Annotated in this window: 121 protein-coding genes, 2 tRNA genes and 1 pseudogene (2 of these 124 running past the window's edge); 73 read left to right on the top strand and 51 right to left on the bottom strand. The window is 67.5% G+C overall.

Annotation, left to right across the window (positions count from 1 at the left end; all coding sequences use genetic code 11):
• On the bottom strand, positions 1-159 hold the 5' portion of the coding sequence (locus RYH79_RS00310; protein WP_370895165.1) for a bacteriorhodopsin. 588 nt of this gene lie to the left of the window's left edge; the window shows 159 of its 747 coding nt (coding positions 1-159); it begins with the start codon at positions 157-159; the stop codon falls past the left edge of the window.
• Positions 160-275: 116 nt separating this feature from the next.
• On the bottom strand, positions 276-659 hold the full coding sequence (locus RYH79_RS00315; protein WP_370895166.1) for a NifU family protein: 384 nt from the start codon (positions 657-659) through the stop codon (positions 276-278).
• Positions 660-773: 114 nt separating this feature from the next.
• Here RYH79_RS00315 and RYH79_RS00320 point away from each other — a divergent pair, with 114 nt between their 5' ends.
• The gene (locus RYH79_RS00320; RefSeq protein ID WP_370895167.1) at positions 774-1,508 is read left to right on the top strand and encodes an SDR family NAD(P)-dependent oxidoreductase; all 735 of its coding nucleotides are present in this window, start codon (positions 774-776) and stop codon (positions 1,506-1,508) included.
• 11 nt (positions 1,509-1,519) lie between these two features.
• Here RYH79_RS00320 and RYH79_RS00325 read toward each other — a convergent pair whose 3' ends face one another.
• The 7 genes from RYH79_RS00325 to RYH79_RS00355 all read right to left on the bottom strand — a co-directional run bounded on the left by RYH79_RS00325 (position 1,520) and on the right by RYH79_RS00355 (position 6,590).
• On the bottom strand, positions 1,520-2,050 hold the full coding sequence (locus tag RYH79_RS00325) for a 50S ribosomal protein L16 (RefSeq protein ID WP_370895168.1): 531 nt from the start codon (positions 2,048-2,050) through the stop codon (positions 1,520-1,522).
• Positions 2,051-2,111: 61 nt separating this feature from the next.
• Positions 2,112-2,906, bottom strand: a complete 795-nt coding sequence (nucS, locus tag RYH79_RS00330) for an endonuclease NucS (RefSeq protein WP_370895169.1) — start codon at positions 2,904-2,906, stop codon at positions 2,112-2,114.
• Positions 2,903-4,270 (bottom strand): phosphoglucosamine mutase, encoded by a 1,368-nt coding sequence (gene glmM, locus RYH79_RS00335; protein ID WP_370895170.1) that lies wholly within the window; start codon positions 4,268-4,270, stop codon positions 2,903-2,905. The genes nucS and glmM overlap by 4 nt, the downstream gene beginning before the upstream one ends.
• Before the next feature lie 420 nt (positions 4,271-4,690).
• A complete protein-coding gene (gene hisH / locus RYH79_RS00340) occupies positions 4,691-5,356 on the bottom strand; it encodes an imidazole glycerol phosphate synthase subunit HisH (protein WP_370895171.1) in 666 nt (221 codons plus the stop codon).
• 61 nt (positions 5,357-5,417) lie between these two features.
• On the bottom strand, positions 5,418-5,753 hold the full coding sequence (hisE, locus tag RYH79_RS00345) for a phosphoribosyl-ATP diphosphatase (RefSeq protein WP_370895172.1): 336 nt from the start codon (positions 5,751-5,753) through the stop codon (positions 5,418-5,420).
• On the bottom strand, positions 5,750-6,379 hold the full coding sequence (pdxT, locus tag RYH79_RS00350) for a pyridoxal 5'-phosphate synthase glutaminase subunit PdxT (protein WP_370895173.1): 630 nt from the start codon (positions 6,377-6,379) through the stop codon (positions 5,750-5,752). Before pdxT ends, hisE begins: the two co-directional genes overlap by 4 nt.
• A 49-nt stretch (positions 6,380-6,428) precedes the next feature.
• Complete coding sequence (locus tag RYH79_RS00355; protein WP_370895174.1) at positions 6,429-6,590, bottom strand: preprotein translocase subunit Sec61beta; 162 nt, start codon at positions 6,588-6,590, stop codon at positions 6,429-6,431.
• Positions 6,591-6,685: 95 nt separating this feature from the next.
• Between RYH79_RS00355 and RYH79_RS00360 the strand changes: the two genes are divergently transcribed.
• Both RYH79_RS00360 and RYH79_RS00365 read left to right on the top strand, forming a co-directional pair.
• On the top strand, positions 6,686-6,952 hold the full coding sequence (locus RYH79_RS00360) for a thioredoxin family protein (RefSeq protein WP_370895175.1): 267 nt from the start codon (positions 6,686-6,688) through the stop codon (positions 6,950-6,952).
• 58 nt (positions 6,953-7,010) lie between these two features.
• Positions 7,011-7,160, top strand: coding sequence for a 50S ribosomal protein L40e (locus RYH79_RS00365; protein ID WP_370895176.1), 150 nt, complete (start codon positions 7,011-7,013; stop codon positions 7,158-7,160).
• Between the two features lie 49 nt (positions 7,161-7,209).
• Here the strand turns inward: RYH79_RS00365 and RYH79_RS00370 are convergent, their stop codons facing one another.
• On the bottom strand, positions 7,210-7,836 hold the full coding sequence (locus RYH79_RS00370; RefSeq protein ID WP_370895177.1) for an MBL fold metallo-hydrolase: 627 nt from the start codon (positions 7,834-7,836) through the stop codon (positions 7,210-7,212).
• A 291-nt stretch (positions 7,837-8,127) separates the two neighbouring features.
• Here RYH79_RS00370 and RYH79_RS00375 point away from each other — a divergent pair, with 291 nt between their 5' ends.
• Together RYH79_RS00375 and RYH79_RS00380 are read left to right on the top strand one after the other, a co-directional pair.
• A complete protein-coding gene (locus RYH79_RS00375; protein WP_370895178.1) occupies positions 8,128-9,918 on the top strand; it encodes a methyl-accepting chemotaxis protein in 1,791 nt (596 codons plus the stop codon).
• A gap of 38 nt (positions 9,919-9,956) precedes the next feature.
• Positions 9,957-10,205: a DUF7967 family protein gene (locus tag RYH79_RS00380; protein WP_370895179.1), complete on the top strand. Its 249-nt coding sequence runs from the start codon at positions 9,957-9,959 to the stop codon at positions 10,203-10,205.
• Here RYH79_RS00380 and RYH79_RS00385 read toward each other — a convergent pair.
• Together RYH79_RS00385 and RYH79_RS00390 are read right to left on the bottom strand one after the other, a co-directional pair.
• Positions 10,202-10,354 (bottom strand): DUF7556 family protein, encoded by a 153-nt coding sequence (locus tag RYH79_RS00385; protein ID WP_370895180.1) that lies wholly within the window; start codon positions 10,352-10,354, stop codon positions 10,202-10,204. The genes RYH79_RS00380 and RYH79_RS00385 overlap by 4 nt on opposite strands.
• A gap of 52 nt (positions 10,355-10,406) precedes the next feature.
• Positions 10,407-10,826: a UPF0146 family protein gene (locus RYH79_RS00390; RefSeq protein WP_370895181.1), complete on the bottom strand. Its 420-nt coding sequence runs from the start codon at positions 10,824-10,826 to the stop codon at positions 10,407-10,409.
• Positions 10,827-10,866: 40 nt separating this feature from the next.
• Between RYH79_RS00390 and RYH79_RS00395 the strand changes: the two genes are divergently transcribed.
• Positions 10,867-11,388 carry an archaemetzincin family Zn-dependent metalloprotease gene (locus RYH79_RS00395; protein WP_370895182.1) on the top strand — a complete coding sequence of 174 codons (522 nt, stop codon included), beginning with the start codon at positions 10,867-10,869 and terminating at the stop codon, positions 11,386-11,388.
• Positions 11,389-11,482: 94 nt separating this feature from the next.
• Positions 11,483-11,854, top strand: a complete 372-nt coding sequence (locus tag RYH79_RS00400; RefSeq protein WP_370895183.1) for a hypothetical protein — start codon at positions 11,483-11,485, stop codon at positions 11,852-11,854.
• Between the two features lie 6 nt (positions 11,855-11,860).
• On the opposite strand, the gene RYH79_RS00405 is transcribed toward RYH79_RS00400, so the two are convergent.
• The 4 genes from RYH79_RS00405 to RYH79_RS00420 form a co-directional block, all read right to left on the bottom strand.
• Positions 11,861-12,631 carry a hypothetical protein gene (locus RYH79_RS00405; RefSeq protein WP_370895184.1) on the bottom strand — a complete coding sequence of 257 codons (771 nt, stop codon included), beginning with the start codon at positions 12,629-12,631 and terminating at the stop codon, positions 11,861-11,863.
• A gap of 5 nt (positions 12,632-12,636) precedes the next feature.
• Positions 12,637-13,137: a sigma factor-like helix-turn-helix DNA-binding protein gene (locus RYH79_RS00410; RefSeq protein ID WP_370895185.1), complete on the bottom strand. Its 501-nt coding sequence runs from the start codon at positions 13,135-13,137 to the stop codon at positions 12,637-12,639.
• 233 nt (positions 13,138-13,370) lie between these two features.
• Positions 13,371-15,200: a ribosome biogenesis/translation initiation ATPase RLI gene (locus tag RYH79_RS00415; protein WP_370895186.1), complete on the bottom strand. Its 1,830-nt coding sequence runs from the start codon at positions 15,198-15,200 to the stop codon at positions 13,371-13,373.
• A 3-nt stretch (positions 15,201-15,203) separates the two neighbouring features.
• Complete coding sequence (locus tag RYH79_RS00420; RefSeq protein ID WP_370895187.1) at positions 15,204-15,512, bottom strand: EMC6-like membrane protein; 309 nt, start codon at positions 15,510-15,512, stop codon at positions 15,204-15,206.
• Between the two features lie 126 nt (positions 15,513-15,638).
• Here RYH79_RS00420 and RYH79_RS00425 point away from each other — a divergent pair, with 126 nt between their 5' ends.
• Positions 15,639-15,932: a winged helix-turn-helix transcriptional regulator gene (locus RYH79_RS00425; protein WP_370895188.1), complete on the top strand. Its 294-nt coding sequence runs from the start codon at positions 15,639-15,641 to the stop codon at positions 15,930-15,932.
• 54 nt (positions 15,933-15,986) lie between these two features.
• On the opposite strand, the gene RYH79_RS00430 is transcribed toward RYH79_RS00425, so the two are convergent.
• Positions 15,987-17,447 (bottom strand): ribonuclease FAU-1 family protein, encoded by a 1,461-nt coding sequence (locus RYH79_RS00430; RefSeq protein WP_370895189.1) that lies wholly within the window; start codon positions 17,445-17,447, stop codon positions 15,987-15,989.
• Positions 17,448-17,624: 177 nt separating this feature from the next.
• Here RYH79_RS00430 and RYH79_RS00435 point away from each other — a divergent pair, with 177 nt between their 5' ends.
• The 5 genes from RYH79_RS00435 (at position 17,625) to RYH79_RS00455 (ending at position 22,364) form a co-directional block, all read left to right on the top strand.
• A complete protein-coding gene (locus RYH79_RS00435) occupies positions 17,625-18,728 on the top strand; it encodes an archaeosine biosynthesis radical SAM protein RaSEA (RefSeq protein ID WP_370895190.1) in 1,104 nt (367 codons plus the stop codon).
• A gap of 56 nt (positions 18,729-18,784) precedes the next feature.
• Positions 18,785-19,195 carry a DUF6978 family protein gene (locus RYH79_RS00440; protein ID WP_370895191.1) on the top strand — a complete coding sequence of 137 codons (411 nt, stop codon included), beginning with the start codon at positions 18,785-18,787 and terminating at the stop codon, positions 19,193-19,195.
• Positions 19,192-19,971 (top strand): DUF1828 domain-containing protein, encoded by a 780-nt coding sequence (locus RYH79_RS00445; protein WP_370895192.1) that lies wholly within the window; start codon positions 19,192-19,194, stop codon positions 19,969-19,971. The genes RYH79_RS00440 and RYH79_RS00445 overlap by 4 nt, the downstream gene beginning before the upstream one ends.
• Positions 19,972-20,030: 59 nt before the next feature.
• A complete protein-coding gene (locus tag RYH79_RS00450; RefSeq protein WP_370900702.1) occupies positions 20,031-21,134 on the top strand; it encodes an aminotransferase class I/II-fold pyridoxal phosphate-dependent enzyme in 1,104 nt (367 codons plus the stop codon).
• A 693-nt stretch (positions 21,135-21,827) separates the two neighbouring features.
• Complete coding sequence (locus tag RYH79_RS00455) at positions 21,828-22,364, top strand: hypothetical protein (protein WP_370895193.1); 537 nt, start codon at positions 21,828-21,830, stop codon at positions 22,362-22,364.
• Positions 22,365-22,702: 338 nt separating this feature from the next.
• Here the strand turns inward: RYH79_RS00455 and RYH79_RS00460 are convergent.
• Positions 22,703-22,775, bottom strand: a tRNA-Asp gene (locus tag RYH79_RS00460).
• A 261-nt stretch (positions 22,776-23,036) separates the two neighbouring features.
• Between RYH79_RS00460 and RYH79_RS00465 the strand changes: the two genes are divergently transcribed.
• The 7 genes and pseudogenes from RYH79_RS00465 (at position 23,037) to RYH79_RS00495 (ending at position 31,956) form a co-directional block, all read left to right on the top strand.
• On the top strand, positions 23,037-23,267 hold the full coding sequence (locus RYH79_RS00465) for a DNA-directed RNA polymerase subunit H (RefSeq protein WP_370895194.1): 231 nt from the start codon (positions 23,037-23,039) through the stop codon (positions 23,265-23,267).
• Positions 23,268-23,278: 11 nt separating this feature from the next.
• Positions 23,279-24,847: a DNA-directed RNA polymerase subunit B'' gene (locus tag RYH79_RS00470; protein WP_370900704.1), complete on the top strand. Its 1,569-nt coding sequence runs from the start codon at positions 23,279-23,281 to the stop codon at positions 24,845-24,847.
• Positions 24,848-24,853: 6 nt separating this feature from the next.
• Positions 24,854-26,680, top strand: a complete 1,827-nt coding sequence (gene rpoB, locus RYH79_RS00475) for a DNA-directed RNA polymerase subunit B (protein ID WP_370895195.1) — start codon at positions 24,854-24,856, stop codon at positions 26,678-26,680.
• Between the two features lie 3 nt (positions 26,681-26,683).
• Complete coding sequence (locus tag RYH79_RS00480; RefSeq protein ID WP_370895196.1) at positions 26,684-29,611, top strand: DNA-directed RNA polymerase subunit A'; 2,928 nt, start codon at positions 26,684-26,686, stop codon at positions 29,609-29,611.
• A pseudogene (locus RYH79_RS00485) lies at positions 29,604-29,864 on the top strand (DNA-directed RNA polymerase subunit A''); the annotation flags it as partial. The gene RYH79_RS00480 and the pseudogene RYH79_RS00485, both read left to right, overlap by 8 nt.
• Positions 29,856-31,436 carry a DNA-directed RNA polymerase subunit A'' gene (gene rpoA2 / locus RYH79_RS00490; protein WP_370900706.1) on the top strand — a complete coding sequence of 527 codons (1,581 nt, stop codon included), beginning with the start codon at positions 29,856-29,858 and terminating at the stop codon, positions 31,434-31,436. The pseudogene RYH79_RS00485 and the gene rpoA2, both read left to right, overlap by 9 nt.
• Positions 31,437-31,536: 100 nt before the next feature.
• Positions 31,537-31,956: a NusA-like transcription termination signal-binding factor gene (locus RYH79_RS00495; protein ID WP_370895197.1), complete on the top strand. Its 420-nt coding sequence runs from the start codon at positions 31,537-31,539 to the stop codon at positions 31,954-31,956.
• Between the two features lie 14 nt (positions 31,957-31,970).
• On the opposite strand, the gene RYH79_RS00500 is transcribed toward RYH79_RS00495, so the two are convergent.
• Complete coding sequence (locus RYH79_RS00500; protein ID WP_370895198.1) at positions 31,971-32,393, bottom strand: DUF4149 domain-containing protein; 423 nt, start codon at positions 32,391-32,393, stop codon at positions 31,971-31,973.
• Between the two features lie 81 nt (positions 32,394-32,474).
• Positions 32,475-32,669 (bottom strand): hypothetical protein, encoded by a 195-nt coding sequence (locus RYH79_RS00505; RefSeq protein ID WP_370895199.1) that lies wholly within the window; start codon positions 32,667-32,669, stop codon positions 32,475-32,477.
• Between the two features lie 235 nt (positions 32,670-32,904).
• On the opposite strand from RYH79_RS00505, the gene RYH79_RS00510 reads away from it, so the two are divergent.
• Together RYH79_RS00510 and RYH79_RS00515 are read left to right on the top strand one after the other, a co-directional pair.
• On the top strand, positions 32,905-33,618 hold the full coding sequence (locus RYH79_RS00510; RefSeq protein ID WP_370895200.1) for an AbrB/MazE/SpoVT family DNA-binding domain-containing protein: 714 nt from the start codon (positions 32,905-32,907) through the stop codon (positions 33,616-33,618).
• Positions 33,615-33,851 carry a hypothetical protein gene (locus RYH79_RS00515; protein ID WP_370895201.1) on the top strand — a complete coding sequence of 79 codons (237 nt, stop codon included), beginning with the start codon at positions 33,615-33,617 and terminating at the stop codon, positions 33,849-33,851. Before RYH79_RS00510 ends, RYH79_RS00515 begins: the two co-directional genes overlap by 4 nt.
• A gap of 27 nt (positions 33,852-33,878) precedes the next feature.
• Here the strand turns inward: RYH79_RS00515 and RYH79_RS00520 are convergent, their stop codons facing one another.
• A complete protein-coding gene (locus RYH79_RS00520; protein ID WP_370895202.1) occupies positions 33,879-35,993 on the bottom strand; it encodes a heterodisulfide reductase-related iron-sulfur binding cluster in 2,115 nt (704 codons plus the stop codon).
• Positions 35,994-36,078: 85 nt separating this feature from the next.
• On the opposite strand from RYH79_RS00520, the gene RYH79_RS00525 reads away from it, so the two are divergent.
• A complete protein-coding gene (locus RYH79_RS00525) occupies positions 36,079-36,672 on the top strand; it encodes a conditioned medium-induced protein 4 (protein WP_370895203.1) in 594 nt (197 codons plus the stop codon).
• 1 nt (position 36,673) lies between these two features.
• Here the strand turns inward: RYH79_RS00525 and RYH79_RS00530 are convergent, their stop codons facing one another.
• The 5 genes from RYH79_RS00530 to RYH79_RS00550 all read right to left on the bottom strand — a co-directional run bounded on the left by RYH79_RS00530 (position 36,674) and on the right by RYH79_RS00550 (position 41,216).
• Positions 36,674-37,117, bottom strand: a complete 444-nt coding sequence (locus RYH79_RS00530) for a universal stress protein (RefSeq protein WP_370895204.1) — start codon at positions 37,115-37,117, stop codon at positions 36,674-36,676.
• A 251-nt stretch (positions 37,118-37,368) separates the two neighbouring features.
• The gene (locus RYH79_RS00535) at positions 37,369-38,172 is read right to left on the bottom strand and encodes a 2-amino-3,7-dideoxy-D-threo-hept-6-ulosonate synthase (RefSeq protein WP_370895205.1); all 804 of its coding nucleotides are present in this window, start codon (positions 38,170-38,172) and stop codon (positions 37,369-37,371) included.
• A 49-nt stretch (positions 38,173-38,221) separates the two neighbouring features.
• Entirely contained in the window at positions 38,222-39,073 is an 852-nt protein-coding gene (gene trpA, locus RYH79_RS00540; RefSeq protein WP_370895206.1) for a tryptophan synthase subunit alpha, read from the bottom strand.
• Positions 39,070-40,353, bottom strand: a complete 1,284-nt coding sequence (gene trpB / locus RYH79_RS00545; protein WP_370895207.1) for a tryptophan synthase subunit beta — start codon at positions 40,351-40,353, stop codon at positions 39,070-39,072. Before trpB ends, trpA begins: the two co-directional genes overlap by 4 nt.
• Positions 40,350-41,216 carry an indole-3-glycerol-phosphate synthase gene (locus tag RYH79_RS00550; protein ID WP_370895208.1) on the bottom strand — a complete coding sequence of 289 codons (867 nt, stop codon included), beginning with the start codon at positions 41,214-41,216 and terminating at the stop codon, positions 40,350-40,352. Before RYH79_RS00550 ends, trpB begins: the two co-directional genes overlap by 4 nt.
• A gap of 93 nt (positions 41,217-41,309) precedes the next feature.
• Here RYH79_RS00550 and RYH79_RS00555 point away from each other — a divergent pair, with 93 nt between their 5' ends.
• Positions 41,310-41,636 carry a DUF5783 family protein gene (locus RYH79_RS00555; RefSeq protein WP_370895209.1) on the top strand — a complete coding sequence of 109 codons (327 nt, stop codon included), beginning with the start codon at positions 41,310-41,312 and terminating at the stop codon, positions 41,634-41,636.
• A 21-nt stretch (positions 41,637-41,657) separates the two neighbouring features.
• On the opposite strand, the gene RYH79_RS00560 is transcribed toward RYH79_RS00555, so the two are convergent.
• Positions 41,658-42,473 carry a transcriptional regulator TbsP domain-containing protein gene (locus RYH79_RS00560; protein ID WP_370895210.1) on the bottom strand — a complete coding sequence of 272 codons (816 nt, stop codon included), beginning with the start codon at positions 42,471-42,473 and terminating at the stop codon, positions 41,658-41,660.
• Positions 42,474-42,622: 149 nt separating this feature from the next.
• Here RYH79_RS00560 and RYH79_RS00565 point away from each other — a divergent pair, with 149 nt between their 5' ends.
• Complete coding sequence (locus RYH79_RS00565) at positions 42,623-42,829, top strand: hypothetical protein (protein ID WP_370895211.1); 207 nt, start codon at positions 42,623-42,625, stop codon at positions 42,827-42,829.
• Between the two features lie 3 nt (positions 42,830-42,832).
• On the opposite strand, the gene RYH79_RS00570 is transcribed toward RYH79_RS00565, so the two are convergent.
• Complete coding sequence (locus tag RYH79_RS00570; protein WP_370895212.1) at positions 42,833-45,070, bottom strand: hypothetical protein; 2,238 nt, start codon at positions 45,068-45,070, stop codon at positions 42,833-42,835.
• A gap of 137 nt (positions 45,071-45,207) precedes the next feature.
• Here RYH79_RS00570 and truA point away from each other — a divergent pair, with 137 nt between their 5' ends.
• Positions 45,208-46,023 carry a tRNA pseudouridine(38-40) synthase TruA gene (truA, locus tag RYH79_RS00575; RefSeq protein ID WP_370895213.1) on the top strand — a complete coding sequence of 272 codons (816 nt, stop codon included), beginning with the start codon at positions 45,208-45,210 and terminating at the stop codon, positions 46,021-46,023.
• Positions 46,024-46,044: 21 nt separating this feature from the next.
• Here the strand turns inward: truA and RYH79_RS00580 are convergent, their stop codons facing one another.
• On the bottom strand, positions 46,045-46,881 hold the full coding sequence (locus RYH79_RS00580) for a substrate-binding domain-containing protein (protein WP_370895214.1): 837 nt from the start codon (positions 46,879-46,881) through the stop codon (positions 46,045-46,047).
• A gap of 163 nt (positions 46,882-47,044) precedes the next feature.
• On the opposite strand from RYH79_RS00580, the gene RYH79_RS00585 reads away from it, so the two are divergent.
• Positions 47,045-47,641, top strand: a complete 597-nt coding sequence (locus RYH79_RS00585) for a Yip1 family protein (protein ID WP_370895215.1) — start codon at positions 47,045-47,047, stop codon at positions 47,639-47,641.
• Positions 47,642-47,653: 12 nt separating this feature from the next.
• Here the strand turns inward: RYH79_RS00585 and RYH79_RS00590 are convergent, their stop codons facing one another.
• Together RYH79_RS00590 and RYH79_RS00595 are read right to left on the bottom strand one after the other, a co-directional pair.
• Entirely contained in the window at positions 47,654-48,562 is a 909-nt protein-coding gene (locus tag RYH79_RS00590) for a PfkB family carbohydrate kinase (RefSeq protein WP_370895216.1), read from the bottom strand.
• A complete protein-coding gene (locus RYH79_RS00595; RefSeq protein WP_370895217.1) occupies positions 48,559-48,960 on the bottom strand; it encodes an acyl-CoA thioesterase in 402 nt (133 codons plus the stop codon). Before RYH79_RS00595 ends, RYH79_RS00590 begins: the two co-directional genes overlap by 4 nt.
• An 86-nt stretch (positions 48,961-49,046) precedes the next feature.
• Here RYH79_RS00595 and RYH79_RS00600 point away from each other — a divergent pair, with 86 nt between their 5' ends.
• Positions 49,047-49,628 (top strand): DUF7090 family protein, encoded by a 582-nt coding sequence (locus RYH79_RS00600; RefSeq protein ID WP_370895218.1) that lies wholly within the window; start codon positions 49,047-49,049, stop codon positions 49,626-49,628.
• Positions 49,629-49,667: 39 nt separating this feature from the next.
• On the opposite strand, the gene RYH79_RS00605 is transcribed toward RYH79_RS00600, so the two are convergent.
• Positions 49,668-50,720: an ABC transporter ATP-binding protein gene (locus tag RYH79_RS00605; protein ID WP_370895219.1), complete on the bottom strand. Its 1,053-nt coding sequence runs from the start codon at positions 50,718-50,720 to the stop codon at positions 49,668-49,670.
• 123 nt (positions 50,721-50,843) lie between these two features.
• Between RYH79_RS00605 and RYH79_RS00610 the strand changes: the two genes are divergently transcribed.
• The 3 genes from RYH79_RS00610 (at position 50,844) to RYH79_RS00620 (ending at position 53,923) form a co-directional block, all read left to right on the top strand.
• Positions 50,844-51,962 carry an ABC transporter substrate-binding protein gene (locus tag RYH79_RS00610; protein WP_370895220.1) on the top strand — a complete coding sequence of 373 codons (1,119 nt, stop codon included), beginning with the start codon at positions 50,844-50,846 and terminating at the stop codon, positions 51,960-51,962.
• A gap of 250 nt (positions 51,963-52,212) precedes the next feature.
• Complete coding sequence (locus tag RYH79_RS00615; RefSeq protein ID WP_370900708.1) at positions 52,213-53,001, top strand: ABC transporter permease; 789 nt, start codon at positions 52,213-52,215, stop codon at positions 52,999-53,001.
• Position 53,002: 1 nt separating this feature from the next.
• Complete coding sequence (locus RYH79_RS00620) at positions 53,003-53,923, top strand: ABC transporter permease (protein ID WP_370895221.1); 921 nt, start codon at positions 53,003-53,005, stop codon at positions 53,921-53,923.
• Between the two features lie 3 nt (positions 53,924-53,926).
• Here RYH79_RS00620 and RYH79_RS00625 read toward each other — a convergent pair whose 3' ends face one another.
• Positions 53,927-54,778, bottom strand: a complete 852-nt coding sequence (locus RYH79_RS00625; protein WP_370895222.1) for a DUF7089 family protein — start codon at positions 54,776-54,778, stop codon at positions 53,927-53,929.
• A gap of 50 nt (positions 54,779-54,828) precedes the next feature.
• Positions 54,829-54,918 carry a hypothetical protein gene (locus RYH79_RS18055; protein ID WP_489753343.1) on the bottom strand — a complete coding sequence of 30 codons (90 nt, stop codon included), beginning with the start codon at positions 54,916-54,918 and terminating at the stop codon, positions 54,829-54,831.
• Between the two features lie 112 nt (positions 54,919-55,030).
• Here RYH79_RS18055 and RYH79_RS00630 point away from each other — a divergent pair, with 112 nt between their 5' ends.
• Positions 55,031-55,585 carry a KH domain-containing protein gene (locus tag RYH79_RS00630; protein ID WP_370895223.1) on the top strand — a complete coding sequence of 185 codons (555 nt, stop codon included), beginning with the start codon at positions 55,031-55,033 and terminating at the stop codon, positions 55,583-55,585.
• Between the two features lie 5 nt (positions 55,586-55,590).
• Here the strand turns inward: RYH79_RS00630 and RYH79_RS00635 are convergent, their stop codons facing one another.
• Positions 55,591-55,839, bottom strand: a complete 249-nt coding sequence (locus RYH79_RS00635) for a hypothetical protein (RefSeq protein WP_370895224.1) — start codon at positions 55,837-55,839, stop codon at positions 55,591-55,593.
• A gap of 98 nt (positions 55,840-55,937) precedes the next feature.
• On the opposite strand from RYH79_RS00635, the gene RYH79_RS00640 reads away from it, so the two are divergent.
• Positions 55,938-56,798, top strand: a complete 861-nt coding sequence (locus RYH79_RS00640; protein WP_370895225.1) for a hypothetical protein — start codon at positions 55,938-55,940, stop codon at positions 56,796-56,798.
• 9 nt (positions 56,799-56,807) lie between these two features.
• On the opposite strand, the gene RYH79_RS00645 is transcribed toward RYH79_RS00640, so the two are convergent.
• The 3 genes from RYH79_RS00645 to RYH79_RS00655 form a co-directional block, all read right to left on the bottom strand.
• Positions 56,808-57,548, bottom strand: a complete 741-nt coding sequence (locus RYH79_RS00645) for a hypothetical protein (RefSeq protein ID WP_370895226.1) — start codon at positions 57,546-57,548, stop codon at positions 56,808-56,810.
• A 3-nt stretch (positions 57,549-57,551) separates the two neighbouring features.
• Positions 57,552-58,004: a winged helix-turn-helix domain-containing protein gene (locus tag RYH79_RS00650; RefSeq protein WP_370895227.1), complete on the bottom strand. Its 453-nt coding sequence runs from the start codon at positions 58,002-58,004 to the stop codon at positions 57,552-57,554.
• A 115-nt stretch (positions 58,005-58,119) separates the two neighbouring features.
• Positions 58,120-58,980 carry a DNA polymerase sliding clamp gene (locus RYH79_RS00655; protein ID WP_370895228.1) on the bottom strand — a complete coding sequence of 287 codons (861 nt, stop codon included), beginning with the start codon at positions 58,978-58,980 and terminating at the stop codon, positions 58,120-58,122.
• 113 nt (positions 58,981-59,093) lie between these two features.
• On the opposite strand from RYH79_RS00655, the gene RYH79_RS00660 reads away from it, so the two are divergent.
• The 3 genes from RYH79_RS00660 to RYH79_RS00670 all read left to right on the top strand — a co-directional run bounded on the left by RYH79_RS00660 (position 59,094) and on the right by RYH79_RS00670 (position 61,823).
• Complete coding sequence (locus RYH79_RS00660; protein WP_370895229.1) at positions 59,094-59,651, top strand: DUF8102 family protein; 558 nt, start codon at positions 59,094-59,096, stop codon at positions 59,649-59,651.
• A gap of 165 nt (positions 59,652-59,816) precedes the next feature.
• A complete protein-coding gene (gene thsA, locus RYH79_RS00665) occupies positions 59,817-61,478 on the top strand; it encodes a thermosome subunit alpha (RefSeq protein ID WP_370900710.1) in 1,662 nt (553 codons plus the stop codon).
• Between the two features lie 204 nt (positions 61,479-61,682).
• Positions 61,683-61,823, top strand: a complete 141-nt coding sequence (locus RYH79_RS00670; protein WP_370895230.1) for a hypothetical protein — start codon at positions 61,683-61,685, stop codon at positions 61,821-61,823.
• A gap of 18 nt (positions 61,824-61,841) precedes the next feature.
• Here RYH79_RS00670 and RYH79_RS00675 read toward each other — a convergent pair whose 3' ends face one another.
• The gene (locus RYH79_RS00675) at positions 61,842-62,213 is read right to left on the bottom strand and encodes a hypothetical protein (RefSeq protein ID WP_370895231.1); all 372 of its coding nucleotides are present in this window, start codon (positions 62,211-62,213) and stop codon (positions 61,842-61,844) included.
• A 105-nt stretch (positions 62,214-62,318) separates the two neighbouring features.
• Here RYH79_RS00675 and RYH79_RS00680 point away from each other — a divergent pair, with 105 nt between their 5' ends.
• The 7 genes from RYH79_RS00680 (at position 62,319) to arlJ (ending at position 70,443) form a co-directional block, all read left to right on the top strand.
• The gene (locus tag RYH79_RS00680) at positions 62,319-63,464 is read left to right on the top strand and encodes a PrsW family intramembrane metalloprotease (protein ID WP_370895232.1); all 1,146 of its coding nucleotides are present in this window, start codon (positions 62,319-62,321) and stop codon (positions 63,462-63,464) included.
• Positions 63,465-63,636: 172 nt separating this feature from the next.
• Positions 63,637-65,307, top strand: a complete 1,671-nt coding sequence (locus RYH79_RS00685) for a FlaD/FlaE family flagellar protein (RefSeq protein WP_370895233.1) — start codon at positions 63,637-63,639, stop codon at positions 65,305-65,307.
• Positions 65,291-65,746 (top strand): archaellum stator protein ArlF, encoded by a 456-nt coding sequence (gene arlF / locus RYH79_RS00690; protein ID WP_370895234.1) that lies wholly within the window; start codon positions 65,291-65,293, stop codon positions 65,744-65,746. The genes RYH79_RS00685 and arlF overlap by 17 nt, the downstream gene beginning before the upstream one ends.
• On the top strand, positions 65,746-66,198 hold the full coding sequence (gene arlG, locus RYH79_RS00695; RefSeq protein ID WP_370895235.1) for an archaellum stator protein ArlG: 453 nt from the start codon (positions 65,746-65,748) through the stop codon (positions 66,196-66,198). Before arlF ends, arlG begins: the two co-directional genes overlap by 1 nt.
• The gene (gene arlH, locus RYH79_RS00700) at positions 66,195-66,956 is read left to right on the top strand and encodes an archaellum protein ArlH (RefSeq protein WP_370895236.1); all 762 of its coding nucleotides are present in this window, start codon (positions 66,195-66,197) and stop codon (positions 66,954-66,956) included. The genes arlG and arlH overlap by 4 nt, the downstream gene beginning before the upstream one ends.
• A gap of 55 nt (positions 66,957-67,011) precedes the next feature.
• Positions 67,012-68,685 carry an archaellum flagellar ATPase motor FlaI gene (gene flaI / locus RYH79_RS00705; protein ID WP_370895237.1) on the top strand — a complete coding sequence of 558 codons (1,674 nt, stop codon included), beginning with the start codon at positions 67,012-67,014 and terminating at the stop codon, positions 68,683-68,685.
• Positions 68,686-68,688: 3 nt separating this feature from the next.
• On the top strand, positions 68,689-70,443 hold the full coding sequence (gene arlJ / locus RYH79_RS00710) for an archaellar assembly protein ArlJ/FlaJ (RefSeq protein WP_370895239.1): 1,755 nt from the start codon (positions 68,689-68,691) through the stop codon (positions 70,441-70,443).
• A gap of 6 nt (positions 70,444-70,449) precedes the next feature.
• Here the strand turns inward: arlJ and serA are convergent, their stop codons facing one another.
• On the bottom strand, positions 70,450-72,045 hold the full coding sequence (gene serA / locus RYH79_RS00715; protein WP_370895241.1) for a phosphoglycerate dehydrogenase: 1,596 nt from the start codon (positions 72,043-72,045) through the stop codon (positions 70,450-70,452).
• A gap of 288 nt (positions 72,046-72,333) precedes the next feature.
• Here serA and serB point away from each other — a divergent pair, with 288 nt between their 5' ends.
• Entirely contained in the window at positions 72,334-72,972 is a 639-nt protein-coding gene (serB, locus tag RYH79_RS00720; protein ID WP_370895243.1) for a phosphoserine phosphatase SerB, read from the top strand.
• An 87-nt stretch (positions 72,973-73,059) separates the two neighbouring features.
• On the opposite strand, the gene RYH79_RS00725 is transcribed toward serB, so the two are convergent.
• Together RYH79_RS00725 and RYH79_RS00730 are read right to left on the bottom strand one after the other, a co-directional pair.
• Entirely contained in the window at positions 73,060-73,341 is a 282-nt protein-coding gene (locus tag RYH79_RS00725) for a hypothetical protein (protein ID WP_370895245.1), read from the bottom strand.
• A gap of 51 nt (positions 73,342-73,392) precedes the next feature.
• Positions 73,393-75,429 (bottom strand): DEAD/DEAH box helicase, encoded by a 2,037-nt coding sequence (locus RYH79_RS00730; RefSeq protein ID WP_370895247.1) that lies wholly within the window; start codon positions 75,427-75,429, stop codon positions 73,393-73,395.
• Between the two features lie 176 nt (positions 75,430-75,605).
• On the opposite strand from RYH79_RS00730, the gene RYH79_RS00735 reads away from it, so the two are divergent.
• Together RYH79_RS00735 and RYH79_RS00740 are read left to right on the top strand one after the other, a co-directional pair.
• On the top strand, positions 75,606-76,175 hold the full coding sequence (locus RYH79_RS00735) for a response regulator (protein ID WP_370895249.1): 570 nt from the start codon (positions 75,606-75,608) through the stop codon (positions 76,173-76,175).
• A 79-nt stretch (positions 76,176-76,254) separates the two neighbouring features.
• Positions 76,255-77,076, top strand: coding sequence for a DUF6338 family protein (locus RYH79_RS00740; protein WP_370895251.1), 822 nt, complete (start codon positions 76,255-76,257; stop codon positions 77,074-77,076).
• On the opposite strand, the gene RYH79_RS00745 is transcribed toward RYH79_RS00740, so the two are convergent.
• The 3 genes from RYH79_RS00745 to RYH79_RS00755 all read right to left on the bottom strand — a co-directional run bounded on the left by RYH79_RS00745 (position 77,070) and on the right by RYH79_RS00755 (position 79,381).
• Positions 77,070-77,552: a hypothetical protein gene (locus RYH79_RS00745; protein WP_370895253.1), complete on the bottom strand. Its 483-nt coding sequence runs from the start codon at positions 77,550-77,552 to the stop codon at positions 77,070-77,072. The genes RYH79_RS00740 and RYH79_RS00745 overlap by 7 nt on opposite strands.
• Before the next feature lie 163 nt (positions 77,553-77,715).
• Positions 77,716-78,522 carry a 5'/3'-nucleotidase SurE gene (surE, locus tag RYH79_RS00750; RefSeq protein WP_370895255.1) on the bottom strand — a complete coding sequence of 269 codons (807 nt, stop codon included), beginning with the start codon at positions 78,520-78,522 and terminating at the stop codon, positions 77,716-77,718.
• Positions 78,523-79,084: 562 nt separating this feature from the next.
• A complete protein-coding gene (locus RYH79_RS00755) occupies positions 79,085-79,381 on the bottom strand; it encodes a DUF7091 family protein (protein WP_370900712.1) in 297 nt (98 codons plus the stop codon).
• A 336-nt stretch (positions 79,382-79,717) separates the two neighbouring features.
• On the opposite strand from RYH79_RS00755, the gene RYH79_RS00760 reads away from it, so the two are divergent.
• From RYH79_RS00760 to RYH79_RS00770, 3 genes are read left to right on the top strand one after another with little or no spacing between them, the layout of a single operon-like run.
• Positions 79,718-80,647: a replication factor A gene (locus RYH79_RS00760; RefSeq protein WP_370895257.1), complete on the top strand. Its 930-nt coding sequence runs from the start codon at positions 79,718-79,720 to the stop codon at positions 80,645-80,647.
• Between the two features lies 1 nt (position 80,648).
• On the top strand, positions 80,649-81,269 hold the full coding sequence (locus RYH79_RS00765; RefSeq protein WP_370895259.1) for an RPA family protein: 621 nt from the start codon (positions 80,649-80,651) through the stop codon (positions 81,267-81,269).
• Positions 81,270-81,323: 54 nt separating this feature from the next.
• On the top strand, positions 81,324-81,761 hold the full coding sequence (locus tag RYH79_RS00770; RefSeq protein ID WP_370895261.1) for a DUF8146 domain-containing protein: 438 nt from the start codon (positions 81,324-81,326) through the stop codon (positions 81,759-81,761).
• Here the strand turns inward: RYH79_RS00770 and RYH79_RS00775 are convergent.
• Positions 81,758-82,213, bottom strand: a complete 456-nt coding sequence (locus tag RYH79_RS00775) for a DUF5814 domain-containing protein (protein WP_370895263.1) — start codon at positions 82,211-82,213, stop codon at positions 81,758-81,760. The genes RYH79_RS00770 and RYH79_RS00775 overlap by 4 nt on opposite strands.
• A gap of 121 nt (positions 82,214-82,334) precedes the next feature.
• Between RYH79_RS00775 and RYH79_RS00780 the strand changes: the two genes are divergently transcribed.
• Both RYH79_RS00780 and RYH79_RS00785 read left to right on the top strand, forming a co-directional pair.
• Positions 82,335-82,405 (top strand) — tRNA-His (locus tag RYH79_RS00780).
• A gap of 91 nt (positions 82,406-82,496) precedes the next feature.
• Positions 82,497-85,979, top strand: a complete 3,483-nt coding sequence (locus RYH79_RS00785; protein WP_370895265.1) for an Eco57I restriction-modification methylase domain-containing protein — start codon at positions 82,497-82,499, stop codon at positions 85,977-85,979.
• On the opposite strand, the gene RYH79_RS00790 is transcribed toward RYH79_RS00785, so the two are convergent.
• Positions 85,961-87,145 carry a CBS domain-containing protein gene (locus tag RYH79_RS00790; RefSeq protein WP_370895267.1) on the bottom strand — a complete coding sequence of 395 codons (1,185 nt, stop codon included), beginning with the start codon at positions 87,143-87,145 and terminating at the stop codon, positions 85,961-85,963. The genes RYH79_RS00785 and RYH79_RS00790 overlap by 19 nt on opposite strands.
• Positions 87,146-87,291: 146 nt before the next feature.
• On the opposite strand from RYH79_RS00790, the gene RYH79_RS00795 reads away from it, so the two are divergent.
• Positions 87,292-87,627, top strand: coding sequence for a cupin domain-containing protein (locus RYH79_RS00795; RefSeq protein WP_370900714.1), 336 nt, complete (start codon positions 87,292-87,294; stop codon positions 87,625-87,627).
• On the opposite strand, the gene RYH79_RS00800 is transcribed toward RYH79_RS00795, so the two are convergent.
• Positions 87,624-88,682: a quinone-dependent dihydroorotate dehydrogenase gene (locus RYH79_RS00800; RefSeq protein ID WP_370895269.1), complete on the bottom strand. Its 1,059-nt coding sequence runs from the start codon at positions 88,680-88,682 to the stop codon at positions 87,624-87,626. The two genes, RYH79_RS00795 and RYH79_RS00800, sit on opposite strands and share 4 nt — an antisense overlap.
• An 8-nt stretch (positions 88,683-88,690) precedes the next feature.
• Positions 88,691-88,888 carry a hypothetical protein gene (locus tag RYH79_RS00805; protein ID WP_370895271.1) on the bottom strand — a complete coding sequence of 66 codons (198 nt, stop codon included), beginning with the start codon at positions 88,886-88,888 and terminating at the stop codon, positions 88,691-88,693.
• A gap of 96 nt (positions 88,889-88,984) precedes the next feature.
• Between RYH79_RS00805 and RYH79_RS00810 the strand changes: the two genes are divergently transcribed.
• Together RYH79_RS00810 and RYH79_RS00815 are read left to right on the top strand one after the other, a co-directional pair.
• Positions 88,985-89,923 (top strand): hypothetical protein, encoded by a 939-nt coding sequence (locus RYH79_RS00810; protein ID WP_370895273.1) that lies wholly within the window; start codon positions 88,985-88,987, stop codon positions 89,921-89,923.
• A 35-nt stretch (positions 89,924-89,958) separates the two neighbouring features.
• Positions 89,959-91,725: an acyl-CoA carboxylase subunit beta gene (locus tag RYH79_RS00815; protein WP_370895275.1), complete on the top strand. Its 1,767-nt coding sequence runs from the start codon at positions 89,959-89,961 to the stop codon at positions 91,723-91,725.
• A 9-nt stretch (positions 91,726-91,734) separates the two neighbouring features.
• Here the strand turns inward: RYH79_RS00815 and RYH79_RS00820 are convergent, their stop codons facing one another.
• Together RYH79_RS00820 and RYH79_RS00825 are read right to left on the bottom strand one after the other, a co-directional pair.
• Entirely contained in the window at positions 91,735-92,220 is a 486-nt protein-coding gene (locus tag RYH79_RS00820; protein ID WP_370895277.1) for a DoxX family membrane protein, read from the bottom strand.
• The gene (locus RYH79_RS00825; RefSeq protein ID WP_370895279.1) at positions 92,217-92,741 is read right to left on the bottom strand and encodes a MaoC family dehydratase; all 525 of its coding nucleotides are present in this window, start codon (positions 92,739-92,741) and stop codon (positions 92,217-92,219) included. Before RYH79_RS00825 ends, RYH79_RS00820 begins: the two co-directional genes overlap by 4 nt.
• Positions 92,742-92,823: 82 nt before the next feature.
• Here RYH79_RS00825 and RYH79_RS00830 point away from each other — a divergent pair, with 82 nt between their 5' ends.
• The 19 genes from RYH79_RS00830 to RYH79_RS00920 form a co-directional block, all read left to right on the top strand.
• Positions 92,824-93,675: an HpcH/HpaI aldolase/citrate lyase family protein gene (locus tag RYH79_RS00830; RefSeq protein ID WP_370895281.1), complete on the top strand. Its 852-nt coding sequence runs from the start codon at positions 92,824-92,826 to the stop codon at positions 93,673-93,675.
• 245 nt (positions 93,676-93,920) lie between these two features.
• Entirely contained in the window at positions 93,921-95,177 is a 1,257-nt protein-coding gene (locus RYH79_RS00835; protein ID WP_370895283.1) for a Glu/Leu/Phe/Val family dehydrogenase, read from the top strand.
• Positions 95,178-95,445: 268 nt separating this feature from the next.
• Positions 95,446-95,742 (top strand): NADH-quinone oxidoreductase subunit J, encoded by a 297-nt coding sequence (locus RYH79_RS00840; RefSeq protein WP_370895285.1) that lies wholly within the window; start codon positions 95,446-95,448, stop codon positions 95,740-95,742.
• On the top strand, positions 95,739-96,086 hold the full coding sequence (locus RYH79_RS00845) for a proton-conducting membrane transporter (RefSeq protein WP_370895287.1): 348 nt from the start codon (positions 95,739-95,741) through the stop codon (positions 96,084-96,086). The genes RYH79_RS00840 and RYH79_RS00845 overlap by 4 nt, the downstream gene beginning before the upstream one ends.
• Positions 96,086-96,391 (top strand): NADH-quinone oxidoreductase subunit NuoK, encoded by a 306-nt coding sequence (gene nuoK, locus RYH79_RS00850; protein ID WP_370895289.1) that lies wholly within the window; start codon positions 96,086-96,088, stop codon positions 96,389-96,391. Before RYH79_RS00845 ends, nuoK begins: the two co-directional genes overlap by 1 nt.
• Position 96,392: 1 nt before the next feature.
• Positions 96,393-98,462, top strand: coding sequence for an NADH-quinone oxidoreductase subunit L (gene nuoL / locus RYH79_RS00855; protein WP_370895291.1), 2,070 nt, complete (start codon positions 96,393-96,395; stop codon positions 98,460-98,462).
• Entirely contained in the window at positions 98,459-99,988 is a 1,530-nt protein-coding gene (locus tag RYH79_RS00860) for a complex I subunit 4 family protein (RefSeq protein WP_370895293.1), read from the top strand. The genes nuoL and RYH79_RS00860 overlap by 4 nt, the downstream gene beginning before the upstream one ends.
• Positions 99,988-101,514, top strand: a complete 1,527-nt coding sequence (locus RYH79_RS00865) for an NADH-quinone oxidoreductase subunit N (RefSeq protein ID WP_370895295.1) — start codon at positions 99,988-99,990, stop codon at positions 101,512-101,514. The genes RYH79_RS00860 and RYH79_RS00865 overlap by 1 nt, the downstream gene beginning before the upstream one ends.
• 274 nt (positions 101,515-101,788) lie before the next feature.
• A complete protein-coding gene (locus RYH79_RS00870; protein ID WP_370895297.1) occupies positions 101,789-102,034 on the top strand; it encodes a DUF7127 family protein in 246 nt (81 codons plus the stop codon).
• A complete protein-coding gene (locus RYH79_RS00875; RefSeq protein ID WP_370895299.1) occupies positions 102,031-104,304 on the top strand; it encodes a CDC48 family AAA ATPase in 2,274 nt (757 codons plus the stop codon). Before RYH79_RS00870 ends, RYH79_RS00875 begins: the two co-directional genes overlap by 4 nt.
• Before the next feature lie 99 nt (positions 104,305-104,403).
• Positions 104,404-105,360 carry a DUF4129 domain-containing protein gene (locus RYH79_RS00880; protein ID WP_370895301.1) on the top strand — a complete coding sequence of 319 codons (957 nt, stop codon included), beginning with the start codon at positions 104,404-104,406 and terminating at the stop codon, positions 105,358-105,360.
• On the top strand, positions 105,357-106,214 hold the full coding sequence (locus RYH79_RS00885) for a DUF7269 family protein (RefSeq protein WP_370895303.1): 858 nt from the start codon (positions 105,357-105,359) through the stop codon (positions 106,212-106,214). Before RYH79_RS00880 ends, RYH79_RS00885 begins: the two co-directional genes overlap by 4 nt.
• Complete coding sequence (locus RYH79_RS00890) at positions 106,211-107,482, top strand: DUF58 domain-containing protein (RefSeq protein WP_370895305.1); 1,272 nt, start codon at positions 106,211-106,213, stop codon at positions 107,480-107,482. Before RYH79_RS00885 ends, RYH79_RS00890 begins: the two co-directional genes overlap by 4 nt.
• Positions 107,479-107,970, top strand: a complete 492-nt coding sequence (locus RYH79_RS00895; protein WP_370895307.1) for a DUF7519 family protein — start codon at positions 107,479-107,481, stop codon at positions 107,968-107,970. Before RYH79_RS00890 ends, RYH79_RS00895 begins: the two co-directional genes overlap by 4 nt.
• A gap of 54 nt (positions 107,971-108,024) precedes the next feature.
• Entirely contained in the window at positions 108,025-109,407 is a 1,383-nt protein-coding gene (gene cofH, locus RYH79_RS00900) for a 7,8-didemethyl-8-hydroxy-5-deazariboflavin synthase subunit CofH (RefSeq protein ID WP_370895309.1), read from the top strand.
• A gap of 151 nt (positions 109,408-109,558) precedes the next feature.
• Positions 109,559-109,735 carry a DUF5786 family protein gene (locus RYH79_RS00905; RefSeq protein ID WP_370895311.1) on the top strand — a complete coding sequence of 59 codons (177 nt, stop codon included), beginning with the start codon at positions 109,559-109,561 and terminating at the stop codon, positions 109,733-109,735.
• A 4-nt stretch (positions 109,736-109,739) separates the two neighbouring features.
• A complete protein-coding gene (locus RYH79_RS00910; protein ID WP_370895313.1) occupies positions 109,740-110,300 on the top strand; it encodes an endonuclease dU in 561 nt (186 codons plus the stop codon).
• A 42-nt stretch (positions 110,301-110,342) separates the two neighbouring features.
• The gene (locus tag RYH79_RS00915; protein ID WP_370895315.1) at positions 110,343-110,933 is read left to right on the top strand and encodes a uracil-DNA glycosylase; all 591 of its coding nucleotides are present in this window, start codon (positions 110,343-110,345) and stop codon (positions 110,931-110,933) included.
• Positions 110,934-111,007: 74 nt separating this feature from the next.
• Positions 111,008-111,625 carry the 5' portion of a class I SAM-dependent methyltransferase gene (locus tag RYH79_RS00920; protein WP_370895317.1) on the top strand. It continues 27 nt past the right edge of the window, so 618 of the gene's 645 nt are visible here — the first part of the coding sequence; the start codon lies at positions 111,008-111,010; its stop codon lies off the right edge, out of view.

Raw genomic sequence — 111,625 nt, forward strand, 5'->3', positions numbered from 1 at the left:
GATCGCCGGCACGAAGATCGTGATGACGTAGTACTCCTGGGTCTCGGGATCCCTGACCGACCACCCGTCCCACAGGAACTTCAGCGCAGCCAACCCCATCGCCACGCTCCCGATCCACAGGCTCAACGACTGGAGCGACCCCGGTTCCGGTACGACCATACCTCGTCGTAACAACCTCTCCGACTTGATTCCTCCGTAGTTCGTCGAACCGCGACAGCGTCACGAGTCCGACGGCGTCGGGGTTCGGACGCCGTCGCGGCCTGGAGTGGGCCGCGTCAGAAGGGAGCCTGCGGCCCTTCGTCGTCCTCGCCGTCGTCGCCGCCGTCGCCCGGGAAGGAGGGCGACATCCCGTCGCCGGAAGAGCCCGTGCCGCCGAGGTCGCCGTCCGCGCCGCCGCCCATCCCCGTGTCGGCGTGCACTTCGGTGATCTCCGTGATCTCCTTGGTCATTCGGGACTTGATCGCCTGGATCGTCATCGGCGAGATGCCACAGCCGGAGCAGGCGCCGCCCAACTGGATGTGGACCTCACCGCTCTCGCGGTCGAGCTGTTGGATCGCCGCGCTTCCGCCGTGCATCTGGATCTGCGGGAAGTTCCGCCGCAGGAAGTTCGTGATCCGCTCGCGGAGGTCGTTGTCGCCCCCCTCGGAATCCACGCTCATACCTCCCGCTTGACCAGCGAGGCCTATAGCGCTTGCGACCGGTCGCCACCCTCACGCCGCCGGTGGGCCAGCGACTCCGTCGCGCTTATCGACGCCAGGCCTCTCACTCCGGGTGTGCAGCCCGACCTCTCCGACCGAACTGCGCTCGTCACCGGCAGTGCGACCGGCATCGGCCGCGGGTTCCTGTTGTCGTGTGCCCGCGCCGGTGCCGACGTAGCCGTCCACTACAACACGAGCGAGGCCGAGGCGGAGGCGACCGCCGCCGAGGCCCGCGACCTGGGCGTCGACGCGACGACCGTCCAGGGGGACGTGACCGACGCCGACGACGTCGACCGCCTGTTTGACGCCGTCGAGACCGACCTGGGAGCCGTCGACGTGCTCGTCAACAACGTCGGCTCGTTCGCACCGGACCACTGGGCGGAGCTGTCCGTCGAGACCTGGCGCGAGGTGCTGGAGACGAACGTCACCGCGACGTACCTCTGTTGTCGTCGTGCCGTGCCGGCGATGCGGGAGACCGGGTGGGGGCGCGTCGTCAACGTCGGCTACGCCGGCAGCGAGAAGGCGCTGGTCAACCCCAAGAACGCGCCGTACTTCATCGCCAAGACCGGCGTGCTGATGTTCACCCGGATGCTCGCCGCCGACACGACCGAAGACGGGATCACGGTCAACGCCGTCTCGCCGTACGTCGTCGAGACCTCCGACGCCTTCCCCGAGGACGCGCCGCGTGGCCGTTGGGCGACCGTGTCGGACCTGGTCGCGGTGCTGGAGTTCTTCCTGTCCGACGCCGCGAGCTACGTCTCCGGCGAGAACGTGGAGGTCGACGGCGGCTACCTCCCCGAGAAGGTGTGAGCTGTACCCGACTACCGGACGAGCAGCTCCTCGCCCTTCTCGACGACGATCCGGCACGGCGGCGACATCTTGTTGTACGCGCGGCGGAACGCCTCCTTCACCTCGTCGGCCTGGTCCACGTCACAGTAGGCGGTGAAGATGGTGGCGTTCTTGTCGACACGGGCCGCGGTGCCGACCGGCTTCCCGAACGCCTGCCGCATCCCGTCGGAGACACGGTCGGCGCCGGCACCGGTCGCCTGCTTGTTCTCCCGCAGCACCTGGTGGGGGAACTTCCGGAGCATCATCTTGTAGTTGCCCTCACCCAGCTCCTTGATCAGGTGGCGGTTGGCCGACAGCCGCGCGGACTCCAGCGAGTCGTGGCGGATCTGGAGCTCCTCTTCCACCTCCAGAGAGATGTGGACCGGGTAGTCGTCCGGGTCCGACTGGAGGTCGCCCATGTTGTGCTGTGCGATCTTCGAGCCGGGGATGCCCGTAATGTACTCCCGTCGTGTGTACGCGGGCTTGCTGATCTCCCGGTACATGGAGGCCGGCTTGTCCGACATAGTTGCTATCGCAAGGGACGCCGGTTCCGCCGATAAAGCCTTCGAACGCTGCCTGCCGGTATCACTCCGAGCGACGCTCGTCCGCTCCGTCGTCGCCGTCACCCCCCGCGTCTCGGGTCCCTCCCCCCGGGGGGTCGACGGCGACGTGTTCGAACCCCGCCCGGGCCAACAGCTCCGCCGCGCGGTCCGTCACGGACGGGGCGACGAGCACCCCTCGGACGGTCGGTTCGTCCGTCGCGGACGCCGCCAGTTCTCGCTCGACGGCGACCACGTACCGCCGGAGCTGCCCGACTGCGTCCGGCCCGACCCGGCGGCGCTTCAGCTCGACGACGGTCGGCCGGCCGTCCCCGTCGTGACCGAACACGTCGACGGCGCCGGCGTCCGTCTCACGCTCCGTCGCGGCGACGGTGAACCCGGGCGCGACCAGCGACGGCTCCGCCAACACTCGCTCCCGGAGGTCCGCCTCCGTCCCGTCGACCGCGACTGACCGCCGCCCGCTCACTGGGTACGCGACGAGGTGGTCCACCGTCGAGAACCACACGTCCAGCCGTTCGTCGGGACTGTCGCGTTCCGTCCGCACGCGGAGCCGCCCGTCGCGGACGGCGGCGCGGTGACGCGACCCCGGCGGCTGCCAGTTCACCGGCTCGTGGCCCTCGTCCGTGTGGACCAGGGCGGTGCCGTCCGGCTTCACCACGAGCAGCCGTCGGCCCTCACCCAGTGACGACGACGCCCGGCCGTCGTACTCGACGGTGCAGGCGCCGTAGACGGTGACGAGCGCCCCGCGGTCGAACGCGGCCTCCAACTCCCACAGCGCCGCCCGGTGGGAGGGGTCGTGGACGACGGTCGGGTCCGTCACGCCGACGCCCGCGCCTCCCGGAGCCGGTCGGCCGCCGTCGCCGCCAGCGTCCCCGCCCGGTCGCGGTCGTCGGACTCGGCGTACACCCGCAGCTTCGGCTCCGTTCCGGACTCCCGCACCAACACCCAGGCGTCGCCGTAGTCCAGCCGGTAGCCGTCCGTCGTCTGTGGCTCGGCGTCTGCCGCCTCGGCGAACGTCTCGGCGGCCGAGAGCATCGCCGTCCGCTCGTCTTCCCCGTCGTACGACAGACTGTCTCGAACGGTGTGGTAGTCGGTGTACGGCCGGATCACCTCGCTGACCGGCTCCTCGCGCTCGGCCAACAGCTCCAGGAACTTCGCGCCGACGAACGGTCCGTCCCGCGAGAGCCGGTAGCCCGGGAAGAACACGCCGCCGTTGCCCTCCCCCGCCACCGGAACAGACCGGTCGGCGTCCCACAGCTCCCTGATCCGCGTGACGATGTTCGTCGCGCCGATGGGTGTCAGCTCCAGGTCGGCACCGACCCGATCACACACGTCGACGAGCCGCTGTGAGACGTTGACCGCGGACACCGCGGTGTCGCCCGAGGACAACGCCCGCTCGGCCAGCGCCGCCAGCGAGGCGTCCCCGGAGACGACCGTCCCCGTCTCGTCGACGAACACCGCACGGTCGCCGTCGCCGTCGTGTGCGACCCCGACGTCCGCGTCGCCCGCCTGGACCAGCCGGCCGAGGTCGGTGAGAGTCTCCGGCGTCGGCTCCGACGGCCGCCCGGGGAAGTGTCCGTCCGGCTGGGCGTTCACCGTCACCACGTCACAACCCAGTCGCCGGAAGAAGGCGGGGGCGGCGTCGGCAGCGGCGCCGTGGCCAGGGTCGACGGCGACGGTGAGGTCCGCGGCCGCGATCGCCTCGCGGTCGACCGCCGTCAGCATCTCGTCCACGTACGGTTCGACGACCGCCGCCTGAGTCCGGTTGCCCACGTCGTCCCAGGCCGTCGCCGCGAACGACTCCGACAGCAACGCCTCCTCCACCCGTTCCAGTTCCCCGACCGGGAGCCCGCTGCCCTCCGGCCCGATCAGTTTGACGCCGTTGTACTCCGGCGGGTTGTGCGAGGCCGTGATCTGGATGCCCGGCACGGACGCCTCGCCGCAGTGACGCACTGTCGCGGGCGTCGGCGCGACGCCGAGCCGGACCACGTCCGTCCCGGTCGCCGCGACGCCGGCGGCGGCCGCGTCGGCGAACATCCCGCCGGTCGTCCGGGTGTCCCGTGCGAGCGCGACCCGGTCGGCGCCCCAGACGGTCGCCGCCGCGCGGGCGACCCGGAGGACGAACTCCGGCTCGAACGCCGCGCCGACCTCGCCGCGAGTGCCGCTGGACCCGAATATCTGCATTCGCTCGTCTCTGGTCGGGGCGACGACATAGTGGTTCCGAACCGCTACCGGAACGGGACGGAACGAAACGGGACCCCGAGAGACCGGGGCGGTGAGAGTGGGAGCGGGAGAGTCCCCGGCTGCGACACGCCGGATGGGCAACGGGCCGCCGACGCGTCGCCCCGCGGTCCCGGACAGCTGGCGGGGTCACCCCCGCGACCCGCGACCCGACGACGTCGACCGAGTGGTCGTGCAGTCACGCTGGGGGCCGTGACCGCGGGGTCGGCTGCTGGGGACAGCCGACGAGAGCCGTCTGGATCGCGGCGTATACACTGCGAGAGTGAGTACGTATCAAACGTTCGGTCGTGTTTTCAGAGTCGATAGCCCCGTCTCAGCCGCCACGACGCCGCGCACAGCGGAGCGAGACGGAACCCCACTCTCTCAGGGGTGGGTCGCCGACTCCACGCCGGCCTCACACAGTCCGACGAAGTTCTCCAGAATCCGGAGTCCAGTGTCCCCGCTCTTCTCCGGGTGGAACTGGGTTCCGAACACGTTGCCGGCCTCGTTGGCGACGACCGCGGCGAACGTCTCCCCGTCGTAGGTGGTCTCGGCGACGGTCGCGTCCGCCGACTCCGGCACCGCGTAGTAGGAGTGGACGAAGTAGGCGTACTCCCCGCCGACACCGTCGACCAGCGGGTGGTCGCGCGTCACCGACAGGTCGTTCCACCCCATCTGTGGCACCGGCTCCGCCTCGGTGAACCGGACGTTCCGGCCGGGGATCAGGTCCAACCCGTCGGCGTCACCCTCGCCGGCCCGCTCGGCCTCCTCGCTGCTGGACAACAGCATCTGCATCCCCAGACAGATCCCCAGCAACGGGCCGCCGTCGGCGGCGTACTCCGTCAGCGCCTCGCGGTACGGCGCCGCGTTCTCCATCCCCTCCCGGAACGCGCCCACGCCCGGCAACACCACGCCGTCGGCGTCGTGGATCGCGGACGGCTCCGTCGACACTGTCACCGACGCGCCGGCCCGTTCCAGCCCACGGGTGACGCTCCGGAGGTTGCCCAGCCCGTAGTCCACGACGACGACCGCGGGGTCGTTCTCGCTCATCGAGCGACGGTTGTGCCCCCGGCCTCAAGTAGCCGCCGGACGCCGGCTGGACGACGACGCTTCAGAAACGGTTCCGGAGCTCCGCCCGCAGATCCGACAGCTCCTGGCCCTCCATCGCCAGCAACACCAACAGGTGGTAGACCAGATCGGCACTCTCGTGGCGCAGTTCCGCCTCGTCACCGTTCTTCGCGGCCAAGACGAGCTCCGTCGTCTCCTCGCCCAGCTTCTCCAACACGGCGTCTTCCCCCTTCTCGTGGGTGAACAGGGAGGCCGTGTAGGAGTCTTCGGGCAGTGTCTCGCGTCGATCCTCGATGGTGGCGAACAGCTCCGCGAGGGTCTCGTCCGTGGTCGGCTCCCCGTCGGTGGTCGTCCCGCTGCCCGCCGCCTCGTCCGTCACGCCGCCACCTCGTCGTCCGACCCGTCTGCGTCGTCCGTCCCGTCTGCCCCGTCGGGGAAGAACGCTAGGTCGTGGACGCGGTGGTCGCCCGTCAGCTCCGGGTGGAACGCGGTGGCGACGACCGGGCCCTGTCGGACGGCCACGGGGTCGCCGTCCCACCGAGCCACCACCTCGACGTCGTCGCCGACCTCGTCGACGACGGGTGCGCGGATGAACACCGCCGGGAACGGCTCGTCGAGCCCGTCGACGTCGAGGGGTGCCTCGAACGAGTCCGCCTGGCGACCGAAGGCGTTGCGGTCGACCGTCACGTCCAACACGTCCAGCGTGTCCACGCGCTCGTCGTTCGCGTCCGTCGACGCGACGATCAGTCCCGCACACGTCGCCAGGATAGGCTTGTCGGCGGCGACGTGATCGACGATCTCTCGGTCGATTCCCTCGTCGCCGACGAGTCGAGAGATGGTCGTCGACTCCCCGCCGGGGACGAGCAACACGTCACACTCGGGGACGACACCGGACTCTCGGATCTCGACGACCTCGGCGTCGAGCCCGTGTGCGGCGGCCGCAGAACGGATCGCCGCCGCGTGCTCCGACACGTCGCCCTGGACCGCGATGACGCCAGCCTTCATACCGTCGGCTGGGTGGCGTACGGGCGAAAACCTTCCGTTCGACCCGGGTTCACACCGCGAACTGTGCGATCAACACGAGAACACCGAACGTGACACCGATCGCAACGACCGTCTTCGGGTCGAGTCTGATGGCGTTGCGGTCCTCGGCGTCGAAGTACCGAACGAGCCCGGCAGACGACATCAGTCCACCGCTGTTCTGGCCACTGCTCATACCCGACAACACTCGGGGGGTGTACCTCAAGCTTTCGGAGTCGCTACACGACGTGAGAAAGCCTTATCGGCGACGGGTGCCACCTCGCTGGTGCAATGACGGTTCGACTCCTCGACTTCTACGCCGACTGGTGTGGCCCCTGTAAGAACCAGGATCCGATCCTGGAGGAGCTGTCGGGCGACTACCCGGACGTGGACTTCGAGAAGGTGGACGTAGAGGCGGACCAGGAGACGGCAAACGAGTACTCCGTCCGCTCGCTGCCGACACTGGTCGTGGAGAACGACGACGGTGTCGTCCAACGGTTCGTCGGCGTCACCCAGCGCGACGACCTGGAGGAAGCGCTGGGCGACGCGGGCGCGTAGCCACAGTCGTCGCCCCGTTCTCGCAAGCGTTAACAGCCGGTAGCTCACTTCTTCCCGTATGGCAAAGTTCGAGGCCGCAGAAGAACGGACGCTAGACCGGATGATCTGTATGCGGTGTAACGCCCGGAACTCCCCGCGGGCCACCCGCTGCCGGAAGTGTGGCTACGACAACCTCCGCCCGAAGGCGAAGGAGACCCGAGCGGCGTAGTCCCGCACTCCTCTCCGGCCAATCGACCCCGTGTCCAGCCACGCGGCCGTCACTCGTCGGGGTACTTCGGTTCGCGCCGTTCTGCCCGACGCAGGGCTCGTTCGACGACGTCGCGGAGGCTGTCGTCCGACTCCTCGGCGTCGAACACGCTCCCGTGACCGGCGCACAGCCGGGTCGCGGACGCGGGCAGTCGATCCAGGAGCGCCCGGACGCTCTCGATCAACGTCTCTCTGGACTGGCCGGTCATGTCCGTCCGGCCGAAGGAGCCGTCGTCGAAGGCACCGTCGTCGTACACCACTAGGTCACCGGAGAAGACGGTGGTCTCGCCGACCAGCGAGACGTGGTCGTCGGCGTGGCCCGGCGTCCCCACGACCTCGTAGTCCGCGTCGCCGACGGTCACCTCGTCCCCGTCGGCCAACGGGACCGCCCGACGCGGGTGGTCGCCGGCAGCGTACAGGTCCGCGTCGAAGGCGTCCAACACGGCGTCCAACTCGGCGACGTGGTCGCCGTGTTGGTGGGTGAGGACCACCCGATCGACGTCGTCCGTGTAACGGGCGATCTCGTTCTCGACGCCGGGCATCGCCCCCGCGTCGATCAGCGTCGGGACGCGCCCGGTGACGAGGTAGGCGTTACAGGTGAACTCCGTCGCGCCGGCGGTGACGGTGTGGACATCCATGCCCCGTCTTCGCCCGCCCGACCGAAAAGCTTCGGGCACGCCCGCCGTCTACGCTCCGCTCTCTCGGCACCCCGCCTGCGCGCGCGACTCCACACACCGCCCGACTCTCCGTATCGGCAATCGTCGGCACACGGCCCGGCTCCCTGTATCGGCAATCGTCGCCCCTTCGGCGGATGGTCTCGTAGCCGGGGCGACGGAAGGATCCGGCGCGGTGCCGTCGGCCCCCGGGTAATTTATGCTGAATGATAGAGAGAGACAACATTCAAGACGACCGACGGTGTCGACCGGTGTATGCGGCTGTTCAGCCGGGTACGCGACTGGTTCACCGACTCCGACCGCGAGGACGGGCCACCGCCCCACGAGCCCGTCGGGAGCGGCCCAGCCGCTGCACCCGCCGACACGGAACGGGACGACGGCGCGGGTAGGCTCGCGGCCGACGGCGGCTCGTCCCCCTCCACGGACGACACGCCCGCCGTCACGGTCGAGAGCGGGGACACGACCGCCCACGACGACACGGCGTCGACGACGGACGACCCGCCGGCCACCGACGACGAGGAGACGGCGTCGACCGACGAGAGAGACGAGAGGAGTGAGAGAGACGAGGAGGCGGAAGACGAACTGAACGTCGACGACGACCTCCTGCTCGACAGCATCGGCTCCCCGGTGTTCATGCTCGACACGGACGGGGAGGTCGTCGCCTGGAACACGACGGTCGCCGACATGACCGGCGTCACCGACGAGACGGCGCTGGGTCGAGACGGCGTGGACGACCTGTTCTACGCCGACGGTCGCTCCGACCAGACGCTCGCACAGCAGGTGTTGGAGGCGCCGGAGTCGGCCGACGAGACGTTCGACGTGCAGCTGCGCGACCCGGAGCTGCTCGTGTACGCCACCGACGAGCGGGTGGTCGACCCGTCGGGGGAGACCCACCACTGCGAGGTGACCGCTCGGCCGTTGTTCGAGGACGGGGAGTTCGTCGCCGTCGTCCAGACGGTGATCGACAACACCACCGAGGTCCGTCGGCGCGAGTCCGTCGAGAGACTCGTCGACGAGGTTCAGGCCACGCTCCGGGAGCTGATGTCGGGCAACCTCGACGCCCGGGCCAGCTTCGTGGACGAACACGACTGTCTGGACGACGAGCTGATCGGTGTGGTCGACGAGCTCAACCAGACGGCCGAGACGTTCCAGGAGACGGCGACGGCCGTCGACAGCCAGGCCACGCGGCTCAAGCAGGCGGTCGACCGCGCGAACGAGGCCGCCCAGCGGATCGCCCAGAACGTCGGCGACCAGAACGAACTGCTGGAGGAGGGGGTCTCGGAGATGCAGACGTTCTCCGCGTCGATGGAGGAGGTCGCCGCCACGGCCGAACAGGTGGACCAGGCGGCAGAGCAGGCCCGAGAGGCCGCCCGTGACGGGCTGGAGACCTCCGAGAGCGCCCGCGAGGCGACCGACGAGGTGACGGAGATCGGCCAGGAGCTGGTGGACTCCGTCACGCAGTTGGGCGAGCGGATGGACGAGATCGAGGAGGTCGTCGAGGTGATCTCCGACGTGGCCGACCAGACGAACCTGCTGGCGTTGAACGCCAACATCGAGGCCGCCCGGGCGGGCGAGGAGGGCGACGGGTTCGCCGTCGTCGCCGAGGAGGTCAAGAGCCTGGCAGACGAGACCCGGAGCCACACGGAAGACATCACGGAGAACATCGAACAGCTCCAGGCGGAGACGGCCGACACCGTCACCGCCGCAGAGCAGTCTCACGACCAGATCACCCACGCCGCGGCCCAGATCGAGGACGTGCTCGCGGCCTTCGAGGAGATCGCCGACGCCATCGACGAGGCCGCCGACGGCATCGCGGAGGTGTCGCGCGCCACGGACGACCAGGCGGCGACGGTGGAGGAGCTCACGTCGACCATCGAGGACGTGCGCGAGCGCTCCGACCAGACGGAAGACGCCGCCTTAGAGATCGTGGAGGCGACGGAACAACAGGACGACGCGATCGACGACCTCTCCGACCGGGTTGCGGACCTGCGCGGTGACGCCGTCACCGACGGCGGCCACCGTGGCGCGACCGACCCGGCGGAGTGAGCGGTACTGTTTACTCCGACGCGCCGCCACGCGGCAGTATGCGACTGTGGCTCGTCGAACGCTCCTTCGACACGAGAAACAGCGTCACGCTCACGTACGCGACCACGGACGGTGGGCAGCGCTACCGAATCCAGGCGACCGTCGACAGACTGTCACGCGACCCCGCGACCGCGGCCGTCGCCCGCGACGAGGAGGCCGTGACGACCACGCCCGAGTCCGACCGGTCGCAGTACGCCGCCGAGGCGACCCGGATGGCCGAGCGTCACGACCCGGACGACACGGTCTAACACCAGTCACGGAGCGTCGGCGCCTCCCCCTCGCCGACGGCGAGCCAGGCGTCGTCACGCGCGATGTCGGCGATGACGAACTCGGCGCTCGCCTCGTCTAACGCCGCGACGACCTCCCCGTCGCTCACCTCCGTGGCAGGCTGTGACATGGTTGTGACTGCGACTCACAGCAACTTAAACACGTCGGAACGTCGCCGGCGTTCACGGCGATTGGACGGTGTACAGGGTCTCTCCGCCCGCGAGCGGGGTCCGGTCGACCGGGACGGTCGGGGGGTCGCCGCCGAGCGTGGTGAACTGGCAGTCGGCGTCGACGGCGTCCGCGACGGTCGCCAGCGGACGGTGTAGCTCCGGGGGACACGACAGCGCGTAGACGGCCGCGACGCGGTACGGTGCCCCCGGCCCTTCGCCACGGCGGGCGCGGCCGGCGGCCGCGACCACGTCGTCGCGGTAGAACGACACCTCGTCGGGAACGGACCGCGGGACTACGTCGGTAGCGGCGACGCTCACGCCGCGCTCGGCCAGCAGTCGCGCGACGCCGGGTCGGCGGCCGACCCCCACCTCACAGACGGAGTCGTAGTCGGACAGAGAGTCTGCGACGCGGCGACGACGGTCACTGCACACGGGCGAGAAACTTATGAGCCACCCTCACAAAAGTAGCTCTATGCTCGTCGACATCGTGCCCGTCGGGGAGGTCCCCCCGCAGGTCAAGCGGGAGGCGTCGTCTGCCCTCCGCAACATCTACGACTACGAGGTGACCGTACACGACGAGCAGCGTGTGCCCGAGGGTGCGTACGACCGGAGCCGCGATCAGTACCGCGCCGAGCAGTTCATCGAACTCGTCTCCCGGGTCGGTGGCGGCGAGAAGAACATCGGGGTGACTGCACAGGACCTCTACTACCGCCGCCGCAACTACGTGTTCGGGCTGGCGTACCTCAACGGCGACGGCTCCGTCATCTCCACCCACCGTCTCCAGACTCCGTCCGACGGCGGTATTTCCACCAAGCCCGCCAGCGAGGTGTTCACGGACCGCGTCCGCAAGGAGATCGTCCACGAGATCGGCCACACTCTCGGGCTGGAGCACTGCGACGACAACCGCTGTGTGATGAGCTTCTCCCCGACCGTGCGCGAGGTCGACCGGAAAGAAGAGACGTTCTGCGGGACGTGTTCGCGGGAAGTGCGGTGAGCGGAGGCGGACCACCTGCCGCCTCGTCTCCCGTGCGACTGATCTCCAGGAAGCAACAGGACTCTTTATGCTTGAAAGTTGAATATTGAAACGAATGACAGACGAGTACCACATCCTGTGGGCACCCGAGCAGCGTGTCTCGGAGAGCCATGCCGAGTCCGTTCTGGAGTCGATCGACCGCCAGATCGAGGCCCAGACGAACGAGACGGTGTCCGTCGAACGTGTCGAGAGCTTCGACATCGGCGTTGGCGCTGTCGTCGGACCGTTCCTGATCGGCGTCGGGGCGAGCCTCGCCGCCGAGGCGATCCTGACGGCGCTCAGGTCGTACCCCGACACGGAAGACACCGAAGTGTACATTCACGGTGAAATTGAGGGCGACACGGACGAGTCGATAGCCTTCGAAGTCGACGGCGCAGACGAGGTCGAGATCGAAGTAGACCTTGCCGTGGCCGACGAGGAAGAGTGACTCTCGTCACACCTCGACAATCGTTCTGAGACGAGGGCTCAGGTTCTCGTGTCCTAACAGTTTGTCTACTCGACTGACTGCTTCGGGGGCGATCCGGAGCGCTGCCTCGGGCTCGATACACATCGACTCGAACACGCAGGCGAACTGCTCTGACTCTCTCCGTTCGTTCCGCAGCCCCTCAACGTCGGCCTCTGGCGGATCGTACGGCCCTTCGAGACGCTCGGCGAGCCGGCGAGCACCGCGTGACTGCGGTGGCTCGTGAAACACATCGACACCCTGTTGTGTCCGATCCTCCGGTTGGAGACTATCGTACACTGCGTGTCCGACCTCGTGTGCGAGAACTGGCCCGCGGCGACAGGCGAGAAACGGCGCCTCGGTGTCTGCCAGTTTGACCCGATCAACCCCAGGGAGGTACCACCCGAACACCTGCTCGGGGAGGTCGGCAGCCCTGTCGACCGACGAGACGAGACCGACCGACGCCACGATTTCCACCGCCCGCTCGGCACGTTCCGCAAGCTCATCGTGTGGAATGGTGTCCACGTGCGGGAAGTCCAGGTCGCCTGCTCTCTCCCGCCACTCGTCGATATCGCGCGTCAGCGGTTCGTTGGACTGCTCGTCTCTTTGTCGACTCTCCCGGTCACGGCTCTGGTGGTATCTGGTCGCCTCCTTCCGGACCTCCTCCCCGCCCCGAAGGAGGAACGGTGAGTCTTCGGGGCCGAACCGCTCGGACCCGTCTCCGAGTTGCTCGATCTGTCCGTCCAACTCGAAACGACGCATCTCGATTACGGCTTGATTCGCCGTCGTGTCTCCACGAACTGTTCGGCGTCCTCGACACTGTCTCGTGCGGCGTACAGGTGACTGTCGACAGTGGACGGCTCGACTCCCAACACGGTCGCCGTCTCGCCGCGACTGAACTCGTGTACGTCGCGGAGCGCGTAGACGTGTGCCTGCTTCACGCCCAACACGTCTGTCTGTGACAGCTCCCAGGCGTCTCGCAGCGCCGTTCCGAGCGGCGAGAGTTCGTGTTCGAGCGATAACTGGTCGAAGGCGCGTGCGTTGTGAGCAATCACATGACTGTCACAGTCGACTGCCGTCTCCGGGACCACCATCGCACGCTGTTCGTCGTACGAACCGATCACGACATCTCTGGACGCGGTGGTGTAGTAGGCCGGCCGTCCGGTGAGTTGGCTGTCGCTGTCGGTGATTCGTCCGATCAGGAACGCCTCCTGATCGTCGTGGTACAGTCTGTATCCGTCGAAGGCCGTCTGATCTGTTAGAGACATGGTTGTGTGCTCGTCCTTGTGGGTCTCCCGTGTTTGCTACTAAATGGTGGCAATTACTTAGACCTTGTGCCCACTACGGCCACGCCCGGGCTGTAGAGGTGTCCGGGATCGAGTCGACGACAGACGATCGACAACGAGCGGTGTGTACGCCGCTGCCGGAGCCCCGTCACAGAAAGGGTCTCACCCCGACAGATCCTGACCCGACCGCGTGACCTCGGAGGGGCCGCCGCCGATCAGTCCGTGTAGTAGTACTCCCCGTCGCGCTTCTGTTGGCTGTCCAGCTGCGACCCGGGCTTGTTGATCCGGGGACGACCGGTGCGTTCGTCGCGCCGGAAGGTGATGTCCAAGTCCGCGAGGAACTCGTTCATGCCGTCGCGCATCCCCTGGGGTTCGCTGGCGTGACCGCGCTCGGCGGGCTCGCCGTCGAACACCATCAGCCGGTCGGCCAGGAGATCGACCATGTAGATGTCGTGGTCGATCACCATGACGGTCGCGTCGTTGTGTTCGGCGTACCGTCGGATCGCGGTCGTCGCCTGGACCCGTTGTTCCACGTCGAGGTGGGCCGACGGCTCGTCCAAGAGGTAGAGGTCGGCGTCCTCGGAGATGGTGGCGGCGATAGCGACGCGCTGCCGTTCCCCGCCCGAGAGGTCCGTCAGGCGTTGCTCCATGAGGCGGTTGAGTTGGAGCGGTCGGGCCACCTCCGTGTCCCAGTAGGAGGTGCCGAACTCGTCGGTGATCGACGAGAGGAACGTGTCCACCCGCATCTGGCGGTCGATGTCGATGTACTGTGGCTTGTAGGCGATCTCCAACTCCGTGTCGAGACTCCCCTCTGTGGGCTCCAACTGGCCGGCGAGCATCTTCGCCAGCGTCGACTTCCCGATTCCGTTGGGCCCGACGACCCCCAGCACCTCCCCCTCGTTGATCGTCCCAGGGTCGACGGACAGGGAGAAGGCGTCGTCGCCGTACGACTTCTCCAGGGCGGGGTACTCCAGGAGCGGTCGGCTGGTCGTCGACTCCTGGGGGGCGTGTTCTTCGAACTCGATGGCCTCCTGGCGGATCCGCATGTTCTCGTTGTCGAGGTAGCCGGAGAGGTACTCGTTGATCCCGTTCCGGACGGACTTGGGGTCCGTGACGACACCGTACGCTCCGGGCTCACCGTAGGTGACGTGGAGCGTGTCTGCCAGGAGGTCGAGGATGGCGAGATCGTGTTCGACGGCCATCACGGCGCGGTCCTCGTCGTCGGCCAGTTCCCGGACGAGCCGGGCGGCTGTCATCCGTTGGCCGACGTCCAGGTACGGCGTGATCTCGTCGAAGAAGTAGAACTCCGCGTCTCGACAGAGGGTGGCCGTCAGGGCGACCCGTTGGAGTTCGCCGCCGGAGATGTCGTCGATGTGACTGTCCATCACGGTCTCGATGTTCAGCCGTTCGACGGTCTCGTCCAACACGCCCCGTTCGTCGGTCGTCCGCAACAACTCCTGCACCTCGCCGTCGAACTGCTCGGGGATCTGGTCGACGTACTGCGGCTTGCGGGCCACCTCGATCTCGCCGTCGATGATCCGCTCGACGTACGTCTGGAGCTCCGTCCCGCGGACACGTTCCAACACGGCCTCCCAGGAGGCCTCCTCGTCGTGGACGCCACGGTTCGGGACGAGTTCCCCCGCGAGCATCCGAACTGCAGTCGACTTCCCGATCCCGTTGGGGCCCAGGATACCCGTGACGCCGCCGGACTCCGGCACCGGCAGCCCGTACAGTCCGAACGCGTTCTCCCCGTAGCGGTGGATCGGATCGTCTTCCAGCTCCGACGGGAGGTTGATGATCTCGATGGCGTCGAACGGACACTTGTCGACACAGATCCCACACGACTCACCCAGACAGATCTCCTCGGAGATCCAGATCTGGTCCGGTCCGCCCTTGTACGGTTCGTCCTGCCCGTACCGTTCCTCGCGGGTGGTGATACAGTCCTTTCCAGTTCGATTCGGCGGACAGTAGTTCGAACACTCGTAGTTACAACGGTCGGGCTGACACCGATCCAAGTCCACGACCGCGATGCTGTCGTCCGCCACGGCTCACACCCCAGTCGACAGCAGGATCGCGTAGGAGATGAACCAGAACGTGAACGTCATGAACCCGACGTAGAGGTTGTCCTTGATCCCGAACTCCCCGATGTCCACGCCGACGAGCTTCAGGACTGGGTACTGTGCGAACAACGCGACCGCCAACACCAGCAACGGCTGACGGCTCTGTGCCACGGACACCTCGACTCCGAACACCTGTGCGGAGACGAGCGCGGCGGCGATCCCGCCGACGCAGGCGAGGGTCGTCACCGTCACGCCCCGCATGTGATCGGAGAGTCCGGAGGCGTTCTCGGTAGCCATGCGTGAGGCTGCGTGAGCCGGCGACTAAAGCAGTTCGCTCCACCGACGCCGGCCCGTGCCCTCCGTGTGTCGGACACACACGCGAGTCGTCAAGCTTTAACACACTGGGTGTTTCGAATCGTAACGATGGCCGAATCCGACGAGGAGACACTCGACGACCTGCCGCCGAGTGCGAAGCTCGTGTTCAAGGTACTGGAGTACAACGGCTCGCTGACACAGAAAGGAATCGTCGAGGAGTCGATGCTGTCGGCGCGGACGGTGCGGTACGCGCTGGAACGGCTGGAGAACATCGGTGTCGTCGACGAGGACGTCTACTTCGCCGACGCTCGCCAGAACCTGTACCAGCTGACCGACGACGGCGTCGACAGCGTCCCGGGCGACTCCCACCCCCACGGGAAGGAGTCGGAACAGGAGGCGTAACCGACCACCCGTCACCGTCGCCCGCGACGACCGCCAGTGGCGACGCGGTGACAGTCACTCCAGTGCTCGTTCGACGCTCGCGGCGACCGCCCGTGCTCGGTCTGCGGTCTGTTCTCGGAGGTGTCCGGCGGCGACTGCCTCGTCTAACTCCGCGTCGTCGACCCGTCTGACGACGCCGTCCGAACCACGCACCACGTCGACGTGGAGGTCGACGTAACGCACCCCGTCCGGGAACACCTCGACGGGCGTACAGACGTTGACGTACGTCCCCTTCCGCTCGCCGTCCGCGCTCCGGTACACCGTCGGGTACCACCACCGTCCCTCGCGGAACTTCGTCACGGCCACGTCCCCCTGCTCGCGGGGCACGTCCAAGGCGTCGTACGTGCCGCCGGCGGACATCGCGCGTTCGAGCGCGACCGTCCCGTCCGACTCCTTGTCGGTCACCTCGCCGCGCCCCAGCGACACGAGCCGCCCGTCCGGCTTCCCGTGGTCGATCCCGATTCGGTCGCCGACCGTCGGACCGTACTGGTCGGTCACGACGGTGAACGGGAACTCGTCGTCGTCCGTCTCGTCGAACGAACACAACGCCTCCGCCAGGTCGACGCCGCCGCTGGCCGCCCGCGAGGCCGCCTTCGTCCGGTGGTGGCCCGGCATCGTGCTCGTCACCGCCCGGCGGTGGTCGTCCAGCGCGAACCGAGACGCCCGACCGAACCACACCCAGTCCGTCACGGTCGGAGTCGAGAGCGTCGCCGGCGCCGCCGGCGGTGTCTCCGTCGCCGTCTCGATCTCTCCCGCCGTCTCGCTCGCCCGGTCGAGACTCGCCTCCAGCGCGTCCAGCCCCGCCTCGGACGCGTCGCGGTTCCACTCGACCCCCCAGCCGTCCGGCGTCGACGTGTCGAGCAGGTCCGTCATCCCGGCGAGCTCCCTGGCGGCGGCCTCGTCGCCGCCGCGGACGCGGGTGTCCGACCGGCCGGCGACGAGTCGCCCCAGCCCGCCCGGCGCCGACAGCTGTGTCGTCAGCTCCGGGCGGTCGTCCCCCCACGGCGCGGTCGCCGCAGTCACCTGGACGATCAACGTGTCGTCGACGGTGACGTGGTCGTCCGTCTCGCCGTACGGGAGGTAGCCCGTCGCGTCGTGACCGCCGGGGGCGTCGACGCCGAGATCGACGACGGCGCCACCGCCCAGCGTCTCCGTCACCTGGCCGTGGTACACCGCGTGCTGCGGGACCGGGTCGCGCCAGGCCAACGTGTCGACGGCGACGGTCAGCGTCGATCGGAGTTCGTCGACGGCCGTCGGCGTCCCGTGGACGGCGACGCCCTGGCGGTCCGGCCCGGTCTCGATCAGGGCGTCGAACGGCGCGACCGGGAACTCCCGGTCGAACCGCCGCCGGATCGGCGGCGACGCCTGTGTCACGTCGTGACCCGCCTCGCCCAACAGCCGAGTGATCGCGGTCGTGTAGATGCCGCGAACCTTCACCCGGCGCGGCTCCGTCGCGTCACCGGCGGCTTCGGTCACGCTTCCCCCGTTCGGCCCCGTCTCGTCTGCCCGTGTGTGTCGTGGTCGCGCATTCGAGGCGTGGTTCGCCGGCGACGGGCTTGAACGGTTGCGGTTCGGGACGGCGGAAGCCGAGCGCTGCGCTCCCGGGAGGGCCGGACCCGACTCCTTTTGCCCACGCGCTGCCACCGTCCGACAATGAGTCAGTCGGAGCCGACACCCGAGGTGTACGAACAGGACCGCGGGATGGACGCCCACAACGAGGTGATGCGGGAGATTCGCGCCGAGAAGGACGCCAGCTACGACCCACACGAGCCCACCCGAGTGTGGCTCGACGAGGACAACACCCCGGACGGCGTGGTCCAGTCGCTGACGATCATCCTCAACACCGGCGGCTGTCGGTGGGCTCGCGCCGGCGGCTGTACGATGTGTGGCTACGTCGCCGAGAGCGTAGAGGGTGGATCGGTCACCCACGACGCGTTGATGGACCAGATCCAGGTCTGTCTCGACCACGAGCGCGAGGAGGCCGACGAGCCCGCGGAGCTGATCAAGATCTACACCTCCGGGTCGTTCTTGGACGAACGCGAGGTGAGCGCCGAGACCCGCCGCGCCATCGCCTCCGAGTTCGCCGACCGCGAACGGATCGTCGTGGAGTCGTTGCCGGACTTCGTCGCCGCCGACAAGCTCCGCGACTTCACCGACCGCGGAATCGCGACCGACGTGGCCGTCGGGCTGGAGACCGCCACCGACCGCGTCCGCCACGACTGTGTCAACAAGTACTTCGACTTCGCCGACTTCGAGACCGCCTGTACGACGGTCCGGACAGTCGACGCCGACCCCGACACCGCCGACGCCGGCGTGAAGGCGTACCTCCTCATGAAGCCGCCGTTCCTCTCGGAGGCGGAGGCCGTAGAGGACATGGTGTCGTCCGTCCGTCGGTGTGGCGCCGTCGACGGCTGTCACACGGTGTCGATGAACCCCTGTAACGTCCAGCGCTACACGATGGTCGACGAACTCCACTTCCGGGGGGGCTACCGCCCGCCGTGGCTCTGGTCGGTCGCGGCCGTTCTGGAGCGGACGACGGACACGGACGCCATCGTCGTCTCCGACCCCGTCGGCCACGGCTCCGACCGCGGCGCCCACAACTGCGGCGAGTGTGACGACCGCGTCCAGAAGGCGATCAAGGACTTCAACCTCCGCCAGGACCCGAGCGTGTTCGACCAGGTGTCGTGTGACTGCGAGCGCACCTGGGAGCTGGTGTGTGAGGAAGGGAGCAGCTACGCGCAGCCGATCGTGGACTGAGTGGGTCGTTCCCGCGTCAGGTATATGTGACTACGCGATTCGTTCTATGCGAGAAGATGGTCACGAAGTCTCGAATAGACGAAATATACGAGATGGAGAAGGTGATCGAGGAGGACTGGACCTGGGAGCGACGCGGCTCGAACCACGTCGGCGAGGCGACGGTGTACTGCATGAACGAGGATGTCACGCTCGTCCTGAAGGCGTGGAAGCGGGAGTCGTACGGGTTCTGTCTCCTCTACAAGAGCTCCAAGGTCGTCCGCCGCTGGGACAACTCCACACCACACACCAATCCCGACGGAAAGGTAATCAACGAGCCACACAAACACTACTGGGATGAGGAGTACGAGGACAAGTTCGCGTACGCCGTCGACGACGTTGCGACCGACAACGTCGATCAGGCGTTCTGGGACTTCCTCGACGAGTGCAACATCGAACTCAAAGGGTCGTACCAGGAGGAACTCGCATGAACTGTGACCGCCTGATCACGGCGCTCGCCGGGAGGCTCGAAGAGGCAACGATCGCACAGAGTGATGGGAACGAGTGCAAGCTCACCGTTCCATTCGAGCGAGTCGATCACGACGCTATCTCGCTGTGGGTCCGGTCGACCGATGGGGGATACCACATCACGGACCAAGGAGAGACGTACGGAATGCTCTACCTCTCTAACGTCACACTCGATCAAGAGCGGCGGAAACGCCGACTCAACAGCATCAGAGAGCGCTACGATCTGGAGAGTGCCAAGTACGAGATCAGTCTCTACGCAAACGACAACGACCTTGGACAACGGCTGTTGGACGCGATTCAGGCAGTACAGTCGATCTCACACCTCCTGTTCACTCGCCAGAAGTACACACAGTCGGACTTCCAGAGTGATGTCGGCGAGTACCTGTCGTCCGAAGGGTACAGCTACAACACGAACTCCAAAGTCACCGGTGCGAGCGACGACCACCGGGTCGACTTCGAGGTGACGGCCGAGCGTCGGGCACTCGTCGAGACGCTCCACGCCGAGAACGTCTCTACGGTCCGGAACATGGCCCAGCGGACTGCGTTCAAGTGGATCGACCTGCGCACGGCAGACCCACAGTTGACGCTCGTCTCCGTCGTTGACGACGAGTCCGGTGAGTACGACGCTCGTGCAGAGCGGATTCTCGACCAGTACTCCGACGAGCTCGTCACTTGGTCTGGACGTGCCCGGCTGTCGGACGTGCTCGGCAACCCCGACACCCAGGCAGGCGCAGACTGACTCCCCGTCTGTCTCCGGGGTCGGTACTGTTTCCAACGGTGGAGACGACTGGAGACACGATGGAAATCGAGCCGTTCGCCCTCGAACGCTGGTTCGACGAACACGAACACGACGCCGACATCATGCTCGCGGAGTCGGGCATCCGATCGCTGCCCGCCGACCGCTTCGATCTCGACCCGGGGAAGCTCGGGTACGTCATCCCGACGGACGGCGACCCGGAGTTCCGCGCCGAGATCGCGGCGCGCTACGGCCGCGGTCCCGACGAGATCGCGTTCACCGTCGGCACCCAGGAGGCGAACTTCCTGACGTTCCTCGCGACGCTGTCTTCGCCCGCGCCACCGGGGGGCGACGGCCCCGGGACCGGCACGGACGCCGTCGTCGTCACGCCGACGTACCAGGCGCTGTACAGCGTCCCGGACGCCATCGGCGACGCCATGAGCGTCCCCCTCGAACCGCCGACGTGGGAACTGTCTGTCGACCGCGTCGCCGAGGCCGTCGACGACGACACCGCGGTGATCGTCCTCAACAACCCCAACAACCCTACCGGTCGCTACCACGACGAGGGTCGGGTCCGGGCGCTGTACGACCTCGCGGCCGAACACGACGCCTACCTCCTGTGTGACGAGGTGTACCGCGGGCTCGCCGACGACCCGCTCCCGCCGGTTGCGAGCCTCGGCGACCACGGGATCTCGACCACCAGTCTGACGAAGGCGTACGGACTCGCCGGCGCCCGCTTCGGCTGGCTCGCCGGCTCGCCCGGAGTCGTCGACGCCGCCGTCCGGTGGAAAGACTACACCACGATCTCCCCGTCGTTGTTCGGCCAACACGTCGCCGAGCAGGCCCTCGGCGATCGAGAGGGCGACATCCTCTCGGAGAACCGTGCGTTGGCCCGCGAACACCACGACATCGTCGCCGACTGGATCGCAGACCACGACTTGGACTGGCACGACCCGGTCGGCGTCAACGCCTTCCTGACGGTTCCCGACGGGTTCGACGGCTCCCGCGCGTTCTGCCGGGCGGTCGTCGAAGAGGCGTCCGTCGTGCTCGCGCCCGGCGACGCCTTCGGCTGCGACGACTACTTCCGGCTCGGCTTCGGCCACGAGACCGAGCAGCTAGAGGAGGGGCTGGCGCGCGTGGGCGAGGTGATCGAGTCGCGGCGGTGAAGGGTGGGCCGCTGACTCTTCCCGACCGATGTCCAGTCTCTGGTCGAGTAGGCCGACCGGGTCGGCCGAGACGACCGCTGGCTGTGAGTACGAGAGTCGATACACTGTCTATCGTCGGGAGCAGTCCCCTCTCTGTCCGACTGACGAGGGGGTTCGTTCAGTTTCGAGAGTATCCCCGTGGGTTCGGGACTTGGCAGTGCAGTGGTCACCCCCGCCTCCGAGACGGAGGCCACACACCGACCGGCTCGGCCTCTCTGTCGAGCGACATCTCTACGGACTACCGACAGTCTGACTGCACCGACCTGTCGGGCACAGACAGTACACGACTCACCGAGAAAGTACTTGTACCACTGCTCGTCAACACCAGACGTGAGGCGTCGTCAGGTGCTCGCAGCGCTCGGCGCTGCCACCTTCGTACCCACGGCGGGTTGTGTTGCCGACACCAGTCGGACCGGTGACGAGAGCACACGTACTGACGAGAGTACACATACCGACGGGAACACACTCACTGACGAGACCGACACACCCACGCCGACAGACTCCGGACCACGACGACTCGCTCCGGGAGCGTCCACGACGGTCGCCGGTGGAGTGTCGCTCACGATTGCAGACCCGAGGGTGCGGCGTTCCGTCGTCACACGGCAGTCGTCGTTCTTCGCTGTTCGACGCGAGAGTGGAGTTCAGTTCGTCGTCGTGGACGTGGCGGGTGACACCAACTTCGAGCCGTCGTCGTTCGTCCTGGAACGCGATGGAACGATCCAGTCGCCGCCGCAAGTTCAACAGTCCGTCCGTAGCACCACACGAAGCTGTAGCGGGACGTGTATCGGGATTCCCGTCGACGCCGAGGCCGCAGCGTCTGCCGCCGTCGCGTACCGTCCGGACGGCGTCGTTCGCGGAGTCTGGGAACTCGACGACTCGACCGTCGCCGCGTTCCCGAGAGTCCCCGACGTACGCCTGCGGGACGCGGTCGTCACAGACGAGAGCGGTGACGTGGGGGTCGAACTCACGGTCGACAACGTCGGGGAGAGAGACGGCGTCTTCTCCGGTGTCGTCGCACCTGCGTGGCTGAACGATGCCGGCGAACCGGTCGGCTTCGGAGTTCCCCGAAACGAGACCGTGGTGGAGACGGTCGTTCCGAGCGGTATCCAGCAGCTCGATCCCGACAGTGCCGGGCTCTCCACGACTCCGGCCCCCGATACACGGTACTTCGAAATCGGACCGGACCCCTGACCAGTGTCGCCCCACCGGTATCCGGCGCGGAGAGTGTCTGAACGGGAGTCGAACTCTGGCCGTCGCGCCGCCTCGGCCCTCGACTCGAGCTCCGCACGTCGACAACCACACGCACCCGCGCTTCGTTCCTCGCGGTGAGACTCGCTTCGCTCGTCTCACACGCTCGTCACTCGCCGGCCAGGTCCGCGGAGAAGTACGCCCGAGGCGGGATTTGAACCTCGGTCGCTCGTTCGCTGGCGCTCACTCGCTCCCCGGTTCAAATCCCGCGTACCGCCTTTCTCGATTCCGTGACTCGCTCCTCGCTACGCTCGTCGCTCGTCACTTTGGAATCGAGAAAACGCCCGAGGCGGGATTTGAACCCGCGTCACGACCGTGACAGGGTCGTATGATGGGCCACTACACCACCCGGGCACTTCGCATCCCTCAGTACCGCCGGGTAACTGATAAGGCTTCTTATCCGTGACGACAGTGTGGACTTTCCACACACCGTGCCACAACCTACTTACGTCCCGACCGCCTCGGTTAGGTCGTATCGCTGCGGTTTCCCTAGCACCCCGTATCTACGGCGGTCCGCAAGCGTTAACTGCGACACCTCACAACGTCGCCGTAGCACCTCGTGCAGACTTCTCTCCACAATCCGACGGCCGACGGAGCAAACGACAGGACCGAGACATGGTAGACGTAAGCCAACACGACTTCGTGCCAGACCACACCATCCTCGACGACCCGGACGACGTCGAGGAGGTGTTAGAAGAGTACAACGTGAAGAAGACTGATCTCCCGAAGATCAAGCGGAAGGACCCGGCGCTCCCGCGCGACGCCGAGGCGGGCGACGTGGTCCGTATCGAACGAGACTCCCGAACGACCGACACAGCAGTCGTCTACAGGCTGGTGGTCGAGTGACAGACAGCAACATGGATCGAGAGACACGCCGAACGGTCTCGCGTGAGTACTTCACGCAGGAACGGCTCGCAGAACACCACTTCCGGTCGTTCAACTCCTTCCTCGGCCGGGGGATGCAGGAAGTGGTCGACGAGAAGGAGACCATCGACACGGACATCGGCGACAAGGAGGGCCAGGAGCCGGTGTACGTCGAGCTGGGGGACGTGCGTGTCACGACTCCACGCGTACGTGAAGCGGACGGCTCCGAGGAACTCCTGTTCCCCCAGGAGGCGCGCCTGCGGAACATCACCTACGCCGCTCCGGTGTTCATGGAGATGTCCATCGTCCGCGGCGGTGAGGAGGAACCGGAGACCGTCGTCAACGAGACGGAGACGAAGGTCGGCCGGATGCCGATCATGGTCGGCTCCCAGAACTGCAACATCGCGGACTTCGACGACGACGAGCTCGTCGAGATCGGCGAGGACCCGGTCGACCCCGGCGGCTACTTCATCGTCAACGGCTCCGAGCGCGTGCTGATGACGAGCGAGGACCTCGCGCCCAACAAGATCCTCGCGGAGTACGACTCGAAGTACGGCGACGAGATCCAGGTTGCCAAGACGTTCTCCCAGCGGCGTGGCTACCGCGCGCTCGTCCTCTGTGAGCGCAACCGAGAGGGGCTGCTGGAGGTGTCGTTCCCGTCCGTCTCCGGCTCGGTGAACTTCGTGACCCTCGTGCGGGCACTCGGCCTGGAGTCCGACGAGGAGATCGTCCACCGCGTCTCCGACGACCCGGAGATCGTGAAGTTCATGCTGGAGAACCTGGAGGAGGCCAGTGTCCAGACGGAACAGGAGGCCATCGAGACGCTGGGCGAACGCGTCGCCTCCGGCCAGGGGAAGAACTACCAGCTCAAGCGCGCCAACTACGTGATCGACCGGTACCTCCTGCCCCACCTCCACGAAGACGGGGTCGACGAGGAGGATGTCCGGATCAACAAGGCGTACTACCTCTGCCGGATGGCCGAGGCGTGTTTCGAACTCGCCTTGGACCGCCGGGAGGAGGACGACAAGGACCACTACGCCAACAAACGGCTGAAGGTCTCTGGCGACCTGATGAAGGACCTGTTCCGGACGGCGCTCAACAAGCTGGCTCGGGACGTGAAGTACCAGCTGGAGCGTGCGAACATGCGGAACCGACAGCTCACCGTGAACACGGTCGTCCGGTCGGACGTGCTGACCGAGCGGCTGGAGCACCCGATCGCCACCGGTAACTGGGTCGGCGGTCGCTCCGGCGTCTCCCAGCTCGTCGACCGGACGGACTACATGGGTGTGTTGTCACACCTCCGACGGCTCCGGTCGCCGTTGTCCCGCAGCCAGCCCCACTTCGAGGCGCGTGACCTCCACGCGACCCAGTGGGGTCGGATCTGTCCCTCCGAGACGCCGGAGGGGCCGAACTGTGGGCTCGTGAAGAACTTCGCGCAGGCGATGGAGCTGTCACAGAACGTCGAGGACGAACAGGGGCTGAAACGAGAACTGGCGTCGATGGGTGTCGAGGGGATCCCCGGCATCGAGGGCGTCGAGCGGGCTGGACCCGCAGACGACTGACAACACATGGCACAGGCACAAGACGCGAAAGTGTACGTCAACGGGAGTCTGGTCGGTACACACCCGGACCCCCACCAACTGGCAGAACAGATCCGCGAGGCGCGCCGGCGTGGCGACGTCTCGGACATGGTGAACGTCTCGGTGAAGGAACGCACCGGCGAGGTGATCGTCAACGCAGACGCCGGGCGGGCGCGGCGCCCGCTGATCGTCGTCCAGGACGGCGAGCCGTTGCTGGACGAGGAACACGTCCGGGCGCTGGAAGACCAGGAGATCGACTTCCAGGATCTCGTCCAGGCGGGTGTCGTGGAGTTCATCGACGCCGAGGAGGAGGAGGACATCCTCGTCGCCGTCGACGAGGAAGACGTGACACCCGACACGACCCACCTGGAGATCGACCCGCAGCTGATCTTCGGGATCGGCGCCGGGATGATCCCGTACCCGGAGCACAACGCCAGTCCACGGATCACGATGGGGGCGGGGATGATGAAGCAGTCGCTGGGGCTGCCGGCCGCCAACTACCGCATCCGGCCGGACACGCGCCAGCACCTCCTCCACTACCCCCAGCTGTCGATGGTGAAGACCCAGACGACCGAACAGATCGGCTTCGACGAGCGGCCGGCGGCCCAGAACTTCGTCGTCGCGGTCATGTCCTACGAGGGGTTCAACATCGAGGACGCCCTCGTGATGAACAAGGGGTCGGTCGACCGCGCGATGGCGCGGTCGCACTTCTTCCGGACGTACGAGGGTGAGGAACGACGCTACCCCGGCGGCCAGGAGGACCGGTTCGAACTGCCCTCCCAGGACGTACGCGGCGCTCGCGGCGAAGACGCCTACACCCACCTGGACGAGGACGGGCTCGTCAACCCGGAGACGAAGGTAGACGAGAACTCCGTCCTGCTCGGCAAGACCTCCCCGCCTCGGTTCCTCGAAGAGCCGGACGACATGGGCGGGCTCTCTCCGCAGAAGCGCCGGGAGACCAGCGTGACGATGCGGTCGGGCGAGTCCGGCGTCGTCGACACGGTCACCCTGATGGAGGGTGAAGACGGCTCCAAGCTGTCGAAGGTGTCCGTCCGCGACGAGCGGATCCCGGAGCTCGGCGACAAGTTCGCCTCCCGACACGGTCAGAAGGGGGTCGTCGGCCACCTCGCTCAGCAGGAGGACATGCCGTTCACGGAGGAGGGCGTGGTGCCGGACCTGATCCTCAACCCGCACGCGCTCCCGTCGCGGATGACGGTCGGTCACGTGCTGGAGATGCTGGGCGGCAAGGTCGGCTCGCTGCGCGGCTCGCGTGTCGACGGCACCCCGTTCCAGGGTGAGGAAGAAGAGGAACTCCGTGGCGCCTTGGAGGACCACGGGTTCGAGTCGTCCGGCAAGGAAGTGATGTACTCCGGCGTCACCGGGGAGAAGATCGAGGCGGACATCTTCGTCGGCACCATCTTCTACCACAAGCTGTACCACATGGTGTCGAACAAGCTCCACGCCCGGTCGCGGGGGCCGGTCCAAGTGCTCACCCGACAGCCGACCGAGGGGCGCGCCCGCGAGGGTGGGCTCCGTGTCGGGGAGATGGAACGCGAAGTGCTGATCGGTCACGGGGCGGCGATGGCGCTGAAAGAACGGCTGCTGGACTCCTCGGACAAGGAGACCGTCTACGTCAGCGAGGAGACGGGGATGGTCGCCGTGGAGGACGTCGAGCAACGCCGGATCTACGACCCGGTCAGCGGCAACGAAGACGACATCCACGAACTGGAGATCAGCTACGCCTTCAAGCTCCTCTTAGACGAGATGAAGGCGCTCGGCATCCGACCGAAGCTCGAACTCGAGGACGCAGTCTGACACATGGCAGGACAAACACCAAAGGAGATCGGCGGGATCAGTTTCGGGCTGATGGACCCGGAGACGTACCGGGACATGTCGGCGACGAAGGTGATCACCGCGGACACGTACGACGACGACGGCTACCCGATCGACATGGGGCTGATGGACCCCCGACTCGGGGTCATCGACCCCGGACTGGAGTGTCGCACCTGCGGCAAACACTCCGGCTCGTGTAACGGCCACTTCGGCCACATCGAGCTCGCGGCGCCGGTGATCCACGTCGGCTTCACGAAGCTCATCCGGCGGCTGCTCCGCGCGACCTGTCGGGAGTGTGGCCAGATCGCGCTGATGGACGACGACAAGGAGAAGTACCGCGACAAGCTCGACCGGACGGCTGATCTGGGCGGCGACACGATGGACGTGCTCAAGAGCGCCGTCCGAGAGGCTCGCAAGGCCGACCGGTGTCCCCACTGTGGCGAAGAACAGGCGGACATCAAACACGAGAAGCCGACGACCTACTACGAGGTCCAGGACGTGTTGTCGGGCGAGTACTCGGAGCTGATCGCCGAGGCGATGCAGCCCGGCGAGGACTCCGACGGCACCTCTCCGCACGACCTCGCAGAGGAGACTGGAATCGCCCTGGACCGGATCAACCAGATCATGTCCGGGGAGTTCCGCCCCCGGGAGGACGACCGGAAGGCCATCGAGAAGGCGTTGGACGTCGACCTCACGGAGGAGGACATGAACAAGCTGATGGCCTCGGACATCCGCGACTGGTTCGAGGACATCCCGGGCGAGGACATCGAGGCCATCGGCGTCGACCCCGACCAGGCCCGGCCCGAGTGGATGATCCTGACGGTGCTGCCGGTGCCGCCGGTGACGGCGCGACCGTCGATCACGCTGGACAACGGCCAGCGTTCCGAAGACGACCTCACCCACAAGCTGGTGGACATCATCCGGATCAACCAACGGTTCATGGAGAACCGTGAGGCCGGCGCTCCCCAGCTCATCATCGAGGACCTCTGGGAGCTGCTCCAGTACCACGTCACGACGTTCATCGACAACGAGATCAGTGGGACGCCGCCGGCGCGCCACCGCTCCGGCCGCCCGCTGAAGACGCTGTCCCAGCGGCTGAAGGGGAAGGAGGGTCGGTTCCGTGGCTCCCTGTCCGGCAAGCGGGTGAACTTCTCCGCCCGGACCGTCATCAGCCCGGACCCGACGCTGTCGCTGAACGAGGTCGGGGTGCCCGAACGGGTCGCCGAGGAGATGACCCAGACGATGAACGTCTCCGAGCGCAACCTGGATCAGGCACGACAGTACGTCTCCAACGGGCCCGAGGCACACCCCGGTGCCAACTACGTGAAGCGGCCGGACGGCCGGCGGCTGAAGGTGACGGAGAAGAACTGCGAGGAGCTGGCAGAGAAGGTCGAGGCCGGCTGGGAGGTGAACCGTCACCTCGTGGACGGTGACATCGTGATCTTCAACCGCCAGCCGTCGCTCCACCGGATGTCGATTATGGCCCACGAGGTCGTGGTGATGCCGTACAAGACGTTCCGGCTGAACACGACCGTCTGTCCGCCGTACAACGCGGACTTCGACGGCGACGAGATGAACATGCACGCGCTCCAGAACGAGGAGGCGCGTGCGGAAGCCCGTGTCCTGATGCGCGTCCAAGAACAGATGCTGTCGCCGCGGTTCGGCGAGAACATCATCGGCGCGATCCAGGACCACATCTCCGGGATGTACCTCCTCACCCACGACAACCCCCAGTTCAACGAGACACAGGCGTTGGACCTGCTCCGGCAGACCTCCATCGACGAGCTGCCGGCGCCGGACGGGGAAGACGAGGAGACCGGTCGGCCGTACTGGACCGGCCAGACGATCTTCTCACAGCTCCTCCCGGACGACCTGGACCTGGAGTTCGTCTCCGAGGCGGGCGACGATGTCGTCATCGAGGACGGCGAACTGAAGCAGGGGACCATCGACTCCGCGGGCGTGGGCGACTTCGGCAGCGACATCGTCGACACCCTGACCAAGGTGTACTCGAAGACCCGCGCTCGGGTGTTCGTCAACGAGGTCGCCGCGCTGGCGATGCGGACGATCATGCACTTCGGCTTCTCCATCGGGATCGACGACGAGTCGCTCCCGCCGGAGGCGGACGCCCAGATCGACGAGGCGATCCAGAACTCCCGCGACCGGGTGAACGAGCTGATCGAGACGTACGAGAACGACGAGATCGACTCGCTGCCCGGCCGGACAGTCGACGAGACGCTGGAGATGAAGGTGATGCAGACGCTGTCGCAGGCGCGTGACTCCGCCGGCGACATCGCCGAGGACTACCTCGACGAGGAGAACCCGGCGATCATCATGGCCGCCTCCGGCGCGCGTGGGTCGATGCTGAACCTCACGCAGATGGCCGGGCTGGTCGGCCAGCAGTCCGTCTCCGGCGAACGGATCAACCGTGGCTACGAGAACCGGACGCTGTCGCACTTCCCGGAACACGACCTGTCGGCGGACGCCCACGGGTTCGTGGAGAACTCCTACCGCTCGGGCCTGTCGCCCAAGGAGTTCTTCTTCCACGCGATGGGTGGCCGCGAGGGGCTGGTCGACACGGCCGTCCGGACCTCGAAGTCCGGCTACCTCCAGCGCCGGCTGATCAACGCGTTGTCGGAGCTGGAGGCGCAGTACGACGGCACCGTCCGGAACACCTCCGGGACGGTCGTCCAGTTCGAGTTCGGCGAGGACGGCACCTCGCCGGTGAAGGTGTCCTCCTCGGAGGAGGGTGACATCGACGTCGACCAGATCGCAGAGCGGATCGTCGACGCGGAGTTCGAGTCCGAGGCGGACAAAGAACGGTTCATCGGCAGCCGCGAACCGCCGACGAACCTCTCGGAGTACGCCGGCCCGGGCCTCGACAAGGCCGGCACGGGGGTGGGCTCGGATGACTGACCCCGCCGCCGACCGCTACGACCACGTCGACGAGGAGGTCGAACTCGTCGTCGAGGACACGGAGCTCCCCCGTCGCCTGAAGGATCAGGTGTACGAGACCATCGAGGACCGCGAGGGCGTCACCACGGAAGAGGCCGACGAGATCGCCCAGGCGACGGAGTCGCGGTACGTCGACACGCGTGTCGACCCGTTGGACCCCGTCGGCACCGTCAGCGCACAGAGCATCGGGGAACCCGGGACGCAGATGTCGATCCCGCACGACGAGCGTGTCGTCGTCCGTCGCGGCGGGCAGACCGACGTGACGGCAATCGGCCCGTTGGTCGACGAGGTCGTCGCGTCCAACGAGTCGCGCACGGTCGACGACCACGAGGTCGCGCTCGCGCCAGACTCGCTGGAAGTGCCGAGTCTCCGTCCTGACGGGACGCTGACTTGGAAGACGGTCGAAGAAGTAAGCCGCCACGACGCGCCGGCGGAACTGCTGGAGTTCGAACTGGCGTCCGGTCGGTCCGTCCGCGCGACGAAGGCGCACTCGTTCGTCGTCGAGCGTGACGACGAGATCGTCCCGATCCGCGGCGACGAACTCGAAGTCGGAGCCGAGCTTCCCGTCACAGGCGAGTTCGACTCCGAGACGGACTCTGTCGGTCTCGACGCCTTCGAGACGGTCGCCACAGATGGTGCGGGCGCGGTCGCGGTTTCCGAGACCGACGAGATCCGCGGCGATGTCGACTGGGACCGGATCACGAACATCCGCACGGTCGAGACGGAGTACGACTACGTCTACGACTTCTCCGTCGCCGGACTGGAGACGTTCACGACGGCCGAGGGTGTCGTGACCCACAACACGATGAACACGTTCCACTTCGCGGGCGTCGCGGAGATGGACGTGACCCAGGGGCTGCCCCGACTGATCGAGCTCGTGGACGCCCGGAAGGAGCCGGACACGCCGGTGATGGTGGTCCGGCTGGAGGGTGAGTACGCGGAAAACCGCGAGAAGGCCCACGAGGTCGTCTGGCAGATCGAGGCGACGAAGATCCTCGCACTGGGCGACGTGTCCACGAACGTCGCGGACATGCGGGTGTCCGTCGACCTGAACGAGGAGACGTTGTTGGAACGGTGGCCGACCCACGACGACGCGACGGAGGTCGCGGGGATGATCGCCGAGACGATCGAGTCGAACCTGGGCGTCGAGACGGTCCAGCGCGGCACGGTCGTCCAGTTCGGTCCGGACGAACCCAGCTACCGGGAACTGCTCCAGTTGGTCGAACAGCTCCGGGAGATCACGTTCAAGGGGATCGAAGAGGTCTCCCGCGTGGTCATCCGGAAGGAGGAGGCCGAAGACGGCGGCGACGAGGAGTTCGTCCTCTACACGGAGGGGTCGGCGTTCAGCGACGCGTTGGAGATCGAGGGCGTCGACGCCTCCCGGACGACGTGTAACAACATCCACGAGATCTACCGGACGCTGGGCGTGGAGGCTGCACGGGAGTCCATCATCGACGAGACGATGGACACCCTGGAAGAGCAGGGGCTGGGCGACGTGAACGTCCGCCACCTGATGCTCGTCGCGGACATCATGACGAACCAGGGGACGGTAGAGTCCATCGGTCGTCACGGGATCTCCGGGTCGAAGGAGTCCGTCCTCGCGCGGGCGGCGTTCGAGGTGACGGTCAACCACCTGCTCGACGCCGCGATCCAGGGCGAGGTGGACGACTTAGACGGCGTGATCGAGAACGTGATCGCCGGCAAGCCGGTCGCCATCGGCACCGGCGACGTCGACCTCCGGATGGGGTCGACCGGCGACGTAACACAGCCGTCGGCGGACGACTGACGCGGGTCGGGTCGGCCTCGCCCGGCCACTTCCGTGACGAACAGCCACACAGACACACGCGATTCCGTTCACTCACAGTTCACTCTCAGTCTCACCGACCATGCGCATCGAACTCACCGACGAGGCCCGACGGTACGCGAGCCGCTTCGCCGACGTGACCGGCGTGACGCCGAACGACTGTCTCGTCCGCGAGGACGGCGACCGACTGGTGGTAGTCGTCCCGGCCGGACAGAAGGGCGAGGCGGTCGGCCCGGCGGGTGCGACCGTCGCCCGGGCGGAGGAGCTGCTGTCGACGGAGATCGACGTGGTGGAAGACGCCGAGACGGCGGCGGCGTTCGTCGCCAACGCGCTGGCGCCCGCGGCAGTCCGGGGCGTCACCGTCTCCAGCCAGGGGGTGGCGTTCGCGGAGGTACGACCGGCAGACCGTGGCGTCGCCATCGGCGAGGACGGCCGGACCATCGAGATGGCCAGAGAGCTCGTCGCGCGTCACCACGACGTGGACGACGTGGAGTTGGCGTGAGACCACCTGCGCTGTCAGAAGTAGAGCCCGACGAACGCCACCCCGCCGCCCAGCAGCCCGAGCGCGTCGACGAGCACGGACTGGCGGTGGTGGCGTTCGTCGGCCGCTTCCTCGGCGAACGCCGGGGCGAGCCGGACGCTGGCGTAGCCGGCGGCGGCGACGGCGACGAGCCCCGCGAGGACGGAGACCACGACGAACGTGTCGAACCCGTCCAACAGACCGACGGTGACGACCGCGAGCGTGCCGACGGCGCTCGACGCGAAGCCGAACTGGTACTGTCGCGGAAACAGATCCGCTAGCACCTCTCGGGCGGACTCGCGGGCGAGGAGGTCGAACGACCGCGGCACCGCGAGAAACGAGAGAGCGAGCGTCGCGCCGAGCCAGAGCCCGAAGGCGAGCCCGGCGACCAGTCGCGCGAGCGAGGCCAGCGTCTCCATGTCCGCCCGTCCGGCCGGCCGGCGCTTCAACGTCCCGCTTCCGACGCGGTCAGGCCGCCGGAGGGGGGCGGAGCGTCCGTCTCAGCGCCCGCGCTGGAACACGCCCTGCGCGCTCGGGCGGTCGGTCGCCTCGTGCGTCTCTCCGGCGTGTCCCTCCGTCTCCTCGGTCTCCTCCGACGGCGTCTCTGCCGGTGGCCCACGGGTGAACACACCCTGTGCAGTCACTGTCTCTCGTCGGTGCCGTTCCGTGTCGTCCGCGTCCGTGTTGTCTGTCATCGTTGGGGCGAGTGGGCACGGGCTCCCGCGGCCCGTGTTACTCTGTAACACAGCGCACGCGCTACAGGATAATAAACTCACTGGCGAGTACCCAATCTTGCGAGATTGACCCGTTTGTGCTGTCTGCATAACTTTCGGCCCAAATTAGGATGAACGGGATAGACGCAATTGATCGATCCGCTGATCGACCTACCGCTCCGACAGATTTTTTTTACCGGCTGCCTGACTGGCGACCATGACGAGTCAACAAACTTCGACGGCTAATTCTGGCACTCAGCCAGATGGAGATGGGTGGGTGAGAGGTAGCTACACGATGCGTGGAAGCGACTCTAGTTCTGACGGAGTCAATGGAACTATCGTCACTGGTGCAGAGATGAGAGAGGAGGCTGGCGTTGCCCCCGGCGAGGAGGCAGAACTGTACGTTGTAAACAGCGGAAGCGCCGTGAGGACTGTCAGAAGCTTCCACAACACGGGGAACACCGTCACCATCCCGCTTGAGGTGCGTCAGAAGCTTTCGCTGTCCGAGGGTGACGAGATCGAGTTCTGGGTCCGGGATCATGATGACGACGACACACAGGCGGAGCTGCAGGATCCCGACGTACACAGCAGACCAGCAAGCGATGAGGACGACGTACTCTACCTGCTGACTAATCTTGACCCGATGAAGTACCACCTTGTTCTCTCGCAATCCCCAGAGGTGACCATGTGTGGGAAATCACTCGGGGGAGCCGAGTTCCGCGTCAGCGAAGAAGAGCCCGGTGAGATCCTGGACAGGTGTCTCAACTGTGTGCTTGAGTCCGACCGACCGATGCGGAAGGACGAACTAGTCCAGTGGCTCGCCGACGAGGTCGGCTTCGACAACACGACAGGCTCGAGTGGGAACCTCAACAAGGAACAGATGAGAGAGACTGTGGAGCACATCCGCTCCCTCCGTGGAGGTGATAGATGACTGACCTCCCGCTGGTGCCGCTGTTGAGACAGGTGAACTCAGAGTTGGCCTTCACCGCCGCTATTGGGTTCCTACTCATGATCGCGGGCTCGCGTCTGTCGACCGGTCTACTCCGGATTCTGCTGGTGTGCTCCGGCCTCATCGTCCTGCTTCTCTCGGTCGTCGTGATGATCGTGTTCAAACTCGACAGAGAAAGTCAGGCCAATCAGACGAATAGGCAACCTGACGACTAAAGCGACGCCATATCCTAATCTCTTTTTTCAGTCGGCGGCCGCAGAGGAGTCGCCCGTCGCGTCATTGGCGACGACGGCTCCGTTCTGTTCGAGCGCCTCACACAGCAGTTCCGCGATGTCGACGATCTCGATGTCGTCCTCGTAGTCCCCGGTCTTGCGGCCGTCCTCGTACATCGTCCCGCACATCGGGCAGGCGACGACGAACTTCTCGACGGCGTCGCCGGCGTCCGTGTCCTCCAGGGCCTCGCGGAGGCGTTCCTCGCTGGGCTTGGTGTGTTGGTCGTTGTCCGTCCAGAGCCCGCCGCCGCCGCCGCCACAACAGAAGGAGTCCGAGCGGTTGCGCGGCATCTCGTGGAGGTCGACACCGGTCGCCCGGATCAGCTCCCGCGGGGCCTCGTACACGTCGTTCATCCGGCCGAGGTGACACGGGTCGTGGTAGGTGGCGGTGTAGTCCAACTCCGACCCGGAGAGGCCGAGCCGGCCGTCGTCGACGAGGTCCTCGATCACCTCAGTGTAGTGGAACACGGGGTCGTCGAACTCCGAGACGGCGGGGTACTCGTTGCGGAACGTGTTCATCGAGTGTGGGTCGGTCGTCACCACCGTCTCGAACTCGCACTTCGAGAACGCCTCGGTGTTGTCCTCGACGAGCATCTCGAACAACCCCTCCTCGCCGACCCGACGCACGTCGTTGCCGTCGTGTTGTTCGTCCTCGTAGAGGATACCGTAACTGATGCCGGCGCGCTCGAACAGCCGGGCCAGCGACCGGGCGACCCGTTGATTCTGCTCGTCGTAGCTGGGGTACTCCCCGACGTACCAGAGGAACTCGACGGACTGTTCGCGGGCGTCCGGCACCTCGAAGTTGAGGTCGTCCGTCCAGTCCGGCCGGTTGCGGGCGGGGTCGCCGAACGTGTTGCCGTTCTGGAACACGTTCATCATCGCGTCCTGGATCTCCGGCTCCATCTGGCCAGTCTCCGTCAGCCGGCGGTTCATCTGTGTGAACTCCGAGACGTGTTCGATGTCCACCGGACAGGCGTCCATACACGCCATACAGGACATACACGCGTTCATCGACTCCGCGTCGACGACGCTGTCGCCGCCGTCGGCGACGATCTCCACCTCCTCCGTCCGGCCGGCGTCCAGGTCCTGTCGGTACTGTTTCAGGTCGAGGATCACGTCCCGCGGGTCGAGGTCACGACCGGAGGCCTTGGCCGGACAGGCGGACGAACACCGGCCACACTTCGTGCAGGCGTCCTGGTCGAGCAGGTGTCGCCAGGAGAAGTCGTCGATGTCGCCGTAGCCGATCTCCTGGGGGTCGGCGTCGTCCGGGACGCCCGGCAGACGGACCCCCGCCTTCTCGTCGCGGGTGACGACGTTCGCGAACGACGACAGCATGTGGAACGGCTTGGCGAACGGAATCAGGGCGATGAAGCCGAAGGCGAGCAACGAGTGGCTCCACCACGTCCAGTGGTACAGCGTCTCCGCGAGCCCCGGCCCGACGCCCAGCTCGGCGAAGACTCCCGCCAGGAAGAAGCCGACGAACGACACCTGCTCGTAGGCGGCGAACTCCGCGGAGCCGACGATCCGGAACGCCTCCAGCACGTAGCCGCCCACGCCGAGGACGAACAACGTCCAGACGAAGGCGTCGTCCTCCAGCGAGGTGTGTTTCCCCCAGAGCCGTCCTTCGCGTTCGGCGTACCGGCGGTAGATTGCCATCCCGACACCGACGACGAACAACAGTCCCATCGCGTCCATCACGAAGGAGTACGAGAGGTAGAAGTCGCCGACGAAGAAGGACTCACCCGTGACGAGCCGGTAGAAGTCGATGTCGATCCCGAGGATCGTCGTCCCGATCAACAGGGTGAGGAACCCCCAGACGATGAACGAGTGCATCACGCCCGCGTACAGGTCGCGGTCGAACTGGTTGCGGTTCGAGGCCACGATGCTCGCAGCCGTCGTCACCCGCTTCGGGAGGTCGTCTAGACGCGGGAACCAGTCGTCGGCACCCCGTCGGTAGCGCGCGAACCGGCCGTAGGTCCCGTAGGCGAACAACAGGATCGCAGTCGCCGCGAGGTAGTAGAAGACGGCCTTGCCCAACGGGCCGATCGTCCAGAACGTCTCGCGTGTCACCTGTTCCGCTGGCATATCCGAACGCGAGGCTGCCGCGTGGATAAACCTTGGTACGTACTGCCGTCAGTCTCTTTGGCCTCCGCCGACTGTCTCCGTCTCGATGGACGAGAAGACGGCCGAACTCCGGGATATCTTCGTCGAGACGACGGGTGAAGAGAGCGTCACGGAAGACCAGTCGGCCGACCGTGGCTCGTTGCTGGACGACCCGGACGACGACCGCGTCCGGGCGGTCCTGGCGACGCTCCGCGAGGAGACGGCCGTCGAGACGGACCTGCCGCTGGACGCTCACGAACGGGTCGTGCGGCTGTTCTTCGAGGGGCTGTCGGACGCGGAGATCGCCACCGAACTCGACTGTTCGGCGGAGGCGGTGTTCCGGGCCCGGTTGGACGCTCACCTCGTGGCGCCTTCGGACCGCGAGACCACGCTCGACCGGGACAGACTCCGTCGGCTCGTCCGCGAAGAGATCTCGCTCGCCGAGCGGGCGGCGGCCGTCGACGCCGACGAGACGACCGTCACATGCCAGTCGGCGGTGATCGAGGCGGAGATAGCGTCCACGCGGCACAACCACCGGTTCCGCGACGAGTTGGCGACGCTGCTGTCCGACGCGCCGCTGGCGGACAAGCTCGCGTCGGGTGCCCGCGAGGACGGACTCCGCGAGGCGACCGAAGACATAGAGACGGACGTTCAGCTGTAGTTCAGTCCTCGCGCCGGACGAACGTCACGGGACACGGGGCAGACAGGAGTACGTCCTGTGCGGTCGACCCGAAGACGGCCTTCCCGGTCGGCGAGCGGTCGCGGCCGCCGACGACGACTCGATTGGCGGCCAGCTCCTCGGCGACCGTGGCGACGACGCTGCCCGGATCCCCCACCCGACCGTCCACGGCGACGCTCACGCCGGACGACTCCAGGGCGCGTCTGACCGCCCGGACGGAGTCGAGCCGCTGTGCCAGGTCGCTCGTCGACCCGTCCGTGTAGCCCAACTGCGCCGCGGTCTCGTCTGCCGCCTCCTGTGTTCGGAAGGCGTGGACGATCGTCAGCTCCGCGCCGGCGTCTGCCAGTTCGACGCCGATCTCCGCCAGCCGCCGTGTTCTGTCGCCCTCGTCTCGCCCCACCGCGATCACTGCCGACTCGATGCTCATACCACTCGTTGGGGCCGCTCGAACAAAAGGCTACCGAATATTTACTCGATAGTGAATAACGATCTCCAGACGACTGCGTAGGGGTGACGCAGACGGCAGTGACAGCCCCGAACGGGGGGTGTGGCGCCACGGTGGCCGTACGACGACACGGTCGGTACCCGGTCGGTCGTCGGAGAGCCGTCGCTAGCGGTCGTCAGAGAAACGTCGCTGGCGGTCGTCGGAGAGACGGCGAGACGGAGCGCAGACGGGCGTCAGCCCTGTAGCTCTGCGAGGTGGAGCGCGTCTTCGGCGTCGGCGTCGTCGTGGACGACGGCGGAGACGGCGCGGGTGATAGCCTCCGGGTCGTCGTGCTGGAAGATCGACCGCCCCATCGACACGCCGGCGGCGCCGGCGTCCATCGCCCCCCGGACGGCCACCAGCGTCTCGCGGTCCCCGTCCGGCTCTCCGCCGGCGATGACGACCGGGAGCGCCGTCGACTCACAGACGTGCCGGAAGCTGTCCGGGTCACCGGAGTAACCCGTCTTCACCACGTCTGCGCCCACCTCCTCGGCCAGTCGGACGGCGTGACCGAGGTACTCGGCGTCGTGCTCTGGGTCGTCACCCTCCAAGTTGGCGCCGCGGGCGTACGCCATCGCCAGCGTCGGTACCCCGTAGTCGGCGGCCGTCTCCGTCAGCTCCGCGAGGAACGCCATCTGTTCGCGCTCGTAGTCGGAGCCGACGTTGATGTGCATGGAGACGGCGTCGGCGCCGGCCCGGATCGCCCCCTCCACGCTGCCGGTCGGCCGTTTGTCGTTGGCGTCCGGGCCGACCGCGGTGGAGGCGTTGAGGTGGACGACGTAGCCGGCGTCGTTCGCGTTGGGGTGGACGCGGGGCGCGATCCCCTTCTGCGTGAGGACGGCGTCGGCGCCGCCGCGTGTCACCGCGTCGATCGTGTCGCCGATGTGTTTCAGTCCGTCGACGGCACCCAGGGTGATCCCGTGGTCCATCGGGACGATCAGGAACCGATCGTCCGTGGAGATGCGGTCGAGTCGTGCGGCGTGTCCAGCGTGGTTCATGCGGTAGTCTGCGGTCAGCGGCGGGAAGTTCCTTGCGAACGATCCCCGATCAAGACCCTTCGGGTCGCGGCACGCGTCGCTCGTAGCCCCGACGCGCTCCCTCCGTCAGCTCCTCGGCGAGCGCGGTCAGATCCGCCGCGACCGCCTCCGGGTCGCGGTCCCGTTCGTAGCCGTCTGCGACGATCTCTACGAGCGCCGAGCCGACGATGATCCCGTCTGCACCCGCCTCGACGATCTCTGCCGCCTGGTCGCCGTCGGAGATGCCGAACCCGACCGCCTTCGGCACGTCGTAGTCGGCGAGTCGTTCGAGCGACTCCGCCGTCCGGTCGGACGGCTCCACGTCGGCGCCGGTGACACCCAACCGCGCCTGGACGTACAGGTAGCCCGAGGAGATCTCGACGAGCTTCGCCAGCCGCTCGTCTTCCGTCGTCGGGGCGACGATGGAGACGAGATCCAGCCCGAACTCGTCACAGGCGCGCCGCAGCGGTCCGGCCTCCTCGGCCGGCAGGTCCGGCACGACGAACCCGGACAGCCCCGCCTCGACCGCCCGCCGCACCGCCGGACGCGGGCGTTCCTCACCGTCTTCGGTCTCGCCGTACTGGTACAGGAGGTTGTAGTACGTCATGCAGACGAGCGGCACGTCCACGTCCAGCTCCTCGACGAACTCGAAGAACCGCTCTGGGGTGATCCCGGCGTCCAACGAGCGCACGACCGCCTCCTGAATCGTCGTCCCTTCCGCGATGGGCTCCGAGAAGGGGAGTCCCAGTTCGATGGCGTCGGCACCCCCCTCGGCAAGCGCCTCCACGTACCGCAGCGAGTCCTCGTAGTTCGGGTCCCCGACCGCGAGGTACGGGACGAACGCCGGGCCGTCGCCGAACGCCGAGTCCAACTCACTCGTCATAGACCACCCGTGAACTCCGACATCTCCGGCGCGTTCTCCAGGTCGCGTTGCTCCGTCTCCTCTAGGGCGGCCGCGAGGTCCTTGTCGCCGCGCCCGGAGACGTTGACGACGACTAGATCACCCAGTTCGTCGTGGTGCTCCTCCAAGTACCCGAAGGCGTGGGCCGTCTCCAACGCCGGGATGATCCCTTCGCGCTGTGAGAGCCGGTGGAACCCTTCCAGCGCAGCGTCGTCGTCGACGTTCACGGGTGTGACGCGCCCCTCGTCGACCAGGTGGGCCAGCTCCGGCCCGACGCCGGCGTAGTCCAGCCCGGAAGAGACGGAGTGACTCTCTACGATCTGGCCGTCGCCGTCCTGGAGCAGTTTCGTCCGGGCGCCGTGGAGCACCCCCTCCGTCCCGGTCGACAGCGACGCGGAGTTGGGTGCGACCCCCTCCTCCTCGTCGACCGCCAGCGACGAGCCGCCCGCCTCGACCGCGTACAGATTCACCCCGGGGTCGTCCACGAAGTGGTGGAACGTCCCCATCGTGTTCGACCCGCCGCCGGCACACGCCAACACGCCGTCCGGGAGCCGGCCGGTCTCGCGTTGGAGCTGGTCGCGGGCCTCCTCGGAGATGATCGCGTGGAAGTCACGCACCATCACCGGGAACGGGTGCGGGCCGACGATGGAGCCGATCACGTAGTGGGTCGTCTCCACCGTCGTCGCCCAGTCGCGCATCGTCTCGGAGATGGCCTCCTTCAGCGTCCCGCGCCCGGTCGTCACCGGCACCACCTCCGCGCCGTTGATCTTCATCCGGAACACGTTGGGTCGCTGGCGGGTGATGTCCCGTTCGCCCATGTAGATCTCACACGGCATGTCCAGGTGGGCCGCGGCCATCGCCGTCGCCGTGCCGTGTTGGCCGGCGCCCGTCTCGGCGATGATCCGGTCTTTCCCCATGTACTTCGCCAGCAGGACCTGGCCGAGCGCGTTGTTCAGCTTGTGGGCGCCGCCGTGGAGCAGGTCCTCCCGTTTGAGGTAGACGTCCGTGTCGTACCGCTCCGAGAGGTTCTCCGCGTACTGGAGCGGGGTCGGTCGACCGCCGAAGTCCCGAATCCGTCGTCGGAACTCGTCTCTGAACCCGTCCTCGTTGTTCAGCACGTACCGCTCGTAGGCGTCTTCCAGTTCGCGCAGCGCCGGCATCAGCGCCTCCGGCACGTACCGACCGCCGTACTCGCCGAACTTGCCGTCGCCCGCTCGTGTGCGATCCGTCTGTGTCGTGGGTGTGTGCTCTGCGTCGCTCATCTGTCGCCCCTCGTGTCTGTCACGTCCGTCGTTTCGGCCTCCGCCGTCGTAAATCGACGGGTGTTGTCCGTCACCAGTTCGCGTGCTGCCGTCTCGTCTGTGGCCGCCTCGACCCCGTCGACGACGGCCGACCCGATCAGGAGCGCGTCCGCGCCGGCAGCCCGCATCCGTTCCGCGTCGGTCGCCGTCGACAGCCCGCTCTCGGCCAGCAGCGTCACGTCCTCGGGGGCGTCCGGCGCGACCCGCTCGAACGTCCCCAAGTCTACCTCCAAGGCCGCCAGGTCGCGGTTGTTGACGCCGATCACGGACGCGCCCGCCTCCACTGCGGCCGACAGCTCTGCCGGCGTGTGAACCTCCACCAGCGGCTCCATCCCTCGGTCGCGGGCGGCGGCGACCATCGTCGCTAGGTCGTCGGCGCCGTGGCCGGCCGCGTCCGGCTCCGGCCCCAGGAACCGCGCGATCAGTAAGACGAGGTCGGCCGCGACGGCGTCCAACTGCGACTCCCGGAGCAGGAAGTCCTTCCGCAACACCGGCACGTCGACGGCCGACCGGACGGCCCGCAAGGCGTCGACGGAGCCGCCGAAGTGGTCCGGCTCCGTCAGGACGGAGATTCCGGTCGCCCCGCCGGCGACCATCGCCTCCGCCAGCGCCGCCGGGTCGGCCTCCCGTGTCCCGTCCGTCGTCGGACTGGTCGGTTTCACCTCCGCCACCACCGGCACGCGGCCGTCCGCCTCCGTGGCCGCGACCGCCTCCGGCAGCGACCGTGCGTCGGCGACGCGTCCGGCACCCTCCCCGTGGTCTCGGTCCGCGGTCGCGGCGAGGATCGACGCGACCGCCGGCGCGAGATCCCGTGACGTGTTCATCCGTGTACGTCAGTGGCGTTATCTGTACAAAAGAGTTGCGTCGCTCGCGGGCGCGACCGCCGAACTTACGACCGGACCGACCGAACGCCGAACATGGCCGAGTTCGACCCCGAGAAGTTCGAGGAGAAGTACGCCCACTACTTCACGGAGCTCCAGCGGGCGTACAAGAACGCCTTCGAGAGCATGAACGACCAGTACGACTCGGAGCTGATCCACGGGATCGACCAACAGATCCTGAACGAGTCGGAGCCGTTCTACGACGAGGAGACCGGGTTCCGGGTGGAGCTGCCGGACGACCCGACCGAACGGCTGACGGCGGTCGTCGTCGACGACGAGAAGCTCCGGGAGACGCTGGACCGGTACGTCGACGAGATCGAGACACACCTGTACGAGGTGTTCGACATCCAGCCGCCGGAGTGACGGACGGTCGTGCCGTGGTCGTCAGTAGACGACGTTGGTGACGAGGTTCGACAGCCCGTTCCGGTCGACTTGGTCCCGGTAGTCGTCGGTGAACACGAGCCGCTGGCGGGGCCGACCCATGTCCAGTGTCACCTTCTCCGTCGTGATGACGCCCATCTCCTCCAGCTTCCCCTTCTTCCGGGAGAAGGTCGCCTTGCTGGCGAGGCCGATGTCCTCGCCCCACTTGCTCACGTCGTAGTGGAGCAGTTCGTGTTTGGCAGCGACCAACAACGACGCCATCACCTCGTCCAGCTCCGAGGTGTCGCGCGCGTCGGCCGCGCTGTCGAGCACGTGGTCGAAGTCACCCCGCGCCTCCGGGGCGAACTCCGTGTCCATCGTCTCGCGCACGGTCGTCAGCGACGGGGTGCGGAGGTCGAACGACTCGGCCGCGTCCCAGTTGCGCTCACACCAGCCGTACACGTCCGTCACGAACTCCTCGGCGCGCGTGATGGCGGTCCCCGCGGCCGTGTCCACTTGGACCGGCACGTACACCGAATCGGGGGTGGCGAACACCGTGGTGTTGTCCGTCGGTTCGCGTTCGGCGAGCGCCAGGCTGCCGGCGTCGATCAGGTCCGCGGCACGCGAGGCGACGAGGAAGTCACGCCGCACCTTCCGCAGCTCCTCGCCGACGCCGAGGACGCGCACCTCCGGGAGATCGCCGTCGTAGTCCCCGGCCGACGCGACGAGCTGTTCGACGTCGTCGGCGGTGGCGTTGGTTAGGTACACCGTCCCGTCCGCCTCGGCGAACAGGTCCGCGAGCGTTCCCTCTGGGCCGTCCGGTACGAATTCTGCACTCATTGCCGTACAGCCTCTACGCACCCATGTTACTTAATACCACTGGTGGGGACGTGTAATACATTCGTAAGTACCCGCTCCTGCATAATTGAGACTGGTAATTAACGATGTATGTCACAAGATATAAGTTCTGTCGGCTGTACCGTGGGAACATGGCACAAGGGAAGCTCGAACGGCTGCTCTCGTCGCGGCTCACAGGTGCACTGCTGGCTCGTCCCCGACTGGCGATGCTGGTCGTGTTCCTCGTCCTGTTGGTGGCGTTCCAGGGTGGGGCCGCGGCGCTGGACGGGGGGTCTGGAGGGTGTGAGTACTTCTGTATGGACACACAGGACAACTCTAGCACGAACAGCGGACCCTGACCGTCAGACGCCGTCTATCTCCTCCAGAATCGTCTCGGCCCAGTAGAGGTCTCCTTCGTGCACGACTGGTCCTCCGAATCCGTTCAGGTAGCGCTTCAGCTCAGAAAGATCTTTCATGTATATTCGAGACGTTCCCAACAGGTGTTGTGGGTCGCTGTCTTCTTCGAGCGAATCGTGCACCTCTGCACCCGTGATCCACGGCGAGGACTGCTCGATTAACAACGAGTACGTGCCGTCGTCGTTCGTCGAAATGAAGAACGCTTCCGGCACCAGGGAGTCGTTCTGTGTCAGGACGTGTGTCCCGTCGCCGACGACGGCGTAGTCTTTCGGTGTCAGCAGTTGGCCGCGGGTGTAGTCTAACGCCCGCTCGATACAGAATCCGTTCATGATGAGCCGGGCGAACGCTACCCCGACTTTCACCGCGTCGTCGTTGGTGACACTCTCGAAGGTGACGCCGCCGCCGACGCTCCCTTTCCGGACGAGCTGTCTCCCCTCCGGGAAGGAGCCACAGGCGTTGAGGAAGAACGTCTGGGCGTTCGACTCCCGGAGCGTCGACGCCGAGAAGAACCCGTTCGTACACTCCAATCCCTTCTCGTCCCGGTGGCCGATAAAGTGGACCAGATCGTTGCGCCGTTCGAAGATCCGAGCCAACTCGCTCGTCGAGACGTTCTCTCGCAGCGTCAGGTCGATGTTCAGGTCCTGTGCCCGGCGCCGGTAGTGGCCGACGATCTCCTCCGTCTCGTCGCGCATGTCCGCCTCGTCGGCGTCCGACAGCCCGAGACTCCGCTGGCCGCTGTCGTTGACGACCGCCACGACGGACAGGTCCGAATCCGGATCGTCGAGGTACTTCTGGCGGTTCTCGTACGCCTCCGGCAGCGTCTTGAACACGTCGATGGGCACCTTCTCGGCGAGCCAGCCGTGTGTCTTCCCGGGTCCGAGTGTCGGCTTGACCAGATCAACGTTGGAGATCTCCCGCGTGACACGCAGCGTCTCGTCGGTCCCTTCGACACGAGGGTGTTCCGTCGGCCCCGAGCGGCTGGGGGGACGCTCGACGGCAGACTCCGCCGGGTGGCTCTTGGTCCCATCGGCGTGCCAAGCGTTCTCCCAGTCCACGTCGTAGCCATCGTTGACGGTGAGCCGGAGCCACTCTTTCTTCGACAGCGACTCCGACTCCGGCGCGAACAGGTGCGGGACGTTCGACAGGAGGTGCGGCAGCGTCTCGACGGTGTCGTACGTCGGCGCGACGTGCATCCCGAGGTGCCACTCCGGGAAGGCGTCCCGCACGTCCGCGAACGGGACTTCGAGGTAGCGGGTGACTCGCTCCGACATCGACGCGTCGTACATCCTGTCCGTGTCGAGCCCGAGCTCGTCGCCGACCCACGAGACTGACAGCTCCCCGCCGTGTGGGCCAGCACTGCGCGCGAGACAGTCGAGGTGGAAGGTTCGCTCCAGCAACGCAGCGACATCGTGTTGATACTGCCGGCCACGTCCCAACCGTTCGATACACCCGTCTACGTCGAGGTACGGGTCGATTCCCGAGACGACCTCGAATCGTGCTCCGAGATAGTGTGCCAGCGACGCGCCGGTCGTGAGGTACGTCAAGTCCGGCGGCACGACGAGTTCGATCCCGGTGTTCGGGCGATTCTCCCGGATCGACCGCGGGACGTGTGTCGTCTCCCCGAACTCGACGTACGGCGGCTGCTCGCGCATCGATGGCCACGTCCGATCCGGCGATGTCGTGTCGTTGCCGACCGCCAGCGCCGACAGCGCCGTCGCCACCCCCTCCGGCGTCCGTTCGACGGTCACCAGCTCGTCGGGCACGTCCACGCGGCTCTCGAACCCGATGGACACCCGACGCGACTCCGGGAACTCGATCCAGGCCCGCCGGGAACTCTCTATCCGTAGCGTCGCCGGCCCGTGGAACCGGACGAACGCTCGAACCCCAGCCCCGATGCGGACCAGGTACGACTCGGCGTCGAGCTGGAGCCGGCCGTCACTCAGAGTGATCTGCTCTCCCCCCGACAACGGAATAGCGACGAGGAGGACCGGCGGGAACCCCAGTGTCGACGCCGACCCGGCCACCGTCACGTCCGGGTCGTCCGGTCCGGTGTCCTGCTCCGACAGCGCCGCCGCTACCGAAGGCGGGTCCTCGGTCCCACCCCACCCCTCCGTCTCCACTGTCACGGTGTTCTTCGCGGCGTCGACGACCCGGAAGCCACCGTTCGTCCACTGGAGGCGCACGTCTGTGCTACCGTGTAGTCGACGTATCGTACTTTTGCTTTCTTGTCTACGTATCGATTCTGATACTCTGAAAGTCTACGGCGGTGATAACTACGAATCTCCGTAAGCGGGAAGCCGACGGCGGTCGGTGTTCGGGTGTGCGAGCCTACCGTGTCGCCTACGACGGCCGCCCGTTCCACGGGTTCCAGCGCCAGCCGGACGTGTCGACCGTCGCCGACGCGTTGTTGGACGCGCTCGTCGAGTTGGACCTCCTGGCTGCCGGCGGCGACGGTCCAACCCGGCCGACTCCGCCGGGGTACGCCGCCGCCGGCCGAACGGACGCGGGCGTGTCGGCGCTGGCACAGACTGTCGCCTTCGAGGCGCCCGACTGGCTCTCGCCGCGCGCGCTGAACGCCCACCTCCCGGAGAGCGTCCGGGCGTGGGCCGTCGCCGACGCCCCCGACGCGTTCCACGCGACACACGACGCCGTCCGCCGGGCGTACGTCTACCACCTCCACGCGCCCGCAGCCGACCCCGATCGAGCACGGACGGCGGCCGCCCGCCTCTCCGGCAGTCACGACTTCCACAACCTCACCCCGGACGAGACGGGAACCCGCCGCGACCTCGACTGTCGCGTCGAGTCCGGCCGGACGCTCCGGGTCCGTGTCGCCGCCGACGGCTTCCCCCGGCAGCTCGTCCGCCGGCTCGTCGCCGTCGTTCGGGCGTTCGCCGCCGGGGAGTGCGACGACGACCGACTCGACCGACTCCTCTCGGCGACGGCCGTCGACGGTCCCGAAGGCGTCGCCCCCGCCCCGCCGGCGGCGTTGTTGCTGGCGCGGGTCGACTACCCCGAGCTCTCGTTCACCCCGAACGAGACAGCCGTCGCGGACGTGCGCCAGTTGTTCCGGGAGCGGCGTCGCCGCGGGCTGGCCAGCGCCGGCGTCGCCGACAGCGCCCTAGACGACCTGGGGTAGCCCGCGGCCGAGCGGGGCCGCTCACGGCTCTCGGACGACCGGCAGCGACTCCGGGACACGGAACGATCCCCCCAGCCAGTCGCCGGCGACGAGCGCCTCGAAGACCGCCCCCGTCGCCGGCCGCTCCCCCAGCAACGCGGCCCCGTAGGTGATCGGCTTCCCGCGGACGACCTGTCCGGACGGGAGTTCGTACGACTGTGTCGCGTAGTGGTCGGCCAGCCGCGGGACCGCGAGGTTCACTCGCGGCGGGAGTGGCCGGAACGAGACCCCGTGGTCGACGGCCATGTTGCGGTAGGCGACGGCGGCGTCGACAGAACCAGTCTCCACGAGCGCGAGCAGCTCCGTCTCCGGGACCAACTGATCCGGCGACAGCAACGCCGGGTACTCCCGCTCCCACCGCTCGGCGGCCAGCGCCAGCGCGAACAACGTCCGGTAGCCCAGTGGGTCCGCGTCCGGGTCCGTCCGGGCGAGTCGTGCCTCGTCGGCGAACAACGGGTCCAACGGCACCGGCGCGTCGCCGACCCGCCGCCCGACCGGGGTGTCCGCGTGCGCGACCACCAGCGAGTTGGCCGCGAACGCAGTGTAGCGGTCCGCGAGCCCCTCGAACAACACCGGGTCCGCCAGGACGAGCAGATCCGGCTCCCGCAGGCCTTCGGCGACTAACCGGGCGCAGGCGGCCGACCCACGCGTCTCGACGCTCAGGTCGACGTCCACCTCCTCCCGGAACCGAACGTCGAGCGCGCGCTGGAGACTCCCGGCCGCGAGCACGGACACGGAGTCGTCGTCGCGGCCCGCACAGCCGGCTGCCAGAGTCCCGGCGACGGCCGCGCCACCGGCCAGTGCACGGCGCCTGCTCACTCGATGCGAGTGATCCGTCACTGCCTGCACCGTTCGTTCGCTGCGTATCTGTCTCTTTCTGTTCGGAGTATCGGCCACGACGACGGTGGTTACCCTCCGTGTCGGATTCCGAGACGAGATACAGTGTGTCAAAGTTGAAGTTACACGGTGTGAACTCTGTCCCGTGAGCTACCTCACCGACCCCGACGAGTTCTTCGCACAGCGCGCAGACGACCCAGACTGGCTCCTGCCGGTCCTGCTCGTGTTCTCCGCCGGGTTCCTGCCGGCCATCGGCTCCTGGTACGCCATCCAACAGATCTTCTCTGGGGGTGGGGTGGGAATAATCGTGGCCGTGTTCGGCTCGGCGGGGGCGCTCGTCGGCGTGTTCCTGCTGTGGATCGTCGGTGCGGCGGTGTTCCACGGCGTGTCGGCGGTCTTCGACGGCGAGGGGTCGTTCTGGCGGACGCTGTGGCTCTCCGGGTGGGGGTACGTCCCGTCCGTGATCGCCGGCGGCGCGACCATGGTGGCGCTCCTGCTGGCCGCGTCGACGCTCCCGCCTGCCACGACCGGCCAGGAGTTCGTCCAGGTCAACATGCAGCTCCAGACGCACCAGTACGTCCAGTGGGCGTCGTACTTCGGGCTCGTCATGTCCGTCTGGCAGGGTGTGATCTGGGCGTTCGCCGTCCGACACGCTCGCGGGCTGGAGCTGCGCGAGGGCGCAATCGCCGTCGCCCCGTTCGTCCTCGCCAACCTCGGGTTGACGCTGCGGGGGCTCCTGTAGCGGTCAGGCGGCTCAGCCCCCATCCGGCGGCGGGGTCGCGCCGGCGTGCTCACACGCCCGGCTGCCGGCTTCGACCCCGCGGCGGACGGCCGCCCGAAGCGTCGGCGCCCTGCCGATCGCCGCCGCGAACGTGCCGGCGAGAGCGTCGCCCGCGCCGGTCGTGTCGACGACCGGCACCGTCGGCGCCGCGACTCGGAACACCGGGGTGTCGAGGCCGCCGACGAACGCCGTCGCTCCGCCGGCGCCGTCCGTCCGGACGACCGTCGCCCCCCGTTCGGCGGCGGCCGTCAGCGGGGCACGCAGTCGGTCGAACTCCGTCTCGTTCGGGACGAACACGTCGACGGCGGGGTGTTCGACCAACGGCTCGGCGCCCGCCGCCGGCGACGGATCGACGACCACGGTCGGCCCGTCGGCCGGGAGCGCGTCCAACAACGCGGTCGTCGCCTCGACGGGCACCTCGTTCTGGAGGAGGACGGCGTCGGCTCGTCGGAAGCGGTCGATCCGTTCGACGGCGTCGTCGGCGTCCAATCGGTCGTTGGCCCCCGCGAGCACGGCGATCCGGTTCTCGCCGTCTGGCGCCACCCAGACGTACGCAGCGCCGGTCGCCTCACCCCGGACGGCCAGACGCGCCTCGACGCCCGCGGCCGCCAGGCGGTCGGCGAGCCAGTCGGGGGCGTCCGTGCCGACGGCACCACACAGCAGGGTGTCGGCGCCGGTCCGGGCGGCGGCGACCGCCTGGTTCGCTCCCTTCCCACCGAGGGCGGTGTCGTCCGTCCGGAACCCCGTCGGCGGCACGGAGACGACGCGCGTCTCCCCGGCCGCGGGGACGGCCGAGTCGTCGTCCAGTCGGGTGATCTCGTCCGCGTCGACGCGACACAGCCGGTCGACGTTGACGCTGCCGAAGACGGCGACGCGGCTCACGACTCCGGCGGGTCGGCGTAGTCGGCGGCGGCAGTGCGGAGCCGGTCCGGCAGCGCCGCCGGCTCCCCGTCCGCGCCGACGGTGACGAGGACGGTCTCCCCTTCGGCGACGGTCCGGCCGTCCCGGCGGACCTCGTAGGCGAACGTACAGCTCGTCTCCCCGGTCTCGGGGGTCCACACGAGGACGGTCACCGGATCCGTCCCGGCGAGCGGCGCGTGAAACTCCAGAGACAACGACGCGAGCACGGCGTCTGCCTCCGACAGCTCGACGCCGACGGCCTCGCGGAAGAAGTCGTTGCGGGCCGTCTCCAGGTAGCTGGCGTAGACGGCGTTGTTGACGTGGCCCATCGGGTCTAAGTCACGGTACCGCACCGCAACGGTCGTCTCGAACGGTGACACGAACCACCGTTGTGCGGGGGCGGTCTTGATGTCGGCGGTCCGTCGGCTCCCGACATTATAAGTCGACGTCGCCCCCACTGAGTCGTATGGACTACAGCCTCGTGATCGACGAGACGGAGACGACAGTCCCGGGCGGGACGGGTCTCCTCCTGTTGCACCCGAGCATCGGCGAGACGGACCGGATCGACACGGACTTCCTCCGGACGGACACCGACAACTTCCTCGTCGTCTCCACCCGGACCACTGCACGCGAGGTGGAACAGAAGCTCGAACACTACGAGGTAGACGAGTCGACCGCGGAGATTCTCGACACGATCTCGGTCGACAGGGGGTACTCCCGGCGGGGGAGCGACCACCTCCACTACGTCTCTGCGCCCGACGACTTGGACGGCGTCGTGAACAACGTCGACGCGTTCCTCGCGCGCCACGACGGCAAACGCCGGGTGAGCGTCGACTCCCTCACGGAGATGGCGTACTACGCCGACGTCGACAGCGTGTACGACGCCACCGACCGACTGCTAGACGTGCTCGCCGACCACGACGCAGTCGGCCTGTTCCACCTCTCGAAGGAGGTTCACGACGAGGCTACGCTCGACCGTTTCCGGGAGTTGTTCGACGGCGTGATCGACCTGGACGACGACGGCGACGCGACCGTGACGCTCTCCTGAGACGGGGTTCGCCGTCGCCCCGCGCGGTGACCGACAGACTCAGAAGACGACCGGCGCACCGTCTTCGACCCGGACTCCGACCCGTTCCCCGGTGTCGACACCGGTGTCACGCCCCTGGACGACCACCTGTAGGGTCGTCACACTCCCCTCTGGCTCGAGAACGTAGTTCGTCTGGTCACCCTGGAAGAACCGCTCGCGGACGGTCGCGGCACACACGCCGCCCTCACACAGGTGGAACTCCTCCGGACGGATGGAGACTGTCACTTCGTCGCCGTCGTCGGCGTCCGGGGCGGGCACGGTGAACCCGTCGTCGACCACCGCCACCGGCTCGCCGTCCCGGCGTTCGACCGTCGCCGAGAGCAGGTTCGTGTCTCCGATGAAGTCGGCGACGAACTCGCTCGCGGGACTGCGGTAGATCTCCTCCGGCGGGCCGACCTGTTCGAGACGGCCCTCGTTCATCACCGCGATCCGGTCCGACAGGCTCATGGCCACCTCCTGATCGTGGGTGACGTAGAAGGAGGCCCCCTGTGTCTTCTCGTGAATCCGTCTGAGCTCCACCTGCATCAGTTTCCGCAGCTTGCGGTCCAACGACGAGAGCGGTTCGTCCAGCAACAACACGGACGGCTCGTTCACGAGCGCCCGTGCGAGGGCGACGCGTTGTTGCTGCCCGCCGGAGAGATCCGACGGGCTCCGGTCTGCGTAGCCGGCGAGGTCGACCAGTTCGAGGTACCCCTCCACGAGCTGTTCACGCCTCGTCTCGTCGACACCGTCCTTCTTCAGCCCGTAGCCGACGTTCTCGCCGGTCGACATGTGCGGGAACAACGACAGCTGCTGAAATACGAGGTTCGTCTCCCGCGCCTCCGGCGGGGTTCCGGACATCGACCGGCCGTCGATGTAGACGTCACCGTCCGTCGGCCGTTCGAACCCGCTTATCATCCGGAGCGTGGTCGTCTTCCCGCACCCCGACGGTCCGACGAGCGTGAAGAACTCCCCGCGTCGAACGGAGAAGTCGACTCCTTCGACGGCCGTCACGTCGCCGAACTCCTTGCGGACCCCGTCGAGTTCTACCAGCGTGTCTACGTCCGTCGACATCGTCTGTTCCTCTGTCACACGATACATTAACCTACCGGAGACACTGGTAGCGCTCTCACTGACTGTCGTCTATCTCTCGACAGGATAGGATTTATATCGAGAGGGTAGTAACGGCTACGCAGTATGTCCGAGACAAGCGTTACCGACACGCACGAGCCGACGAGCAGCCGACGCCGGTATCTCGCGGCCGTCGGTGCCGCCGGGGTCGCGGCGACCGCCGGCTGCGCCGGCAGCAGCGGGACGACGACGATCAACGTTCTGACCTGGGAGGAGTACGCCGATCCGGAGATCAGAGACCGGATCGAGTCGGAGCTGGACGTGAGCCTGGAGGTCACGAAGTCGACGTCCTCCTCGAAGATGTTCTCCTCGTGGAACTCCGGCCAGTCGGAGCAGTACGACATCGCCATCCCGAACAACAACTACGTCCCGAAGATGATGGACGCCGACCTGGCCGCGCCCGTCGAAACGGACGTGATGTCGAACTACGGCGACATCTACGACCGGTTCGACGCGTTCGCCGACACGCAGTTCACCGACGGGAACGAGATGTACGGCGTCCCGATCCGGTTCGGCTGGTACGGCTACTCGTACGACTCCCGTGAGATCTCCGAGGACCACGAGGAGAGCTACGACATGCTGTTCGACGAGGAGTACAGCGGGAACATCGTCATGTACAACGACCACTTCAAGTCGATGTCGGCGACGGCGTTGTACCTGGGGTACCAGGACGCCTTCGAGGGGTCGTCGATCACGCTCTCGGAAGACCAGCTCGCAGAGGTGAAACGGACGATGATCGATCAGAAGGAGATGCTCCAAGGGTACATCGCCGCCGACCCGACGTACATCAAGCAGTTCAAGCAGGGGAGCTTCACGATCGGCCAGTCCGGTCGCAACGAGATCGTCGAGATGTGGTCGAACGACAACACGTGGCCGCGGATGGCGACGCCGAAAGAGGGGTCGTTGGCGTGGTTCGAGGCCGCGGTCGTCTCGGCCGACTCCGAGAACAAGACCACGGCCTGGGAGGTGGTCAACGAGTACATCGGCGCAGAGAACGGCGCGACTCTGGCGAAGGTCGGCTTCTCCCCGTCGGTCAACCCGTCGACACAACAGAACCTCTCGGAGGAGGAAAACGAGATGTTCGGCTCCATCGACCCGTCCCGGCTCGACGGGATGATCCCGTTCAAAGCCGTCGAGAACGAGGAGGCATGGCTCACCGCCTGGGAGGAGATCAAGTCCGCCTGAGTGACGCCGACACGCGACGCGACGACCCGACTTCGACCGAGACTCTCTCACCGACCAGACACCGATAGATGACACGACCCACGACACACGACGATCCGACGGTCACGACGGACGAGACGTAACGATGGGGACACACAACGACACCGACGACGACACGCCGTTTCTCCGAACGGAGCTGGGGAAACTGCTGTCGACGACCGGTCCAGCGGGCGTGTGGCTCGGACTGCTGTTGGCGCTGCCGTTGACGTTCATGGTGACCGTGAGCTTCGTGAGCGTCGACGACAGCTACGACATCGTCTGGCAGGCGTCACTGGGGAACTACAGCCAGCTGTTCGCGGGACAGGGTGCGTTCTGGGAGAGCTCCTTCTTCGAGTCGCTGGTGTTGTCGTACGGTATCGCGGCCGTGACGACAGTGCTGTGTCTCGTGTTGGCGTTCCCGTTGGCGTACCTGTTGGCACGGAAGGGCGGTCGACTGTTCAAGATCGTCGTCTTCCTGGTGTTGTTGCCGTTCTTCACGATGTACCTGGTGCGGGCGTACTCGTGGCTGTTGATGTTCGGTCCCAGTGGCGTGTTGAACGACGCGCTCCTCCGGGCGGGAGTCGTCTCGGAGCCGCTGGCGATCTTCGACTTCGGTGTGCCCGCGATCGTCGTCGGCCTCACGCACGCCTACTTCCCGTACATGTTGTTGTCGCTGTACGCCAGTCTCGACGGGATCGACTTCTCGCTCGTCGAGGCAGCCCGCGACCTGGGTGCGTCTCGGGTGGAGGTGTTGACGGACGTGATCCTCCCGTTGTCGCTGCCGGGGATCATCAGCGGCAGCCTGTTCGTGTTCGTCCCGGCGCTGGGGGCGTTCGTCACGCCGCGGTTCCTCGGACAGGGGAAGGTGTTGATGATCGGCCAACTGATCGAGGAACGGATCAACTCACTGTACGCCATCGGCTACGGGAGCGCGGCGTCGATGTTCATCGTCGTGACCATCGTCGCCGCCTTCGCCGTGGCGTTCCGGTACGTGAGCGTCGACGAACTGGGGGGTGTCTGACGTGGCGACAGACGTCGACACCGGTGAGCCGACGGACGAACACGTCGGCCAGACCGGGACCGCCGGCGCGGGGAGACTGCTCGACCACGGCCGCCGCGAGTGGCTCTACAGCCGCCTGTTGTACCTCGTCGCCGGGCTCCTGTTGGTGTTTCTGTGGGTCCCGTTGGCGGTGATGATCTTCCTCTCGTTCGCGCGCAACGCCAGCACGCTGTTCCCGTTCGAGGGGTTCACCCTCCAACACTACACCGCGACGTTCGCCGACGCGGGGCTGATGCGTGCGTTGTTCAACAGTGCCCAGGTGGCGACCCTGTCGGCGAGTATCGCCACCGTGCTCGGTGTGTTGGCGTCACTCGCGTTGGCACGCCGGGAGTTCCGGCTCGAGCAACTGTTCCGCACGTTCGGTATCGTCCCGATGATCGTTCCGGGCGTGGTGTTCGGGATGGCGATGCTGATCTACTTCCGAACGCTGCTGTCCGCGCTGCCGGTCGTCGGCGACCTGTTCGTCCCCGGGTTCCTCACGCTGGTGTTGACCCACTCGGTCTACGGGTTCCCGTTCGTGTTGTTGCTCGTCTCCGCACGACTGTACACGTTCGACGAGTCGTTGGAGGAGGCGGCCCGCGATCTGGGTGCCGGCCCGTTGGAGACGTTCCGCGACGTGACGCTGCCGGTGGTCGCGCCGGCGGTCGGTGCTGGCTTCCTGTTCGCCTGGATTCGGTCGTTCGAGGACTTCATCCGGGCGTTCTTCGTCAAGGGGACGATGGACGTGTTGACGACGTCGATGTTCTCGATGATCAAGTACGGGGCCGCCCCGAAGATGAACGCCATCTCCTCGTTCGTCGTGTTCGTCGTCGCCTGTGTGCTCGCGGTCGCGATGAACCTCGGCAACGTCACCGACTACGTCGCTGGCGGCCCGGAGGAGTAGCTCTCACTCCTCCAGCTGCTCGTACGTCTTGTGCGCCCACTCGACGGCGAAGTCGGCGCCGTGATCGCGGTAGGCGGCGGTGTCGAGCGCGCCGAACGGCGCCGGCAGCTCCAACCCGTGTTTCACCGCGGCACAGGCGTACTCCGTGGCCTCGGGGAACGTCGTCTCCCCTCGCGCGATCTCGCCTGCGAGGTCGTCCAGCCGCCCGGCGAGCCGGTCGCCGGCGTCGACCCAGGCGTCGAACAACGCCGGGTGGGTCGGCAGCTCCCCGACCGACTCCGTCCCCGACACGTCGGCCAGCGCCGTCGCCGGGTCGGTCTCCGAGTCGGGGTCCCAGGACGCGAACACCTCACGCGTGTGGAGTCCGGCCCAGGCGTCGAACAGTGCGGCCGCGAGCTGGTAGGTGTCGGCCGGGTCCGTCGGTGTCGTCTCGGCGAGGTCGGTGTACGACGTGCCGAAGAACGGGAGGAACTGCTCGGGAACGCCGACGGCTAGCTCCACGAACGCCTCCGCCAGGAGGAACTGGAGGAAGTCGTCGGGCGTCCCCTCCGCACGGCGCTTCACCAGGACGGTCGGCGGCGTCGTCTGGCGGCTCCAGACGACGGTGCCGTCGCCGGGCGTCCCGATCGTGAAGTCCGTGCCAGCGTACCGACGCAGGATCTGGGGAGCGTCCGGCGGCAGCCACTCCGTCGGGTACGTGGCGGGGTCCAGCCCGTCGGCGAGCAGGCCCAGTTCCTCTGCGGTCTCTGGCGGGAGCGTCTCGAAGTCGGCGGCCACGTCGAGCACGAGACAGTCGGGGGCGTACGCCTCCTGGACGGCAGCAGCCGGCCCGGAGAGTGAACGGCTCTCGAACACGACCGGACGGACGGGCTCCGGAGACAAAAGGTGGCGCTCTCGGGCCGGGGTCAGGCGAACGCCTCTAGGAACACGATGGCGATAGCCAGCAGGGCGCTTGCGCCGACGACCCCCAAGACGACCTTCGTTGCCTGCGACATACTCCGACACTGTCGCCCCCCGCCTGTTAAAGGCTTCAGTTCGTCGCCACCGCGGGCGGCAGTCTCGGGCGCGGAACGAACGCTTAACTCCGTCCACGAGGTAGCTGGATGCATGCAACACGTGAAGGTTCCCGACGACCGAGTCGGCGTTCTCATCGGCGAGGGGGGTGAGACGATGCGACGGATCGAGAACCGGGCGGAGGTGCGTCTCGACATCGACTCCGAGACGGGCTCCGTCGGGATCGAGTCCGTGGGTGACCCCGTCACGGGGATGGTCGCTCCGGACATCGTTCGTGCGATCGGACGTGGGTTCACGCCGGACGCTGCGCTGTCGTTGTTGGATCACGATCTCCGACGCTTCGACCTGGTCGACCTCGCGGCCGAGACCCGCAACAAGAACGACCTCCGCCGCCAGAAGGGGCGGCTGATCGGCGAGGACGGCCGCACCCGCGAGCTGATGGAGGAACTGTCGGGCGCCGAGGTCGTCATCAAGGGGTCCACACTGGGCGTCATCGGCCAGCCGGAGGAGGTAGAGACCGTCCGCCGTGCCGCCGGGATGATCTTAGACGGCGCTCCCCACGGCGCGGTGTACTCGTTCCTCGAACGGAAACACAACGAGATCCACGGTGCGCCGGACCTGTCGCCGCCGAGTGCCGACGAGCCGTAGCGTGGTTACAGGTCCGCAGGGTCGACTCCGTCTTCCTTCATCCCCGCCACGTAGTCGTCGACTTCTCCCGGGCGGTCTACCGCGTACAGCCAGTTTCCGTCGGCTCGCTCCCAATTCAGTGGAGAGTGGTCGTCCTCACCCACCTTCCGTAGCATCGTTCTAGCGATCTCGTCGTCGAAGTCACCCTTCGTCAGCGTACTCTCGATAATCTCTCGTTCGGTGACCTGTCGGCACAGCGAGTGCTGAAGCGTCACTACGTTCGAGAGGAGCGCCCTCACGAACCCGCGTCTCGACTCTACACCCCCGCCGAATCCCATCGTACATGGACTTGTTTCTGGAGAAGAAGTAGCTAATGGTCCCCAGACGGGATAGACTGAAAAACCGGGAGGAGACAGTTTTTGTAGAGACTGTGAACTCAAGAGACATCCTCCCGCTCGGTGTCGTGTTGATAGCCCTGTCGCTCGTTGTCGTCGTCGGTCTGTTCCTCCGTGGGCGTGGGGTTCGAAACTGGCTCCAGATCGTCGAAATCGGCTCTAGCGTTGTGCTCTCTGCGTCGCTAGTGTTCGTGTACCTGAGCCAGAACAAGATTCTTCGGAAACACCGCCGAATGATGAGCGCCGGGTACTCACCTGTTGTCACTGTCAGAGACGTATCGTTGGTGGAGCGCGCCGGTAGTAAGTTCCCCGGTAGCGAACAGGGTTTGCTCCAGACTCTCGAGGTGACTGCTACTAACCGAGGTAACGACATTGCGGCGAATTTGGAGCTACGGTGTGTTCTCGACGACGGAGAGCAAGAGTCGAGTGGCCTCTTATGTAGAGGTTCCTCAAACACTACAGAACCACGAACTGTCTCTCTCCACCTCGAAGAAGAGTCAGACGGAGTCTACAGAGACGGCGGACCGGCGTTGCCTCCGACGATGGAGGAGTCGACGACACTGTACGGCCATGCCGGCGTGAACGCCGACGGAAGGTACTGCACGATCCCCAGAGCGGTCAAGAGAGCTGCGGAACGGGGCGCAGACAGAGTCCGTCTCGGCTTCGTCCTGCGGTACGACGATGCCTCTGGAAAGACGTACTCCGTTCTCCTCCGAGGGTTCGGGATAGACGACCCCGGAGAAGGAGTGTCGTTCGACGACCTGGCGAAAACGGGAACTGAACTCTACCGACGCGACCTCGACGGACGCATCGACGAAGAGCTCCAATCGGCCGAGTAGGCACACAGACTACTCGGAGTCTGTCTCGTTGAGCGGCTCTCCCGCCTCTCCAGCGTCGACGGTCCGTGTCGCCCGTGCTGGGAGTCCACCCGGATCGGTCACGTCCCCCGACCCGCTCCCGCTGATGTCGACCGGAAGGTTGAATGTGTACTTCAACAGGAGTTCTCCCATGTGTGCGGCCATTCGGACACACTCGACTGTGTCGCTGAGCCGACTGATGGAGAAGTCATCCTCGTACGGGAACAGTCTGTGGTAGACACTGAATTCGGTGATCCCACTCCCCTCTCGGACAGCGCCGACAGAGTGCTTCAGTCCCGCTCTGGTGAACACTGCAGTCAACTGCAGGATAAGGTTGCGACGACTCTCGTGTGGTAGCGCGTCCAACACCTCGACGGCAGCAGCGAATCGACGCTGTCTCGAGTCGTCGAACCTCTCTACCCCTGGAACGACAGACTGAACGGGGTGTGAGTCGTCGACTGTCGGCGGTGCGTACTCGTCGATGTCCGTCTCGGAGAGACTCTCTGCAACGTCCCTCCAGAGACGGTACGTCGCTTGAAGACGGAAGAAACGTTCCCCCTCCGTTGCGACGACGGTGTAGTCGGGACCCACGGGCTCTTCAACGTGTACCAGCCGTTGCCGTGGTTTGTCGTCGCTACTCTCCAGGTCGTACGGTTCGACCTCCCCAGCAAAGTCTGATAGAAAACCAACGACGGTGTCGGTAGCCTCCTCGAACGTCTCGCCGTCGGTCATCGATCAGGTCTCGACAGCGACTGTCGCCTCTGGGTGACTCTTGGCCAGCCGCTGAGCTTCGGCCACCTTCTCGTCGTTCGCCAGCGACTGCCACTCGGGACGGTCCTCCTGCTTGTGCACGTCCTCGTTGTGAAGACGGCGTGTGTACTCCAGGAGCCCCGTCTGTGCCTGCCGGAGACCCTGGACGACCGAGTCCTCTAAGTCGATCCGGTACTCCTTCGGGCGGCCGTCGGACACTTCGACGACACCGAGGTCCTCGAACACCTCGATGTTGCGGCTCACTGTACTCTGATTTACACCCGCACGCTCAGCCAGTTCAGTCTGATCCAGCGCGACGTACGAGTCTCTCATCAGCACGTCCAGCATCTTGACGCGCGCTTTGGTCTCCAGCAGGCGCACGAACGCGGAACTCTCCGCGACACTACTGGGACTCGACTGCACGACTGGATCTGTCATCACACTCTCCTCTAATGCATCACTGCATAAAGCTATTTTGGAGGCTTGCCGAGCTGTTCACAGCGGCTCTCACTCACACTGTCACTCTCTGAGCCACGGTGACACTATCTCACTGTCACTTCCTCAGCCGCGGCGACACCAGCGTCTCGGTCGTCCCGTGGCCGTCGCCGAAGTCGTACTCGAAGCGGACGGGACACTCCTCGCCCAGCCGGATGTCGACAGTCGCGTCGTTCGGGACGACCCGGCTCACGTCCGCGAGGTAGTTCAGCGAGAACAACGAGTCGGCGACGCCCGGCGCCAGCGACGGGAGGTCGTCCGGGCCGTAGCGGAGCCGAACCTCGTCCGTGTCCCCCTCGGCGTCGACGGTGAACGCGGGCTCGTCGGGGTCGACGCCGAGACGGACGTAGTCACCGATCAGGTCGACCGCCCGGACGAGCCGGTCCAGTTCGGACGCGGGGAGCGAACAGCCGGCGTCGTACGGGAACGACAGCTCCTCGCGGGCGGGCGGCTCCTGAACGCGCTCGGGGTCGATCACGGCGACGGTGTACGACAGCCCGGGCAGTCGCACGTCTAAGCTCAGCGTCTCGGGGTCGAGCGCGAGCGTCACCGGGCCGTCGTCGGCGACGGACACGAGCTCGGCGAGCCGGTCGGCGTCGACGCCGACGGTCGTCCCGTCGCCGGCGTACGACACACAGCCGTCGGCGTCCAACTCCACGGTCGTGAGCGCGACCCGTGCGGGGTCCGTGGCGACGACCCGGAGCCCGTCCGGCTCGAAGTGGAGTCGACACTCCTCGACGACCGCCGACACCACGTCGAGGAGCCGCGTCAGTCGGTCGACCGCGACGGTCACCGCGACCCCGTTCGACGCTGTCTCGCTCGTGGGACCGTCTGTTGCTGCCTCGTCCGTGGGTTCGTTCGACACCGTCTCACTCCCCGCCGTCGCCTCGCTCTCCGTAACCGTCTCGTGGTCTGGCACGACTCCTCGTCGGACCGGAAGCGACTTGAGTCCTGTCGTAACTCAACTGGTAGATAATCCGAAACAGATTACAAAGATAGAAGTAGTGTGACAATCATAACCCAAAACAGATTATGACTGGCGACGAGACGGAGACGCGCGACCGTGGATTCTTGACGCCCGCAGACAGGGAGTACCTCCGAGGGGAACGGGAGCCGGGCAGCGTCCAGTCGGAGCGCAACACCCGTGCCAGGGTGCGCGACCGGACCCACGAGGCGCTGTACGACTTCCCCGTCGTGATCGAGCAGCTAGAACAGCGTGACCGGGAGATACTCTGTGAACGGCTGGACGGGGAGGGGGCCGCGGCGTTCGACGCACTGACGGCGGCCGTCGCCTTCCTCCACCGGGTCGTCGACGGGACGGAGCTGTCGTTCGAGACGGTGCTCGCGGAGGGGATCAACGTCGCCGCGGCGGCCGACGACCGCGCTGCCACTGTCGAATTGGACGTGACGTACACGGCGCTGACGGCCGAGACGATCCGCCAGAAGGCACGACGGGGGGAGTCGTTGTCGCTGACCGAGGTGGCGTTCGCGGACGAGAGCGACGAGGTCGACCTGGCGACCGTCCTGGAGGCCGACGAGGAGCCGACGGTGGACGACGGCCGGATCCAGGCCCGAGTGACGGACTTCTGATCGGCGCCGGAGCCGACCCGAAGTGGTATAAATACTGTGTGTGACGGGTTCACAGTGGGCGCGAGACGGTGACGGGAGCCGGTTCTCCGGCCGGTAGCGAAAGGTATTTATAGAACTGTGGACAATCATAGAGCGAACATGGCACAACGCATGGGTAACCAGCCGATGATCGTGCTCTCGGAGGAGAGTCAGCGTACCTCCGGAGAGGACGCGCAGTCGATGAACATCACCGCCGGCAAGGCAGTCGCCGAGTCCGTACGGACCACACTCGGTCCGAAGGGGATGGACAAGATGCTCGTCTCCGACTCCGGCGACGTGGTCGTGACGAACGACGGTGTCACGATCCTCAAGGAGATGGACATCGACCACCCGGCAGCGAACATGATCGTCGAAGTCTCCGAGACCCAGGAGGACGAGGTCGGAGACGGAACGACGACGGCCGTCGTCGTCGCCGGCGAACTGCTGGAGCAGGCCGAGGAACTGCTCGACTCGGACGTCCACGCGACGACCATCGCGCAGGGGTACCGACAGGCCGCCGAGCGCGCGAAGGAGATCGTCACGGAGGAGGCGATCGATGTCTCCGCCGAGGACCGTGAGACGCTCGAGCAGATCGCCTCGACGGCGATGACCGGGAAGGGCGCAGAGTCCGCCCGGGACACGCTCGCCGAGCTCGTCGTGGACGCCGTCTTGGCCGTCCGCGACGACGAGGGGATCGACACGGACAACGTCTCCGTCGAGACGGTCGTCGGCGGCTCCATCGGCAACTCCGAGCTGATCGAGGGTGCCATCGTCGACAAGGAACGCGTCGACGAGAACATGCCGTACGCGGTCGAGGACGCCGACGTGGCGCTGTTCGACGGCGCACTCGAGGTGAAGGAGACGGAGATCGACGCCGAAGTCAACGTCACGGATCCGGACCAGCTCCAGCAGTTCCTCGACCAGGAGGAAGAACAGCTGCGCGAGATGGTCGACGACCTCGTCGACGTCGGCGCCGACGTGGTGTTCGTCGGTGACGGCATCGACGACATGGCCCAGCACTACCTCGCACAGGAGGGCATCCTCGCCGTCCGGCGTGCGAAAGACTCCGACCTCCGTTCGTTGGCCCGCGCCACGGACGGACGCGTCGTCTCGAACCTCGACGACCTGAGCGAGGACGACCTCGGCTTCGCCGGCTCCGTCGCCCAGAAGGACATCGGCGGCGACGAGCGCATCTTCGTCGAGGACGTCGAGGAGGCCAAGTCCGTGACGATGGTGCTGCGCGGCGGCACGGAGCACGTCGTCGACGAAGTCGAGCGTGCGGTCGAAGACTCCCTGGGTGTCGTCCGGACGACCCTGGAGGACGGCCACGTCGTCCCCGGCGGCGGTGCACCGGAGACGGAGCTCGCCCTCCAGCTGCGTGACTTCGCCGACTCCGTCGGCGGCCGCGAACAGCTGGCCGTCGAGGCGTTCGCGGACGCGCTGGAAGTCATCCCGCGCACCCTCGCAGAGAACGCCGGACTGGACCCGATCGACTCGCTGGTCGACCTGCGCGCCCGCCACGACGGCGGCGAGTTCGGTGCCGGGCTGGACGCCTACACCGGTGAGGTCGTCGGCATGAACGACGACGGCGTCGTCGAGCCGCTCCGAGTGAAGACGCAGGCCATCGAGAGCGCCACGGAGGCCGCGACGATGATCCTCCGGATCGACGACGTGATCGCCGCCGGCGACATGAAGGGCGGCGGCACTGGCGACGACGACGACCCGGCCGGCGGCCCCGGCGGTGCCGGTGGCATGGGCGGCGGCATGGGCGGCATGGGCGGTATGGGTGGCATGGGCGGCGCGATGTAGACGCCGGCCACGACCACACCACGCCGACCGACCACCGCAGCGTAGTCGACTACCCGTCTCCGTTTTTTTCGACACGGCGCCCGCCGAACGACCAGGCAATCCCTCTCCTCCCGACACTGACGAGTGCGAACGTTTATACGAGATGGTATTTGTCAGTTAGTATGAAAAATACTCAACAGTGGACGGGTCCAGTTACCACACGTCATGCGAGAGACGCTGTCGAACTACGGTTCGGCGTACGGGACACGAGTGTTGCTGCTGTTGGTCGTGCTGGCGGTGGTCTCACTCGCTGCGGAGCCGGCGGCCGCGAAGTACACCTGTCCGGAGTGGTACGTGCACTGCTGACCGGGCGTCCCGACAGTCTCAGCCGAACAGCTTCCCGAGGTACAACACGACGGCGACCGACTGGACGAACAGCCCGGTGGCGTAGCGCGTCACGACCGTCTCTCGGCCGACGTCGTCCAGTTCTGCGTCGTCGGTCAACTCCGACCGGAGTCCGACGGCGGTGCGTCCGTCGCGGCCCGTCGGGGGGCCGTCGTCGTCGTCCGGCTCCATCGAACGGGTCTGGCTGAGCAAGAGCCCGGCGGTACCGGCGGCCGCGACCGTCGAGACGAGGAGCACGGCGAGTCCGGGCTCGGCGCCGACGGCGACCGCGACCGCGGCGACGACCGCCAGCGTCCCGGCCGGCGCGACCAGCCCCTGGACGAGAATCCCCCGCAGCCGGTGTCGGTTCACGCCACCGTCTGAGTGGCGCCGGGTGAAAAGCGCCCCGACCGGAGCGTCGGCCGTGGCGCTGGCGTGGTCCAAACTGTTACACGCCCCGACACCGAGAGACCCGGCATGGGCACGGACCAGACGGACCCAGTCGAGGGGTCTGCCGACGGCAACGACGACGACGTCGACCTCTACGAGGTGGCGACCTGGGAAGAACGGAGCCGGCTGGACGGGTTCGCCGTCGCGCTGTACCGGTTCGGGACGGCGACGGCCCGCGGGCTGGTGATCCTGGTGGGGCTCGTCCTGTTGTTCGGGATCGGAGCGTTCTCGGCGGTGACGAGCCCGGTGGTCGGCGTGCTGACGGTGTTGTCGGCAGTGCCGGCGGTGCTGCTCGCCGGCTACGTCTACGTCTCGGACGTGACCGCCAACGAGCCGCCGGCGTTGTTGCTGGGAACGTTCCTATTGAGCGTGGTGACGGCGACGTTCGCGGCCGTGCTCAACGGGCTCGCACAGGGACTGTTCGCGGGGGTCGGGGCGGTCGGCTTCCTCCTGTTCTTCTACCTGTTCGTCGGCCCGGTGGAGGAGACGGTGAAGCTGCTCGCCGTGCGGCTGTACGCCTACCGCGACGACCGGTTCGGCGCGGTCGTGGACGGGGCCGTCTACGGGGCGATGGCGGGACTCGGGTTCGCGTTCATCGAGAACGCGTTGTACATCGAACGGGGGCTGATGGGGACGGAGCTGGGCGGCGGCCTCGCGTTCATCGCGGCCGGCTCACAGATCACGCTCACCCGCGCGCTGGCGGGGCCGGGACACGTCATCTACTCCGCGTTCGCCGGCTACTACCTCGGGCTGGCGAAGTTCAACAACGACGACTGGGGGCCGATCGTGATCAAGGGGCTCGTGATCGCGTCCCTGATCCACGCCACGTACAACTCGACGGTCGGACTCGGGTCGGCGGTGCTCGCCGCCCTGGGGCTGCCGGAGCTCGTGGCTACCTTCGCGTACATTCTGCTGTACGACGCACTGTTCGGGGCGTTGCTGCTCCGGAAGATCCACAACTATCGCCGGACGTACGAGCGGGTCGAGGCGGGCGGTGTCGGTGAGGCCGCGACCGGTGTCGCAGACGAGCCGACCGACGGGGAGAGCGGGGAGTCGACCGGGTCCGCCGCCTCGGAAGGACCGGGACCCGGACGAACGCACGAAGAGCGGCGGGGCCGTCACGCACCCGACGACGCGGTCGCGGCAGACGGCGACGACCCCAGCCGGGAGTGAGCGGTGACGCCAGTCTCCTCGTCTGCGTGCCACTGTCCCCACCGCCCCGTCGTCTCGCCCCTCTGTCGTCTGCCGTCCGTTCGTCGCGTGTGACACAGTCAAGCCCCGTCATTATCGGGGACGATAACCGACGGAGAGGTATTAAGTAGGCCGCGTGACGGAGTAGTCGGTAATGGGTCTCCTCACTGTACTGCCGGAAGCGGGGGCGGCTGCCCCGTGGTCTGAACTGTGGCTTCTGGCCTCGCTCGGACTGTTCGGGAGCAGCCTCCTCGATCGTTTCCGCGAGGAAGAAGAGACCGCCGAGAGCGACGGCGGGTCGCTGCTGGACGACGATGGGGGCGGCGGTGGCGGTGGCGGCCTCGGCGGCGGTGACGACGGCGGTGGCTTCGACGACGGCGGTCTCGGCGGGGGTGACGGCGGCGATCTCGGCGGGATGACCGAGGGGGACGACGAGGACGACGACCTCGGTGACCTCGGCGGGATGGGCGGTGACTTCGACGACGACCCGTTCGCCGAAGACGAGGACGACCAGACGGCCGAGCTCGCCAACCGTGTCGACGAACTGGAAAACGAGGTGGCGAACCTCTCCTCGACGGTGAACACGGTGCGTTCGGAGAACGAGGAGATCTCCGAACAGGTGGAAGACATCGCGGAGGACGTCCGGAACCTGTTGGACATCTACGAGATGGTCACCCGCGGTATCAACCCGTTCGTCGACGAGGGTGGCGGCGGCGGCGGGATGGGCGGCGAGATGGGTGACGGCTCCTCGTTCGGGCTGTTCGACGAGGAGGACGGCGACGGCGGCGGCGACGACGACGACGAACTGGACGAAGACATCGCCGACGCCGACGCCGAGGGGTTCTTCGACGAAGACCTCGCGGACGAAGACCCCATCGACGAGCCGGACGACGCCTTCGAGGAGGCGGACGAGGGAGAGGGGGAAGACCACGAAGAGGAGACGGACGAGGAGTTCGGCGGCGACTTCGACGACGACCTCGACGAGGAGTTCGGCGACGGCGACGACGACTTCGGCGACTTCGAGGAACCGGACGACGAGGAGGCGGACGCGGACGAACCCGACTCAGAGGAAAACATGGCGAGCGACTCAAACGGCAAGAGTTTCAGTGAACTGAAAGACGAGTACGAGTCCGGCGACGCAGACTGGGCCGAGGGGGACGAGGAGGAGCAGGACGCCTTCGAGTCCGACGACGCCGGCGGAGACGACCTCGGGATGCCCGAGGAGTCGGACGACGATCTCGGCGGGATGGACGACGATCTCGGCGGGATGAACGACGATCCCGGCGGGATGGACGACGATCCCGGCGGGATGGGCGGTGACTTCGGCGGGATGGACGGTGACCTCGGAGGAGCGGACGAGTCGGCCGAGGAGCCGTCGGAGACGGCGACACAGACGGACCCGACGGAGACACCAGACCAGGAGGGCGGCTTCGAGTTCGTCGGTGACGACGACCTCTCGGAGGGCCGACAGAAGCCGTACCTCGAACAGCTCCCCGGCGACTACGTCGGGGACCTGATGGTGATGGAGTGGCTGGAGTACCTCGTAGAGGAGGGTGACACCACGGACGCGGTCCGTGCGATCAACTACTACGAGCGCGTGGAGTGGCTCTCCCCGGAGGTGGCAGAACAGCTGAAGTCGTTCCTCTCCGGCTTCGGCGAGATCGACCGCAACCTGATCGACCGGCCGGGGACGGCGAAGCTGGACCTCCAGCACCACACCCAGAGCCTGAAGTACATCATGCAGCTGACCAACGCGACTGCCGAGTCGGTCGTTCTCGACCGGTGGCCTCAGCTCTCGGAGGGTCGCCATGGGAATCAGCGTTAGCGCCTCCACGGCCGTGATCTTCCTGGGGGTGTTCGTCGCGGCCGGCACCCTCTACCCGGCAGTCGCCAACGGCACCGAGCGGGTGATGGACGCCCGGCAGATCACGGCCGACCGGACGCTCGCGGAGAAGAACACGGGGATCAACATCACCGCAGTGGAGTACAACACTACCGGCAACGAGGTGCTGGAAGTCCGCGTCGAGAACACGGGGACGACGACTATCTCCGTCCCGGAGACGAATCTACTCGTCGACGGGAGCCCCAACTCCACCCGCGGCAGCTACAATGCTCTGGTCGGCGGGACGACGGACTCCGACGTGTTGCTCCCCGGTGAGGAGCTAGAGATCGCGGTCAACCCGGGCCTCCCGGCTGGCGTCCGCCCGGACCGGGTGAAGCTCGTCGTCGACCACGGCGTGAGCGAGTTCGAGGAGGTGCCCTGATGGCTGGCGCGTCCGTCTCGGAGATGATCCTGTTCATCGCCGCGCTGATCGTGGCGGCGTCAGTCGCCGGCACGCTGACCACCCAGGTCGACCGGGTGAGCGACTCGTTGAGCGCCCGATCGCTGGACGTGTCGAACGAGATCCGGGCGGACGTGACCGTGATCTCCGACGCCGGCGCTCGGGTGTACGACCGCAACGGCAACGGCAACGTGACGCTGTACGTGCGGAACACCGGCTCGTCTGACCTGCCAGCGGACCCCGGCAGCGTCGACGTGCTGTTCGACGGCGCCTACCAGTCGGAGGTGTCCGTCACTGTCGTCAGCGGGGGTCCGGGCTGGTCGCGTGGCGGCGTGGTGCAGATCAGCTTCCAGCCGAGTTCGGTGCCGAGCGGCGACCACAGAGTCAAACTGATCGTTCGCGAAGACGAGGAGCTGTTCCAGTTCAGAACATGAGCAGTAGAGATCAACAGTCGAGCCTCCTGTCGATCGGGATGCCGGACCGCGACCAGCTCAACAAGGAGTTGGGCGGTGGCATCCCGCGTGGGAGTATCGTCCTGATGGAGGGTGACTACGGCGCCGGCAAGTCCGCGATCACACAGCGGATGAGCTACGGACTCGTCAACGAGGGCGCGCAGGTGACGCTCCTGTCGACGGAGCTGACAGTGTCGGGGTTCATCGACCAGATGCACTCGTTGAACTACGACGTGACGAAGCCCCTGTTGGAGGAGGATCTGTTGTTCCTGGCGGCGGACTTCGACACCGGCGGGGCCTTCTCCGACGAGGAGGGCGACCGGATGGAGCTGCTCAAACGACTGATGGAGGCGGAGGTGATGTGGGACGCGGACGTGGTGTTCGTCGACACGTTCGACTCCATCCTCCGGAACGACCCGACGTTCGAGGCGCTGGTGCGACAGAACGAGGAGCGACAGGCGGCCCTGGAGATCATCTCCTTCTTCAGGGACCTGATCTCCGAGGGGAAGACGGTCGTCCTGACGGTGGACCCTTCGGCCGTCGGCGAGGAGGCGATCGGTCCGTTCCGGTCCATCGCCGACGTGTTCTTGAAGCTCCAGATGGTAGAAGTGGGTAACGATGTCCGCCGGAGCATCTCGGTGAAACGGTTCGCCGGGATGGGGAGCCAGGTCGGTGACAATATCGGCTTCTCCGTCCGGTCGGGCACTGGAATCGTGATCGAGTCGAGAACGGTGGCGTGATGCCGGTCGCCGCCGGCGGACGGCGGCGACACACACACGAGAGAGGCAACAACGCATGACCGACCAAGGCAACGCGAACCCGTCGAGCCAACTCCAAGAGCTGGCAATGCGCCGGCCTCACCTCCGCGAGCACCTCCAGAAGTTCAAACAGATCACGGGGGAGTACCCGATGTTCGTGGAGGAACCGGACGACGAACACGAGGTTCGGCGGCCGAACCTGGTCTACCCGGTCGGCGGACCGATCTTCGTCCACGTGTACGGCGACTACGGACAGGACACCACCTACTACGCCATCGAGCCCACGCTGACCGGCAACGAGGAGGAGGTGTTGGACGGGATGAAAGACGAACTCCTCCAGAAGTCTGGCCACGCGCCGGCGCCGGAAGACGAGGGTGAGTACGACGACCTGATCGAGGAGATGTTGGAGGAGATGACGATCATCGAAGACGAGTCGGCCACCAGCGGGCCGGTCGCCCGGATCCGAAACTGGGGGCGGACGGAGGTGTCCCGCCAGATGTACGAGAACATCCGGTACCGGCTCAACCGCGACATCGTCGGGTTCGGGCCGTTGGAGCCGATCATGCGGGACCCGGCCAACGAGGACATTCACGTCATCGGTCCCAGCGAGTGTCACGTCGACCACGCCGTCTTCGGGATGCTGGAGACGACCGTCGACTTCGGCACCCCGAAGGAGTTCGACAACTGGCTCCGGAACATGGGCGAGCGGATGGGCGACCCGGTGTCCGACTCGAACCCCATCGTGGACAGCACGCTGCCGGACGGCTCGCGTATCAACATCATCTACTCCGACGACGTGTCGGTGAAGGGGTCGTCGCTGACCATCCGGCAGAGCGAGGACACGCCGTTGTCGATCAACCAGATCACGAAGTGGGGGACGCTCTCGCCGAAGCTGGCGGCGTACCTCTGGCTGTGTCTGGAGAACGAACAGACCGTGTTCGTCGTCGGGGAGACGGCGTCGGGGAAGACGACGACACTGAACTCCTCGCTGTCGTTCATCCCACGGGACTCGAAGATCTACACCGCGGAAGACACCGCGGAGGTCGTCCCGCCACACAGCACCTGGCAGCAGTTGCTCACCCGCGAGGACGGCGGGGAGGAGGAGGGGTCGGACGTGGACATGTTCGACTTGGTCGCGGCGGCGCTGCGGTCGCGCCCGGACTACATCATCGTGGGCGAGGTGCGTGGCGCCGAGGGGCGGATGGCGTTCCAGGCCGCCCAGACGGGCCACCCCGTCATGCTCACCTTCCACGCGTCGGACATCGTCTCGATGATCCAACGGTTCACCTCCGACCCGATCAACGTCCCGGAGACGTTCATGGGGATCGCGGACGTGGCGTTGTTCCAGAACCGTGTCAAGCAGGGCGACGACGTGCTCCGCCGGGTCACCTCCGTCCAGGAGATCGAGGGGTACTCCGACGAGATGGACGGGGTCGTCACCCGGCAGGTGTTCGACTGGGACCCGGTGGAAGACGAGATCGTGTTCCGCGGCATGAACAACTCCTACGTCCTGGAAGAACAGATTGCGGCGCTGCTGGGGTACGCAGACACCCGCGACATCTACGACGACCTGGAGTTCCGGGCGGAGCTGATGGAACGGATGATCCAGGAGGGAATCTTGGAGTACCACGAGGTCAACGAGACGATCGAGGCGTTCCAACGGGACGGGGTGGAGGGGCTCCCGTTCGACATGCACAGGTCGACGAGGTAGCCGATGAGCGCCGAGGTGGGGACGGAGGAGGGTGGGAACTTCCTCCCGGACTCCGTCGGGGAGCTGTTGGAGGAGGTCGGCGAGGCGTACGACCAACTGGACATCCCGAAGCGACGGTACGTCGGCTACGTCCTCCTCCCGGCGGCGTTGTTCTTCCTCGTCAGTCTGATCGTCGCGGTCGTGACGGACCTGGCGGTGTTGATCCGACTCCCGGTCGCGGGGCTGGGGGGGTTGTTGTTCGTCGCGGCCGCGATCTACCCGAAGCTGTACCTCAACAGCCGGAAGGTGTCGATCGAGAACAAGCTCCACCTCGTGATGACCCACATGACCGTCCTGTCGACGACGAACATCGACCGGATGGAGGTGTTCCGGACGCTGGCGGACGAGGAGGAGTACGACGCGGCCGCAGACGAGATCAGGCAGGTCGTCCACCTGGTCGACACCTGGAACCAGTCGTTGGACGACGCGCTCCGACGCCGGGCCCAGCAGGTGCCCTCGGACAACCTCTCGGACTTCTTCGATCGGCTGGGCTACACCATCGGCGCCGGCCAGGAGCTGTCGGAGTTCCTCCTGTCCGAACAGGACGCCGTGATGCAGAACTACATCACCGTGTACGAGGGAGCCCTCGGCAACCTGGAGGTGATGAAGGACCTGTACATGTCGATGATCCTGTCGATGACGTTCGCGTTGGTGTTCGCCATCGTCCTGCCGATCCTGACGGGGAACAACCCGACGCTGACGGTGTCGGCAGTGATCGTCCTGTTCATGCTGGTCCAGCTGGGCTTCTACGTCGCGATCCGTGCGATGGCGCCGTACGACCCGCTGTGGTTCCACAGCGAGGAGGGGGCCCCGAACGACCAACTCCTGTACGGGAGCTTCGTCGTCGGCGTGTTGGCGACGTTCGCGGCCATCGCCTTCGTCGGGATGGGGGTGTTCGACATGGGGCCGGGGCTGCGTGGAATCCTGTTCTTCATGCAGGACATCCCGTTGCCGTTGTACATCGCGGTGCCGATCACCCCGATGGCCATCACCGGAATCGTCGTCCGGTTGGAGGAGAACCGGATCAAGTCCCGCGACGAGCAGTTCCCGTCGTTCATCCGGGCGCTGGGGGCCGCAGAGAGCGCCAAGCAGTCGACGACCGGCGACGTGTTGGAGACGCTCCACCAGAAGGACTTCGGGCCGTTGTCGGCGGCAGTCGTCCGGCTGTACCGCCGGCTCAACATCCGGATCGACTCCTCGGACGCCTGGTACACGTTCGCCTCCGACACCCGGTCGTACCTGATCCAGAAGTTCTCCGGCATGTACCTCCAGGGGCGCGCGATGGGCGGCGACCCCGGGCAGCTCGGGGAGCTGATCTCCGACAACATGACGACCGTCTGTCAGCTCCGACAACAACGCGACCAGGCGACGCTCACGCTCGTCGGGCTGTTGTACGGGATCACGGCGGCGTCGTCGTTCGCCTTCTTCATCGGTCTCCAGATCGTCAACATCCTGGCGGACTTCTCCGAGCAGTTGAACATCTCCACGGTCGGGAGCGTCGGCCGGATCGTCTACGCCGGTGTGTACAACATCCCGTTGATCGAGTTCCTGTTGCTGCTCGTGATCCTGTTCAACGCCGTGCTCTCCTCGGTGATGATCCGGACCATCGACGGCGGCAACAAGGCCAACGCCTACCTCCACTTCGTCCTACTGACGTGGCTGGGGGCGGCGACCGCAATCGGCACGAAGGCGCTCGTGGCGGCCGTCCTGTCGATCTGACGGAGTCTAACGACCCTCGCCTGTCTCCAGGGAGATCTGCGTCGCCTCGATCATCCGTTCGTCCGCGAGCAGCTCCTCCAAGACGGGTTCGGGCACCCGGTCGTCCAGGTTGTACACGGTGAGCGCCTCCCCGCCGCTGGTCTCCCGGGCGTTGAACATCCCGGCGATGTTGACGTCGGCCTCCCCGAGGACGCTCCCGACGAAGCCGATCACGCCCGGCTGGTCGCGGTTCCGGGCAACGAGCGCCTGGCCGTACGGCCGAGCGTCGACGCGGTAGCCGTCGATCCTGACGATCCGCGGGTCGTCGTCCGCGAACAAGGTCCCACAGACGGCCAGCTCTCGGTCGCCGTCGCGGACGGTGACGGTGACGAGGCTCCGGAAGTCGTCGGACTGTCTGGTCTTGCTCTCCGTCACCTCGACGCCGCGGTCCTCGGCGATCCGCGGGGCGTTGACGGCGTTGACCTCGTACTCCAGCGAGCCGAACACGCCCCGGAGCGCGGAGGCGGTCACCAGTTCCACGTCCTGGTCTGCGATCTCACCCTGGTAGTGGACCTCCACCTCGGCGATCCGTTCGTCCAGCAGTTGGACGGCGATCCGACCGGCCGTGTCCGCGATGTCGACGTACGGCCGGACGGCCGGGAACGCCGACTCGTCCAACGACGGCGCGTTGAGCGCGTTCACGACGGGCTCGTCGCGGAACGCCGAGAGGACCTGGCGTGCGGTGTCGACGGCGACGTTCTCCTGGGCGGCACGGGTGCTCGCCCCCAGGTGCGGCGTGACGACGATCTCCTCGTGCTCCAGCAACGGGGAGTCGGCCGGCAGCGGCTCGTCGGCGAACACGTCCAGGGCGGCCCCGCGGAGCGTGTCGTCCGCGACGGCCGCCGCGAGCGCCTCCTCGTCGACGATCCCGCCGCGGGCGCAGTTGACGAGGAAGCCGTCGCCCAACGCCGCCAGCTCCGACTCGCCGATCATCCCCTCCGTCTCCGGCAACAACGGGGTGTGGACCGTCGCCACGTCTGCCCGGGCGAGACAGTCGCTCAACTCCTGGACGAGTTCGGCGCCGAACTGCGCGGCGCGTTCCTCGCTGATGTACGGGTCGTGGACGATCAACTCCATCCCCAGCGCGTCGAGTCGCTTCGCCACCTCCTGGCCGACCCGACCGAGCCCGACGATCCCGAGGGTGGCGCCGTTGAGCTCCGTCCCGAGGTACTCCGACTTGGCCCACTCCCCGTCGTGGAGCCGGCCGTGTGCCTGTGGAATCGACCGTGCTGCAGCGAACGTCATGGCGACAGTGTGTTCTGCGGCCGCCCGGACGTTCCCCTCCGGCGCGTTGGCGACGATCACCCCGTGGCGTGTCGCGGCGTCGATGTCGATGTTGTCGACGCCGATGCCGGCGCGCCCGACGATGACAAGATCCTCGGCGGCCTCGAAGACGGCCTCGGAGACCTCCGTCCCCGACCGGACGATCATCGCGTCCGCGTCTGCCACCGCCGACAGCAGTGCCTCCCCCTCCAACTCGTACCCCGTAGTCACGTCGTGGTCGGCCCCTCGCAGCAGGTCCAAGCCGGCGTCGTCGACGGGGTCCGTGACGAGTACCTTCACGTACCCGTACGTCGCCGGGCGCCGCTGTAAGCCTTTCCGCGGTGGGGATTCCTGCGGTCGGCGGACTGCCCGGAACAGCAGTGACGGGATGGTCCCGGACGCGGTGTTTGAGGGCACAGACTAGATTCTACATAGCAATTAAAGCAAAAAGACAAACAGATTGAATAGCGCCGGCCTCGCCGGACGGCGAGTCAAATCTACGGGGTAACAATTGAACGACGGCCCACTCGGGTGGACTCTCTCGCGCCGACCAGTACAATTGAATCCTCGGGGGCCGGAGTGGCGGGCGTGACACTGATCGCGTTCGACTTCGACGGCACGCTGTCGGACTCGGAGATGACCGTCCTGCTGGGCGAGCGGGCGGGCGTCGCCGACGAGATGGCACGGATCACGGAACGAGCGATGAACGACGAGATCGGCTACGCGGAGAGTCTGCGCGACCGGGCGGACCTGCTCGCGGACCTGTCGGACGCGGAAGCGGCGGCCGCCTTCGACGAGGTTCGGCTCCGCCCCGGTGCCGGGGCAGTGATCGACGACCTCCGGGCGGCCGGCCACCACGTGGCGATCCTGACGGGTGGGTTCGACCGCGGCGTGGCGGCGGCGTTGTCGGCCGCCGACACCGCCGTCGACACGGTCGTCGCCAACGAGCTGCCGGTCGCGGACGAGGCGCTCACGGGTGAGGTGACGGGACCGTTGATCGAGGGGACGAAAGACGACGCGCTGGCGTCGCTGGCGGCCGACCTCGGCACGACCGTAGACGAGGCGGTCGCGGTCGGCGACGGGGCCAACGACCTCCCGATGCTGGAGGTCGCCGGCCTCGCCGTCGGCTACGACCCGAAGCCCGCCGTCGCGCCGGCGTGCGACACCGTCGTCACCGATGTCGACGAGTTGGCCGCGACGCTCCGCGGCGAAGCCCTCTTCGAGTGAGGTGTGAGCGCTGTACACGGAAGTAACAGTCGAGTTCGACGAAACTCTCGACACGTTGCGAGGGGTCGTGGGGTGTGCCGGCTGTGCTCACGCCCGCGGCGCCGGCCCCGTCCGTCGATTCCGTAGAGCACAGTCCGCGCTGGAGACAACGGCGACGGCGGTGATCCCGTCGTTGTCTGTCGACCCGCTGCCGACGTCGTGGTTGTCGTCACCGGTGTCGCGGCTGCCGTTATCGACGTCGTGGTCGTCGCTGCCGTTCTTCCGTTCGGTGTCACTCGCGACACACCGTTTCTCGATCCCGAGAACGGGGGAGTTAGTATCAAGTGTCTCCCCCGCACAGACTGGATCAGAGGCGACTCGCCGGCTCACGTTCCCCCGAGGCCGGCGGTCGCCCGCGCCGCGGTCGGACGCTCACACGCTCTACAGCTCCTCGTCTGCGAGCTCCGCCTCGCCGACGATCTCGTAGGGGGTCTGCCCCGAGCGGATCCCCTCGAGCAGCCGGAAGGCGTCCCGGGGCGACAGGAAGTGTTCCGTCACCGCTCGCCCCAGCGGTGTCGGCTCCAGTCCGTCGATGAACTCCCACTCCAACAGCTTCCCCACGGCGTGTTTCGTCGGCACGTCCCCGACCATCCGGTCTGCGACGGCCTTCGCCCGTTCGCCGGCGACGGTGATGTTCGCCAGCGTCTCTTCTGCGGCAGCCGGCCCGTCGTACACGGTCTCGACGTTCTCCATCTCGCCTTTCAACAGCTTGAACGACACCTCGTCTTCCGTCATGTCCATGGAGTTGTGGTAGACGCAGTCCGGCTCCACCAGGACGTACACGGTCCCTTGGTCGTGGTAGTCTGGACGACCGGCGCGACCGAGCATCTGTTCGAACTCCTGGACGGTGAGCCACTCGATCCCCATCGCCAGCGAGTCGAAGATCACCTGCGAGGCGGGGAAGTCGACACCGGCTGCCAACGCCGCCGTCGTGACGACCGCGGCGAGCTCCTGGTCGCCGAACTGTCGCTCCACCCGTTTGCGCTGTCCGTAGTCCAGTCCGGCGTGGTACGGCGCGGAGTCGTACTCCAGCTTCCGGCTGATCTCGTGACAGCGTCGCCTGGAGTTGGTGAACACGATGGTCTGGCCACGGTACCCCTTCGACGACTTCGAGTCGAACGCCCGCTCGACCAGTCGCTTCTCGATACGCACCTTCTCGCGGGCGTCCGCGAACGTGACGTGTCGCTCGATCGGGACGGGCCGTTCCTCGAACTCCACGAGGCGGGCGCGGAGTCGCTCGGCGAGCCACTCCGGGTTGCCGACGGTCGCAGAGAGGTAGATCCACTGGGCCGACTCCCCCCGAGCGGCACAGTAGTGTTTCAGCCGCGCGATGGTGCCGTCGAGCCGGTGGCCACGCCCCTCCTCTTTCAGCGTGTGGACCTCGTCGATGACGACCGTTCCGATCTCGCCGAGATCCTTCCCCGTCCGGAGGGCGTGGTCGATCCCCTCGTAGGTGCCGACGATCACGTCTGCGTCCGGGTCGAACCGTTGGCCGGAGTCGTTGATCCGGGAGGCGCCCACCCGGAGTGTCACGTCGACGGCGTCGCCGTACGCCTCTTCGAAGTCCTCGTGTTTCTGGTTGGCCAGCGCGACGAGTGGGACGAGAAAGAGGAGCTTCCCCTGGCCGTTGAGCGCTCGATTCACCCCGGCGAGCTCCCCGACGAGCGTCTTCCCGGTCGCGGTCGCGGAGACGACGAGCTGGTCGTCGCCGTCGAACAGACCGTTGCGGACGGACAGCGACTGCACCGGCAGCAGTTCGTCGAACCGGTCGGTCAGCCGTTGTTCCAGGGCAGGGTGGAGCGTCAGGTCCGCCGTCGCCACCGGCTCGACGTCCTCGACGGTCGCCGAGATCGTGTCGAACTTGGTCAGCTCCGGATCGAGATTACCCTGGAGGAGGTCGGTGATCCGGTCCAAGTCGCCGGTCTCGAACAGCAGTTCCTCCAGTCGGTCGGCGGCGTCGGCGGTGAACTCCCCCTTGTAGGCGAGCTCCCGGTCGAGCTCCTCGCGGGCGCAGTCCCGACAGATGTAGTCGCGGTCGGCCTTCACGGCCGTCTCGGAGGTGATGGGGGAGTAGCGCCCGGCGTTGGCGCAGTAGCGACAGGTCCGGACCTGGACGGCCTCCAGCTGGTACGCGTCCAGCATCGCCGTGAGGCGGTCGCGGGCGGCCGAACTCGTCTGTTCGGAGATCCGGATCCGGGCGGCCGTCCGGACGAGTTCGACGAGCTGGTCCGGCTGCCGCGGCTCCTCCCCGGAGCCACGCTTCACCCGGAACCGTCGGGGACGCGGCCCGGCGTCCGTCTCCTTCAGCTCCAGGATACCACGGAGCCGCCGCTCCTCGTCGGCACGCACCACGACGAGGTAGTCGTCGTCGCGCTCGTGGAAGAACACCGTCTCGACCGCCGGCAGTTGTTCCGACACGTCTTGACTCCGCTACGCGCAGCCGACACTTGATACGTTCGGGTCGCCGGTCTGGGTCGTCTGCCGGACGTTCCGCCCGACCGTGGCGTTCGTCTCGTCTCTCGAACTCGTCTCCCCGCCGTGGGAGCGGGAATCCGACGAAAAGGTGATTACGGGTCCACGACAACGGACCACACATGACGACGGGGGAGTCAGTGTCAGTGTTGGTCGTCGACGACGAGCGGGACGTCGCCCAGACGTACGCCGACCACTTGGCGACGGACCAGACGTTCTCGCCGACGGTCGCCGACAGCGGAGAGACCGCAGTCGAGACGATGGACGACTCCGTCGACGTGGTGTTACTCGACCGACGGATGCCGGGCTTCTCCGGCGACGAGGTGTTGCGCCACTTCCGGGACGTGGGCTACGACTGTGCCGTCGGGATGGTGACGGCCGTCAGCCCCGAGGCGGACGTGGTCGACCTCCCGTTCGACATGTACCTCGTGAAACCGGTCGGTCACGAGGAACTGCTCACTGCGGCACACACGCTCGCCCGGGTGTGCACCTACGAGGACGCCGTCCGGGAGGAGTTCACTCTCGCGCGCAAGTGTGCACTCCTGCGCGAACACCTCCCGGAGTCGGAGCTGGCGGAGTCGCCGGCGTACGAGCGTCTCCGCGAGCGCTACGAGTCGGTCGCCGACGAGACGGACGCCGTGCTCGCGGAGATGGACGTCGGGGAGATCAGACGGACGCTCGGACGGATTTGAATTCGTCAGGTCGGTGACTGTTCGTTGTATCTATTCATCAACGAAACAGTGATTGGTCACCAGCCTCCAACTGACCTTGATGGCAAACGGGTCGCCGTTCGCAGTCAACTTTCTGTTTCTCGTGTTTCTCCTCGTGCCCGGCTACGTCTCGCTCCGTGGCTACCTCGGCGCGACCGTCCAGCTCGACACAGTGACCCGATTCGACAAACTGCTGTTGTCCGTGGTCGGCGGAACGCTGACGCTCGGCGTCTCGCTCGCCGGCTACCGGCTCGGAGTCGTCGACCGGCTCTGGCGGGCGACGGGATCTCTGGGGCGCATCGACTCACTCGGGAGCAAACCGTTGTCGACGACTGTGGTGTCCGAAACGTCCGCCTCGGCGGTCGTCGTGGCTGTCCTGGGCCTCTCCTGTCTCGGGTACGCTCTCGGCTACGGCTGTGGAACGCTCGTCCACGGCCACAACACCCGAAAGAAGTCACAGGAAGACCTGGAACAGCCCTGGGAGACGGCTGTCAAGCAGTCTGCTCTCGGCGACGAGGTGATCGTCGTCACGCGCGACGGGGAACGGATTCACGGCCAACTGTACCGGATCGGGTCGCCGTCGGAAGACTACGATCTGCTCCTCTCGCGTGCCGAGCGGGAGGGGGAAGACGGCCGTATCCCGCTCGGGATGACGTACCACCACTACCGGGATATCCTGCGAATCCAGTTCCCACAGATGCAAGAGAGAGGAGTCGGCAACGAGGCGAACGCCGTGTTCCGGCTCGGGGGGTGGGCTGCTGGCCTTCCCTCCCGCGCCAAGTCGAGAGCCACACGGATCAAACAGGGTGCTGAAGAACGGCTGTGCTCAGACGAAGCCGGTGACGAGACCGGTGACGACGAGCCACCCCAAGGCGATCAGTAGAAAACGCTGTTTTTGGCGTACTCGGGGTACTCCTCGTAGACGCGGTCGATCAGGTTCGACAACGGCATCTCGCCGAACTGTTGGACGACCGCTTCGGCGACGTGCTCGACACAGGCGAACCGTTCTGGCCCGTCACTCGGCTCGTCACCTGGCTCCCAGCCGGAGTCGGGCCTGTTCTCCCGATACGTCTCGTGGCCGGACGGCGTCAGCCGGTAGTCGAAACGCTCGTCGCCGCCGAACGTCCGTCGCACCCCGATTTCGACGAGCCCGTCGTCTTCGAGTGTCTCGATATCCTCCATCAGTTCTTTGCTGAACGGCCCGTAGTCGTACGGGTCGAACTCGTGAGGGGCGATTTCGTACTCCTCTTGCAGCTCCTGTCTGGCGAGGAAAGCGAGCTTCTGCAGCCGTGTTTTGCCACGGATCTCACCGCCCGCCGCGGCGAGCAGCGCGAGCGGAAGGAACTGCTTTACCTCCATGGTTCGAATCTTATCTCCCGTGGTAAGTGTCTCTGTCGTCGACGAACTATACTCTTCTGGCTCGGAGACTGACGCGGACGACCACAGCCTGTCTACCGCGGCTCGGAGACGATCTCTCACGGGGGTGGTGCTCACCTCCTGAATTAACTCTCCTCCCCCGGTCTCACTCTGCTGTCTCGTTACACGACACGACCAGTTCGTCGACGGCGGGGTCGTGGACCGGCTCCTGTGGCTCACGCAGTGGCGAGACGCTGACGTCGCCGGCGACGACGGCCGCGCGGTCGGAGTGTGGTGGGTAGTCGCCGTCGGCGTCGGCGAGCCTCGGAAACCGTTCCTCGGTCGAGACGGTGGGCCAGCCGCGGGTGTGGAACCGCACGTCGTCCCCTTCCTCCTCCTCGTCGGCGCCGACGGACACCTCGTAGTCGGTCAGCGGGCGCGTGACGCGGTAGTGTCCCTCGCGTTCGACGGGGGCGTTGACGTTGAGGTAGCCGACGCGGTCGAGGGCGTCGCCGGACAGCGCCCGTTCGACGAGCCGTCGGGTCACGGTCGCGGGCACGTCGTAGGGGGTGTCGCGGGGCGGGAAGAACTCCTCTCGGTGGTAGCCGGAGGCGGCGATCCCGGGGAGACCGAGGAAGGCACCCTCGACGACCGCGCCGACGGTGCCGGAGTAGCCGAGGCCGTAGGCGCCGCAGTTGGGCCCGAGGTTGCAGCCGGAGACGACGAGGTCGAACTCGGTCTCGAGACCGGCGACGGCGTAGGCGACACAGTCGACGGGGGTGCCGTGGACGGCGTACCCCCGCTCGTGGTTGTCCACGTCGACGGTGCGCGAGCGGGAGCGACCGACGCCGCTCTGATTGTCGGCGGGAGCGACGACGGTGACGTCGGCGACACGCTGGAGCTGTTCGTGGACGGCCGCGAGCCCGCGCGAGTCGATCCCGTCGTCGTTCGTCAGCAGGACCTGTGTAGGCACTGTCGGAGGGGACGACCCCCGGGGTGAAGTCCCTTCGGTCACGTCACGCGGGCTGCACCGCGCGGACGGGGGACGACTCGATACGGCTCGATACGATACGGCTCGACAGATTAGCGCCGACGGCGACGCCACACTGGACCGAACACGGACGAACGACTGCCCGTCGGTAGGTCTCGCCGGACGGTCGCGGTGCGGCGGCGGTGCAGCGGTGTAGCGGCGGTTTGACCGAAGTTCGCGGGCCAACGAGGACCGAAAGTGAGTCTCGTTCGGGGCGGCGGCGGTGCGGGGCAGCGCGGAGCGGCCGTGATCGGCGCCGGATCGGACGCGAGCGCGGACCCGAAAATCCGCCCGTGTGGTGCGGGACGGGAGCTGTGCGGAACGGGGCGGAAGTTGTGCGGCGCGGTGCGGAGGCGATAGCTGTGCGACGCGGTGCAGAGGCGGTACGGCACTAAGATTCAGGACGCGAGTGAGGGCCGAAGGCCCGAGCGAGCGCTTTTTGATCGACATTTTTGCCGTGAGAGGTGCGCGCCGCAGGCGCGCACCCGAACGGCAAAAAGGTCGGTTAGTAGGTCTGCACTCTCCCCTCCCGGATGTCCTCGGCACACCCCTCACAGTCGTCGACACCGGCCTCGAAGCAGGCGGGACGGCCGTTGGCGTCGACGGGGACGGACCGGCGTTCGGCGTAACGACGGCAGACGATTCGAGCGTCGCCGTCGGCGTCGGCAGGGAGGTCGAACTCTCGAGGGTCGACGCGCTCGGCGGCGTCGCGGGCCTCGCGGTAGGCGCTGCGGCTCTCGGCGTACTGTCGGCCGGCTCGGCGGGCCTGTTGGCGGAGGACACGCCGGAGGCGGTCTCCCAGGGTCACGAGCGAACGGACGGCCGCCGGTGACTTAGCTCCGTCGTCGGCCGCGCCGAGGGCCGACGGCCGCTCACGCTCGGATGTCCCCGCGACCCGAGTCTCGGCGGTGCCGGCGGACACGCGGGCGTCGTCGTGCCGTCGCGTCCGCCGAGTTCGAGTCGAGCCGTATCGTCCCGGCGTTCCAAAACGAGCCGCGGTGGGCTCCAGCGTTCCAAACGAGCCGCGGTGGGCCCCAGCGTTCCACTTTCACCGTCCGCGCGGCCCGAGGCTTAAATACGATTGGGCGCCAAGTGTCGTGTGCCTCCCACTCGAAACACTACCGGAGGCAGGAGAACCATGCCAGACGTGCGAACCCACGCGGAAGAGATCAGTGCGCAGTTTTCCGACCACCTCGACGTGAGCACCGACGAGGTCGAGACACAGCTCCGGACGCTCGTCGACGACTACAGCGTCCCGTTGGAGGAGGCCCGCCGCAGCGTGACCAGCGAGTACCTGGAGGAGGCGGGGCTCGACCGCGACGAACTCGCGCCGGGCGGGAGCGAGTCGACGTTGGTCGGCGAGATCGACACGGACGAGCAGTGGGTCGACCTGGAGGTCCAGGTGGCGGACCTCTGGGAGCCGGGCCACGACTCCATCGGGCAGGTCGGCCTGCTCGGCGACGACTCGGGGACGATCAAGTTCGTCGCCTTCGAGACGAGTGACCTCCCGGAGTTGGAGGAGGGGGCCAGCTACGCCCTCGGCAACGTCGTCACCGACGAGTACGAGGGGAGCTACTCCGTGAAGCTCAACCGGACGACGACGATTGAGGAACTCGACCACGACGTGGAGGTCGGCGACGACAGCGTCTCCGTCGAGGGGGCGTTGGTCGACCTCCAGGCCGGCTCCGGCCTCATCAAGCGGTGTCCCGAGGAGGACTGTACGCGGGTGCTCCAGAACGGCCGGTGTTCCGAACACGGCCAGGTGGACGGAGAGTTCGACCTCCGGATCAAGGCGGTGTTGGACGACGGGGACAGCGTCCAAGAGGTGATCTTCGACGAGGCGGCGACGGAGTCGCTGACGGGGATCGACCTCGCGGAGGCCAAACAGATGGCTCAGGACGCCCTGGACACGACGGTCGTGGAAGAGGAGATCACGGAGCGGGTTACCGGCCGGTACTACCGGGTCCACGGTCCGGAGTTCCGTCGGTACGTCCTGGTCGACGAGTTCGAAGAACTGGGCGGGGAGACGGACGCGGAACAGACGCTGATCCGAGCGAGGTCGATCTGACATGAGTAGTGTCCCAACCAGAGAGGTCGCACGACGGGTGTTCGCGGCGGAGTACAACGACGGCAGCCACACGTTCAAGGAGTCGGACGACGAGCGTGCACCGCTGTACTACCTCCTCCCGACGGGTGAGCGGGCCAACCGGGTGTTCCTGGTCGGCACCCTCACCGAGACGGAGGACGTGGGCGAGGACAGCGAGTACTGGCGCGGTCGGATCGTCGACCCGACGGGGACGTTCTTCGCGTACGCCGGGCAGTACCAGCCGGAGGCGGCCTCGACGCTGCGGGAGCTGGAGCCGCCCGCCTACGTCGCGATCGTCGGCAAGCCACGGACGTACGAGACGGACGACGGCACCGTCAACGTCTCCGTCAGGCCGGAGTCGATCACGGAGGTGCCCGCGGGCGCCCGGGACCGGTGGGTGATCGAGACGGCCGAACGGACGCTCGACCGGATCGAGGCGTACGACGACGAGGCCAACGAGTACGGTCGGATGGCCCGCGAGCGCTACGACCTCGACACGGAGCAGTACCGCGAGGCGGTCGTCGCCGCCCTGGAGTCGTTGGACGACGGCGACGAGCTCGGCGGCGACGACGGCGACCGACGGGCCAGCGAGCCGCCGGCCTAGCGGCTCCCGTCCGTCTGACGAATCTTCAAGTGACGAGCGGCCCCACCGTGCGGCATGGGAAGAAAAGACAAGACGATCTCCTTCCGGGTGAACCAGGACACCTTCGAGTCGCTCCAGGAGATCGCCGACGAGCGTGACCTCTCGCTTTCGGCGTTGTTCCGCGACTACGTCGACGCCCTGGTCGACCACGACGGGCGCGTGGAGGTCGTCCCGGAGCGTGAGACCGACAACGAGGAGACGGACGACCCGGTGTTCCCCCCGACCGTCACCGTACCCAAGCGGTTCGTCCGCGAGCACGAACGGCTGGAGCTGGAGGCGGACCACCTCAGAGAACAGATCGAGGAGTACCGACGCTACGTCGCTCACCTCAACGACCAGCTCGACGACGACGAGGAGGTCGTCTACTTGGAGGAGTTAGACGGCGACGGCCACGACAGCGTGGACGCGGAGGAGTTCGAACTGGACGGAGACGAGCCGTACCGACTGGGCTAACCCGTCAGCTCCCGTTTCGCCTCCCGAGCCAGCCGGGCAGTCTCGCCGTCGCCCTCGACCTCGGCGAGCGACTCGACGGCCTCCAGCGTCCGGACGGCGGAGTCGAGGAAGGAGAGCACGTCGCCGGAGTAGGCGTACAGCATGTAGTCGTCGCCCATCACGTCGACGATGGCGTCCGGGCCGAGTCCCTGCGCGCGGAGTTCGAGGAGATAGACGACGAACTTCCGCTCCGGGTGGCCACAGTACGGGTTGTCCTGACAGTCGCAGTCGAGGAAGTCCTCGGCGAACTCCAACAGTCGGTCGCGGGTGGACTCGTCCAACTCCGCGAGCCCGTCGCCGGTGAAGACGAGATCCAGCGTCGCCCCCTTGAAGGCCCCCTTCGGGACGCTCGTGTCGAGCTGGGAGGCGATCTGGCGGTGGTTCTTCAGGTAGATCTTGTCCGTGATCGCCACAGTGGCCTGTCGTAGGCCCGACTGCTACAAGAGACCGGCGGTCGCGCCGGCGTGCGACGGGCTCACGCGGTCGCACGGAGTCGTAACGTACTTCACTGCCACCGCAGTACGTGCGTGTGTGTCCGGGTTGGGGTAGTGGTATCCTTCAGCCTTGTGGGGGCTGAGACGTGGGTTCAATTCTCACACCCGGACCTTCTCACGACACCTCCGAGCGACAGCCGTGACTTCGAGTGGTGTGTGCTTCTAGGTAATATTCATACGTCTGGCTCCACCAGAGCAGGCCGTGCGCAGTGTCGAGAGTGACGAAAGAGACACGACAGAGCGAGTGGTGACGGCTCTGACAGACGCCGTCGCCGAACTCGCCGACGAGATGGAGACGGACGCCTTCGAGGCGGTGGTGTCTGGCGGCGCGTCGCCGACGTCGGACGACCTCGACGCGCTCCCGGAGTCGTGGACGGAAGACGCGCTGATCCGGCCGTTGCTCTCGGCGGTGGGGGTGGAGAAGGCGCCGGGGCGACCCTGTGACCGCCGGGAGGTAGACGGCGACATCCGCTGGGAGATTCCGGACTTCAGGCTCGTCGACGACGACTGGGGGTTCAGCGTCGTCGGCGAGGCGAAGCCGCCGGGCCGTCTGGAGGAGGCGGAGACGGATCTCCTGGAGGAGTACCTCACGAGCAAGGCGTGGCCCGACTTCGGGGTCGCGACGACCGGCGTCGAGTGGGTGGTCTACCGCGCGGAGCACGGCGGCGACTTCCTGGAGTTTCAGGAGGCGGCCCGGGTCGACTTCGGTGACACGCTGCGCGGGCTGGCCCGCGAGCGCGGTCACCTCCCGTCGTCCCCGCCCGACCGAGTCGAGACCGGTCCGGTCGAACGGTTCGGCGAGCAGTTCTCGCCGGACGCGCTCGACCGACTGCTCACGGAGGAGGCGCCACGCGAGTTCCGCGAGCGACGCCGCCGGAGCGTCGACGACTTCTACGACCGGTACGTGGAACTGTTGTTCGGTGAAGGCGAGCGGACGGACTGCGCCGTGAGTCTCCGGGCGGCGGTCTCGACGCCGCCGGGGACGGAGGACCGTCGGCGGGACCTGTTCGTCGTGTCGTTGGTCAACCGACTGTTGTTCGTCCGGTTGTTGGAGCTACGCGGGGTGTTGGAGCCGGGACTGCTCGTCGACCTCGTCGACGAGTACGAGAGTCGGGCGGACGACTCCCCCGGCACCCTCTACGGGGCGGTCGTGGAGCCGTTGTTCTACGAACTGCTGAACACGCCGCCGTCGGAACGGGCGCCGAAACACCGGACCGGACGGTTCAGCGAGGTGCCGTACCTCAACGGCGGGTTGTTCCGGGAGCCGACGCCGCCGGAGTCGGAGTTTCGGGTCCCGGACGCGCCGCTGACGGCGGTGGTGCGTGAGCTCGTGGCCGGAATCGACCTCGACGACGCGGAGTTCGATCCGGCGTTGCTCGGCAGCGTGTTCGAGAAGACGATCAACCACATCGGCGGCGAGACCGGTCGTCAGGCGGAGGTGGGCGCCTACTACACGCCGGCGGACGTGACACGCCACGTCACGGAACGGACCGTCGACGCGAAGGTGCACGACCTCGCGGTCGAGACCTTCGCCGCCAACCCCGGCGAGGGGTACGACTCGGAGACGGTGCGTGAGGCAGTCGCCGAGACGGAGCTGCAGACCCTGCTGCGGGAAGTCGAGACCGGCCCGGGGGCGTTCGGCGAGTCACACGCCGCCCTGTCGGCGTTGTTGGACGCCGTCGGGGACCTGACCGTGCTCGATCCCGCCTGTGGCTCCGGTCACTTCCTCACGACCGCGATGGAGGAACTCCACCGCGTCCAGTACTCGTTGCTGCGTGGGCTCGACGACGGCCGCCCGCCGAGCGACGAACGGCTGTACGAGGCCAAACGACGACTCGCGTTGAACGTCGTCCACGGCGTCGACGTGGACGCGGTCGCGGTGGAGATCGCCCGCCTCAGGGTGTGGCTGAAGATGATCGACGACGGCTACGACCAGACGTACGGCCGGCTCCCGAACGTCGACGTGAACGTCGTCAGAGGGAACTCACTCGTCGGGCTCCCGATACTCTCGGCGGGGTCGACACAGGTGACCGGACGGACGTTCGACGACCGACTGGACCGGCTGGCGGCAGCCAGGACGGAGTACCTGGACGGCGAGACCGCAGACCGATCCCAGGTGGCGGCGCTGACCGAGGACCTCCGGGAGGACTGCAACGAGGTGTACCTGAACGCGCTCACCCACACCGTCGAGACGACCGTGAGGGAGCCGGAGACGTTGGACGCCACCTTCGCGGACGTGCCGGCGGGCGAGGTCTACCCCACCCTGTCGTCCGTCCGAGCCCGTCGGCTCGTCGACGGGGAGCCGGCGGCGCTCGGCGGTGAAGACAAAGAACGGCTGGCGCGTGCCGGCTTCGAGTGGCAGTCCTGGCGCGACCGGAACCGCAGCGCCCGGCTGGACGTCGACCGGGTGTTGTCGGCGTCCGACACGGCCACCTCCCGGCCGGACCGCGCGGCGACGCTGTTGGACGACCTCCGTCGGCTCCTGGCGGACGGCTACACGCTGGAACTGGAGCGGCAGCCGACCCCGTACGACCTCGCCGGCGCCGACGCCGCGCCGGTCCACTGGGGAGCGCAGTTCCCGGAACTGCGCCGCGACGACGCCGGCGGTCTCCCGTCCATCTCCGTCGACGTGGTCCTGGGCAATCCCCCGTACGGCGACGTGTTGCCCGACGCCGAGCGCGCCTTCACGGCGCCGTACCGAACCGGTTCGATCCGCGAGGTGTCCGCACAGTTCGTGGAGCGACAGCTCCAGCTGTTGGACGACGACGGCTACCTGGGTAACGTGACGACGCTCCGGCTGTTCTACCAGTCCTCGCTGGAGTCGTTCCACGACCTGTTGCGCGACCGGCTGGAGACGGCGGACGTGGCGTGTTTCGGGTCACGGCCGGCGAAGCTGTTCGACGACGCGGACGTCCGGGTCGCGTTGCTCACCGGGCGTCGGGGTGACGGGGACGGGGAGATTCGGACGAGCCGGATGCGACTGTTCACGGAGGCGACCCGCGGGGAGTGTTTCGACACGCTGTCGTACGCGTCGACGGAGGGGTTGGTGCTCAGAGACCGGATCGGGGGCGACGGCGACGGGGGACCGATTCTCCCGAAGGTGGGGACGGAGACGGTCCGGGGGCTGCTCTCCCGGCTCCGCGGGCAGTCGGACGAACTGTTGTCGGACCGCTACGACCGCGGCTCGGGGGCAGACGGGGACCACCCCGTCTGGCGCCGCGAGGGGGTGCGCTACTGGATCAACCCGATGCTGGAACGGCTGTACGACGCCCGCGAGGTGACCGCGCTGTGGTTCGACTCGGAGCTAGAGCGCCGAACGGCGTTTCTCGTGCTCCAGTCGTCGCCGTACTACGTGTACTGGTCGGCGTACGGCAACCAACACCACCACACCTGGACGCAGCTGTCGGCGTTCCCGTGGCCGGACGACGACCGCGTCCGGGCGGCGGCCGACCGGATCGACGCGCTGTCTCGGCGGCTGTGGGACGGAATGGTGGAGAGCTACACGGAGACGACCCGAGGAACGGGTAGCTTCGACACCGGACGGGTCCGCGAGACGGTCGGCGAGGTCGACACGCTCGTCGGGGAGCTGTACGGGCTCTCCGACGAGCAAGTGGCGTACGCGACGGCGTACCTCACGGACCTGGGGCCGGGGCTGGGGCGGGCGGGCTACGACGAGCCGGGGTAGCTTGTCTCCCCGCGGTCGCGGTACCGGCCCGGGCCGCCGACGCGGCCGCCGCGGCTGATGATGTCGAAGGCGTCCATCAGGTCCGTCCGGGAGATGAGTCCGACGAGGTCGCCGTCGTCGTCGACGACGATCAGTCGGCCGACCCCGTCGTCCTGCATCGCCCGCAGCGCCTGGATCGCCTCCGTCCGCGGCCCGACGCTGGCAATCTCCGTCGCCATCACGTCGCCGACGGGGTAGGCGTCCTGCTCCACCTCGCGGACACTCTGGGCGTCTTCCAGGGTGACCATTCCGACGAGTCGGTCGTTCTCGACGACCGGGTAGCCGGTGTGGCGCTCCTGGACCATCCGACTCAACAGCTCGGCGACGCTGGTGCGTGGCGCCACCGTCTTCACCTCCGAGGCTGGCGTCATGATGTCGCCGACGGTCACGTCCTCCAGGGCGGCCTGGAGAGCGGTCTGTTGGGCCTCGCCGGAGGCGGCGACGTAGACGAACAAGGCGAGCCCGACGAGCAGCCAGTCCTGCGAGAGGATACCGAAGAAACCCATCAGGAACGCGAACACCTTCCCCACGTCGGCGGCGATCTTCGTCGCCTTCGGGTACGAGTAGGTGCTGGCCAGGAGCGCCCTGAGCACCCGCCCCCCGTCCATCGGGAACCCCGGGAGCATGTTGAACACGGCCAAGACGACGTTCATCAGCGCGAGGTAGCCGACGACGAACGCGACCGTCTCCGGCAGGGAGACGGTCGAGGCGACCGCGCCGAACGCGACGCCGAGCCCGACGCTGACGGCCGGCCCGGCCAACGCGATCACGAACTCGGCGCGCCAGTCGTCGGGGTTGTCCTCGAACTGGGCGACGCCGCCGAACAGCCACAGCGTGATCGACTCGATCCCGTAGCCGTACCGGAGCGCGGCGAACGAGTGGCCGAACTCGTGGAGTAAGACGGAGCCGAACAGCCCGACGGCGGCCCCGGCTCCGAGTGCGAGCGGGAGCAGCCCACCGGTGAGCGTCCCCGGAGCGATGCCGAGCCCCAGGAGACCGTTGAGCGGGTCGATCAGCCGCCCCACCTGTTGGCCGATCAGCCAGGCGAACACCGGCAGGATGACGAGGAACGTCCAGTTCAACTGGATCGGAATGCCGGCGACGCGGCCGACGCGGATACCTCGCATACCCGACACTCCGTGCCCGCGGGTCATAAACCCGAGTGTCGGGGGGCGGCAGATTGATTCCGGTCGTGACCGAACGGACGGCCGTGACAGACACGACACAGTCGACGGACGACGGACCGGGCCCGACCGTTCGGGACGCAGACGGGGTGTCGGCGGAGCCGGTCGACGCCGCCGAGGGGCTGTCGAAGGCCGTGTTGGTGGACGAGACGGACGGCGCACCGAACTTCGCGCTCCGGCGGTTCCGGCTGGCCCCCGGCGCGAGCGTGCCGGCACACACGAACGCGGTGGAACACGAACAGTACGTCCTGTCGGGAGAGTACACTGTCGAAATCGACGACGAGGAACACACGGTGTCTCGGGGGGACGCGCTCCTGATCCCGGCCGGCACCGTCCACGCGTACGACAACGCCGGCGACGAGCCGGGGTCGTTCCTCTGTGTGGTGCCGAACGGCGACGACGAGATCGACCTCGTGGACAGCTAGAGGTCGGCGCCGACGGCGTCCTCGACGGAGTCGAACCCGTCGCGCTCCAGCAGCTCCAGGAGTCCACGATTTATGTCGCGGGCGACGGTCGGCCCCTCGAACACGAGCGCGGTGTACAGTTGGACGACGCTGGCGCCGGCGCGGATCTTGGCGTACGCGCCGGCGGCGTCGCTCACCCCGCCGACGCCGATCACGGGCACGTCCACTCGTTCGGCGACGAACCGGACGAGTTCCGTCGCCCGGCCCTCGATGGGGGCGCCGGAGAGCCCGCCCCGCTCTGCCTGCCGGGGGTCGTCGACGTCGTCTCGTTCCGTCGTCGTGTTCGTCACGACGACGCCGTCGAGCCCGAGGTCGGAGACGACCGCGAGCGCCTCCTCCGTCGCGGCCGTCGAGAGGTCCGGCGACAGCTTCACCAACAACGGGTTCGCCCCGGCGTCCCGGAGCTCTCCCAGGATCGACTCCAGGGCCGAGCGGTTCTGGAGCGAGCGGAGCCCGGGCGTGTTCGGGCTGGAGACGTTGACGACCGTGTAGTCGGCGTGGTCGCCGACACGGTCGTAGGTGTAGCGGTAGTCGTCGGCGGCCTCCGACAACGGCGTCGACTTGGACTTCCCGACGTTGACGCCGACTGGCACCGGCGGCGCGGGCTCGCGGGCGAGCCTGTCGCCGACGGCGTCGGCGCCCTCGTTGTTGAACCCCATGCGGTTGACCACGGCATCGGCCTCCGGCAGCCGGAACATCCGGGGGCGACGGTTGCCGGACTGGCGTTCGGCGGTGACCCCGCCGACCTCGACGTGACCGAACCCCAGTGCGGCGAGGAACCGCGGCACGTGGGCGTTCTTGTCGAAGCCGGCCGCGACACCGACCGGCGTGGGAAACTCCAGCCCCCACAGCTCCGTCGACAGCCGGGGGTCGCGGACGGTCAGGGTCCGCTCCAGTGCAGACTGGACGGGAGTGTCCTGGACGGTCCGCATCAGGCGGTGTGTGAGTCCGTGGGCCGTCTCCGGCGGCAGTGCGAACAGTGCTGGCTTCAGTCGGTCGTACAGAGTCGTGCTCACGGGCCCTCTCAGAAGTCGTGTTCCACGTCGTCCGGGTCCGCCTGTTGAATGATGATCTTCCCGTCTCGCACACGGACGAAGACCTCGTCACCGATATCCATCCCCGCGACGGCGAGTTCGTCCTCGTGGAGGTTCACGTGAACGTTGTGGTACTCCCCGTCTTCGTCCTTGGCCCCACTCGGGCTGAGCGTCTTCTTCCGGACCATCGACCTTCGTACTGCGGCTATTCGCCGTACGCCCTACAAAAGTCTTGGTTTCGGGCCTGCGGAAGGGCTTTTCACGCCGCGGGCCGTTGCATCCCCGTGACACGGGCCCGTCTCCTCGTCGTCTGTGTGGTCGTGGTCGTCGCCGGCTGTGGCGGGCTCGCCGGCTCCGACGGCGCCGACGGCAACACGGTCAATCCGGCACTGGAGGGGACGCCGACGGCGACTCCGACGCCCACGGCCTCGCCCGTACCGACGCCGACCGTGTCGCCGACTCCGACCGAGACCCCGACGCTCCCGGAGGCACTGCCGCCGGCGTTGGGGCCGGAGACGGTCGACGCCGGTCGGCTCGCGGCGAGTCACGCCCGGAGCCTCGCCTCGCAGTCCCGGACGGTCGTCCGGACGATCACGGTGCGGTCGACCGACGGAGAGCTGTTGGGCCGGAGCCGTGTCGTCCTCCGGGACGACGGCGACCCCCGCGGCGGACGACTGGCGGTGGTCCAGACCGTCTCCGGCCCACGCCCGGGTGCCGTCGACCTGGGTGAGCGCAACGTCAGCTACTGGGGCAACGACAGTCTGACCGTCTCCCGGACGGAGTCGGCCGACGGCAACGTGACGTACGGCTTCGACCGGACGCCGTTCCCCCCCATCGCCCGTTCGGACACGACCGGCCAGGCGGCCGTCGCGTTCGCGTTCCGAGCGGCGAACGTCACCCGCGTGAGCCGCGTCGGGACGACCGACCCCGTGTTCCTCGTGGAGGGGTCGGCGGCCGTCGACTCGGCGTACGAGGCGTACGACGTGCGACTGACGGCGACGGTGGAGCCGAGCGGCGTCGTCCGGTCGTTCGAGGTGACGTACACCCGCGACCGGGGCGGCCAGCTCCGGCGGGTCACCCGACGGTTCCGGGTGACGAACCGCGACGCGACGACCGTCTCGCGGCCGTCGTGGTACAGACAGGCGGTCGCGGCCGGGACGGACGGGGAGACGGCGACTCCGCGGACCCGAGTGGGCCCACGCCCGTGTGCCGGAGTGGCATAGAAACCGTTTTCCGCAATACTCGCCACCACCCCGGTATGCGAGTCCACGTCGGAGCGGGAGCCACAGACGAGGAGGCGTCCGCCATCGCGTCGGCGCTGGCCGAACACCTCGCCGTCGAGGTGGAGGTAGTGGTCGGCGACGGGGAGGAGCCGGCCGCGGCCGCGACGCCGCCGGAACCGGACTACCCGGTCGACGACGGCAAACGGCCGGGCGACCGGGAACGACAGCTCCGCCAGGAGGTCGACGACATCCTCTCGGGCGGTCCACAGAAGTACAAGGACCGACTCCCGGACCAGGGGAAGCTGTTCGTCCGCGACCGACTGAACCTCTGGTTCGGCGACCCCGACGGTGACCCCGGGGACGCGTTGACGTTCGAGGACGGTCGGTTCGCCAACTTCGACGACTGGCACCCGGACTCGCCGGAGACGACGGACCCGACGGAGAGCGACCGCATCCCCGCCGACGGACTCATCACCGGCGGCGCGGAGTTCGAGGGGCGCGACATCCACGTCATGGCCAACGACTTCACGGTGAAGGCGGGGTCGATGGCCGCGAAGGGGGTCGAGAAGTTCCTCCGGATGCAACAACGCGCGCTGAAGAACGGCAAGCCGGTCGTCTACCTGATGGACTCCTCCGGCGGTCGGATCGACCAACAGACCGGCTTCTTCGCCAACCGCGAGGGGATCGGGAAGTACTACTACAACCACTCGATGCTGTCCGGGCGGGTGCCACAGATCTGTGTGCTGTACGGGCCTTGCATCGCCGGCGCGGCGTACACCCCGGTGTTCGCCGACTTCACGATCATGGTGGAGGGGATGTCGGCGATGGCCATCGCCTCGCCCCGGATGGTGAAGATGGTCACCGGCGAGGAGATCGAGATGGACGACCTCGGCGGCCCGGCGGTCCACGCCAAGTACTCCGGCAGCGCGGACCTCGTCGCCGACGACGAGGCCCACGCCCGGCAGTTGGTCGCGGAGCTGATCTCGTACCTCCCGGACGTGGCCGGCGAGGACCCGCCGCGGGCGGACCCGGAGCCGCCGGCACTGGACCCACGCGGGACGGACGCGGTCATCCCGGACGCCCCGAATCGGGCGTACGACGTGACCGACCTGATCGAACGGGTCGTGGACGCGGAGTCGGTGTTCGAGCTGAAGCCGGAGTACGGCCCGGAGATCGTCACTGCGTTCGCCCGGATCGACGGCCGGCCGGTGGGGATCGTCGCCAACCAACCCGCCGAGCGGTCGGGGGCGATCTTCCCCGACGCCGCCGAGAAGGCCGCGGAGTTCATCTGGACGTGTGACGCCTACGAGATCCCCCTGCTGTACCTCTGTGACACGCCGGGGTTCATGGCCGGCTCACAGGTGGAGAAAGACGCCATTCTGGAGAAGGGGAAGAAGTTCATCTACGCCACCTCCGCCGCGACCGTCCCCCAGCAGACGGTGGTCGTCCGGAAGGCGTACGGCGCCGGGATCTACGCGATGGGTGGCCCGGCCTACGAGCCGGAGTCCGTGCTGGGGCTCCCCTCCGGCGAGATCGCCATCATGGGGCCGGAGGCGGCGATCAACGCCGTCTACGCCAACGAACTCGCGGACATCGAAGACGAGGACGCCCGTGCGGAACGCGAACAGGAGCTACGCGAGGAGTACCGTCGGGACATCGACGTCCACCGGATGGCGAGCGAGGTGGTGATCGACGACGTGATCGAGCCGTCGACGCTCCGCGAGGAGCTGGTCAACCGGTTCGACTTCTACGCCGACATCGACAAGAGCGTGCCGGAGAAGAAACACGGGACGATCCTGTAGCCGGCTGGTTCACCCACTCCCGACCCGACTCTCGCGGGCGTCACGGAACACGACGAGCGCCAGCGCCAGCAGTCCCAGGTCCCGCGCGATCACGTCGCCGAACGCGCCGGTCGTCAGCCACACGACACCGAGGTACGCGATCGTCGCAGACAGCGACACCCACGCGACGGTCGCGGCGAACGCGGTGTAGCGATCCGCGAGCAACAGTCCGGCGAACCCCAGCTCCAGCCAGCCGTTGAGCAGCATGAACTGGACGGGCGTGACGACGAGGAACGGCGCGAGCCAGTCGGTGACGTACGCCGCCCAGTCGCCCGGTTGGAGCAGTTTGTGGGCGCCGGCGGCGACGAGCATCGCCGCGAGCCCGAGTCGGGCGAGCGTCGCCGGCGCGGGCAACGCCACGGCCACGCGATCCGCGACGGTGCCGGCGCTGTCGACGAGCGTACCCGCGGCCGCGACGAGCGAGCCCACGGCGCCGTCGGGCGCGGCGGCCGTCACGACTCGGCGTCCCGTTTCAGCGACAACACGGTCCGCTCGAACGAGCAGACGAGCACGTCGCCGTCGTCGGTCACCTCGCTGGGGTCGGCGCTGCCGCCGTCGTAGTCGCCGGTTGCGGGGTCGGCGTCGGCGACTTTGAACGCCTCGACGCGCATGGTGACGACACCGCGTTCGCCGTCACTCGTCTCGCGTTTGTCCGTGACGGTCGAGCGTGCGCGGATCGTGTCGCCGTGGAAGACGGGGTTGGGGTGAGACACGTCGTCGTACGAGAGATTGGCGACGATCGTGCCGTCGGTGGTCTCGGGGATAGAGACGCCGACGGCGACGCTCATCGTGAGGAGGCCGTTGACGATCCGCTCGCCGAACTGGGTGTCGCCGGCGAAGTCGGCGTCCAGGTGGAGCGGTTGTTGGTTCATCGTCGTGTCACAGAACACCTGGTTGTCGCGCTCGCTGATCGTCCGGCGGCGCTCGTGGTCGACGGTCTCTCCGACGGTGAACGCCTCGTAGTAGCGTCCGGTCACGCCCGGACGGTCGGCCGGCGGGGACATAGACCCCCCGGAGCCGACCGGAAGCTTCGAACGGCAGGCGGCCGAGGGTGCGGGCGTGTCCAGACGCAGTCTCCTGTTCTCGCCCGGCGACCAGCCCGAACTCGTCCGGAAGGCGCCCCGCGCGGACCCGGACGTGATCGCAGTAGACTTGGAGGACGCCGTCGCGCCGGACGCGCTGCCGGCGGCCCGCGAGGCGGTTGCAGAGCTGTTGGCGGACCCGGAGTTCCAGCCGGACGCGGAGGTGTGTGTCCGGCTGTCCGGGACGGAGCCGGCGGCGGACGCGGACGCCCTCGTGGACGCGCCGCCGGACTCGGTGATGCTGGCGAAGGCGAGCGGCGCAGACGACGTGGCGGCGACGGCGGAGCTGTTGGCCGAGCGAGGACTCGACTGTCCGGTGTTGGCGCTCGTCGAGACCGCTCGGGGGGTGACCGAGGCCGTCGAAATCGCCGACCACCCGGCGACGGACGCGCTCGTGTTCGGCGCGGAGGATCTGGCGGCGGACGTGGGAGCGACCCGAACGAGCGAGGGGACGGAGGTGGTGTACGCCCGCCAACGGGTCGTCACCGCGGCTGCGGCCGCCGGAGTCGACGCGATCGACACGCTGTACACGGACTTCGAGGACGAGGCCGGGCTCCGAGCGGACACCCACACGGCCGTCGAGTTCGGCTACGACGGGAAGATGGCGATCCACCCGGCCCAGGTCGGCCCGATCAACGAGGCGTTCACCCCGGACGACGACCGGATCGCGTGGGCTCGCCGGGTGTTGGCGGCCCGGGACCGCGCAGCCGACGACGGCCGTGGCGTGTTCGAGGTGGACGGAGAGATGATCGACGCACCGCTGATCGCCCAGGCCGAGCGGGTCCGCGAGCGGGCGCTCGCGGCCGGCGTCTCCTTCGACGGTGGGTGACTCCCGACGGCGTCTCGTTCGACGCAGGTGAGTGACCCTCGACGCGGACGAGCGACCCGGGGCGCCGCTCACCCCGGAGTGCCCGGCGACAACTCGAACACGAGTCAGAATTCTGGCCGCTCTGGGCTTCTCCCGACCCTTCAGCCCGGGAACGGTACACACGGGGTGGATAATTAAGGTCGTAATAGGATTAGGTATGCGATTGATTCGGCAGGCTTACAAACGCCGGTACCTCTCGCGTAGATATGTCCGACGAGGCGAACCCCTTCGAGAGTCTCCAGGAACAAATCGACGACGCGGCGCGTCACTTGGACGTGTCGCCGGACGTGCTCACCCGGCTGAAGAACCCAGAGCGCGTGTTGGAGACGAACCTCTCCGTCGAACTCGACGACGGGAGCATCGAGGTGTTCAGCGCGTACCGCTCGCAGTTCAACGGGGACCGTGGGCCGTACAAAGGCGGAATTCGCTACCACCCGGGGGTCGACCGCGACGAGGTGAAGGCGTTGTCCGGGTGGATGGTGTACAAGTGTGCAATCGCGAACGTCCCGTACGGCGGCGGGAAGGGCGGGATCGAGGTGGAGCCGTCGGCGTACAGCGACGCGGAGTTGGAACGACTCACCCGCGCGTTCGCCACGGAGCTGCGGCCGTTGATCGGCGAGGACCGCGACATCCCGGCGCCGGACGTCAACACCGGCCAACGGGAGATGAACTGGATCAAGGACACGTACGAGACGCTGGAGAACACGACCGCGCCGGGCGTCATCACGGGGAAGGCGCCGGACAACGGCGGCAGCGCCGGCCGCGTGGAGGCGACCGGCCGGTCGACGACGTTCGCCAGCCGCGAGGTGTTCGACTACCTCGACCGTGACCTGTCGGAGGCCACTGTCGCCGTCCAAGGGTACGGCAACGCTGGCTGGGTCGCCGCGAAGCTGATCGAACGACAGGGTGGGACGGTCGTCGCCGTCTCCGACTCCAGCGGCGCGATCCACGACCCCGCGGGTCTCGACACGGTCGCGGTCAAGGAGTTCAAGCGGGAGACCGGCTCCGTCTCCGGCTACGAGGGGGCCACGGAGGAGCTGTCCAACGACGAACTGCTGACGATGGACGTGGACCTCCTCGTCCCCGCCGCCCTGGAGAACGCCATCGACGGCGACCTGGCGACGGACGTGCGTGCGGACGTTATCGTCGAGGCCGCCAACGGTCCGCTCACGCCCGAGGCCGACGACGTGCTCGCCGACTCCGACACGTACGTCGTCCCGGACATCCTCGCCAACGCCGGCGGCGTCACCGTGAGCTACTTCGAGTGGGTCCAGAACCGGCAGCGCTTCTACTGGACCGAGGAGAAGGTGAACGAGGAACTGGAACGCCACATCACGAACGGGTTCGACGACATGATCGACGCCTTCGAGTCGACCGACGCGCCGAACCTCCGGACCGCGGCGTACGTCGTCGCCATCCGCCGGGTCGTCGACGCCTACGAGAACTCCGGTAACTGGCCGTAGTCGCGGTACGTCGGACCCGTCGCTCCTCTCGACAGTCGTCGTGCGTGCCCGAACGGCCCCCCCCGGGAGACGACCGCGCCGACCGTGTGACTGCCACCCAGGTCGCGCGCACACGGGAGAATGATCGTTTACGACCACGCGGCGACGACGACCGTCTCTACTCCGGCCGATCCCTCAGACGAGCGTGTACAGCCGCTCACACGGCCGGCCGACGGGGCCGGCGCGTTCTCGAAACCTTGAAACCCGCACCGAAGGGAACCTCCACGTAATGGTCGCAGAGACAATCGCGTTCGCGCTGTTCGCCCTCGTTACGGTGGGCTCGGCGCTGGGCGTCGTCCTGATGGAGGACGTGTGGCACTCCGCACTCCTCCTCGGGGTCGCGTTGCTCAGCGTCGCGGTGCACTACGTGATGTTACAGGCGGAGTTCCTGGCCGCCATGCAGATCCTCGTCTACGTTGGCGGGGTGTTGATCCTCATCACGTTCGCCGTCATGCTGGTCCGCCGCGGCGGGGTCGACGCCGAGACCGACACGAACGAGCCGGAGCCGGAGGCTGATCGCGCGTGAGCGACGCCTCCTGGCCCCGACTGAAGCTGGGCTCGCACCTGGTTCCGGGACTGGCCGCGGTGGCACTGTTCGGTGTGCTCGCCGTCGTCGTCCTCGGCAGCGACTTCGGTGCCGCACAGGGGTTCCCGGCGGACGCCTCCATCACCGCCAGCATCGGCTACGCGATGTTCAACCTCCCGCAGGGTGACGTCGACGCCGAGGGGTTCCTCGTGGCGTTCATCACCATCGCGGTCGTGCTGGACGTCGCCATCGACGCGGCCGTCTACCTCGCCCAGACGGAAGACGACGGTGGGCTCACGACGGCGCTGTCCGACGGCGGGACGAACGAGGGGGGTGACCGCTGATGGCCGTCCCGGTCCAGTGGTACCTCCTGCTGGCGGCAGCAGTGTTCTGTATCGGCGTGTTCGGCGTCCTGACCCGCCGGAACGCGTTGTTGTTCCTGATGTCCGTGGAACTGATGCTCAACGCAGCCAACATCAATCTCGTCGCGTTCGCACGCATGTGGGGGAACCTCACCGGACAGGTGTTCAGCCTGTTCACGATGGCGCTGGCGGCCGCGGAGGTCGCCGTCGGGATCGGAATCATCCTGGTGTTGTACCGCCGGTTCTCCGGCGTCGACGTGACAGAGGCGACAACGATGAGGTGGTGAGATGGCGGGCGCGTTCACCTACGCTCCGGCGATCGTCGCGCTGCCGTTCGTCTCGTTCCTGATCGCGCTCGCGGCCGGGCTGTACGGTCGTGACGTGTTGCCCAAGGGCGGGGCACTGCCCGGTATCGCGGCGACCGCGGGGTCGCTCGTCCTGTCTGGCTGGGTCGCCCTGACCGTCGCGGGCGGTGACGTGTACGACGAGACGATCTACGAGTGGGCCGTCGCGGCCGGCGTCGAGGCGGAGACGCTGGAGCTCACCTTCGGGCTCCTGTTGGACCCGTTGTCGGCGATGATGCTCGTGATCGTCTCGTTGGTCGCCCTCTTGGTCCACGTCTTCTCGCTGGGCTACATGAACGACGAGGGCGAGACCGGTCTCCCGCGGTACTACGCCGGGCTCGGGCTGTTCACGGCGTCGATGCTCGGGTTCGTCGTCTCCGACAACCTGCTCCAGTCGTTCGTCTTCTTCGAGCTGGTCGGGCTGTGTTCGTTCCTGCTGATCGGCTTCCACTTCCGGGAGTCCGGTCCGCCCAGCGCGGCCAAGAAGGCGTTCCTCGTCACCCGGTTCGGGGACTACTTCTTCCTCGTCGGGCTGGTCGGGATCGTCGCCACGTTCGGTACGGCGCAGTTCGCGGGCGGGGAGTCGTTCCCGCACCTCGCGGAGCTCGTGCTCGCCGGTGAGGCGAGCGTCCGGACGTTCGGCTTCGAGCCGGGGACGTGGTTCACGATCCTCGGTCTGCTCGTGTTGGGCGGCGTGATCGGGAAGTCCGCCCAGTTCCCGTTGCACACCTGGCTGCCGGACGCGATGGAGGGTCCGACCCCGGTGTCGGCGCTGATCCACGCCGCGACGATGGTCGCGGCCGGGGTGTTCCTGGTCGCCCGGATGTACGGCTTCTACGCCGTCTCGCCCGGGGCGCTCGCCGTCGTCGCCTTGGTCGGTGGCTTCACCGCCCTGTTCGCGGCGACGATGGGGCTCGTCAAACGGGAACTGAAACAGGTGCTGGCGTACTCCACGATCTCCCAGTACGGCTACATGATGCTCGCGCTGGGGACCGGCGGCTACGTCGCCGCGACGTTCCACCTGCTCACCCACGCCTTCTTCAAGGCGCTCCTGTTCCTGGGTGCAGGGTCGGTCATCATCGCCATGCACCACAACGAGAACATGTGGGACATGGGCGGTCTCCGAAAGCGGATGCCCGTCACGTACGCGACGTTCCTGGTCGGCTCGCTGGCGCTGGCGGGGATCGTCCCGTTCGCGGGCTTCTGGTCGAAAGACGAGGTGCTGTACGAGGCGTTGATCCACGGGCTCGGCACGACCGGGCCGCTCGGGACGGTGTTCCTGGCGGCGTACGCGATGGGCCTGTTGGCGGTGTTGTTCACCGGGTTCTACACGTTCCGGATGGTGGCGCTCACCTTCCACGGTGAGGCGCGGACGGACCAGGCCGCCGATCCGGAGCCGGTCCGGTGGAACGTCAAGGGGCCGTTGACGGTGCTGGGCGTGCTCGCGGCGACGACCGGGTTCCTCAACCTCGCGCCGGTGAAGAAGCTCACCGGCGCCGAGGTGGACTTCCTCCACCAGTGGCTCCACGGCCCGAAGGGGGTCGCGCTGATGGAGACGCTGTCGACGGAGCACTACCACCACCTGCTCCACAGCGTGAACCCGGCGAAGATAACCGCCGCCGAGCTGGGACCGATCCTGCCCGGAGCGTTGTCTCTGGGGCTGGCGCTGATCGGTGCGATCGCCGGCTTCCGGCTGTACGCGACGCCGGAGCCGACCGAGCACACGGCGAAGCTCGGCGGGCTCCAGGACGTGTTGTACAACAACTACTACCAGGACGAGTACCAGGTGTGGCTGGCGACGAACGTCGTCCAGCCGCTCGCGCGGGTCGCAGACACCGTCGACCAGAGTCTGATCGACGGGGTCGTGAACGGCGTCTCCAGCGTGAGTCTCTCGTCTGGCTCCCGGATCCGCCGGATCCAGACGGGGATCGTGAGTAACTACGCGACGCTCGTGACGCTGGGGCTGACGGCGCTCCTGGTGGCGTTCGGGCTGTACGAGGGGTGGTTGCTGTGATAATCGAGGCACTGATCGGCGTGACGTTCCTGGCCGCACTGGTCGTACTGCTCGCCCCCGACAGGGTCGCCGGTAAGCTCGCGTTCGTCGCGAGCCTCCTACCGCTGGCGGGGAGCCTCTACATGTGGACGGCGTTCGACGCCGCCGGCAACGCCCTGCTGGACGGCTCTGCCGCCCGGGCGTTCGAGACACAGATCCGGTGGCTGGAGGTCGGCGGAATCGAGCTCCAGTGGTTCGTCGGCGTCGACGGGGTGAGTCTCCCGCTCGTCGTTCTCTCGACGTTCCTCACGTCGCTGGCGATCCTCTCGGCGTGGAAACCCATCGACGAGCGACAGGCGCAGTTCTACGGGCTCGTCCTGTTCATGGAGGCGAACCTGTTGGGCGTGTTCACCGCGCTCGACTTCTTCGCGTGGTTCGTGTTCTGGGAGGCCGTGCTCGTCCCGATGTACTTCCTGATCGGGATCTGGGGCGGTCCCCGCCGCAAGTACGCGGCGATCAAGTTCTTCGTGTACACGAACATCGCCTCGCTCGTGATGTTCATCTTCTTCATCCAGCTCGTGTACAGCCTGGACGTGTCCACGTTCGGTCTGCCGGCGATCACGGCCGCGATCCACGCGGGCGAGGTGTCCGGCTTCCTCGGACTGGCGCCGTCGACGGTGAAGACGGTCGCGTTCGCCGCCATGTTCCTCGGGTTCGCGGTGAAGGTGCCGGTCGTCCCGTTCCACACCTGGCTGCCGGACGCCCACGTCGAGGCGCCGACCCCGGTGTCGGTGCTCCTGGCGGGCGTCCTGCTGAAGATGGGGACGTACGCGATGCTCCGGTACAACTTCACGATGCTGCCGGACGTGGCCCAACAGTACGCGGGGCTGATCGCGATCTTCGCGGTCGTCTCCGTGATCTACGGCGCGATGCTGGCGCTGGCCCAACGGGACCTCAAGCGGATCGTCGCGTACTCGTCGGTGTCGTCGATGGGGTACGTGATCTTGGGGCTCGTCGCCTACACCACGCTGGGTGTCGGCGGCGCCACGTTCCAGATGGTCGCGCACGGCCTGATCTCCGGGCTGATGTTCATGGCGGTCGGCGTCATCTACAACGAGACCCACACGCGGATGGTGGGGTCGATGTCCGGGCTGGCAGACCGGATGCCGGTGACGGTCGGGATCCTGATCGCCGGCGCGTTCGGCTACATGGGACTGCCGCTGATGGCCGGCTTCGCCGCGGAGTTCTTCATCTTCCAGGGGGCGTTCGCCTCGACGGTGTTGCCGTCGGCGCCCCTGTTCGCGGCCGCCGCGATGTTCGGGATCGTGATCGTCGCGGGCTATCTCCTGTTGGCGATGCAGAAGACGTTGTTCGGCCCGTACGAACTGGAGACGGACTACGACGTGTCGCCCGCCGGGCTGACGGAGACGGTGCCGCTGGCGGTGTTGCTCCTGTCGATCGTCGCCTTGGGCGTCGCTCCGGAGCTGTTCTTCGACATGATCACGGACGCCATCGACCCGATCCTGGGAACGGGGGGTGAGCTGTAATGTCCAGTCACCTCCCGGCGTGGGTCGGGCTCGCGCCGGCGGTCGCGCTCGCGGTCACCGGACTGCTCCTGTTCGTGATCGACCTGATCGACCCGGACGACAACAGTCCGGCGCTCCTGGCCGGCCTGTCGGTGGTCGGCTCGCTGTCGGCGCTGGGGCTGGCCGGCTGGCTGCTGTCGCCCGGCGCCGGGCTGATCGGCACCGGCGAGTCGCTGACGCTGTTCGACGGCGCCCTAGTCGTCGACGGGATGTCGTTGTTCTTCCAGGCGTTGTTCGCGTCCGTCACCGCGCTCGTGTCGGTGGCGAGCTTCGACTACCTCCGTGACCGCAGCTACCAGGCGGAGTACTACGCGCTCGTCCTGCTGGCGGCCACGGGCATGGCGCTGATGGCCAGCGCCAACTCCCTGGCGACGGCGTTCGTCTCGCTGGAGCTGGCGTCGCTGCCGTCGTACGCGCTCGTCGGGTTCCTGAAGTCCAACGACGGCAGCGTCGAGGGTGGGCTGAAGTACTTCCTCGTCGGCGCGCTGTCGTCTGCGGTGTTCGCGTTCGGGATCTCGCTCGTGTACGGCGCCACCGGCTCGCTCGTCCTGTCGGACGTGGCCGCCGGGCTCCGCGAGCCGGCGGCGGTCGTCGGCGGCGCAGACGGCGTCGCCGGCATCGCCGGCGTCGGTGTGCTGATGGTCGCCGGTGGGTTCGCGTTCAAGACCGCGAGCGCCCCGTTCCAGTTCTGGGCGCCGGAGGCGTACGAGGGTGCGCCCGCGCCCGTCACCGCGTTCCTGTCGTCGGCGTCGAAGGCCGCCGGGTTCGCGCTGATGTTCCGAGTGTTCACGCTCGGGTTCCCGTTGGAAGGGGTCGGCGTCGACTGGATGCTGTTGTTCCAGGTGTTGGCGATCGTCACGATGACACTGGGGAACTTCGCCGCCGCCACCCAGGAGACGGTCAAGCGGATGCTGGCGTACTCTTCCGTCGGTCACGCCGGCTACGCCCTGATCGGGCTGGCCGCCTGGACCGGCGGCTCCGTCACCGCCGCCGAGCCCGGTAGCGTGCTGGGGGCGTCGATGGCCCACCTCATGGTGTACGGCTTCATGAACACCGGGGCGTTCCTGTTCGTCGCGCTGGCGGAGAACTGGGGCGTCGGGAAGCGGTTCGAGGACTACGCCGGGCTCGGCCGGCAGGTGCCGGTCGCGGCCGCCGCGATGTCCGTGTTCATGTTCTCGCTCGCGGGGCTGCCGCCGTTCGGCGGCTTCTTCTCGAAGTACTTCCTGTTCGCCGGCGCCGTCAGCGCCGGCTACTGGTGGCTCGCGGCCGCGGGGGCGGTCAACTCCGCGCTGTCGTTGTTCTACTACAGCCGGGTCGTGAAGGCGCTGTGGATCGAAGAGCCGGACACGCCCGTCGAGCTGTCGGGCACGCCGACGGCACTGTACGCCGCCGTGATCGTCGCCGCCGTCGGGACGCTGCTACTGCTCCCCGGCTTCGGCCCGATCATCGAGACGGCCGAGGCCGCGGCCGCCGGACTCCTGCCGTAGGCTCCCGGCACACCCCTCTCTCCGCTCGCGACACCGTCCGGAGACGCTTCTGTCCGCTCGCGACACCGTCCGGAGAGACGCGCCCGTCGTCCGTCGCCCACGACCGCTCGGCCGTCTCCGCCCCGCCGCCCGCTGTCGGTTCCCACGTCGTGTCGCCGCGACGGCCCCGCGATGTGAAGCGCGAGACAACCGCACTCGGGACACCCCGACGCCGTATTGCGATTGATCGGCGAAAGGTTCATATGCGTACGACTGTTACCTGTGGTTAGGAAAGATGACCCAGAGACACTCACAGACCGGTGCGGAACGGCTCGTGCGGCGGTACGACTACCCGGACCGGACGGTCCTCGCGGTCGACCTCCCGGGGGGGGAGACGGCCTCCGTCGACACGGTCGACGGGGTCGCGATCGTGGCCGTCGGCGAGGGCGCAGACGCCGACACCTTCGAGCTCGAACTGCCGGGTGAGCCGGCGTCGGCGACTGTCAACAACGGTGTGGTCGTCGTGGAGGTGGCAGCGTGAATCTCACCGTCAAGCCGTTGAAGCAGAAGGACGCCGGCCGCCGGCTGGCGGCCGTCGACCGGCTGGCCGCAGAGGAGCTGGACCTGCAGGCCGGCGACTACGTGAAGCTCGTCGGCGACGAGACCGCGATCGCGCGGGTGTGGCCCGGCTACCCGGAGGACGACAGCAGCGGCGTCGTCCGGATCGACGGCCAGCTCCGCAAGGAGGCGGACGTCGGGATCGACGACACGGTCGAGGTGGCGGCGGCGGACGTGGAGCCCGCAGAACGCATCACGATCGCGTTACCCCAACAGTTCGGGGTGCGGGGTGACATCGGCTCGCTGATCCGCAACAAGCTGTCCGGCCGTCCGGTGACGAAGGGCCAGACGCTGCCGTTCTCCTTCGGGCTCGGGATGATGGGCGGCAACTCCCAGGCCGTGCCGTTGAAGATCGCCTCCACGAGCCCCGAGGGGACGGTCGTCATCACGGACTCCACGGAGGTCCAGGTGAGCGAGCGCCCCGCAGAGCAGATCGCGGACGACGCCGCCGCCGCCGGGGCGGAGACGCCGGACGTGACCTACGAGGACATCGGCGGGCTGGACGGCGAACTCCAGCAGGTGCGCGAGATGATCGAACTGCCGATGCGGCACCCGGAGCTGTTCAACCGTCTCGGCATCGAGCCGCCGAAGGGGGTGTTGCTCCACGGCCCGCCGGGCACCGGGAAGACGATGATCGCCAAGGCGGTCGCCAACGAGATCGACGCCCACTTCCAGACGCTCTCCGGGCCGGAGATCATGAGCAAGTACTACGGGGAGAGCGAAGAACAGCTCCGGGAGGTGTTCGAGGAGGCCCAGGAGAACGCCCCCGCGATCATCTTCATGGACGAGCTGGACTCCATCGCGCCCAAACGCGAGGAGACCTCCGGCGACGTGGAGCGGCGCGTCGTCGCCCAGCTCCTCTCCCTGATGGACGGGCTGGAGGAGCGCGGGCAGGTGGTCGTGATCGGCGCGACCAACCGTGTGGACGCCATCGACCCGGCGCTGCGGCGTGGGGGCCGGTTCGACCGCGAGATCGAGGTCGGCGTGCCGAACCGCGAGGGCCGCCGCGAGATTCTCCAGGTCCACACCCGCAACATGCCGTTGTCGGACGACGTGGACGTGGACGCGTACGCCGACAACACCCACGGGTTCGTCGGCGCGGACCTGGAGTCGTTGGCCAAGGAGGCCGGGATGAACGCCCTCCGGCGCATCCGCCCGGAGATCGACCTGGAGTCCGAGGAGATCGACGCGGAGATCCTCGAACGGATCGAGGTGACGGACGACGACCTCCAGGACGCCATGCACGGTATCGAGCCGTCGGCGCTCCGGGAGGTGTTCGTCGAGGTGCCGGACGTGACCTGGGACCAGGTCGGTGGCCTCGAAGACACCGAACAACGGCTGACGGAGACGATCCAGTGGCCCCTGGAGTACGGTGAGGTGTTCGACACGATGGACGTGGAGTCCGCGAAGGGGGTGTTGCTGTACGGGCCGCCGGGCACCGGGAAGACGCTCCTGGCGAAGGCGGTCGCCAACGAGGCAGACTCCAACTTCATCTCGGTGAAGGGGCCGGAGCTGTTGGACAAGTACGTCGGCGAGTCGGAGAAGGGGGTCCGCGAGATCTTCTCGAAGGCCCGCGAGAACGCCCCGACGGTGGTGTTCTTCGACGAGATCGACGCCATCGCCACCGAGCGCGGGAACAACACGGGTGACTCCGGCGTCTCCGAGCGGGTCGTCTCCCAGCTGTTGACGGAGCTAGACGGCCTGGAGGCGCTGGAGGACGTGGTCGTGATCGCCACGACGAACCGTCCGGACCTGATCGACAGCGCACTCCTCCGGCCGGGCCGGCTGGACAGACACGTCCACGTTCCGGTGCCCGACCGGGAGGCCCGCCGGAAGATCCTGGCCGTCCACACCCGCGAGAAGCCGTTGACCGACGGCGTCGACCTGGACGACCTGGCCGCCCGGACGGACGGCTACGTCGGTGCCGACCTGGAAGCGCTGTGCCGTGAGGCGTCGATGAACGCCTCTCGGGAGTACATCACCCGGATGGAGTCGGCGACGGACGGCGCCGAGATGGAGCGTAGCCTCGGCAACGTCCGGATCACGCCCGACCACTTCGAGCAGGCGTTGGACGAGGTGGCGCCGTCCGTCACGGACGAGACCCGCGAGCAGTACGACGAGATCGAGTCTCGGTTCCAACGCTCCAGCCCCCGCGACGACCGCGTCGAGGGGACGGGAACGGCGTTCCAGTGACCCGACCGCCGTCGGGGGCGTAGAGACTCCCAGACGGCGTCGTTCCTCTCCTGACGACACGTCGAAAGGAATAACCGTGGTTTTCTGTTACACAGTGTCGTGGTAGACAGACGCACTGCCCTGTCGGTCCTCCTCGCGGTCGCGGCGGTCGCCGCCCTGTCGTTGTCGGCCGCGACCCTCACCTCCACGACACGGACGAGCAGCGACGGCGTCGGCGCCGGCACCCAGAGCGGCCAGACGGGACTGGGCACCGGCCCGGACAGCGGTGTCGACATCACGGAGTCGTCCGGCGGTGAGTCGCCGGAGATCTGTGTCGAGGAGCTACGCACGCTGCCGGCACAGCTCCTCGGGCTGGCCGTGATCGTCGCCGGGTTCCTCCTCCTCTACAGACAGATGGGCTCCGTCGTGTTGTCCGCGCTGGCGGTGATGTCGTTGTCGTTCCCGTTCCTGTTCATCTGGGGGCTGTTGATCTCCTGTGGGACGACACAGTCGAGTCCCAGCGAGCAGGAGTACGGGCTCGGAGACACGAACCAGACGGGGCTGTTGAGCGGCGGCGGCTCGTCGGGGCTCGGCGGCACCGGCGAGGCCGTGTCGACGCCGACCGCGATTCTCGGCGTGTTGTTGGTCCTCGCCATCGCCGGTAGCGCCGTTCTCCTGATCCGATCTGCCGCCCAGGAACAGGACGAGGCGGACGAAGACGGCGAGACGACGAGCGCCAGCCGGCAGGCGGCCGTCGGTCAGGTCGCGGGCGCGGCCGCAGACCGACTGGAGGCGGACGCGAACGTGGACAACGAGGTGTACCGCGCCTGGCGGGAGATGACGACCCACCTGGACGTGGACCGGCCTCGGTCCAGCACGCCCGCAGAGTTCGCCGCGGCAGCCGTCGAGGCCGGCATCGACCGCGAGGACGCCACGGAGCTGACGGCGTTGTTCGAGGAGGTGCGCTACGGCGGGGAGGAGGTCACGGACGACCGCGAGCGTCGGGCGGTCGCGGCGCTCCGCAACGTCGAGGCGGTGTACGCGGACGAGGACGACGACGGGGGTGACACCGCGTGAGACTCTCGGAGATCGGCGGACTGACGCTCGTCGGCGCCGGCTTCGTCGTCCTGTTTCAACGAGGGATCGCAGGGGCGTTCGACGTGTCGTACCTGTTCGTCACCGGTGTCGGGGTGTCGGCGGCGTTGCTCGGCCTGAACTACTTCAACGTCGGTCGCCAGACCCGTCGGCGCGAGACCGTCGTGGACGACGTGGAACTGCGGCACGAGACGACGGTGCCGGGAACGGAGACGGACGAACTGCTCGCCGACGCGACGGGTATGTCCCGTGGCAGCGTGGCGTACCGTCGAGAGCTGCGCGACCGGCTCCGCCAGGTGACCGTCGAGACGCTGCGGCGGACGGAGAGCGTCGGCGAGGCGACCGCCGAGGCGGCGGTGGCGGACGGCGACTGGACGCCCGACCCCGTCGCGGCGTGGTTCCTCGCGGACGAGACGGACGACGCCCCCTTCTCCGTCAGAGTTCGGGGCGTGGTCGGGAGTGAGTCCGGGTTCGCCTTCGCCGCCCGGCGGACGACCGCGGCGATCGCGGCCGTCGAACGCGGGGAGCGTCCGGCGACGGCGCCGCCGCCGGACGCGCCCGACGGCGAGTTCGCACGCCTGCGGCGTCGACTGCGCGATCGACTGCGCGACCGACTCTCGTCGGACGACGGCGACGCGACCGAACCGGACGACGACACGGGGACGGAGCCGGGCGACGGCGACGGGCTCCCCGGCCGACCGGGCGCCGACCTCGGGAGGGAGACGGGACGGGCAGTCACCCCGGGCACCGACGGTGACACGGCCGACGAACGGACTCGCACCCCGACGGGGGCGGAACACGGCGACGCCTGGAAGCTCGTGGAGGGTGAAGAGTGAGCGCCGACAGTGGCGGCGTCCCGACGGAACGGTGGGCGGGCGTCGCGGCGTTGGCGTTGCTCCCCGTCGGCCTGGGCGTCATCGTCCAACACCCGCCCCTGGTGTTGGCCGGGGTCGTCGGCGTCGGCTACGCGGCGTACGCCCGCGGCGACCCGACGCCGACGCCGTCCGTTCGGGTGGAGCATGAACTGGCCCCGCCGTCGCCGAGCCCCGGTGACGACGTGACGGTCACCGTCCGGGTCCACAACGACGGGGACTTCCTGCCGGATCTCCGGGTGGTCGACGGCGTGCCGGCGGCGCTGGCGACCGACGACACTGCGCGGCTGGCGACCTCGTTGTTACCGGGGCGGTCCGTCTCGTTCGAGTACACGCTGACGGCCGTCCGCGGGGAACACGAGTGGGACCCCGTGACGGTGGTCGCCCGCAACGCCAGCGGCTCGCGGGAGGTGACTCTGGAGGTGGACGCCGACACGACGCTCCAGTGTCACCCGGAGCTCGCGGCGACGGCGACGCTCCCGCTGCGGGGGCTGACCGCGCAGTTCAGCGGGCGGGTGCCGACGGACGTGGGCGGCAGCGGCCTGGAGTTCCACTCCACCCGGGAGTACCGCCACGGTGACCCCGTGCGCCGGATCAACTGGGCGCGGCTCGCAAGCACGGGCGAACTCTCCACCCTGGAGTTCCGCGAGGAACGGGCGGCGACGGTCGTCCTGTTGATCGACAGCCGCCGGAAGGCGTACCGCTCGCCGGATCCGGAGGCGGAGAACGCGGTCGAGCGGTCGGTGGACGCCGCCACACAGGCGTTCTCGGCGTTGTTGGACAGCGGCGACCGGGTCGGGATCGCCGCCTTCGGCCCGGGGGAGTGCTGGCTCCCACCCGGCACCGGCGCCGACCACCGCGCCGCCGCCCGGGAGCTGTTCACCGCCCACCCGGCGTTGTCCGCGACGCCGTTGGAAGACCGGTTCCTCCCGACGACGTGGCTGTACAAGTTCCGGCGCCGACTCCCGGGTGACGCCCAGGTGTTGTTCTTCTCGCCGGTCGTCGACGACTTCGCCGTCCAGACGGCCCGACGGCTGGACGCCTACGGCCACCTCGTCACCGTCGTCAGTCCGGACCCGACGGGCGGAGAGACGACGGGCCAACGGCTGGCTCGGGTGGAGCGGGCGAACCGACTCTCCGAGCTCCGGTCGTCGGGGCTGCGAGTGATCGACTGGGGTGACACGCCGTTGGCGACGGAGTTGGAACGAGCCGCGAGGCGGTGGTCTGCGTGACTGTCGACCACACGCCGCCGGTCGCCGGCCAGGTCTCGGTCGCGGTGGTCGGGGGGCTGGCGACGCTCGGGCTGTCGCTGGGCTCCGTCACCGGCGGGGCGGTCGCGGCGGTCGGGACGTTCATGGCCCTGTTAGGCGTGACACAGGGGCAACGGCGACTCGTCGGCGGCGGCGCCGTCGCGGCCGGCTTCGGACTGCTGGTCGCGGGCGTCGGCGGGGCACCGGCGCTGCCGTTGCTCGTCGGTTCCATCGGCACGGTGTCGCTGTGGGACTTGGGCGATCACGCCGTCGGGCTAGGCGAGCAGACGACCGCCGACAGTGACGCGACGTGGAACGTCGCCGTCCACGCGGGCGGCACGGTCGCGGCCGGCGCCGTCGTCGCCGCGCTCGGCTTCGGCACGTACCGTGCCGCGGCGGGCGGCCAGCCGGTCGTGGTGTTGTTCTTCCTGTTGGCGGGCGCGGTCGGGCTGGCGGTGGCGCTGCGGTAGGCGGGAGATGCCGCCACCGGGCGGCTTTTTTGCCTCCGCGGGTAGTGTCGTGGTATGGATCAGCCGTCGCCGGGCGTCACGGCCGACGATCTCGCCTTCCGGCACCAGCCGGAGACGGACCAGTCGTTCGAGAACGCGCTGGCGAAGGCGCGCGACGGCGGCCGTCTGACCGTCGACGACGCGGTGGAACTGCTCACGACCGGGACGGAGACGGACGGGCTGGACCCGGCCCGGACGGAGGCCGTGCTGACGGCCGCGGACCACCGCCGCCGCGAGGAGGTGGGAGAGGAGGTCACGTTCGTCGCCAACCTCAACAACAACGTGACGACCGCGTGCAACACCGGTTGTCTGTTCTGTAACTTCAAAGACACCGCGAGCACGTTCGAGACGGACAGCGAGGGGACGACCCGTGGGTTCACGAAGACGCCGGCGGAGTCCCGCGAGATCGTCCGCGACGGGGTGGAACGCGGGATCTACGAGGTGTGTTCCGTCTCCGGGCTCCACCCGGCGTTCGCCTTGGACGCGGAACACCACGAGGTGCTGCGAGGGTACGACGCCCCGGCCCGCGAGGTGAACTACAAGCCGCCGGCCGTCTACGAGACGGACCCGGGGACGTACGTCGAACAGATCGAGGCGATGGCCGTCGACGGGGTCCACGTCCACTCGATGACGCCGGAGGAGGCGTACCACGCCCGTCGCGGGACGGACTGGTCGTACCGCGAGGTGTACGAGCGGCTCGCAGACGCCGGCCTCGACTCCGCGCCCGGCACCGCGGCGGAGATCCTCGTCGACGAGGTGCGCGACGTGATCTGTCCCGGAAAGATCGACACGGAGGGGTGGCTGGCGGCGATGGAGGGAGCCGTCGCCGCCGGGCTGGACGTGACGGCGACGATCATGTACGGCCACGTCGAGAACGAGTACCACCGCGCGCTCCACCTGGAACGGATCCGCGACCTCCAGGACCGAACCGGCGGGATCACCGAGTTCGTCCCGTTGTCGTTCGTCCACGAACGGACGCCGTTGTACGAGCAGGGGGTCGTCTCCGGCGGCGCGACCGACCGCGAGGACAAGCTGTTGATCGCCGTCTCTCGGTTGTTCCTCGACAACGTCGACAACATCCAGACCTCCTGGGTGAAGTACGGCGACGAGAAGGCGTTGGAGACGTTGTCGTGTGGCGCGAACGACTTCATGGGGACGATCCTCTCGGAGGAGATTACGAGCCGCGCCGGCGGGGAGTACGGGGAGTTCCGGTCGTTCGACGACTACGTCGACCTGATCCGGAGTGTCGGCCGGCGTCCGGTGGAACGGTCGACGGACTACAGACACCGCCGGGAGATCGACACGGACGGCGGTCCGTACGGGCCGCGGCTCGGCCCGCACGCGGACGGCACACCCCTCCTGGCCGACGAGGCGACGCCGCCGACCGCCGACGACTGACGGCCCTCTCGCGGGGTTTTCGACCGAACACGCGTTCGGCGCGAGCGGAACCCGACACGCGCCAGATTATCTCGGCGAGAAATGTCGGACTCGTCGCTGCCGAGCGACCGACCCGTGCCTTTTTGTTCCACAATCGGCAATCCTAGAGTGTATGGGATTCGGGAGCTACGACGAATCCGAACAGGAGAACCAGGAACTGGATTCGGACCTCGGCGACGACGACACAGTAGACGCAGGTGAGAGCACCCACGAGGGGGACGTGGAGTTCGAAATCGGCGCTTCGAACGACGAACTCCTGGACAAGCTCCAGGAGATCAAAGACGAGTAGCGCGGTGAAACCCGGCACGCGGACGCTCGGGGTCGCGGCCTCGGACGGTCCCGAGACGGCGACGCTCGCCGGCGCCGTCGTCCGCGTCGACCGGGTCGTCGACGGCCTGGCGTACGGCCGCTGTACGGTCGGCGGAACGGACGCCACCGCGGCCGTGACGGATCTTCTTCGGAACCACGACCGCGAGGACCTCCAGTACCTGCTGACGACCGGCGTCGCCCCGGCGTGGTTCAATCTTCTCGACCTCGACGCACTCGCAGACGAGTTCGGCGGTCCCGTCGTCGCGGTCTCGTTCGAAGCGTCCGACGGGTTGGAGTCGACCCTGCGCGAGCAGTTCGACGGCGCGGCGTTGGCCCGACGACTGGCCGTCTACGAGGGGCTGCCGCCGCGAGAACGGGTGGCCGTCGGCGACGACACGGTGTGGGTGCGGGCGGTCGGCTGTGACGCCGCGACCGCGCGGGAACTCGTCGTCCGGACGACTCCCGAGGGGAGCGGTCGGCCGGAGCCGCTGCGGGTCGCCCGACTGGCCGCTCGGGCCGGCCGGCAGTACCGCGACCGGGGGTGAGCGGAGCGAACCACACTTGCCCGCGGCGGTCGACTGACGGGTATGGACGACTCGCTGTGTGTGAGCGACTGTACGGACTGTCCGCGGCTCGTCGACTCTCGGAGTCGGATCGTGAACGGGGTCGGGCCGACGGACGCCGACGTGGTGTTCGTCGGCGAGGGGCCGGGTGAGACGGAAGACGCCGAAGGAGAGCCGTTCGTCGGGCGCTCCGGGACGGTGTTGGACGACGCCTTACGCGACGCCGGGCTCGCCCGCGAGGACGTGCGGATCACCAACAGCGTGCGGTGTCGGCCGCCGGAGAACCGCGACCCGCGGAGCGGGGAACTCGACAACTGCCGCCGTCACCTCGCGGACGAGTTGGCGGCGATCGACCCGGAGATCGTCGTGGCGCTGGGGAAGGTCCCCGCACAGAACCTCTTGGAGCGATCCGTCGCCGTCACGAGCGAGGCGGGCGACGTGGCCGACGCCCGCGTCGGCGACGCGAGCTACCGGGTGTTGATCTGTGTCCACCCGGCGGCGACGCTGTACGACGGCAGCCAGAAGGAGACGTTCCAGTCGACGATACAGACGGCCGCGGAGCTGGCAGGCGACGGGGACGACGGGAGCGGGCAGGCGCGACTGGGGGAGTGGTGATCGCCCGGCGACACCGCCTATGGACCCTAAACGATCCAGTAAAGTGAAATATTACGAAGAAGCATACAAACACCGTGAAGTACGACTCCGATCACTTCGACAGCCTGTACCAGAGTGGTGACGGCGACCCGTGGGGGTTCTACGAGTCGACGTACGAGCAACGGAAGTACGACCGGACGCTGAACGTGGCCGTCGACAGGACCGCGGACACGGAGGTGGACGCCGTTCTCGAACTCGGCTGTGGGAACGGGGCCTTCACCGCCAGACTCGTCGACGCCTTCCCCGAGGCGGACGTCCACGGAGTCGACATCTCGGAGGAGGCGCTCGCCGTCGCCCGCGACCGGGTCGACGGAGCGACCTTCGAGCACGCCGAGATGGTCGAGTGGGCTGCCGACCGCACGGAGTCGTTCGATCTGGTGTTCGCCAGCGAGTGTCTCTACTACCCCGCCGCGGATCTCCCGGTAACGGAGTACGTCGGCTTCACCCGGACGCTGACGGAGTTCGTCGCTCCGGAGGGCTACCTCGTGTCGGCGTCGATCCACCGGGACGGCGAGGGCTCGGTCACCAAAGAGGACGAACGGGTCGTTCGGACGATTCGGGCGACGCTGGAGCGACACGCCGATCTCGTCGGGCGCGAGCAGTACACGGACACCAAACGGGAGGACGGAGACATCCGAGAGTACGACTACGAG

Origin of the sequence: Halobaculum sp. MBLA0143, assembly GCF_041361465.1 — an archaeon.
GTDB lineage: Archaea > Halobacteriota > Halobacteria > Halobacteriales > Haloferacaceae > JAHENP01.

Bases quoted from the DNA above. Each gene is read 5' to 3' on its own strand.
- RYH79_RS00360 (WP_370895175.1), top strand. From the start codon at position 6,686: ATGACGGTTCGACTCCTCGACTTCTACGCCGACTGGTGTGGCCCCTGT.
- RYH79_RS00840 (WP_370895285.1), top strand. From the start codon at position 95,446: ATGGTCGCAGAGACAATCGCGTTCGCGCTGTTCGCCCTCGTTACGGTG.
- RYH79_RS18055 (WP_489753343.1), bottom strand. From the start codon at position 54,918: ATGTCGCAGGCAACGAAGGTCGTCTTGGGGGTCGTCGGCGCAAGCGCC.
- RYH79_RS00400 (WP_370895183.1), top strand. From the start codon at position 11,483: ATGACAGACGAGTACCACATCCTGTGGGCACCCGAGCAGCGTGTCTCG.
- RYH79_RS00380 (WP_370895179.1), top strand. From the start codon at position 9,957: ATGCGACTGTGGCTCGTCGAACGCTCCTTCGACACGAGAAACAGCGTC.
- rpoA2 (WP_370900706.1), top strand. From the start codon at position 29,856: ATGTCGATCCCGCACGACGAGCGTGTCGTCGTCCGTCGCGGCGGGCAG.
- RYH79_RS00745 (WP_370895253.1), bottom strand. From the start codon at position 77,552: ATGGAGGTAAAGCAGTTCCTTCCGCTCGCGCTGCTCGCCGCGGCGGGC.
- RYH79_RS00410 (WP_370895185.1), bottom strand. From the start codon at position 13,137: ATGTCTCTAACAGATCAGACGGCCTTCGACGGATACAGACTGTACCAC.
- RYH79_RS00525 (WP_370895203.1), top strand. From the start codon at position 36,079: ATGGACGAGAAGACGGCCGAACTCCGGGATATCTTCGTCGAGACGACG.
- flaI (WP_370895237.1), top strand. From the start codon at position 67,012: ATGACCGACCAAGGCAACGCGAACCCGTCGAGCCAACTCCAAGAGCTG.
- rpoB (WP_370895195.1), top strand. From the start codon at position 24,854: ATGGCACAGGCACAAGACGCGAAAGTGTACGTCAACGGGAGTCTGGTC.
- RYH79_RS00450 (WP_370900702.1), top strand. From the start codon at position 20,031: ATGGAAATCGAGCCGTTCGCCCTCGAACGCTGGTTCGACGAACACGAA.
- RYH79_RS00670 (WP_370895230.1), top strand. From the start codon at position 61,683: ATGCGAGAGACGCTGTCGAACTACGGTTCGGCGTACGGGACACGAGTG.
- RYH79_RS00790 (WP_370895267.1), bottom strand. From the start codon at position 87,145: ATGCGAGGTATCCGCGTCGGCCGCGTCGCCGGCATTCCGATCCAGTTG.
- RYH79_RS00480 (WP_370895196.1), top strand. From the start codon at position 26,684: ATGGCAGGACAAACACCAAAGGAGATCGGCGGGATCAGTTTCGGGCTG.
- RYH79_RS00515 (WP_370895201.1), top strand. From the start codon at position 33,615: ATGACTGACCTCCCGCTGGTGCCGCTGTTGAGACAGGTGAACTCAGAG.
- RYH79_RS00555 (WP_370895209.1), top strand. From the start codon at position 41,310: ATGGCCGAGTTCGACCCCGAGAAGTTCGAGGAGAAGTACGCCCACTAC.
- trpA (WP_370895206.1), bottom strand. From the start codon at position 39,073: ATGACGAGTGAGTTGGACTCGGCGTTCGGCGACGGCCCGGCGTTCGTC.
- RYH79_RS00420 (WP_370895187.1), bottom strand. From the start codon at position 15,512: ATGGCTACCGAGAACGCCTCCGGACTCTCCGATCACATGCGGGGCGTG.
- pdxT (WP_370895173.1), bottom strand. From the start codon at position 6,379: ATGAAGGCTGGCGTCATCGCGGTCCAGGGCGACGTGTCGGAGCACGCG.
- thsA (WP_370900710.1), top strand. From the start codon at position 59,817: ATGATCGTGCTCTCGGAGGAGAGTCAGCGTACCTCCGGAGAGGACGCG.
- arlF (WP_370895234.1), top strand. From the start codon at position 65,291: ATGGGAATCAGCGTTAGCGCCTCCACGGCCGTGATCTTCCTGGGGGTG.
- RYH79_RS00445 (WP_370895192.1), top strand. From the start codon at position 19,192: ATGAACTGTGACCGCCTGATCACGGCGCTCGCCGGGAGGCTCGAAGAG.
- RYH79_RS00905 (WP_370895311.1), top strand. From the start codon at position 109,559: ATGGGATTCGGGAGCTACGACGAATCCGAACAGGAGAACCAGGAACTG.
- RYH79_RS00495 (WP_370895197.1), top strand. From the start codon at position 31,537: ATGCGCATCGAACTCACCGACGAGGCCCGACGGTACGCGAGCCGCTTC.
- arlJ (WP_370895239.1), top strand. From the start codon at position 68,689: ATGAGCGCCGAGGTGGGGACGGAGGAGGGTGGGAACTTCCTCCCGGAC.
- RYH79_RS00650 (WP_370895227.1), bottom strand. From the start codon at position 58,004: ATGACAGATCCAGTCGTGCAGTCGAGTCCCAGTAGTGTCGCGGAGAGT.
- RYH79_RS00835 (WP_370895283.1), top strand. From the start codon at position 93,921: ATGTCCGACGAGGCGAACCCCTTCGAGAGTCTCCAGGAACAAATCGAC.
- RYH79_RS00630 (WP_370895223.1), top strand. From the start codon at position 55,031: ATGCAACACGTGAAGGTTCCCGACGACCGAGTCGGCGTTCTCATCGGC.
- hisH (WP_370895171.1), bottom strand. From the start codon at position 5,356: ATGAGCGAGAACGACCCCGCGGTCGTCGTCGTGGACTACGGGCTGGGC.
- RYH79_RS00520 (WP_370895202.1), bottom strand. From the start codon at position 35,993: ATGCCAGCGGAACAGGTGACACGCGAGACGTTCTGGACGATCGGCCCG.
- RYH79_RS00395 (WP_370895182.1), top strand. From the start codon at position 10,867: ATGCTCGTCGACATCGTGCCCGTCGGGGAGGTCCCCCCGCAGGTCAAG.
- glmM (WP_370895170.1), bottom strand. From the start codon at position 4,270: ATGCAGATATTCGGGTCCAGCGGCACTCGCGGCGAGGTCGGCGCGGCG.
- RYH79_RS00550 (WP_370895208.1), bottom strand. From the start codon at position 41,216: ATGAACACGTCACGGGATCTCGCGCCGGCGGTCGCGTCGATCCTCGCC.
- RYH79_RS00870 (WP_370895297.1), top strand. From the start codon at position 101,789: ATGACCCAGAGACACTCACAGACCGGTGCGGAACGGCTCGTGCGGCGG.
- RYH79_RS00735 (WP_370895249.1), top strand. From the start codon at position 75,606: ATGACGACGGGGGAGTCAGTGTCAGTGTTGGTCGTCGACGACGAGCGG.
- RYH79_RS00385 (WP_370895180.1), bottom strand. From the start codon at position 10,354: ATGTCACAGCCTGCCACGGAGGTGAGCGACGGGGAGGTCGTCGCGGCG.
- cofH (WP_370895309.1), top strand. From the start codon at position 108,025: ATGGATCAGCCGTCGCCGGGCGTCACGGCCGACGATCTCGCCTTCCGG.
- RYH79_RS00610 (WP_370895220.1), top strand. From the start codon at position 50,844: ATGTCCGAGACAAGCGTTACCGACACGCACGAGCCGACGAGCAGCCGA.
- RYH79_RS00470 (WP_370900704.1), top strand. From the start codon at position 23,279: ATGGATCGAGAGACACGCCGAACGGTCTCGCGTGAGTACTTCACGCAG.
- RYH79_RS00765 (WP_370895259.1), top strand. From the start codon at position 80,649: ATGAGTAGTGTCCCAACCAGAGAGGTCGCACGACGGGTGTTCGCGGCG.
- RYH79_RS00435 (WP_370895190.1), top strand. From the start codon at position 17,625: ATGAGTCAGTCGGAGCCGACACCCGAGGTGTACGAACAGGACCGCGGG.
- RYH79_RS00325 (WP_370895168.1), bottom strand. From the start codon at position 2,050: ATGTCGGACAAGCCGGCCTCCATGTACCGGGAGATCAGCAAGCCCGCG.
- RYH79_RS00600 (WP_370895218.1), top strand. From the start codon at position 49,047: ATGGACTACAGCCTCGTGATCGACGAGACGGAGACGACAGTCCCGGGC.
- RYH79_RS00535 (WP_370895205.1), bottom strand. From the start codon at position 38,172: ATGAACCACGCTGGACACGCCGCACGACTCGACCGCATCTCCACGGAC.
- RYH79_RS00405 (WP_370895184.1), bottom strand. From the start codon at position 12,631: ATGCGTCGTTTCGAGTTGGACGGACAGATCGAGCAACTCGGAGACGGG.
- trpB (WP_370895207.1), bottom strand. From the start codon at position 40,353: ATGAGCGACGCAGAGCACACACCCACGACACAGACGGATCGCACACGA.
- RYH79_RS00505 (WP_370895199.1), bottom strand. From the start codon at position 32,669: ATGACAGACAACACGGACGCGGACGACACGGAACGGCACCGACGAGAG.
- RYH79_RS00805 (WP_370895271.1), bottom strand. From the start codon at position 88,888: ATGGTCCGGAAGAAGACGCTCAGCCCGAGTGGGGCCAAGGACGAAGAC.
- RYH79_RS00640 (WP_370895225.1), top strand. From the start codon at position 55,938: ATGGTCCCCAGACGGGATAGACTGAAAAACCGGGAGGAGACAGTTTTT.
- RYH79_RS00440 (WP_370895191.1), top strand. From the start codon at position 18,785: ATGGTCACGAAGTCTCGAATAGACGAAATATACGAGATGGAGAAGGTG.
- RYH79_RS00465 (WP_370895194.1), top strand. From the start codon at position 23,037: ATGGTAGACGTAAGCCAACACGACTTCGTGCCAGACCACACCATCCTC.
- RYH79_RS00645 (WP_370895226.1), bottom strand. From the start codon at position 57,548: ATGACCGACGGCGAGACGTTCGAGGAGGCTACCGACACCGTCGTTGGT.
- RYH79_RS00615 (WP_370900708.1), top strand. From the start codon at position 52,213: ATGGTGACCGTGAGCTTCGTGAGCGTCGACGACAGCTACGACATCGTC.
- RYH79_RS00315 (WP_370895166.1), bottom strand. From the start codon at position 659: ATGAGCGTGGATTCCGAGGGGGGCGACAACGACCTCCGCGAGCGGATC.
- RYH79_RS00685 (WP_370895233.1), top strand. From the start codon at position 63,637: ATGGGTCTCCTCACTGTACTGCCGGAAGCGGGGGCGGCTGCCCCGTGG.
- nuoK (WP_370895289.1), top strand. From the start codon at position 96,086: ATGGCCGTCCCGGTCCAGTGGTACCTCCTGCTGGCGGCAGCAGTGTTC.
- arlG (WP_370895235.1), top strand. From the start codon at position 65,746: ATGGCTGGCGCGTCCGTCTCGGAGATGATCCTGTTCATCGCCGCGCTG.
- RYH79_RS00560 (WP_370895210.1), bottom strand. From the start codon at position 42,473: ATGAGTGCAGAATTCGTACCGGACGGCCCAGAGGGAACGCTCGCGGAC.
- RYH79_RS00365 (WP_370895176.1), top strand. From the start codon at position 7,011: ATGGCAAAGTTCGAGGCCGCAGAAGAACGGACGCTAGACCGGATGATC.
- RYH79_RS00605 (WP_370895219.1), bottom strand. From the start codon at position 50,720: ATGTCGACGGACGTAGACACGCTGGTAGAACTCGACGGGGTCCGCAAG.
- RYH79_RS00510 (WP_370895200.1), top strand. From the start codon at position 32,905: ATGACGAGTCAACAAACTTCGACGGCTAATTCTGGCACTCAGCCAGAT.
- RYH79_RS00565 (WP_370895211.1), top strand. From the start codon at position 42,623: ATGGCACAAGGGAAGCTCGAACGGCTGCTCTCGTCGCGGCTCACAGGT.
- RYH79_RS00865 (WP_370895295.1), top strand. From the start codon at position 99,988: ATGTCCAGTCACCTCCCGGCGTGGGTCGGGCTCGCGCCGGCGGTCGCG.
- RYH79_RS00370 (WP_370895177.1), bottom strand. From the start codon at position 7,836: ATGGATGTCCACACCGTCACCGCCGGCGCGACGGAGTTCACCTGTAAC.
- RYH79_RS00915 (WP_370895315.1), top strand. From the start codon at position 110,343: ATGGACGACTCGCTGTGTGTGAGCGACTGTACGGACTGTCCGCGGCTC.
- RYH79_RS00530 (WP_370895204.1), bottom strand. From the start codon at position 37,117: ATGAGCATCGAGTCGGCAGTGATCGCGGTGGGGCGAGACGAGGGCGAC.
- RYH79_RS00375 (WP_370895178.1), top strand. From the start codon at position 8,128: ATGCGGCTGTTCAGCCGGGTACGCGACTGGTTCACCGACTCCGACCGC.
- RYH79_RS00760 (WP_370895257.1), top strand. From the start codon at position 79,718: ATGCCAGACGTGCGAACCCACGCGGAAGAGATCAGTGCGCAGTTTTCC.
- RYH79_RS00740 (WP_370895251.1), top strand. From the start codon at position 76,255: ATGGCAAACGGGTCGCCGTTCGCAGTCAACTTTCTGTTTCTCGTGTTT.
- RYH79_RS00355 (WP_370895174.1), bottom strand. From the start codon at position 6,590: ATGAGCAGTGGCCAGAACAGCGGTGGACTGATGTCGTCTGCCGGGCTC.
- RYH79_RS00770 (WP_370895261.1), top strand. From the start codon at position 81,324: ATGGGAAGAAAAGACAAGACGATCTCCTTCCGGGTGAACCAGGACACC.
- arlH (WP_370895236.1), top strand. From the start codon at position 66,195: ATGAGCAGTAGAGATCAACAGTCGAGCCTCCTGTCGATCGGGATGCCG.
- nuoL (WP_370895291.1), top strand. From the start codon at position 96,393: ATGGCGGGCGCGTTCACCTACGCTCCGGCGATCGTCGCGCTGCCGTTC.
- RYH79_RS00660 (WP_370895229.1), top strand. From the start codon at position 59,094: ATGACTGGCGACGAGACGGAGACGCGCGACCGTGGATTCTTGACGCCC.
- RYH79_RS00815 (WP_370895275.1), top strand. From the start codon at position 89,959: ATGCGAGTCCACGTCGGAGCGGGAGCCACAGACGAGGAGGCGTCCGCC.
- RYH79_RS00500 (WP_370895198.1), bottom strand. From the start codon at position 32,393: ATGGAGACGCTGGCCTCGCTCGCGCGACTGGTCGCCGGGCTCGCCTTC.
- RYH79_RS00680 (WP_370895232.1), top strand. From the start codon at position 62,319: ATGGGCACGGACCAGACGGACCCAGTCGAGGGGTCTGCCGACGGCAAC.
- RYH79_RS00425 (WP_370895188.1), top strand. From the start codon at position 15,639: ATGGCCGAATCCGACGAGGAGACACTCGACGACCTGCCGCCGAGTGCG.